The organism is Polyangium sp. 15x6 (assembly GCF_029960785.1).
Lineage (GTDB): Bacteria > Myxococcota_A > Polyangia > Polyangiales > Polyangiaceae > Polyangium.
Window position 1 is genome coordinate 112291 of the sequence record NZ_JASBQE010000003.1, and the last position, 115343, is coordinate 227633.

At 69.4% G+C, this 115343-nt stretch carries 79 protein-coding genes (2 of these 79 only partly in view); 45 read left to right on the forward strand and 34 right to left on the reverse strand.

Annotated features, from left to right (window positions below; genetic code table 11):
• The 5 genes from QHF83_RS03475 to QHF83_RS03495 all read left to right on the forward strand — a co-directional run.
• Positions 1-1339 carry the end of a TonB-dependent receptor gene (locus QHF83_RS03475; protein WP_282416315.1) on the forward strand. 1544 nt of this gene lie to the left of the window's left edge, so the window shows 1339 of its 2883 coding nt (coding positions 1545-2883); its start codon lies beyond the left edge, outside the window; its stop codon occupies positions 1337-1339.
• 84 nt (positions 1340-1423) lie between these two features.
• A complete protein-coding gene (locus QHF83_RS03480) occupies positions 1424-2737 on the forward strand; it encodes a hypothetical protein (protein ID WP_282416316.1) in 1314 nt (437 codons plus the stop codon).
• Positions 2738-2884: 147 nt separating this feature from the next.
• The gene (locus QHF83_RS03485) at positions 2885-5917 is read left to right on the forward strand and encodes a cation-transporting P-type ATPase (RefSeq protein WP_282416317.1); all 3033 of its coding nucleotides are present in this window, start codon (positions 2885-2887) and stop codon (positions 5915-5917) included.
• Entirely contained in the window at positions 5914-6216 is a 303-nt protein-coding gene (locus QHF83_RS03490; RefSeq protein WP_282416318.1) for a hypothetical protein, read from the forward strand. The genes QHF83_RS03485 and QHF83_RS03490 overlap by 4 nt, the downstream gene beginning before the upstream one ends.
• Positions 6217-6250: 34 nt before the next feature.
• Positions 6251-6823, forward strand: a complete 573-nt coding sequence (locus tag QHF83_RS03495; RefSeq protein WP_282416319.1) for an HMA2 domain-containing protein — start codon at positions 6251-6253, stop codon at positions 6821-6823.
• Positions 6824-7557: 734 nt separating this feature from the next.
• On the opposite strand, the gene QHF83_RS03500 is transcribed toward QHF83_RS03495, so the two are convergent.
• Genes QHF83_RS03500 through QHF83_RS03510 form a run of 3 tightly spaced genes read right to left on the reverse strand, consistent with a single transcriptional unit; the run spans position 7558 to position 9675 of the window.
• The gene (locus QHF83_RS03500; RefSeq protein ID WP_282416320.1) at positions 7558-7974 is read right to left on the reverse strand and encodes a hypothetical protein; all 417 of its coding nucleotides are present in this window, start codon (positions 7972-7974) and stop codon (positions 7558-7560) included.
• Complete coding sequence (locus QHF83_RS03505) at positions 7964-9013, reverse strand: AAA family ATPase (RefSeq protein WP_282416321.1); 1050 nt, start codon at positions 9011-9013, stop codon at positions 7964-7966. The genes QHF83_RS03500 and QHF83_RS03505 overlap by 11 nt, the downstream gene beginning before the upstream one ends.
• Positions 9013-9675: a hypothetical protein gene (locus tag QHF83_RS03510; protein WP_282416322.1), complete on the reverse strand. Its 663-nt coding sequence runs from the start codon at positions 9673-9675 to the stop codon at positions 9013-9015. The genes QHF83_RS03505 and QHF83_RS03510 overlap by 1 nt, the downstream gene beginning before the upstream one ends.
• A 274-nt stretch (positions 9676-9949) precedes the next feature.
• Here QHF83_RS03510 and QHF83_RS03515 point away from each other — a divergent pair, with 274 nt between their 5' ends.
• The 7 genes from QHF83_RS03515 (at position 9950) to QHF83_RS03545 (ending at position 18051) form a co-directional block, all read left to right on the forward strand.
• Positions 9950-10708, forward strand: a complete 759-nt coding sequence (locus QHF83_RS03515) for a hypothetical protein (RefSeq protein ID WP_282416323.1) — start codon at positions 9950-9952, stop codon at positions 10706-10708.
• Between the two features lie 64 nt (positions 10709-10772).
• Positions 10773-11423 (forward strand): hypothetical protein, encoded by a 651-nt coding sequence (locus QHF83_RS03520; protein WP_282416324.1) that lies wholly within the window; start codon positions 10773-10775, stop codon positions 11421-11423.
• Between the two features lie 49 nt (positions 11424-11472).
• Positions 11473-12387 (forward strand): DNA-processing protein DprA, encoded by a 915-nt coding sequence (locus tag QHF83_RS03525; protein WP_282416325.1) that lies wholly within the window; start codon positions 11473-11475, stop codon positions 12385-12387.
• 86 nt (positions 12388-12473) lie between these two features.
• Positions 12474-15044, forward strand: coding sequence for a type I DNA topoisomerase (gene topA, locus QHF83_RS03530; protein ID WP_282416326.1), 2571 nt, complete (start codon positions 12474-12476; stop codon positions 15042-15044).
• Positions 15045-15113: 69 nt separating this feature from the next.
• On the forward strand, positions 15114-16502 hold the full coding sequence (gene trmFO, locus QHF83_RS03535; protein ID WP_282416327.1) for a methylenetetrahydrofolate--tRNA-(uracil(54)-C(5))-methyltransferase (FADH(2)-oxidizing) TrmFO: 1389 nt from the start codon (positions 15114-15116) through the stop codon (positions 16500-16502).
• Positions 16503-16909: 407 nt separating this feature from the next.
• Entirely contained in the window at positions 16910-17440 is a 531-nt protein-coding gene (locus QHF83_RS03540) for an Hsp20/alpha crystallin family protein (RefSeq protein WP_282416328.1), read from the forward strand.
• Positions 17441-17583: 143 nt separating this feature from the next.
• Positions 17584-18051 carry a hypothetical protein gene (locus QHF83_RS03545; protein ID WP_282416329.1) on the forward strand — a complete coding sequence of 156 codons (468 nt, stop codon included), beginning with the start codon at positions 17584-17586 and terminating at the stop codon, positions 18049-18051.
• 172 nt (positions 18052-18223) lie between these two features.
• Here the strand turns inward: QHF83_RS03545 and QHF83_RS03550 are convergent, their stop codons facing one another.
• From QHF83_RS03550 to dusB, 3 genes are all read right to left on the reverse strand, one after another.
• On the reverse strand, positions 18224-20338 hold the full coding sequence (locus QHF83_RS03550; RefSeq protein ID WP_282416330.1) for a S16 family serine protease: 2115 nt from the start codon (positions 20336-20338) through the stop codon (positions 18224-18226).
• 39 nt (positions 20339-20377) lie between these two features.
• Positions 20378-20869: a hypothetical protein gene (locus tag QHF83_RS03555; protein WP_282416331.1), complete on the reverse strand. Its 492-nt coding sequence runs from the start codon at positions 20867-20869 to the stop codon at positions 20378-20380.
• 502 nt (positions 20870-21371) lie between these two features.
• Complete coding sequence (dusB, locus tag QHF83_RS03560) at positions 21372-22358, reverse strand: tRNA dihydrouridine synthase DusB (RefSeq protein ID WP_282416332.1); 987 nt, start codon at positions 22356-22358, stop codon at positions 21372-21374.
• Positions 22359-22436: 78 nt separating this feature from the next.
• On the opposite strand from dusB, the gene QHF83_RS03565 reads away from it, so the two are divergent.
• From QHF83_RS03565 to QHF83_RS03575, 3 genes are all read left to right on the forward strand, one after another.
• The gene (locus QHF83_RS03565; RefSeq protein ID WP_282416333.1) at positions 22437-23234 is read left to right on the forward strand and encodes a hypothetical protein; all 798 of its coding nucleotides are present in this window, start codon (positions 22437-22439) and stop codon (positions 23232-23234) included.
• 155 nt (positions 23235-23389) lie between these two features.
• Entirely contained in the window at positions 23390-24895 is a 1506-nt protein-coding gene (locus tag QHF83_RS03570; RefSeq protein ID WP_282416334.1) for a DUF2330 domain-containing protein, read from the forward strand.
• Positions 24896-24931: 36 nt separating this feature from the next.
• Entirely contained in the window at positions 24932-26053 is a 1122-nt protein-coding gene (locus QHF83_RS03575) for a prohibitin family protein (protein ID WP_282416335.1), read from the forward strand.
• 338 nt (positions 26054-26391) lie between these two features.
• On the opposite strand, the gene QHF83_RS03580 is transcribed toward QHF83_RS03575, so the two are convergent.
• Positions 26392-27408: a peptidylprolyl isomerase gene (locus tag QHF83_RS03580; protein ID WP_282416336.1), complete on the reverse strand. Its 1017-nt coding sequence runs from the start codon at positions 27406-27408 to the stop codon at positions 26392-26394.
• A 104-nt stretch (positions 27409-27512) separates the two neighbouring features.
• On the opposite strand from QHF83_RS03580, the gene icd reads away from it, so the two are divergent.
• Positions 27513-28907, forward strand: a complete 1395-nt coding sequence (gene icd, locus QHF83_RS03585) for an NADP-dependent isocitrate dehydrogenase (protein WP_282416337.1) — start codon at positions 27513-27515, stop codon at positions 28905-28907.
• Positions 28908-28976: 69 nt separating this feature from the next.
• Here the strand turns inward: icd and QHF83_RS03590 are convergent, their stop codons facing one another.
• The 3 genes from QHF83_RS03590 to mdh all read right to left on the reverse strand — a co-directional run bounded on the left by QHF83_RS03590 (position 28977) and on the right by mdh (position 32773).
• On the reverse strand, positions 28977-30581 hold the full coding sequence (locus QHF83_RS03590) for a bifunctional 3-(3-hydroxy-phenyl)propionate/3-hydroxycinnamic acid hydroxylase (RefSeq protein WP_282416338.1): 1605 nt from the start codon (positions 30579-30581) through the stop codon (positions 28977-28979).
• A 63-nt stretch (positions 30582-30644) separates the two neighbouring features.
• On the reverse strand, positions 30645-31829 hold the full coding sequence (locus tag QHF83_RS03595; protein WP_282416339.1) for a DegT/DnrJ/EryC1/StrS family aminotransferase: 1185 nt from the start codon (positions 31827-31829) through the stop codon (positions 30645-30647).
• Positions 31826-32773 carry a malate dehydrogenase gene (gene mdh / locus QHF83_RS03600; RefSeq protein ID WP_282416340.1) on the reverse strand — a complete coding sequence of 316 codons (948 nt, stop codon included), beginning with the start codon at positions 32771-32773 and terminating at the stop codon, positions 31826-31828. Before mdh ends, QHF83_RS03595 begins: the two co-directional genes overlap by 4 nt.
• A gap of 81 nt (positions 32774-32854) precedes the next feature.
• Here mdh and QHF83_RS03605 point away from each other — a divergent pair, with 81 nt between their 5' ends.
• The gene (locus QHF83_RS03605) at positions 32855-33823 is read left to right on the forward strand and encodes a phosphoribosylaminoimidazolesuccinocarboxamide synthase (RefSeq protein ID WP_282416341.1); all 969 of its coding nucleotides are present in this window, start codon (positions 32855-32857) and stop codon (positions 33821-33823) included.
• On the opposite strand, the gene QHF83_RS03610 is transcribed toward QHF83_RS03605, so the two are convergent.
• Entirely contained in the window at positions 33820-35100 is a 1281-nt protein-coding gene (locus QHF83_RS03610) for an MFS transporter (protein ID WP_282416342.1), read from the reverse strand. The two genes, QHF83_RS03605 and QHF83_RS03610, sit on opposite strands and share 4 nt — an antisense overlap.
• 53 nt (positions 35101-35153) lie before the next feature.
• On the opposite strand from QHF83_RS03610, the gene QHF83_RS03615 reads away from it, so the two are divergent.
• Positions 35154-36068 (forward strand): ROK family protein, encoded by a 915-nt coding sequence (locus tag QHF83_RS03615; protein WP_282416343.1) that lies wholly within the window; start codon positions 35154-35156, stop codon positions 36066-36068.
• Here the strand turns inward: QHF83_RS03615 and QHF83_RS03620 are convergent.
• Positions 36065-36973 (reverse strand): hypothetical protein, encoded by a 909-nt coding sequence (locus tag QHF83_RS03620; RefSeq protein ID WP_282416344.1) that lies wholly within the window; start codon positions 36971-36973, stop codon positions 36065-36067. The two genes, QHF83_RS03615 and QHF83_RS03620, sit on opposite strands and share 4 nt — an antisense overlap.
• Before the next feature lie 72 nt (positions 36974-37045).
• On the opposite strand from QHF83_RS03620, the gene QHF83_RS03625 reads away from it, so the two are divergent.
• The 10 genes from QHF83_RS03625 (at position 37046) to QHF83_RS03670 (ending at position 50700) form a co-directional block, all read left to right on the forward strand.
• Positions 37046-38089 carry a hypothetical protein gene (locus QHF83_RS03625; protein WP_282416345.1) on the forward strand — a complete coding sequence of 348 codons (1044 nt, stop codon included), beginning with the start codon at positions 37046-37048 and terminating at the stop codon, positions 38087-38089.
• Positions 38090-38134: 45 nt separating this feature from the next.
• A complete protein-coding gene (locus QHF83_RS03630; RefSeq protein WP_282416346.1) occupies positions 38135-40666 on the forward strand; it encodes a HEAT repeat domain-containing protein in 2532 nt (843 codons plus the stop codon).
• Between the two features lie 129 nt (positions 40667-40795).
• Complete coding sequence (locus tag QHF83_RS03635) at positions 40796-42334, forward strand: serine/threonine-protein kinase (RefSeq protein ID WP_282416347.1); 1539 nt, start codon at positions 40796-40798, stop codon at positions 42332-42334.
• A gap of 181 nt (positions 42335-42515) precedes the next feature.
• Positions 42516-43502, forward strand: coding sequence for a hypothetical protein (locus tag QHF83_RS03640; RefSeq protein ID WP_282416348.1), 987 nt, complete (start codon positions 42516-42518; stop codon positions 43500-43502).
• Complete coding sequence (locus tag QHF83_RS03645; protein WP_282416349.1) at positions 43499-44104, forward strand: hypothetical protein; 606 nt, start codon at positions 43499-43501, stop codon at positions 44102-44104. Before QHF83_RS03640 ends, QHF83_RS03645 begins: the two co-directional genes overlap by 4 nt.
• Positions 44105-44164: 60 nt before the next feature.
• Complete coding sequence (locus QHF83_RS03650; protein ID WP_282416350.1) at positions 44165-45424, forward strand: hypothetical protein; 1260 nt, start codon at positions 44165-44167, stop codon at positions 45422-45424.
• A gap of 103 nt (positions 45425-45527) precedes the next feature.
• Positions 45528-47663 (forward strand): sulfatase-like hydrolase/transferase, encoded by a 2136-nt coding sequence (locus QHF83_RS03655; RefSeq protein WP_282416351.1) that lies wholly within the window; start codon positions 45528-45530, stop codon positions 47661-47663.
• A gap of 19 nt (positions 47664-47682) precedes the next feature.
• Positions 47683-48783, forward strand: coding sequence for an SUMF1/EgtB/PvdO family nonheme iron enzyme (locus QHF83_RS03660; RefSeq protein WP_282416352.1), 1101 nt, complete (start codon positions 47683-47685; stop codon positions 48781-48783).
• A gap of 45 nt (positions 48784-48828) precedes the next feature.
• Complete coding sequence (locus QHF83_RS03665) at positions 48829-49410, forward strand: hypothetical protein (RefSeq protein ID WP_282416353.1); 582 nt, start codon at positions 48829-48831, stop codon at positions 49408-49410.
• A gap of 45 nt (positions 49411-49455) precedes the next feature.
• Complete coding sequence (locus tag QHF83_RS03670) at positions 49456-50700, forward strand: guanine deaminase (protein ID WP_282416354.1); 1245 nt, start codon at positions 49456-49458, stop codon at positions 50698-50700.
• 43 nt (positions 50701-50743) lie between these two features.
• Here QHF83_RS03670 and obgE read toward each other — a convergent pair whose 3' ends face one another.
• Complete coding sequence (gene obgE, locus QHF83_RS03675) at positions 50744-51772, reverse strand: GTPase ObgE (RefSeq protein ID WP_282416355.1); 1029 nt, start codon at positions 51770-51772, stop codon at positions 50744-50746.
• Positions 51773-51826: 54 nt separating this feature from the next.
• On the opposite strand from obgE, the gene QHF83_RS03680 reads away from it, so the two are divergent.
• The 3 genes from QHF83_RS03680 (at position 51827) to QHF83_RS03690 (ending at position 57655) form a co-directional block, all read left to right on the forward strand.
• A complete protein-coding gene (locus QHF83_RS03680) occupies positions 51827-53278 on the forward strand; it encodes an ATP-binding protein (RefSeq protein WP_282416356.1) in 1452 nt (483 codons plus the stop codon).
• 264 nt (positions 53279-53542) lie between these two features.
• Positions 53543-54328, forward strand: a complete 786-nt coding sequence (locus tag QHF83_RS03685) for a hypothetical protein (protein WP_282416357.1) — start codon at positions 53543-53545, stop codon at positions 54326-54328.
• Between the two features lie 108 nt (positions 54329-54436).
• Positions 54437-57655 carry a serine/threonine-protein kinase gene (locus tag QHF83_RS03690; RefSeq protein ID WP_282416358.1) on the forward strand — a complete coding sequence of 1073 codons (3219 nt, stop codon included), beginning with the start codon at positions 54437-54439 and terminating at the stop codon, positions 57653-57655.
• Here QHF83_RS03690 and QHF83_RS03695 read toward each other — a convergent pair.
• The 9 genes from QHF83_RS03695 to QHF83_RS03735 form a co-directional block, all read right to left on the reverse strand.
• Positions 57625-58323, reverse strand: coding sequence for a siderophore-interacting protein (locus QHF83_RS03695; RefSeq protein ID WP_282416359.1), 699 nt, complete (start codon positions 58321-58323; stop codon positions 57625-57627). The genes QHF83_RS03690 and QHF83_RS03695 overlap by 31 nt on opposite strands.
• 122 nt (positions 58324-58445) lie before the next feature.
• A complete protein-coding gene (locus tag QHF83_RS03700) occupies positions 58446-59615 on the reverse strand; it encodes a porin (protein WP_282416360.1) in 1170 nt (389 codons plus the stop codon).
• A gap of 177 nt (positions 59616-59792) precedes the next feature.
• A complete protein-coding gene (locus tag QHF83_RS03705) occupies positions 59793-60398 on the reverse strand; it encodes a hypothetical protein (protein WP_282416361.1) in 606 nt (201 codons plus the stop codon).
• On the reverse strand, positions 60395-61120 hold the full coding sequence (locus QHF83_RS03710; RefSeq protein WP_282416362.1) for a sigma-70 family RNA polymerase sigma factor: 726 nt from the start codon (positions 61118-61120) through the stop codon (positions 60395-60397). The genes QHF83_RS03705 and QHF83_RS03710 overlap by 4 nt, the downstream gene beginning before the upstream one ends.
• A gap of 62 nt (positions 61121-61182) precedes the next feature.
• On the reverse strand, positions 61183-62709 hold the full coding sequence (locus tag QHF83_RS03715; RefSeq protein ID WP_282416363.1) for an NADH-quinone oxidoreductase subunit M: 1527 nt from the start codon (positions 62707-62709) through the stop codon (positions 61183-61185).
• 23 nt (positions 62710-62732) lie between these two features.
• Positions 62733-64295, reverse strand: coding sequence for an NADH-quinone oxidoreductase subunit M (locus QHF83_RS03720; RefSeq protein ID WP_282416364.1), 1563 nt, complete (start codon positions 64293-64295; stop codon positions 62733-62735).
• A gap of 2 nt (positions 64296-64297) precedes the next feature.
• Positions 64298-66463, reverse strand: coding sequence for a proton-conducting transporter membrane subunit (locus tag QHF83_RS03725; RefSeq protein ID WP_282416365.1), 2166 nt, complete (start codon positions 66461-66463; stop codon positions 64298-64300).
• Positions 66456-70391, reverse strand: coding sequence for a putative inorganic carbon transporter subunit DabA (locus tag QHF83_RS03730; RefSeq protein WP_282416366.1), 3936 nt, complete (start codon positions 70389-70391; stop codon positions 66456-66458). The genes QHF83_RS03725 and QHF83_RS03730 overlap by 8 nt, the downstream gene beginning before the upstream one ends.
• A gap of 7 nt (positions 70392-70398) precedes the next feature.
• Positions 70399-71859, reverse strand: coding sequence for an NADH-quinone oxidoreductase subunit M (locus QHF83_RS03735; RefSeq protein WP_282416367.1), 1461 nt, complete (start codon positions 71857-71859; stop codon positions 70399-70401).
• 187 nt (positions 71860-72046) lie between these two features.
• Between QHF83_RS03735 and QHF83_RS03740 the strand changes: the two genes are divergently transcribed.
• A complete protein-coding gene (locus QHF83_RS03740; RefSeq protein ID WP_282416368.1) occupies positions 72047-73687 on the forward strand; it encodes a SulP family inorganic anion transporter in 1641 nt (546 codons plus the stop codon).
• A 108-nt stretch (positions 73688-73795) separates the two neighbouring features.
• Here QHF83_RS03740 and QHF83_RS03745 read toward each other — a convergent pair whose 3' ends face one another.
• A complete protein-coding gene (locus QHF83_RS03745; protein ID WP_282416369.1) occupies positions 73796-74458 on the reverse strand; it encodes a hypothetical protein in 663 nt (220 codons plus the stop codon).
• A 272-nt stretch (positions 74459-74730) separates the two neighbouring features.
• Here QHF83_RS03745 and QHF83_RS03750 point away from each other — a divergent pair, with 272 nt between their 5' ends.
• Positions 74731-75855 carry a diacylglycerol kinase family protein gene (locus QHF83_RS03750; RefSeq protein ID WP_282416370.1) on the forward strand — a complete coding sequence of 375 codons (1125 nt, stop codon included), beginning with the start codon at positions 74731-74733 and terminating at the stop codon, positions 75853-75855.
• Positions 75856-75905: 50 nt separating this feature from the next.
• A complete protein-coding gene (locus QHF83_RS03755; protein ID WP_282416371.1) occupies positions 75906-76229 on the forward strand; it encodes a TMEM165/GDT1 family protein in 324 nt (107 codons plus the stop codon).
• On the opposite strand, the gene QHF83_RS03760 is transcribed toward QHF83_RS03755, so the two are convergent.
• Complete coding sequence (locus QHF83_RS03760; RefSeq protein WP_282416372.1) at positions 76220-77533, reverse strand: inositol-3-phosphate synthase; 1314 nt, start codon at positions 77531-77533, stop codon at positions 76220-76222. The genes QHF83_RS03755 and QHF83_RS03760 overlap by 10 nt on opposite strands.
• A gap of 677 nt (positions 77534-78210) precedes the next feature.
• Here QHF83_RS03760 and QHF83_RS03765 point away from each other — a divergent pair.
• Positions 78211-79041 carry an NTP transferase domain-containing protein gene (locus QHF83_RS03765; RefSeq protein ID WP_282416373.1) on the forward strand — a complete coding sequence of 277 codons (831 nt, stop codon included), beginning with the start codon at positions 78211-78213 and terminating at the stop codon, positions 79039-79041.
• 10 nt (positions 79042-79051) lie between these two features.
• Here QHF83_RS03765 and QHF83_RS03770 read toward each other — a convergent pair whose 3' ends face one another.
• Complete coding sequence (locus QHF83_RS03770) at positions 79052-79783, reverse strand: DUF2064 domain-containing protein (protein WP_282416374.1); 732 nt, start codon at positions 79781-79783, stop codon at positions 79052-79054.
• A 210-nt stretch (positions 79784-79993) separates the two neighbouring features.
• Here QHF83_RS03770 and QHF83_RS03775 point away from each other — a divergent pair, with 210 nt between their 5' ends.
• The 3 genes from QHF83_RS03775 to QHF83_RS03785 all read left to right on the forward strand — a co-directional run bounded on the left by QHF83_RS03775 (position 79994) and on the right by QHF83_RS03785 (position 85723).
• Complete coding sequence (locus QHF83_RS03775; protein ID WP_282416375.1) at positions 79994-81274, forward strand: hypothetical protein; 1281 nt, start codon at positions 79994-79996, stop codon at positions 81272-81274.
• 56 nt (positions 81275-81330) lie between these two features.
• Entirely contained in the window at positions 81331-83907 is a 2577-nt protein-coding gene (locus tag QHF83_RS03780; protein WP_282416376.1) for a HEAT repeat domain-containing protein, read from the forward strand.
• A 241-nt stretch (positions 83908-84148) separates the two neighbouring features.
• Entirely contained in the window at positions 84149-85723 is a 1575-nt protein-coding gene (locus QHF83_RS03785) for a VWA domain-containing protein (RefSeq protein ID WP_282416377.1), read from the forward strand.
• Positions 85724-85736: 13 nt separating this feature from the next.
• On the opposite strand, the gene QHF83_RS03790 is transcribed toward QHF83_RS03785, so the two are convergent.
• The 4 genes from QHF83_RS03790 to QHF83_RS03805 all read right to left on the reverse strand — a co-directional run bounded on the left by QHF83_RS03790 (position 85737) and on the right by QHF83_RS03805 (position 89843).
• Positions 85737-86963 (reverse strand): MFS transporter, encoded by a 1227-nt coding sequence (locus QHF83_RS03790; protein ID WP_282416378.1) that lies wholly within the window; start codon positions 86961-86963, stop codon positions 85737-85739.
• Positions 86960-87568 (reverse strand): TetR family transcriptional regulator, encoded by a 609-nt coding sequence (locus tag QHF83_RS03795; RefSeq protein ID WP_282416379.1) that lies wholly within the window; start codon positions 87566-87568, stop codon positions 86960-86962. The genes QHF83_RS03790 and QHF83_RS03795 overlap by 4 nt, the downstream gene beginning before the upstream one ends.
• Positions 87569-87649: 81 nt before the next feature.
• The gene (locus QHF83_RS03800; RefSeq protein WP_282416380.1) at positions 87650-88600 is read right to left on the reverse strand and encodes a hypothetical protein; all 951 of its coding nucleotides are present in this window, start codon (positions 88598-88600) and stop codon (positions 87650-87652) included.
• Between the two features lie 121 nt (positions 88601-88721).
• A complete protein-coding gene (locus tag QHF83_RS03805; RefSeq protein ID WP_282416381.1) occupies positions 88722-89843 on the reverse strand; it encodes a hypothetical protein in 1122 nt (373 codons plus the stop codon).
• Between the two features lie 50 nt (positions 89844-89893).
• Here QHF83_RS03805 and QHF83_RS03810 point away from each other — a divergent pair, with 50 nt between their 5' ends.
• Together QHF83_RS03810 and QHF83_RS03815 are read left to right on the forward strand one after the other, a co-directional pair.
• Positions 89894-90859 (forward strand): serine/threonine-protein kinase, encoded by a 966-nt coding sequence (locus QHF83_RS03810; protein ID WP_282416382.1) that lies wholly within the window; start codon positions 89894-89896, stop codon positions 90857-90859.
• Between the two features lie 39 nt (positions 90860-90898).
• Positions 90899-91285: a hypothetical protein gene (locus QHF83_RS03815; RefSeq protein ID WP_282416383.1), complete on the forward strand. Its 387-nt coding sequence runs from the start codon at positions 90899-90901 to the stop codon at positions 91283-91285.
• A 1-nt stretch (position 91286) separates the two neighbouring features.
• Here the strand turns inward: QHF83_RS03815 and QHF83_RS03820 are convergent, their stop codons facing one another.
• From QHF83_RS03820 to QHF83_RS03835, 4 genes are read right to left on the reverse strand one after another with little or no spacing between them, the layout of a single operon-like run.
• Positions 91287-92237, reverse strand: coding sequence for a hypothetical protein (locus QHF83_RS03820; RefSeq protein WP_282416384.1), 951 nt, complete (start codon positions 92235-92237; stop codon positions 91287-91289).
• Between the two features lie 10 nt (positions 92238-92247).
• Entirely contained in the window at positions 92248-92928 is a 681-nt protein-coding gene (locus QHF83_RS03825) for a hypothetical protein (RefSeq protein WP_282416385.1), read from the reverse strand.
• Positions 92929-92966: 38 nt separating this feature from the next.
• Positions 92967-94415, reverse strand: coding sequence for a GuaB1 family IMP dehydrogenase-related protein (locus QHF83_RS03830; RefSeq protein WP_282416386.1), 1449 nt, complete (start codon positions 94413-94415; stop codon positions 92967-92969).
• A gap of 52 nt (positions 94416-94467) precedes the next feature.
• Positions 94468-95637, reverse strand: coding sequence for a hypothetical protein (locus QHF83_RS03835; protein WP_282416387.1), 1170 nt, complete (start codon positions 95635-95637; stop codon positions 94468-94470).
• A gap of 201 nt (positions 95638-95838) precedes the next feature.
• Here QHF83_RS03835 and QHF83_RS03840 point away from each other — a divergent pair, with 201 nt between their 5' ends.
• The 5 genes from QHF83_RS03840 to QHF83_RS03860 all read left to right on the forward strand — a co-directional run bounded on the left by QHF83_RS03840 (position 95839) and on the right by QHF83_RS03860 (position 106933).
• Positions 95839-97653 (forward strand): hypothetical protein, encoded by a 1815-nt coding sequence (locus tag QHF83_RS03840; protein WP_282416388.1) that lies wholly within the window; start codon positions 95839-95841, stop codon positions 97651-97653.
• Positions 97650-99416, forward strand: a complete 1767-nt coding sequence (locus QHF83_RS03845) for an acetyltransferase (protein WP_282416389.1) — start codon at positions 97650-97652, stop codon at positions 99414-99416. Before QHF83_RS03840 ends, QHF83_RS03845 begins: the two co-directional genes overlap by 4 nt.
• A 23-nt stretch (positions 99417-99439) precedes the next feature.
• Complete coding sequence (locus QHF83_RS03850; protein WP_282416390.1) at positions 99440-100891, forward strand: outer membrane protein transport protein; 1452 nt, start codon at positions 99440-99442, stop codon at positions 100889-100891.
• A gap of 113 nt (positions 100892-101004) precedes the next feature.
• Positions 101005-101826 carry an alpha/beta hydrolase gene (locus QHF83_RS03855; RefSeq protein WP_348980424.1) on the forward strand — a complete coding sequence of 274 codons (822 nt, stop codon included), beginning with the start codon at positions 101005-101007 and terminating at the stop codon, positions 101824-101826.
• A 136-nt stretch (positions 101827-101962) separates the two neighbouring features.
• Positions 101963-106933: an AAA family ATPase gene (locus QHF83_RS03860; RefSeq protein ID WP_282416391.1), complete on the forward strand. Its 4971-nt coding sequence runs from the start codon at positions 101963-101965 to the stop codon at positions 106931-106933.
• A gap of 7 nt (positions 106934-106940) precedes the next feature.
• On the opposite strand, the gene QHF83_RS03865 is transcribed toward QHF83_RS03860, so the two are convergent.
• Positions 106941-115343 carry the 3' portion of a non-ribosomal peptide synthetase/type I polyketide synthase gene (locus QHF83_RS03865; protein WP_282416392.1) on the reverse strand. Its footprint extends 156 nt past the window's final position, so the window shows 8403 of its 8559 coding nt (coding positions 157-8559); its start codon lies off the right edge, out of view; its stop codon occupies positions 106941-106943.

Here is a 115343-nt window from a genome sequence, read left to right on the forward strand (position 1 = left end):
GAACGTGTACCTGGCGGACGATGGACCGAAGGCGTGGCAAAGCACGACGCTCTCCGGATTGCATTTCTACGCGAACCAGGCCGAGACGGCCGTCGGCGGAGCCGTGCATTACACGCAGCCCATCCGGAAGGGGGATTCGCCGACGCGCGTGAAGGTGGGCGGCCTCGTGCAGGTTCGCAGCCGCGCCTTCGACGCGCGCCGCCTGCGGTACATCCCGACGGCGGACACGACGGAAGAGGCCGCGGCGTTTTCGCTGCCGCCGGATCAACTTTTCACGAACGAATACATCGGGAGCTCCCTCTCGCTGACGGAGTACACGCGACCGAGCGACACGTACGACGCCACGCAGCGCATGTTTTCGGGGTACTTCATGACGGACACCTCGATCCGTCCGTGGATGCGCGTCGTGCTCGGCGCGCGTGTCGAGGCGTCGACGCAGCGCCTCGACACGTTCGATGGGTCGATGAATCCGCAGCAGGTCGAGCTCTCCACGACGGACCTGCTCCCTTCGCTCGGGCTCGTCTTCAAGACGACCGATCGGTCGAACCTGCGCGCCTCCGTGACGCGCACGCTCGCGCGTCCGCAGCTCCGCGAGCTCGCGCCGTTCACGTTCACCGATTACTTTGGCGCCCGCGAGAACCAGGGCAACCCCGATCTCGACCGCACGACGATCGTGAATGCGGATCTGCGCTTCGAGTTTTTTCCAACGCTCGCCGAGGTCGCGGCGATCAGCGTGTTCTACAAGGACTTCACGAAGCCGATCGAGCAGATCATCATGCCGTCGAACCGGGGCATCGTGTCGTACCGGAACGCGAAGGGGGCGCAGAACGCCGGCATCGAGCTCGAATTGCGGAAAAACCTCGGGTTCGTGAGCCCCATCCTCGCGGATCTCGGGGTACTCACGAATTTGACGCTCGTGCATTCGCGCGTCTCCCTCGATGGAGACGAGGGGGTGCAGACGAGCGACGTCCGCCCGCTCGCGGGTCAATCGCCCTACGTGGTGAACGCGGGGCTCGATTACGCCAGCGACAAGCTCGGTACGCGGCTGCGCGTGCTCTACAACGTCTATGGTCGGCGCATCGCGCAGGTGGGCGCGTACGAGTTGCCGGACGTCTACGAGCAGCCGCGCCACCTGCTCGACGTGACCGTCGCGCAGCGCATCGGCAAATACGTCGATTTGAAGCTCTCGGCGGAGAACCTCCTGCTCGCGCCCGTCGTGTTCACGCAGGGGCCGAGCGCGAAGAGCGTCCCACACCCCGACATCGCCGGCTTGACGAACGTCGTGCAGCAATACCAGCCCGGCGCGACCTTCACCTTGAGCGCCACCATCCAGAATTGACGGGTTGTCGCGAAATCGTTACGCGCGCCCTGCAATGACGTCACGCGGCATCACCAGAATGCGCGGGCGGAGGAATCAAAGGCCATGCGATCGAAGGTATTGCTTGCGACGAGCGCGCTCTTTGCGGCCAGCCTCATGGGCTGCGGCGGGGACGACGATAACGGACAAACCCCGGCGCCTCCGGCGAAGAGCAACGAGATCCCGACGAGCATCACGTCGGATCTGACGCTCACGGCCGACCAGGACTGGCTCTTGAAGGGAATCGTGCACGTGCGCGCGGGCGCGACGCTCACGATCGAGCCGGGCACCACGATCAAGGGCGACAAGTCCACGCTCGGCACGCTCGTCATCGACCCGGGCGCTCGTATCCACGCCGAGGGCACGAAGGACGAGCCCATCGTCTTCACGAGCCGCGCCGAGCCCGGCGACCGCGCCCCCGGCGATTGGGGCGGCGTCATCCTGCTCGGCAAAGCGCCGATCAACGTGCCCGGCGGAAAAGCGAACGTCGAGGGAATCGAGGCGACCGCGGAGACCGAGTATGGCGGTGACAATCCCGCCGATAGCAGCGGCGTGCTGAAGTACGTCCGGATCGAGTTCGGCGGGATTCTCCTTTCGACGGACAACGAGATCAACGGGCTCACGTTCGCCGGCGTCGGCACCGGAACGATCGTCGATTACGTCCAGGTCCGCTACACGCTCGACGATTGCTTCGAGTTCTTCGGCGGCACGGTGAACGCGAAACACCTGGTTTGCACGTACAACCAGGACGACGGGATCGACTGGGATCTCGGGTATACCGGAAAACTCCAGTTCGTCGTGGTCCAGCAGGATCCGGCCGCGGTGGACGACACGAACGGCTTCGAGGGCGACAACGACGCGATGGGCACGACGAACGCGCCGCTCTCGGAGCCCACGATCTACAACGCCACGCTCGTCGGCAAGAACGTGGACGTCGACAAGCAGCAATACGCGATGCTCTTGCGCCGCGCGACGAAGGCGAGCCTGTACAACATCGTCGCCACGGGCTTCGAAGCCGGCGTCGATGTCCGCGACGCGTCGACGACCGTGTCGCTCGAAGGGTCCATCTTCCACGGAAATCTCGCGCAGAACGTCGCGTACGTGGAGACGCCCGAAGGCGAAGGTTCCGAGAAGGACGACGACATGGGCTTCGACGAGGTCAAGTGGTTCACCGACGGCGGCAACGTCGAGGTCGACCCGATGCTCCTCGCTCCCTACGATCGCGAAGCGCCTGATTTCCGGCCGAAAACGACGCTCACGACGGGCGCCGTGACGCCGCCGAGCGACGGCTTCTTCGACACGAAGGCGAGCTACGTGGGCGCGTTCTCGCAGGACGACACGTGGCTCGACGGCGCCTGGATCTCGTTCACGCCGCACTAGCCGAAGAAGCTCCGTAGAGCCCGCTCGCCAAACGGCCGCGCCCGTACGATCGCGTGTGATCTCGCCGTGGATCGCTCTTTGCGTGCGCGCCCCCGAGTGCGTTCGGCGATCATGAAGTGGCGCGCCCTCACCCGAGGGCGAGCGTCAATGGGACATGCTGGCAAGCCCTCTGGGCGCGTGGTGCACAGCGCGCAGCGCCTCAGGGTCGAGGTGGCCGGGCTCTTCGGAGAGCCCGTGCGCGCGAGGCGGATCGAGCGCGCCCTGGGCGAGTTGCCGGGCGTGACCGAGGCGCGAGCAAACGAGCATACGGGGACCGTGCTCTGCGTGCTCGCGCCGAACGCGGAGACGTCGCGCGAGGAGGTGCTCGCGATCCTCGCGGAGCACGAGGACTCGCAAGGGCCGCCGCCGCCCTCGCTGTCGCGGCTCGCCGAGAGCGCGGCCGTCTCGGTGCATGACGTGATCCGCACATACGGGGCGAACGGCCGCGTCGAGGACGAGGAGGAAGCGACCCCGACGACGCCGTGGCACGCGCGCTCGAGCGACGAGCTCATGCAGACGTTCTCGGTGAATCTGGAACGCGGCCTCTCGGCGATCGAGGCGCACCGGATCCTGCGCGAGGTCGGTCCGAACGTGCTCGCGGGCATCGCGCCGCGCACGTCGCTCGAGATCCTCGCGGGCCAGGTCTTCACGGTGCCGACGGCGCTGCTCGCAGGCGCCGCGGGCCTGTCCGTGCTGCTCGGCGATCTGCTCGAAGCAGGCGCGATCCTGCTCGTCGTGGGCTCGAACGTGGTCGTCGGATACTTCACGGAGTCGCGCGCGGAGGAGCTGCTCGATGCGTGGAGCAAGTTCCGCGTGGAGTGGGCGCGCGTGCTGCGCGACGGCGTGGAGACGACCGTCGCGGCGAGCGAGGTCGTTCCGGGCGACGTGCTCTGCGTGCGCGCCGGCGACGCGATCGCGGCGGACGCGCGGATCGTGCAGGCCTCGGATCTGACGGTCGACGAGAGCACGCTGACGGGCGAGAGCGAGCCCGCGGAGAAGGGGACGGCCGCGGTGGCCGAGGGCGCTCCGCTCGCGGATCGCGACGACATGCTCTACGCGGGCACGGTCGTGGCGACGGGCTGCGCGCGCGCGATCGTCGTGGCGACGGGCAGGGCGACGGAGCTCGGCGCGATCCAGCGCGCGCTGTCGCACACGGCCGATCGCGCGGCTCCACTCGAGCTGCAGCTCGATCAGCTCGGCCGCAGGGTCGCGACGCTCGCGCTCGGGAGCTCGATCGCGGTGACGGCGCTTGGCCTCTTGCGTGGTCAGCCGATCGCGGCGCTCGCGCGCTCGGCCGTGGCGCTCGGCGTGGCGGCGATCCCCGAAGGGTTCCCCGCGGTGGGGACGACGGCGCTCGCGCTCGCGAGCCAGCGGCTGAACCGCAAGGGCATCGTGATCCGCAGGCTCGCGGCGGCCGAGACGCTCGGCGCGGTGAGCGTGGTTTGCGCGGACAAGACGGGGACGCTCACCGAGAATCGCATGCGCGTCGCGGAGGTGTTCCTGCCGGGCGAGGGACTCGTGCGGGTCGAGTACGGCGCGACGTCGGCCGAGAACGGGTCGCCTCCGTCGCTCGGGCTCATCGGCGAAGACGGCCGGCGCGTGCCGGTCTCGTCGCTGCGGGAGATTGGACGCATCGCGGCGCTGAACGCGGACGTGGAGCTCGACGAGCGTGACGAGATCACGAGCGGCAGCGGCACGGAGCGCGCGCTCGTCGAGTTCGCGATGGCGATCGGCTACCCGGTGCGGCGTCGAAGGGGCGCGGCGAAGCGGGTGCGCGAGGAGCGTCGCAGCGCGGATCGGCCGTTCATGGTGACGGTGCACGAGCACCCGGATCTCGGCCGGATCGAGCTCGTGAAGGGCGCGCCGGAGCCGGTGATCGAGCGCGCGAGCGTGGACCCTGCCGAGCGCGAGCGGCTCCTCGCGATGAACGACGCGATGGCGTCGCGGGGCCTGCGCGTGCTCGCGCTCGCGTGGCGGAAGGACGGCGATCCGACGAGGACCCAGGAAGCGCCGCTCGTGCTCGCGGGTCTCGTGGGGATGCGTGATCCGCCGCGGCGCGGGGTGCGCGAGGCGCTCGCGGTGCTCGCCGGCGCCGGCGTGCGGACGATGATGCTGACGGGCGATCAGGCGCGGACCGCGCAGGCGATCGGCGCCGAGCTCGGGATCAGCGCGGACGATGTCTACAGCCGCGTGACACCCGAGGCGAAGCTCGACGTCGTGCGCGAGCTGCAGGACGGCGGAGCGATCGTCGCGATGACCGGCGACGGCGTGAACGACGGGCCTGCGCTGAAGGCCGCGGACGTCGGCGTGGCGATGGGCGAGCGCGGCACGGACATCGCGCGCGCGGTCGCGGACGTGGTGCTCGCGCACGACGATCTCGGCAGCCTCGCGGATGCGGTGAGCGAGGGGCGGAGGCTCTACGACAACGTGCGGCGCGCGATCGAGTACCTCGTCGCGACGAACGCGAGCGAGGTGATGGTGATGCTCGCCGGCTCGGTCGTCGGCGCCGAGCCGCTCGGGCCGCTGCAGCTCCTCTGGATCAACATGCTGACGGACGTCGCGCCCGCGCTCGCGCTGGCGATCGAGCCTGCGGACGTGGACGTGATGCGCAGGCCCCCGCGTGATCCGCAGGCGCCGCTCTTCGGGCCGGCGCGTGGAAAGATGCTCGCGCGCGAGGCCTCGAAGATGGCGGCGATCTCGCTCGCCGCGTATGGCATCGGGGCCGTCGGGCCCGGCGCAAGCTTGCAGCGTGCCCGCACGATGTCGTTCGCGTCGCTCGTCGTGGCGCAGCTCCTTCACGCGCGATCGTGTCGATCGAGCGGATCGCAGCCGAACCCGGAGCTACAGCGCGCGCTCGTGGCGAGCCTGGGCCTGCAGGCGGCGGCGCTCGGCCTGCCCGGCCTGCGTCGCGTGCTCGGCACGACGCCGCTCGGCCCGATCGATCTCTCGATCGCGGTGCTGCTCGGCCTGCTCCCGACGCTCGCGCGGGAGGGGAAATCGCTGTTCAACCCGGAGGCTCCGATCGTGGTGGAGCGACGCGGCATGCCGGCGGGATCGAGCCCGATCCAAGGGGCCGATCGGTACGCGCCGGGCTCGTGGGCGTCGTCGCCCGTGATGTTCGAGGAGGAGGCTCGTCGATGAAGTTTCACACGCCATCGTTCATTCTCGGCTTCGGTAGCGCGGTCGTCGTGATGGGGACCGCGCGTCGGCTCAAGCCTGCGGTCGTGGAGATCGGGGCGCTCGGCCTGCACCTCGCGCGGCTGGGTCGCGCCGTCGTGGAGCGGCAACGCGAGCATGCGGAGGATCTCTGGGCCGAGGTGGAAGAGCGCGCGCGTCATCTGCGAGAGGCGCCGCGCCGCCGTCGCGCGGGCGCGACGACGGGCAACGGCAAACACGTGCCGGGCGCGGCGAACGCGCAGCCCGGAGCCGCGTCGCACTGAGCGAAGTCGAGCGAGAGGGGAGGGGAGGAGAGACGTGATACCCAGCGAGCAGTGGAGTGAGCTCGTCCATAGCCTTCCGCGCCGCGTGCGGCTGCGATCCCGTGCGATCGTGGGCCACCGCGACGCGTGCGTGCGCGTCGCGGAGAAGCTCGCGATGATGGATCCGAGCTGCGAGCGCGTGGAGGTGCGTCCGTGGACGGGCTCGGTGATCGTGGAGCGCGAGGATGGGACGCTCGACGCCGAGGCGGTGCGCGCGATGCTGGCGCGGCTCGTGGCCGACGAGCGCGACGAGCAAGGTCGCAAGCTGACGGATCTCGGCTACGAGGCCCTGCCGGGCCCGACGCGCGTGGCGAAGGCCGTGGCGCACGCGTTCGCCGAGATCAACAGCGATGTGCGGAGCGCGCTCGATCACCGCGCGGACCTCGGGACGCTGATGCCGGTCTTGTTCTTCTCGCTCGGCCTGGTGGAGATCGGCGTGACGCGGAAGCTGCCGGCGCCGGCCTGGTTCAACCTGGTGTGGTGGTCGATCCGGTCGTTCATGACGTTCAACGCCGGAGCGGTGGAGCAGGAGGGGAGGGCGGTCGCGGCGGATGGGGGGCTGGATTAGAAGCCAGCGACGAATCCGCGGGCGTGAGGTCGCGTTCGACCCTTTCCCACCAGTTCGATTTCTGCACCAGCGAACGCATCCGTGAGGGGCTGGCATGGGATGGGCGGGCGGCCAGGAAGGACCGCCCCGGCGCCATTTTCCGAGCAGCAGGTGCAAAAACGGCGAGTGGGGCGTCTCCTCGTCCTCGACGTAGTACCGCTCTTCTGCCGAGCAGGCCGTCAGCACCGCGCGGTTCGGTCGTTCGCCGAGCGGAAGGAAGATCCCCGCAAAGCAGGTCGCGATGACGAGGATTTGAGGGCCCGTGTGAGGGGCGAGGCAACCGGCGAGAGCCTCGGGCGTCAAGTAGATCGGGCCCTCGTTCTCCGGCTCGGCGAACTCGTCGATGGGAGCTGCCACGAAGAGCCCTTCGCGCTCGCCGTGGTTCGATGCGAGGAACAGGAGCAGATCGTCCGGTTGGGAAGAGCCTGCGAGGCTCGTGGTCAACTGCGCCAGCGCATCGCGCGTCGGCGGGTGGATGCCGCCGCCGAACCCAGGCGGCAAGAGGTCGTCCCGACACACGAAGGCGTGGACGTCTCGCGCCGCGACGCCGAAGGTATGGGCGGCGGTGACGGCGAGCTCCAGGTCATGAACCGAAGCCGCGAAGTCGTAATCGGTGTGCTCGCCGCGCGAGCCATGTTTCTCGCGCTGAAACCGGGCAGGCTTGACGTAACCGCACCAGAGGATGGCTCGGGTCCTCACGGCTCCTCCGGCGCGGGCAGGAACAACACCGCGCTCTTGCCGTGCTCGGGCAGGTTCGTCTCCGTGAAGGCGACCTCGCCCTCGCCATCGGCTGGCACGAACGCCCAGTGCGCGGGATGGCCCCAGCGAGCCATCGGCTCCGGGTCGACGAGCGCGACGTAGCAGCGTTCGTAGGCCGCTCCTTCGGGAAACGGGACGCGCACGTTCGCCGCGTTGAAGAGCGTTCCTCGTCGCACCGGCGCGTCGGAGATCTCCAGGCGGGCGCAGGGGATGTTTTTTTGCGCGATCCCTTCGCGGATGCGGAGCGTCGCCTCCTGGATGCCGAGGCTCGGCGTGGGAGGGACGTGGAAGGCGTTGCGGAGGATGTTGTCGATGCCCGCGGCGGTGCCGGGGGTTTTCGTCTCACTGCCCATCGCGCTTCCAGTCTCCGATCTCGATGACGTCGTCGGGGGCGCAGGCCGCGAGGTAGGGAGACTGCGTGGCGAGGATGAGCTGCGCGGTCGGCACGAGCGAGGAGAGCGCTTCCAGGAGCGTGCGCTGCCACCGGGGGTGGAGGTGCTGCTCGGGCTCGTCGATCAGGACGATCCCTCCCTGGGGAGGACGGAGCGCGATCTCGCCGAGGAGGAGCAGCAGGGCGCGTTCGCCGTCGCTCAAGGATTCGAGCCGAACGAGCGAGCCGCGTTGTGTCCTGTAGGGGGACGCGGGGTTCGTCGGATCCTCGGGGCGCGGGAGGTCGGGGAAGTATTTGTCGAGCACCTTCCGCATCCGCGCGATCGTGCCTTGGGAATCGTATCGCTTGGGATCGAGTGCGGCGAAGGCGAGGCGCGCAGCAACCGGGGCGAAGCGTCGACGACGCGGAGAGAGGCACTGCTGGCGCGGATCGAAGGAGAACAGATCGGCAACGCGCGTGCTGTCGGCAGGTTCGAGGATGCCGCGATCGGCGGGCAGGAGGACGCAGGGCGGGCGGGCGTTCAGCGTTGCGGCGCGCGCGACGTTGAAAAAGGGATCGGTGGGAGACTTCGTCGCGACGATTCCCGCGAGGAAATCATCGAAACTCGTGACGTCGCCGCCGACATGGAGGGGGAGCGTGCCTTGGAGTGGTGCGTCCGGGGCCACGCGCTTCGCGGCGGCGCGTTCGTCCTCCGAGAGCGATAGCTCCAGCGCCATGACGCCATATCGTGGGGATGCCGAGGAGCTTTGCAGGGCGGATGGGTCGGCGGGCGTGTCGCGTACGTCCCCTGCGGCGAACCTGTGCGCGCCGAGCTTGACGCCGCTTCCCTCGGACAGGACGTCGAAGGCATGGATGATCGACCCGAGGATGGTCGTCTTGCCGGCGCCGTTCGCTCCGAGGAAGATCACGCGCCGCCGGGGTCCTCCGAGGGGCGTGGAGAAATCCAGCGAGAGCTTCTCGACGGCGCGGATGCGCTCGATGTCGAGGCGGAGGAGGTGCATCAGGAATCCTCAGCGGCGCCGAGATCGAGGCCATGAAAAAGAACCGCGCCGACGGCATCGTTCATGGCCCGGGCTGCCCGTACATAGCGTTCGAATGTCTCGAGATATCGGCTGCCCGCATCGAAGTGAGGAGGCTCGGAGAACGGCGGCTTGCCCATCTTCGAGGCCTCGAAGACGGGGCGCGCGGGAGCCGTGCCAGCTCGGCAGAGCATCGCCACGCTCCGTAGCTCGCCGGGAGGGCAAGGCCGCCGTAACATGTCGAGTGCTACGCTGAGCGAAACCCACGCCATATTGAAAAACGGAACACCGACTTCACGTCTAGGCGAAGGCAACTCCGTGAAATGCGCAGCGAACGTGCTGGGTTTTCGGGAGTCTGTCTCCTCGAGAAGGGCTTCCACCGCCATGACCAAGTCGGGACGCGCGGCCTCCCACGCCGGTGGCCAGTCGAGCGTGATGAGCAGCGGCATCACCGCAGCCGCGAAGAGTGCCCGATCGTCTGGCGTCATCCCCTCGCCGGCTTCAGCCAGCCGTTTGACGTCCTCTCGGTTCGACCGCGCCGCCTGCCGCTTGAACTCCCTCCAGACGACGGCCGGCGTGAGCGCTTTTCCGCCCTCCTGCCGTTCTTGCAGGCTCTTCAACAGCTCTGCCCAGCTCGCCGCCACGCGCGCAACATAGGCTTGGGAGCGCCTACGGGCCAAGCATCATCCCGGAACGCGCACCCCAAACACGCCCAGAGCGCTCCTGCAACCCTCGACGTCGACGCAAGACCGTCTGCGACGTCTCCTTCGCCAGCGCGACCCGTCCTGAACCCTTTCCCCCCACCCCCGCACCTCCGCCCCTCCTCGAAGCCACTTCCCAACGCCTCTTTCAAAACAAAACCCGCCCCTCAAACTCGTAAGCCTGTGTACGCTCCCGTCCCAAACGAAAGGAGCTTTCATGGCTGACGTCTCCAAACTCGTCTCTGATCGGGTTGCGATCACGCGCACCTTGACCTCGGCCGTCTCCGTGCACGGCACCGAGACGGCCGCGGCGATCGAGAGAGCCTTGTTCCCCGATGGTTCGCCGCCCGACTTCAAGGTGACCGTCTTCCTCCAGGCGCTCGGCGCGCTCGCGCAGCGCTCCGTGGACGAGCTCTCCGCCGCGAATCAGGCGCACGCGACCGAGCTCGCCGACGACGGCGAGCCGCGGGCCACGCGCGACGCGGCCAAGGACGAGCTCCGCGCGCGCATGATCGGCATCCGCAGCACGCTCTCGGGCGTGTACGGCGCGGCCATCCTGAGCGCGTACGGGCTCTCCGGCGAGACGCCGAGCGAAGCGGAGCACCTCATCGAGGCCGCCTGCACCACCGAGCGCCTCTTGCGCAACCGTCCTCTCACCGAGGCGCCGAAGCAGGAGGGCGTCTCCGTGGATCCGAAGACGCTGGCGGACAGCTTGAAGACGCGCGTCGACGCGCTTCGTACGGCGCTCGGCGACGTGCGCCGGGAGGAGCGCGAGGCGCAGGTGACGCTGCAGCGGCGGAACACGGCGACCGCAGCTTGGAACGGGGTTTATCAGGGGGTCGCAGACACCCTGACGGGGCTCTTCGAGCTCGCGGGAAAGGGAGAGCTCGCCGACCGGGTGAGGCCCACGGCGCGCAGGCGTGCAGGTTTGACCGAGGCGGAGGACGTCGAGGGCGGAGTGGCAGGGGAGGGGTGACTTCGCGCTTGCGTCACGCCACCTCCCCACGCAGATCGCGTACGATGTCAAGCGGAACTTGCGCATGCGCCTCGTGATCGTCGCCGCCTGCTCCGTCACGCTCCTCCCCGCCTGCGGCTCCCGCGCCGAATCCCAGCCCCTGGTCATCGACCCGCTCCCCCCGCGTCGCGGCCGCTCCTCCGTCCCCGTCGTCGCATCCGCCTCCGCATCCGCGCCTGCCTCCACGGCCGCCACGGCGCCCGAGCGCGTCCCCGATCCCGAGGCCATGCGCCTCTTCCTCGAGCGTTACGCCGCGCCCGCGCTCCCGCTCCTCCCTGACGTCAAGCCTTCGCGCGTCCTCGCGCTCGCCTTCGATGGATCGGTGCGTGGCGAAACGGCGGGCATGTCCGCGGAGGGAGCCCGGTTCGGCGCGACGCTCGCCGAGGGAGAGCGCGCGTGGGTGCCCGTCTCGTATCCGGTCGGCGCTTGCGTCACCGTCGTCGCGCAGGGCGGCATCGGCGTCGTCGAGCTCGACGTCTTCCTCACCACGGGCGAGCCTGTGCCTGTGAAGATCGTCGCGCAGGACGCGCGCGAGGGACCGACGGCCGTCATCGGCGGCAGGGACGACTGCTTCCCCCTCCTCGAGCCCTTCATCGGCAACCTCTCGGTCACCGTACGCAAGGGCTCCGGCATGGTCCTCGTCCAGCAGTTCCGACCCGTCACGCGCGATCGCTGAGACGAACGATTCCACGCAACTCGCGGGCGCGTGATGTCGATGGATGCGCGTGCCTCCCTCCATCGTCCTCGCGCCCGACACGCCTGCTTACCCCGCCGTCCTCCGTGCCCTCGCCACCCCCGAGCGCGCCCCGCCGACCTTGTACCTCCGCGGCGCTCTTCCCACCTTGCCCGGCGTCGCCGTCGTCGGCCGCCGCGCGGCCTGCGCCGAGGCTCGTGCCTTCACCCGCGCGCTCGTACGCGACCTCGTCTCCGCTGGCTTCGCGATCTGGTCCGGCGGCGCGTTCGGCATCGACGCCGCTGCGCACGAGGCCGCGCTCGAGGCTTCTGGGCGCACCGTCGTCGTCACCGGCGCCGGGCTCGACTGCCCGTATCCCCTCGAGCACGTGCCCCTCTTCGATCGGGTCCTCGCCTCGGGCGGCGCGCTCCTCTCGCGCTTGCCCGATCCGAGCCCCCCGCGTCCGCAGCATTTTCTCGCGCGAAATCACGTCCTTGCCGCGCTCACGCTCGCGACCGTCGTCGTCGAGGCGGGCCTGAAGAGCGGCGCTCGTTCGGCGGCTGCGGCGGCGCGCAAGCTCGGCCGGCCGCTCGGCGTCGTCCCGCATCCTCCGTGGTCCGAGGCTGGCGCGGGCTGCGCGGAGGAGCTAGCCATGGGGGCCCGCGCGGTCACCTGTGCGGCGGACGTCCTCGGCGCCGTGGGTCACGGCCCCTCTCCTCGCCGAAAGCGTACGGAGACGGAGTCCAGGCTCCCTGCTCGGGACCTCCCCCTCCCCTTCGAGGGGACCTTCGGCCCTCTCGAAAAAGCCGTTCTTGGTGTTTTGGGGGACACCCCGATGCACTTAGACGTGATCTGCGATACGATCAGGGCGCCTCTTCCTGCGGTCGCTGGGGCGCTCTTGACGTTGACACTACAGGCCGTAGTAGTAGAGGGCCCCGCCGGCTCATACCGGCGGGGCAAGCGCTAGATGGGCCCACCTGCTCGTTCATCGAGCCGAGCGGGCCCACGGGTTTTCCCCTCGTCCTCACGCAATTTGCTCATCAGAAGGTGGTGATGGCCAAGACGCTCGTCATCGTGGAGTCGCCGGCCAAGGCGAAGACGATCAAGAAGTACCTCGGCTCGGGGTACGACGTCGTCGCCTCCAAGGGGCATTTGAAGGATTTGCCCAAGAACCAGAACGCCGTCGACGTCGCGAACGACTTCACCGAGAAGTACGAGGTCATCGTCGGGAAGGAGAAAGTCCTCCAGGAGCTGAAGGACGCGGCCAAGAAGGTGGACGCGGTGCTCCTGGCGACCGACCCTGATCGCGAGGGCGAGGCGATCGCTTGGCACATCCTCGAGGAGATCCAGGACGACAAGCTCCGGGTCGAGCGGGTGGAGTTCCACGAGATCACGAAGAAGGGCGTCGACCACGGCGTCCAGCACCCCCGACCGCTCGACATCAACCTCTACGACGCCCAGCGCGCTCGCCGCGTGCTCGATCGCATCGTCGGCTACGACGTATCCGCGCTCGTCTGGTCGAAGCTCGCCTTCGGCCTGTCCGCCGGCCGCGTGCAGTCCGTGGCGCTCCGGCTGATCGTCGACCGCGAGCGCGAGATCGAGGCGTTCGTCCCCGAGGAGTACTGGAACGTCTCCGCCGGCCTCTCGGCGCCGAGCGGCGCGGCCTTCGTGGCCAAGCTCGCCGCGGCCGAGGGCGAGAAGATCGAGGTGAAAAACGGCGAGACCGCGGCCCTCGTGCGCGCCGATCTCGAGAGCGCGAGCTGCAAGGTCGCGAAGGTCACGCGTCGCGAGCAGAGGCGCAACCCGCCCGCGCCGTACACCACGTCGAAGCTCCAGCAGGACGCGACGAACATCCTGCATTTCGGCACGAAGCGCACGATGCAGGTCGCGCAGGGGCTCTACGAGGGCGTCGACCTCAAGCAGGACGGCGGCCCGGTCGGCCTCATCACCTACATCCGTACTGACTCGACGCGCGTCAGCGACGACGCCATCGCCGAGGTGCGCCAGGCGATCGAGAAGCGTTACGGCAAGTCCTTCGTCCCGGACAAACCGAACGTCTACAAGTCCAAGAAGAACGCGCAGGACGCACACGAGGCGATCCGGCCGACGGACGTCAACATCCACCCGGACTCCGTCAAGAAGCACCTCAAGGACGAGCAGTACAAGCTGTACAAGCTCATCTGGAACCGGTTCGTCGCTTCGCAGATGACGCCCGCCGTCTACGATCGGACGACGGTCGAGATCCAGGCGGAGCCGACGCGCGGCGATGCGTCGCGCAAGTCGTACATGCTCCGCTCGACGGGGCGCGTGCTCAAGGACAAGGGCTGGCTCGAGGTCACCGAGGGGCAGCGTGATTTCGCGGGCGAGGAAGAAGCAGGGGCGGACGGCGAGGCCCCGGAGCCCACGGCCGCGGCGAAGGCCGCGCCGGTCGAGGAGGACAGCGACGCGCTCCTGCCCGAGATGAACGAGGGCGACGTGATTCGCCTCTCGACGTCGCCCGGCGTGGTGACGGAGCAGAAGTTCACGCAGCCGCCGGCGCGCTACAACGAAGGCTCGCTCGTGCGTGAGCTCGAGAAGCGCGGCATCGGCCGGCCTTCGACGTACGCCGAGATCATCAGCAAGGTGCAGCAGCGCGCGTACGTGGAGAAGCTGCCCGGCGGCGCGTTCCAGCCGACGCAGCTCGGCAAGTTCGTGGTCGAGGGCCTCGTGCGCTCGAACCTCGACTTCATGGATCCGAACTTCACCGCGCAGATGGAGGAGGAGCTCGACGAGGTCGGCGCCGGCAAGATCAAGCGCGAGCAGCTCCTCAAGCGGTTCTACAAGCGCTTCCGCCAGCAGCTCGAGCCGGCGAAGAAGCTCGCCTCGTGGAAGCCGCCGTCGGAGAAGACGGGCATCCCCTGCGAGGAGTGCGGCGAAGGGGAGATGATCAAGAAGTGGGGCAAGAACGGCTACTTCTTGAGCTGCAGCCGTTACCCCAAGTGCAAGGCCACGCGCGACCTCTCGAACAGCGCGCAGGCCGTGCGCGAGACGGACATCACCTGCGACAAGTGCAGCAAGCCCATGGTGATCCGCACCGGGCGCTACGGTGACTTCCTCTCCTGCACCGGCTACCCGGCCTGCAAGAACGCGCGCCCCGTGCCCCTCGGCGTCGCCTGTCCGCAGTGCGGCGGCGACATCATCGAGGTCCGGCCGCGCAAGAAGGGCGGGCGCACGTTCTACGGCTGCTCGAACTTCAACGCCGAGCAGAAGTGCGACTTCAAGCTCTGGGCGAAGCCCATCGCCACCCCGTGCCCGACCTGCGGCGCCAAGTTCCTGACCCGCACGGCCGGCAAGAAGCCGATGCTCGTCTGCGCGACGAAGGACTGCGGCTTCAAGCAAGAGGTGCCCGAGGAGGACGAAGCTGGCCTCGCCGGCGCCGCGCCCGAGGGCGCCGCGGCTGACGACGGGGAAGGCGGGTCGGCCGAAGCCGACGCGCCGTCCGAGCCCAAGCCCGCGGCCAAGGCCAAGGCCGAGCCCGCGCCCAAGGCCGAGGCGAAGCCCAAGGCCGCGGCGAAGACCGCCGACAAGAAGGGCGCCACGAAGACGGCCTCGAAGCCGAAGAGCAACGGCCGCGCCTCGGCCTAATCACCCCCCTCGATCCTCCCTCCCCAAAGGCGCGCCCGCTCGTCCGGGCGTGCCTTCGCCCCCGACACCATGACTGAAGCTCGCTCTCACGACGTCACCATCGTCGGCGCCGGCCTTGCCGGCTGCGAGGCCGCCTTCCAGCTCGCCGAGCGCGGCCACCACGTACGCCTGCTCGAGATGAAGCCCGCGCGCCGCACGCCCGCGCAGACGAGCGACTTCTTCGCCGAGCTCGTCTGTTCGAACTCGCTGCGCGGCGCGGCGCTCGCCAACGCCGTCGGCTTGCTCAAGGAAGAGCTCCGGCGCGTCGGCTCGCTCGTCATGCGCGTCGCCGATCGAACGGCCGTACCCGCGGGCGGCGCGCTCGCCGTGGATCGCGAGCGCTTCGGCGCCGAGATGACACAGACCATGCGCGAGCACCCGCGCATCACGGTCGAGGCGCGCGAGGTCACGGAGATCCCGAACGAGCGTCCCGTCATCCTCGCGACCGGCCCGCTCACCTCGGACGCGCTCGCCTCTGCGATCGCCGAGGCCGTCGGCACGAAGCACCTCGCTTACTACGACGCGATCGCGCCCATCCTGAGCGCTGAATCGATCAACTGGTCGAAGGTCTGGAAGCAGTCGCGCTGGGGCAAGGGCACGGCCGAGCGCGCCCAGGAGCCCGGCCGCAAGATGATGGCCGAGGACGCCGAGGAGAGCGGCGACGAGGCGTACGTCAACTGCCCGTTCGACGAGGAGACGTACCGCGCGTTCGTCGCGGCGCTCGTCGCGGCGGAGAAGGTCGCGCCGCGCGAGTTCGAGGACGTGCGTTACTTCGAGGGCTGCTTGCCTTGCGAGGTCATGGCCGAGCGCGGCGAGCGCACGCTCGCGTACGGGCCGATGAAGCCCGTCGGGCTCGTCGATCCGCGCACGGGAAGGCGGCCGTACGCCGTGATCCAGCTCCGGCCCGAGGACGCGGCCGCGACGGCGTACAACATGGTCGGGTTCCAGACGCGCATGAAGTACCCCGAGCAGCTGCGCGTCTTCCGCATGGTCCCGGGCCTCGAAGAGGTGGAGTTCTTGCGGTTCGGCTCGGTGCATCGCAACACGTTCGTCGACGCGCCGAAGGTGCTTGGTCCGGGGATGGAGATGCGGGCGATGCCGGGCGTCTTCCTCGCGGGCCAGGTCGCGGGCGTCGAGGGCTACGTGGAGAGCGCGGCGGCGGGGTTTGTCTGCGCGGTCCTGCTCGCGCAGCGGCTCGCGGGCAAACCGCTCGTGCCGCCGCCGAAGACGACGGCGCTCGGCGGCATCGTCACGCACCTCGGCCGCGAACAACCCTCGTATCAGCCCTCGAACATCACGTGGGCGCACGTGCCGCCGCTCGAAGGCACGAAGTCGAAGCTCACGAAGCGCGCGCGCTACGAGGCGATGGCCGAGCGCGCGCTCGCCGACCTCGATCCCTGGAAAAACGCGGCGCTCTGATCGCCCCGGATCACGCCTGGGCATACGCGCGTTTGGCGTGGGCGTACGCGTGTATCGTCCGGGCGTATCGCCGTATTGGCTGGGCATATTCGTGCCATTCAGCCAGGGCGAACCACCGTTCGAACCCCTAGACGAAAAACCTAGAAAAATTCGTGGAATAGCGGGTTCATCCGGGAAATGCTGTCGGGGCTATCGCATTCTACTGGTGGCGATCCGGAACCTCCTGAATCGATAACACTGGCGCGACCGACAGACAGGCGGCGACGACCCGCGTAGTGTCGTTTCTCGTCGCGGTTGCGGCGAATCGGAAATGCGCAGGTGGCGCGTTTCTGCGCACTTCGGAGCGTCTCGGCGGGCGTTTGGGCGCCCCGGACGGCCATCGCGGCTTCATCTTGGAGGGGACTTCGATGTTGAACGTGGAGCAGGCGATCGCCGAGGTCGCGGGCGTATATCAATCGCTCACCGGGCGTGCCATCAAGCCGGGACGTTACGAGCTTCCGCCGGAGGTGGATCCCGCGACCCAGGCCGAGAGCAATTATCGGCAGTTCAAGGCGCTCCTCGAGCAGAAGGCGCGCGCCTCGGCGGAGCCGCGCGGCAAGGGCGAGCCTGCGTTCGCGCCTCCGGTCGACGTCGTCGAGCTCGAGCGCGAGGTGCGCGTGATGGTGGACGTGCCCGGCGTGACGCGCGAGCAGATCGTCGTATCGGTCGCCGGCGACGCGCTCACGATTCGCGGCGAGCGTGGCGCATTGCGATCGGCGGCGGGCATGATGCGCCTGGAAGAGCGGCGCAAGGGGCCGATTCTCCGGACGATCGCGCTGCCGCCGCGGGCGCGGCGCGACGGGATCGAGGCGACGCTGCGGGAAGGCGTCCTCACGGTCGTGATTCCCACGGACGGCCATGGGAACGACGTGACCGAGGTCCCGATCGACGTGAAATGAAGATTTTCGGGCGCGGCGCCTCCGAGCCTCCCGCGCCCGGTGAGAATTTCTGGCGCAGAGCGCTGGAAAGGTAGTGCCGCGTCGGGGCATAGGGCCCCGGGGCGGAGACTGTGCACGAGCCCTGATTCAAGGGGGGTATGACCATGGATCCCAAGACCTACGAGATCAACAACCTGCGCATCCTCAACGATTACCTCGCCCAGACGTGTGAGGTGCTGGCGCGCACGCAGCGGATCAGCCTCAATCGCGACTTCAACCGCGAGATGGCCGGCCTCTCCCATACCCCGTTCGGCGCGACCCCGTTCGGGTTCGGCGTGCCGGTGCAGGGCATGGATCCGCGGACCGTGGATTACACGGGCGGCCTCGGGCACTCGCCGTACGGCGTGTATCCGTACAACTACGCGATGCAGTCGGTCCCGACGTGGACCGGCCCGCAGCACGTGGGCGGCCTGCCGACGAGCATCGACCCGTTCTACGCGCAGCGCAGCGGCCTGAGCCACACAACGGCCACACCGTGGACGGGGTGGAATCCCTTCACGGCCGAGATCGTGCGGCAGAGGGAGATCGCTCGTCAGCAGTACGAAGCCTGGTGCCGCTCCTGCGGCTTCTGATCGGATGCCATTGAAGCGGGAGATCGGCCCTCCTCGGCCGGTCTCCCGGCGCGTCTTCACGCGCCCTTGGGCCCAGGTCGCCGTCGCCCTTCGCGTGACGGCGGCCGAGGCCTTTTTTGTTTTCGCCGTTGCGACCGCCCCTTGCGCGTGAAACGCCGCGGCTCGAAATGCCTCAAACCAGCTCGGGAAAGATCGCCTCGAGGACCTCGTCGAGCGTCCGCGCGAAGACGACCATGTGCTCGGCGATCTTGCGCGGCACCCGCTCGGCGTGCGTCACGTCGTCCCGGTTTTGCGCGGGCAGCACGATTCGCGAGAGGCGACGCTCGTAGGCTCCCTCGATTTTCGCGTCGACGTCGCCGATGCGGCCGATCGTCAGGACGTCGTGCGCGTCGCAGATCACGGCGCCGGAGAATGCGACGTCGGCCGGCGCGGAGAATCCGAGCATCACGCTCGCGAAGGCGACGGCGATGGGCAGACCGGCGCTGTCGCCGGACGAGGGCTCGTCGTCTTTCGTGAAACGGAGGAGAAACCGGCGATCGTCGAGCTCGGGATCGACGCGGTGAGGATAACGGGCCCGGACGAAGGCGCGCACGGCCTGGAAAATGGAGACCGCGCGGGCGCGGAGGTCCGGCGCGACCGAGCCGAGGACATCTTTCTCGTCGAGGCCGCCGCGGCCCCGCTTCGTGCGGCGGCTGTCGGCCCAGAGCTCGTGAATCACGCCGCGCACTTCGCCGCCGCGTCGCAATGCGGCGGCCGCGAGCACGTACGGGCGCGGCGTGCGCGCGGCGTCCGCGAGGGCGTGGGCGTGGGCTTCGTATCGCGCCTTCGCGTCGAGCTCACCTTTCGCCTCGGCCACGCGCGCGAGCGCGAGCACGGCCGCGTGATCCTCCGGATGTGCTTTTCGCCGCGCCCGGAGCACCGAACCCGCCTCCGCGAGCCGCTCCGGTGATCCGAGCGCCTCGCGTGCATCCTCGAGACGCGCGTCGTCGTGCGCGAGCAGCCGCGTCAGCGCCGCGGCATCCGGACGTTCGAGCCCCGCGACTCCGCGCCGCCGCGCCGAACGCGCGCGCTCGTGCTCCCCGATCGCCTCCAGCGCATCCGCGTAATACAGCAGATCGACGGCCGTGGTTCGTCCTTCTCGATCGAGCTCCGCGTACATCGCCTCGGCGCGCGCCGGCTCGCCGGCCCAGAGGGAGAGCGCGGCGGCGCGCCTGCGGTGCTCCGGGCGCTTTCGATCCCGGATTCGATCGAAGAGCTGCTGGACGGCCCGCTGCCCAAAGGGCAAGACGGACAAACCCTCGGGGGGCACGTATGCGGTCGGCAATGCACGCGCGGCATCCCGGAGGGAGAGCACGTGCATGCGGCGGCGAAAGACTTCCAGATAACGCGCCTCGAACAGCTCCGCGAGGCGCATGTGCCCGAGTTTGCCCACGAGCCGCGCGATGCGCCGGAGCAGCGAGGGGCGCCGCGTGACGAGGTAGGCATAGCGCACGGCCCGCAGCGCGCGGCGAATTCGCTCGGGCGTCCCTTCTCGCTCGTACAGGAGCGACAGGCAAAGCAATCGCTCCGCGTCGTTCGCGAGCCCGGGCTCGTCGGCGAGGCGCTCCAGCGTGGTGATCGCGCCCCGCACGTCCTGCGCCTGCTCCAGCAAAAAGGCGCGCTCCAGCATCGCGAGCTTGTACACGCTGCGCGCCTCGGTGCGCGCCCGCGCCGCGACCCGATCCACGATGCGCAGCGCCCCCTGCAAATTGCCCCCGAACGCCACGCGAAAGGCGTGCTCGAGCTCGGACAAACCCGTCGTCGATCCCGCCTCGGGGGCGACGTGCGGCCCGCGCGCGGATTGCGACTCTTCCCGCAAGCTCGCCTCGAAGAGCCGCCCGAGCGTCGCCAGCGCCGAAGGCTCGCCGCCCGCGCGGGCCGCCATTTCCGTGTGCAGCGTGATCGCCGCGCCGAGCTCGCCGCGCGCGTGATGAATCGCCGCGAGCAGCCCCAGGGCCGCCTCGTCGTCGGGCGCGAGCGCGAGCGCCGCGTGCGCCTCCATTTCGGCGCGATCCGAGAGCCGCGCCTCGAACGAAAGTCGCGCGACCGCGATGTGCGCCTCGGCGCGCCGCCTGAGCGGCTCTTTGCGCGCGCGCAGCGACGGATCCACGAGCTCCATTTCGAGCAGATGGCCGAGCTGGCGCAAGAGCTCGTCGTCGAGGCCTTCGGAGGCCAGGGCGGCGTCGAGCTCTCCTGCATCGCCGGGCTCCGAAGGGGGCCCGGCTGCCTGGTGTTTGTCCCGCGACATCCCGCTTTCAGCGCTCGTGGCTCGTCACGGACGCGCCGATCACGCCGTATGCATCCTGGGCCCCGAGGGCACCTTCCGGGGCTCGTTTCCGCGCTCCGCGACGCGCGGCTTCTCGAGGGCGCGGTCGATCGCGGCCAGCAAGGCCTGCTCCGACGAACCCTTGGGCACCCATCCCACACAGAGCTGCGCGAGCCGCTCCTCCAGCGCGCGCGAGATCGGCCCGCTCGTGACGACCGCGGGCACGCCGAGCGACGTCGCGTCGAGGATCAGGCGAAAGCCGCCCTGGGAATGCCCAGACAATCCCAGATCGGCGATGACGAGATCGGGGTGCCGGACGAGCAGGGCTTCGAGCGCGGTGGGCACGCAGGACGCTTCGAGGGCGACCGCGGGCGCGTATTTCTCGACGAGGAGAGCGCCGATGAGGCGCCTGCGGGTCGCGTCGTCGTCGGCCACGAGGATGCGCCGCACGTCTTTCGTCGCGCCGTCGCGGTTCGTGGGAAGTCCCGGTCGGATACCAGAAGCAGAACGCATGGCCCCCCCTGCGAGCTTGCCGGATGCCGAGTACGCCACGCACGGGGCTCCCTTGCCATCGGGGGTCACGGTCAAGGATCGTCGGGGGGAGCCCGAGGGAGAGAATGAAGGGGATTGGGCGGATCACGCCCAAGCTGCATTCAAGGTCGCGTCGCAGCGTCTTGGAGGCGCCTTCAGCCGACCCGGAGGACGCGCGCCCACGCCTTGGAGACGCGCGCCCACGCCTTGGAGAGGCGTGGACGCGACTTTGAGACGCGTGGGCGCGACTTCGAGACGCGCGCAGGCGACTTCGAGACGCCTTCAACCGACCCCACGCCGCGCGCAGGCGGCTGCGAGACGCGCGCAGGCGACTTTGGAGACGCGTGGGCGCAACTTCGAGACGCGCGCAGGCGACTTCGAGACGCGCGCAGGCGACTTTGAGACGCGCGCAGGCGACTTTGAGACGCGCTCGTTCGTGATGGGGCCCACCCAAAGGCGGGCGCTCACATCCCCGAAAGGTCGATCAGGCCGCCCGCCGCGAGAGCGCCTCGTCCAGGATCGCGAGGCACCCTTCCAGCGAGTCACACGCGTTCAGCGCGCGCCGCAGCGCCGCCGCGCCCGGCAGCCCGTGCAGATACCCCGCGAGGTGCCTTCGGGTCACGCGCACCCCGTGGGGCTCGCCGCGCGCCTCCGTGTTCATCACGAGGTGCTTCTTGCAGAGCGCGATCCGCTCCTCGGGCGTCGGCAATTCGATCTGCCGACCCTCTTCGAGCAGCGCCTTCGCCTCGCGGAAGATCCACGGGTGCTCGATCGCCCGGCGGCCGACCATCACGCCCTCGCAGCCCGTCTCGGCGAGCGCGCGCTCGGCGTCCTCCGCGCTCTTGATGTCGCCGTTCACGATCACCGGAATCCCGACCACGCTCCTCGCGCGCGCCGCCCAGGTCCAGTCCGCCGCCCCCGAGTGGCCCATCTGCGCCGTGCGGCAATGAATGGTCAACGCCGACACGCCCGCGCCTTCCAGCCGCTTCGCGAGCTCCACGATCGGCATCTCCGACTCCGGGCCCCAGCCGATCCGCGTCTTCACCGTCACCGGCATGGAGACGCGGCGCACGACCATCGCGGCCATCTCGACCATCGCCGTCGGGTTCCGGAGCCAGCCCGCGCCCGCGCCGCGGCCCGCGATCTTCGGCACCCAGCAGCCGCAGTTGATGTCGACGAACGAAGGGCCCGCCGCGGCGGCGATCTCCGCGGCCTCGGCGAGGCGGTCCGGATCCGAGCCGTAGATCTGGATGGCGGTCGGCTGATCGTCCGGAGCGAGCGTGATCTTGCGGCGCGCGTTGCGGCAGCCGCGCAGGAGGCCCTCGACGTTCACGAACTCCGTCACGCAGAGCTCGGCGCCGAGCTCGCGGCAGAGCTTGCGGAAGACGGCGTCGGAGACGTCCTCCATCGGCGCGAGGATCACGGGCCGGGACGAGAAGAGCTTCTGGAAAAGCGTTCGGTCGGGGGACACGGGGGGGAGAGGTTAGAGCACGCGGCAGACGGACGCGCCAGCGATCCCGCGCGTGATTGCGGGTAGACTCGCCGCCCCATGGAGAAACTCCAGCCCCTCCCGCTTCTGCTCGGTCTCCTCGCCACCGCCTGCGGCTCCGCCGCCGTCCCCGAGCCGAGCGCGCCCTCGCTCCTCTCGAGCGCGTCGTACGGGAGCGCTTCCTCGTTCTCCGCGCCGAGCGGCCCCTCGATCCCGAGCCACGGCGACGCGCGCGGCGCCCTCGTCGCGCGCCCGGATCTCGCGTGTGTTCCTTTCGTCCTGCGCGTCGAGCTCGCCGACCCGAAGGCCGGGCTCGATCTCCTGGAGAAGGCCACGCTCGCGCTGAAGGAGCGCTTCGGCGCGGCCACGGGCGGCGCGGCCACGATCGCCATGCTCGGCGCGAACACCACGGCCGAGGCCGAGTATTCGAAGGTGAAGGAAGACGAGCCCCCGAAGACGCGCTTCGTCGTGACCGTGGACGGCGCCGTCGAGGTCCCGCTCGCCGCGGAGGCGGGCTACTGGGCGCGCGCGAAGATCGTCGCGGGGCTCGTCGAGGCCTCGAAGAAGCGCGACGCGCTCGTGCCTTCGTCCGGGGAAGGCGCGCCCGAGATCGAGACCGCGTTCGGCGCGCCCGAGATCAAGCTCCGCGACCCCGAGTCGTTCCGGCCCGAGCTCGTCAAGCGCTGGGTCGAGCGCGCGCGCGCCTTCGCCCGCGTCGCCGAGTCGCAGACCGTGCCGCTCCACCTCGTCTCCTGCGAGCCGCCGAATGCCATCACGCAGACGCCCATCTCCCTCGAGCAGGTCGGCCTCGCGCTCCCCGTCTCGTGCCGCATCGACGTGGGCCCGCACGCACGCTGACGCCAACCCCACGGCGCCCTCGCCCTGCATGGCGCACTCTGGCGCAGCGCAATTCCCTGCAAATCGCCGCAATCGGGTCGGCATCGCTTTTGCTGTACCCGCCCGCACCTTGGCTTGCTTTTCTTAAGGCTCCTGCCCGAGAGGAGATCTTCCCCATGCGCCTCGGCTTCGTCGTCCCGGTCCTTGCCGCCACCTTTCTTGCTTCTCTTACAGCGACGAACGAAGCCGCGGCGTGTGGTGGATGTTTCGCGCCGCCGAGCCAGAGCACCGTCGTCTCGGCGCACCGCATGGCGCTCTCGATCTCGCCGAAGCAGACGGTGCTCTGGGATCAGATCCAGTACGACGGCGATCCCGAGAGCTTCGCGTGGGTCTTGCCGGTCAAGCCGGGCGCGGTGATCGAGGTCTCCACCGACGCCTGGTTCGACACGCTCGACGCCGCGACGACCACGCAGGTCTTCCAGGCGCCCGTCGACTGCGGCAACGGGAGCAGCGGCAGCTTCGGCTGCGGCGACGCGCTCCTGGAGCGCTCGTTCTCGGGCGCGGACGAGGACAGCAACGGCGGCGGCGGCCCGAGCGTCACGGTTGTCCACCGCGGCACCGTGGGCCCGTATCAGACCGTCACGCTCAGCACCGACGAGCCCGGCGCGCTGAACACCTGGCTCGACAAAGCGGGCTACGGGATCGATCCCGCGACGCAGCCGGTGATCGACGCCTACGTCGCGGAGAAGTTCGACTTCATCGCGATCAAGCTCCTTCCGGGCAAGGACGTGAAGGCGATGACGCCCGTGCGTGTCGTGCAGCCGGGCGCGAGCGCCACGCTGCCCCTGCGCATGGTGGCGATCGGCGGCGGCGCGAACGTGGCGATCACGCTCTTCATGATCACCGAGGGCCGCTGGGAGGCGAAGAACTTCGACAACGCCGTCGTGCCCGTCGACCTGCTCTCGTGGGACTTCAAGACGCAGTCGTCGAACTACGGCGAGCTCCGCACGAAGGTGCTCGAGCAGAACGGCGGCGCGTCATGGCTCACGGCGTTCGCGTTCGAGGGCGGCCTGCTCTCGCAGCTCCCTGGTCTCTTCAGCTTCCAGGGCTTCCGCACGTACTCGAGCACGGGCAACCTCGGCGGCGTCTCCGACACGATCGCGGGCGCCTACGTGGCGCAGGGCATCGCGAACGGCGAGACGACGACGGGCGACTGCTCGGCGGAGTTCTCGAACCTGGCCAAGAGCGGCTCGATGGTTTCGAACCCGTGCCCCGCGGGCGTGGCGTTCGACGATCCCTCGTGCGGCTCAATCGGGCTCGGCGAGATCGACGCGCGCACGCTCGCGTGTGGCCCGCTCGACGACCTCGCCGTCGCGCTGAACGGCCTGCATCCGAAGGACGTTTGGCTCACGCGGCTCGAAGCGAACCTGCCGCGCGCGGCGCTCGGGAACGATCTCGTCGTGCAGCCCGCGGCCTTGCAAGAGACCGTGGACAACATGCATCAGGCTCGCATCGGCACGAACGTCGAGGCGTTCTGCGGCGACGGCTCGGTCGCTCCGGTGTCGGGCGGCGGCAAGAAGACCGGCGGCGACGGTCGCGGCCCGCTCGTCGTCGCGTTCGGCATGGGGCTCGCCGCGATCGCCGCGGCGGCTCGCCGGCGCCTCGGCGTGACGAGGGCCTGAGCTTTCTGTTTTCGATATGCTAGGCGCGAGAGCGCCATGGCAACCGTCCGCCCCTTTTCGTCTCCACCACCGGCAAACTTCATCAAGCGCATCGCCGTCGCGGCCGTCGGGCTCGTGATCCTGGCGATCGCCTTCTCGTCGTGCGTCACGCGCGTCGACGCGGGGCACGTCGGCATCAAGGTCAAGCTCGCCGGCGACGAGCGCGGCGTCGACAAGAGCCCCACGGTGCAGGGCTGGGTGTTCTTCAACCCGCTGACCGAGCAGATCATCCTCTTCCCGACCAGCGTGCAGAACATCGTCTGGACGAAGGATCCTCACGAGGGCAACGCGCGCGACAGCTCGATCACGTTCTCCTCGCAGGAGGGCGTGAACATCAACGCCGACGTGGGGCTCTCGTTCCACATCGAGCCCACGCTCGCGCCCAAGCTCTACGGGCGGTTTCGCAAGTCGGACCTGATGGACCTCGCGAACGGCTACGTGCGCAACGCGATGCGCGAGAGCTTCAACATGCAGGCCTCGCAGATGCCGGTGCAGGACATCTACGGCGCGGGCAAGGGCAAGCTCGTGGAGAACGTGGCCAAGCGCATGCAGGAGCAGCTCGGTCCGGACGGGTTCGTGATCGATCAGCTCACGATCAACGGCGCGCTGCGATTGCCGGAGAACGTGGCGAACGCGATCAACCGCGCGATGGAGGCGACGCAGCAGGCGATCCAGGCGGAGAACCGGGTGCGTCAGGTGAAGGCGGAGGCGGAGCAGGCGATCACGCAAGCCGAGGGGCAGGCGAAGGCGGCGCGGGCGCGCGCGCAGGGCGAGGCAGACGCGAAGCTCATCACGGCGAAGGCGGAGGCGAGGTCGAACCTGATCCTCAAATACTCGATGACGCCGTCGGTGCTGCAGTACCGCGCGCTCGAGCGCTGGAACGGAAGGCTGCCCGTGATGAACGGCGGCGGCGCGATGCCGATGCTCACCTTCGACGCGTCGAAGCTCGGCAAGGGCGGCGACGACGACGAGAAGAAGCTGCTCGAACTGCTCGGTCAGGAAGAGGAGCTGGAGCGCAAGGACGCCGAGCGCGAGAAGGCCGAGAAGGCCGAGAAGGCCGACGCCGCGAAGGCGCCCCCGGCGTCAACGCCGCCGCCGGCTGAGCCATCGAAGCCGTAGTCTCATGTCGATGCCGCTGCGCTGGGGCGTTGCCCCAGGCCCCAGCAGGGGCTGTCCGCCCCTGCACCCGGACCAGCGCAAGCGCTGGACCCGGGGTCGATGAACTGCGCTCCGCGCAGTTCATCGAACAGGCCGAGTCAAGACCGGCGGCGATCTCGCCAACCAAGGCAGCAGCGCTGACGTCTCGACGGGCGGCGCGGTCCCACCGGCCTGCTGGGAGAACTGCGCGGAGCGCAGTTCTCCCACAAAAGGTCCAGGGCTTGCCCTGGTTCGGGTCGAGGGGCGAAGAGCCCCCGCGGGGCCCGGGGCAGCGCCCCGGCGCGGCGGCCTGCGGGGCTCTACAGACGCACGTCGAGGTGCGTGCGCTTCTTCAGCTCGTCGAGCCACTTGCGCTTCGCCTTCTCGAGGATCTCGGTCTGCAGGCGCTGCACCATCTCGCCCTTCGCCGCCTCGTACGTCGTGTACCGGGAGGGCTGACGCGAGACGAGCTTCATGATCACGAGGCCCTTCTCCACCTGGACCACGTCGCTCACCTGACCGGGTTCGAGCGGCATGACCGCGTTCTCGAAATCGGGCGCGAGCGCCGGGCGCTGGCCCTGCTGGGCCTGCGGCGAGCCGACCGGGGCGCGGATCCCGAGGTCGCCGCCCGCCTCGCGCGTGTTCGTCTCGTCCGAGTAGGCGCGCGCGAGCGCCGCGAAGTCCTCGCCGGCGCGGGCCCGCGCCACGAGCTCGGCCGCGAGCTTCTTCCGCTCGGCGATCGCCTCCGGGCTCGATCCCGGCACGATCTGCAGCACGATCCATGCGGGTCGGTAGTCGCGGCGCTTGCGCTCCTCGCGAAGCGTTCGCTCGTACATCGCCTTCACGTCGTCCTCGGTGATGCGCACGCGCCCCTTCACGCGGAGCTGCAGCATCTTGCCTTCGAGGATCTGCCGCCGGATCTCGTCGCGATACTCCTGCTCGGAGAGGCCCAGGCGCGCCTTCGCTTCGCGGAACATCTCGGTCGTCGTGAGACCTTGGGCGTTCGCGATGTTGCGGAAGGCGTTCTCGACCTCGTCGGGCGTGACCGTGATCCCCGCGCGCTCGGCGGCTTGCGCTTCGAGCCTCTGATCGATCATCACCTCGAGCGTGTCCTTGAAGACCTGCGACTCGGCGGCCGCTTGCTCGGCGCCGGGACGCACGCGCAGCTGAACCTGCAGGAGGGAGGGCTTGGCGCGGGCGCGGAGCTCGGAGAGCATGATGGGGTCGTCGCCTACGACCGCGACGATTCGCTCCACCACGATGGCTTCGGCCGGCTGCTGGGCGAGGGCGGCGGCGAGCACGAGACCAAGAGCGACGAGCCTTTGACGAGAGCGCATGCCGGGCACGACGTAGCACAGGAGCGGCCGTGGGTCCGCGGGCGAATCACCCGAGAGCGTCCGTCCCCGTTGCGGCAGCCGTCGCCCTGGTTTATTGCGCGGCCATGCGCGAGTTCCCGAAGCCCACTGCGGGCGAAGCGATCACGATGTCCGCGTCCGGCCAGCTCCAGGTGCCGGACCAACCCATCATCCCGTTCATCGAAGGCGATGGCACCGGCCCCGACATCTGGCGGGCGAGCCAGCGCGTGCTCGATGCGGCCGTGGAGAAGGCCTACGGCGGCAAGAGGAAGATCGCCTGGTACGAGGTGTACGCGGGCGAGAAGGCGTTCAACACGTTCGGCGAGTGGCTCCCCCAGGGCACGGTGGAGGCGTATCGCCAGTACCTCGTGGGCATCAAGGGTCCGCTGACGACCCCGATCGGCAAGGGCATCCGTTCCCTGAACGTGGCCCTCCGGCAGATGCTCGACCTCTACGTCTGCCTGCGCCCGGTGCGCTGGTACAAGGGCGTTCCTTCGCCGGTGAAGGATCCCGGCGCGGTCGACATGGTGATCTTCCGTGAGAACACGGAGGACATCTACGCCGGCATCGAGTGGGAGGCCGAGAGCCCCGAGGCGAAGAAGGTGATCGACTTCCTCCAGAAGGAGATGGGGGTGAAGAAGATCCGCTTCCCGGCGACGAGCGGCATCGGCGTCAAGCCGGTGAGCCGCGAGGGCACCGAGCGCCTCGTGCGTGGGGCGATCGAGTACGCGCTCCGGTACAACCGGAAGAGCGTCACGTTCGTGCACAAGGGCAACATCATGAAGTTCACGGAAGGCGCGTTCAAGGCGTGGGGGTATTCGCTCGCGCAGCACGACTTCCGGAGCAAGGTGGTGACCGAGCGCGAGACGTGGATCCTCGGGAACAAGGAGAAGAACCCGGAGATCACGGTCGAGCAGAACGCCAAGGAGATCGAGCCCGGCTACGACATGGCGCCGCCGGACATGCAGGCGGAGTTCCGCGCCGAGGTCGAGGAGGCGCTCAAGCTCTGGGACACGCACGGCGGCGGCAAGTGGAAGAAGATGCTCCGCATCAAGGACTCGATCGCGGACATCACGCTGCAGCAGGTGCTGACGCGGCCGCGTGATTTCGACGTGATCGCGACGCTCAACCTGAACGGCGATTACCTCTCGGACGCGCTCGCCGCGCAGATCGGCGGCATCGGCATCGCGCCGGGCGGCAACATCAACTACGTGACGGGCCACGCGGTCTTCGAGGCCACGCACGGCACGGCGCCGAAGTACGCGAACCTCGACAAGGTCAACCCCGGCTCGGTCATCCTCTCGGGCGAGATGATGCTGCGGCACATGGGCTGGGTCGAGGCCGCGGAGCTCATCAACAAGGGCATGGACGGCGCGATCGGCGCGAAGACCGTGACCTACGACTTCGCGCGCCTCATGGAGGGCGCGAAGGAAGTGAAGTGCTCCGAGTTCGGTGACGCGATCATCGCGCACATGGGCTGAGCGTTTCCCCGCGTGACGTGCTGAAGCCCCCTCTTCCGGATCGGAGGAGGGGGCTTCATACTGTCTCGATCAGTCGAGCGTTTTCCGAAGCTCCTGCTCCGCCTGGTCGACTTCCGCGTGTAGAAACCCTCCAAACACATGACGATCCGGCCGCACGATCGCGAGCGCGGCTTCATATCGGACAAACCACCGTTCGAGCGCGCCGTCCTCGTCGACGAGCGCGCCTTCGCGCGCCTCGCTCCCCGCGGGGAGGACCCGGAAAAACCGCGCGCCGAGTCCTTCCCAGAAAGGTTCGTCCCGGACCACCTCGCGTGGATCGAGCCCGAAGCCGAGCACGGCGAATCCCATTCCGAGCGCGTCGTCGAGCCGCACGCGTGCGGCCGCGGCGTCACGCACGAATGGCTGCGGGAAATACGTCCCTTCCGGGTAACGCGGGGTCACGCCCGGCGCGCCGTCGAAGCGCCCGCGCCGACGCCGCCCGCCGCGCATCATTCCCGCGTCGCACGTCGGCTTCGGCTTGAACTCCATGTCCCGGATGAATCTGCGGACGCGGCCCACCCGATCGAGCCCACGAAACACGGCGTCCCGCACCGCCGCCGCGCGCGCGTCGCGCACCAGAAAGACGTGCCCGAGCCGGATGCTGATCTCCGTCATCGCGAGCAGATGCGGCCGTCGCTCTTCTTCGTACGTATCGAGCAGCCGCTCGCTCGCGTGCCCGGAAGCGCAAAGCGCGAGCTTCCACGCGAGGTTCGCCGCGTCCCGGAGACCCGACACGAGCCCTTGCCCCATGAACGGCGGCATCGTGTGCGCCGCGTCTCCGAGGAGGAAGATCCGGCCTTTGCGCCATTGCGCCGCCGTCTTCGCCTCGAACGTGTACACGCTCGCTCGCTGAATACGGATCTTCGCGGGATCCACGTACGGCGCGATCAGCCGCGCGACCGACTCGGGCCTCTCGATGGTCTCCCGTGTCTCGCCCGCCTGCAGCATGAATTCCAGGCGGCACTGGTTCTCCGTCCCGCGCGCCACGAAGCCGGGCCGCGCCGGGTCGCATACGAAACGCGTGAGCGGCATCGTGTCCGGGATCTCGTCCATCACGCCGGAGATGGCGATCCACGGCTCCTCGTACCGGCGGCCCTCGTACGTGATGCCCGAGAGCTTGCGAATCGTGCTCTTGCGACCGTCGCAGCCGAGCACGTAACGCGCCCGCAATTCGTGGGTTCGTCCGTCTGGATCCCGCACCCGGAGGCGCGCCCGCTCCGCATCCTGGTCGATCGAGACGACCTCGTGCCCGAGCCGCAAAGACACGCTCTCGAATCGCTCGAGCCCTCGCCGCAGGATGGCCTCCAGCGTGGGCTGGTGAAAGAAGTTCAGCGCGGGAAAACCATTGCCGAAATCGAGCCCGCGAAAGACGAGCTTCGCGAAGGCGCGCCCGTTCGCGTCGGTGAACTCGGCCTCCGGGCAGGCGTACATCGTCCGCGCGAGCTCACGATCGAGCCCGGCCTGCTGATAGACACGCATCGCCTCGTCGTCGCAGGAGAAGGCGCGCGGGGTGCCGTGGGGCGTCGTCTCGCGTTCGAGCACGGCGACGCGGAGCCCGCGCCCGCCGAGCAGGTTGGCCATCAGCGTGCCCACGGGACCCGCCCCCACGATCGCGACGTCGACGTCTTCGAGCATGCCCGAGTATCGCGGTGGCAAGACGGCGCGGCAACGGGAGAGCGCTTCGCGGCGGAGACGTGATCAGAAATAGAATGTGCGAATGCGATCCACGACGAATTGCTGCTGCTCCGGCGTCAAGGTCGGCGAAATGGGGAGCGAGAGCACCTCGCGGCAGGCGCGCTCGGCCTCCGGAAAATCCCCCGTGTGGTGGCCGAGGTGCGCGAAGCAAGGCTGGAGATGCAGCGGGACCGGGTAATAGACGGCGGTGCCGATCCCGGCGGATTCGAGGAACACGCGGAGCTCGTCGCGACGAACCGCGCGAATCGTGAACTGGTGGTAGACGTGGCGGCCCTCGGGATCGTCCTCGGCGGAGCGGACGAATGCGGAGAGGCCCGCCTCGGCGAAGAGGGCGCGATATCGATCGGCGATGGCGCGTCGCGCCTCGGTCCAGCCGTCGAGGTAGGGGAGCTTGGCGCGTAAAACCGCGGCCTGGATCGCGTCGAGGCGGCTGTTCATGCCGACCTCGTCGTGCCGGTACATCTTCTCGCCGCCGTGTGTGCGGAGGCGGCGGACCCGGAGGGCTTTTTCGGGGTCGTTCGTCAGGACGAGCCCACCGTCGCCGAACGCCCCGAGGTTCTTGCTCGGAAAAAACGAGAGGCAGCCGAGCGTGCCGATCGTGCCGGCCGCGCGCCCGCCCCGCCTCGCGTCGATCGCCTGCGCCGCGTCCTCGACGATCGCGATGCCACGCGCCCGCGCCTCGTCGAGCCAGGCTTCCATGCGCGCCACGCGACCGTAGAGGTGCACGGGCACGATCGCGCGCGTGCGCGGGCCGAGCGCTGCGAGCACGCGCGCGGGATCGAGGTTCCAGGAGTCGGGCTCGATGTCGACGAACACGGGCCGCGCGCCGAGGCGCGCGATCGCGCCCGCGGTCGCGAAGAACGTGAACGGCGTGGTCACGACCTCGTCGCCCGGGCCCACGCCCGAAGCGACGAGCGAGAGCAGGAGCGCGTCGCTGCCCGAGGCCACGCCGATCGCATGCGCGGCGCCGAGGCGCGCGGCGATCGCCTCTTCGAAGAGGCGAACCTCTTCTCCGAGGACGAACGCCTGCGCCTCGACGACGCGGGCGATGGCTCGATCGATCTCTTCGCGGATCGCGCGATGGAGCGCGCGCAAATCGAGGAGCGGGACCGTGATGTCCCGCGTGGGGGGTTTGGGGGCGTAGCTCGGCTCGTCCGAGCGTAGCCCCCAAGCGTCAGACGAGTTCACGCGGCCGGCGTGTTCTTCACGACGTCGGTGATGCCCTGCACGCTCTTCGCGCTCTTCGCGAGCATCGCCTTCTCGTCGTCCGTCAGCTTGATCTCGAGGATCTTCTCGACGCCGCGGCCGCCGATGATGACGGGCACGCCCATGAAGAGGTCCTTGTAGCCGTACTCGCCGTCGAGGTAGACGGCGCTCGGCAGGAGGCGCTTCTGGTCGAGGAGGAACGCCTCGGCCATCGCGACCGCGGCCGAAGCCGGGGCGTAGTAGGCGCTCGTGCCCATGAGCTTGACGATCTCGCCGCCGCCCGTGCGCGTGCGGGCGATGAGCGCGTCGAGCTTCTCGCGCGCGATGAGCTCGGTCGCGGCGACGCCGTTGATCGTGGTCGCGCTGAGCACGGGGACCATGTCGTCGCCGTGGCCGCCGAGCACCATGGCGCGGACGTCCTTGATGCTGACGTTGGCCTCGCGGGCGAGGAAGAGCTGGAAGCGCGCGCTGTCGAGCACGCCGGCCATGCCGACGACGCGCTCGCGGGGCAGGCCCGTGGCGCGCTTGAGCTCGTAGACCATCGCGTCGAGCGGGTTCGAGATGACGATCACGAACGCGTCCGGACAGTGCTCCTTCACGCCCGCCGCGACGCTGCGGATGATGGGCAGGTTCGTCGCGACGAGGTCGTCGCGGCTCTGGCCGGGCTTGCGCGGGATGCCCGCGGTGACGATCACGACGTCGGCGCCGGCGCAGTCCTTCCAGTCGCTCGTGCCGGTGATCTTCGCGTCGTAGCCGATGACGCTCGAGTTCTGCTCGAGATCGAGGGCCTTGCCCTTGGCGAAGTCGGTCTTCGAGGGGATGTCGAAGAGGACGATGTCGCCGAGCTCCTTGCGGGCGCAGAGCGCCGCGAGCTCGCCGCCGATGTTGCCGGCCCCGATGAGTGCGATCTTCTTCCGAGTGCTCATGCGCGGCCCTTTAGCATCCCGACGAGCTGAAAAGAACCGGGTTGCTGCGCCGCGCAAATCTTGCGCTAAGGTCCCGGCGCCATGGTTCCCGAAGAGACCCTCCAAAGAGCGCTCCGGACGACCCTCGACCGCACGGATTTCGGGGCGCTCGGCGCGAAATACGAAGGGAAAGTCCGGGACAATTACACCACGGGCGATGGCCGACGTTTCCTCGTGGCCACGGACCGCATCAGCGCGTTCGACCGCGTCCTCGGCACGCTGCCGCTGAAGGGGCAGGTCCTGAACCTGCTGGCGGCGCACTGGTTCGAGGCGACGAAGCACATCGCGCCGAACCACGTGATCTCCGTGCCGGATCCGAACGTGGTCGAGGCCGTCGAGTGCACGCCGCTGCCCGTGGAGATGGTCGTGCGCGCGTACGTCACGGGCGTGACCTCCACGAGTATCTGGACCCACTACGCCCGCGGCGAGCGCGTCTTCTGCGGCCACCGCCTGCCGGACGGGCTGCACAAGAACGACCGCCTGCCCGCGCCGATCCTGACGCCGAGCACGAAGGCGCCGAAGGGCGGGCACGACGTGTCGGCGTCGCGCGAGGAGATCCTCGCCGAGGGCGTGATCAGCGCGCGCGACTTCGACGAGGCGGCCGAGATGGTGATGGCGCTCTTCGCGTTCGGGCAGAAGCGCTGCGAGGAGCGCGGGCTCATCCTGGTCGACACGAAGTACGAGCTCGGCAAGACGAAGGACGGGCGGATCGTGGTGATCGACGAGATCCACACGCCGGACTCGTCCCGCTTCTGGTTTGCCCGGACCTACGACGAGCGGCGAGCGCGGGGCGAGGAGCCCGAGTCGTTCGACAAGGAGTACGTGCGCCGCTGGCTCGCGGGCACGGGGTTCACGGGCGACGGGCCGATTCCTACGATCCCGGACGAAGTGCGCGTCGAGGCGGCGCGGCGGTACATCGAGGCGTTCGAGACGATCACCGGGCAGTCGTTCGTGCCGAACCTCGAGGATCCGCACGCGCGGATCCGGCGGAACCTGAAGATCGCGGGCTAGGCGCGCTCCTCGTGCGGCGGGGGCGGGGACCAGAGGAGCCACGCCACGCAGCCCGGGAGGACCCAGGCGCCGACCGCCAGGAACGGGATCTTGTAGCCGCCGGTGATGTCGATGAGCCGGCCGAGGACCGGGCTCGCGACGATGAGCGCGATCGACTGCGCGGCTGCGCAGACGCCGCTCGCCGCGGAGGCGACCGAGGGCGGTACACGCGTGAGCATGTCCGCGGTGAGCATGGCGAAGACGCCGCCGCCGCCGGCCAAGCCGAGCCCGCCGAGCACCATCGACTCGACCGGCGTGCGCCCGAACGCCGTCAGCGCGAGGATGACGTGGAGCGCGATCCCGATCGCGAAGAGCAGACGATCCGGCGCGCCGCCCACGCGCGCTCGGCCTCGCACGCTGGCGAAGTGACCAAAGAGGATCGCCCCGGCGTCGAAGAGTACGAGCGGGATGATGAGGTAGGGGCCCACCTTCGCCTGTGGGACGCCGTGTTCGGCGGCGAGATACTTGGAGGACCAATTGAGCAGGAAGCCGGTCGCCGGCGCCGACGCCATGATCGCGAGCGTCGCGCGCAGCACCGCGGGGTGCGTCAGGACCGACCGTGCACGCGGGCGATTCGCAGAAGGCGCGTGTGCGGCGTCGAGCACCTCGCGCGCCGGGCTCCGCCACGCGAGAAGGAGCCAGAGCGGCACCCACGCGAGGCCCACGAGCGCCGTGCCGAGGAACGCGATCCGGAGGCCCCAGTTCTTCTCCAGGAACGGCGCGAGCTGCGGCGCGACGATGGCGCCGAGGGAGCTGCCCGTGAAGAGGAACCCGAAGCCGCGCGCGCGATCGGCCGGCGGGAGCACGCGCTGGATGGTCTGCGCGGCGCCCGGAAACGAAGGCGATTCGGTGAGGCCGAGCGCGACGCGCAAAATGAGCAGGCCCGTGAAGCTCGGCGCGAGCGCATGCGCGGCGGCGACGAGCGACCACGCGACCACGGCGCCGAGCAGGCCTCGGCGCGCGCCGAGGTGATCGATGAGCCAGCCCGCGAACGGAGCGCCCGCGAGGTAAGCGACCGAGAAGGCCGAGACGAGCCAGCCGTACTGCGTGTCCGAGAGATCGAAGACCTTCGAGACGGTCGGCGCGAGCGCGGCGAGGGCCTGGCGATCGACGTAGCTGACGGCCATCGTCAACGTGGCGGTCAAGGCGAGGGCCCAGGCATGCGCCCGCGAGAGGGCAGGGGAGGCGGAGTAGATCGGCGCGTTCGTCACGGGCGGCTGGATCCTCGCACGGATCACGCATCCTCGGGCGGTTCATGGACGCGGCGCGTCCTCGCGGGTACACCCCCGGCATGCGCCAGCCGATCGCGATCGGGGTGGATCTGGGCGGCACGAAGATCGAGGCCGTCGTGCTCCGGGAGGCGGAGAAAGCCACGCCGGCGGTCGACCTCCGCCGCCGTATCCCCACGCCGCGCGAGCGTGGTTACGAGGGCATCCTCGAGGCGGTCGCGACGCTCGTGCGGGACGTCGCCGCGGAGGCGGGCCTCGACGCGAAGACGATCCCGCTCGGCGTGGGCATGCCGGGCGGCGTGACGCGCGCGGGCCTCGTGAAGAACTCGAACACGACCTGCCTCAACGGCCGACCTTTCCGCACGGATCTCGAGCGCCTGCTCGATCGCTCCATCGTCTTCGACAACGACGCGAACTGCTTCGCGCTCGCCGAGGCGCGGCTCGGCGCGGCCTCGGCGCATGTGGGCGGCGTCGTCTTCGGCGTGATCCTCGGGACCGGCGTCGGCGGCGGCCTCGTCATCCGCGGGCAGGTTTGGCCAGGCGAACACGGCATCGCCGGCGAGTGGGGCCACCACGCCGTGTTCCCCGACCGCGGGCCCGTCTGTTACTGCGGGCATCGCGGCTGCCTCGAGCTCTTCGCGAGCGGCCCCGCCGTCGAGGCGGACTACGCGCGCCGCGCGGGCCGCTCGCTCTCGGCCTCCGAGATCGCCGCGCGCCGCGCCGAGGATCCCCACGCCGCAGCCGCGATCGAGGGCCTCCTCGAAGCGTTTGCCCGGGGCCTCGCGAATGTGATCGACATCGTGGATCCGACCGCGATCGTGCTAGGCGGCGGTCTTTCGAACTTGAACCTTCTCTACGACGAGGGCCGCGATCGCGTGGCCGCGCTCCTCTTCAACGACGAGCTGCGCACGCCGATCTCGAAGAACGAACTCGGCGACAGCGCGGGCGTGATTGGCGCGGCGCTCCTTGCGATCTAGGCGAAGCGCGATGCATCCGCGGGCTTGACGCCGAGCGATTCGAGCGCCGAGGCGAGCTTCGATCGGTGGATCGAGATGACCGTCGGCATGCCGCCGGAGATCCCGAACTTCTCCAGGAAATTGATCCCGCTGTCGAACGCCGCCGCGAACGTCACGTTGTCCCCGTCGATCACGGCCGAGACGCTCGCGCGCTCCTGACCGACGAGCAGGAGGAGCGTCTTGTCGTACGGGCCTTTCCGCGTCGTCGCGTCGACGATCACGATGCCCGGCTCGATCCGCGCGAACGACTTCGCGAGCCTTCGCGACTCGGCTTCGAGCGGCGCGAGCTCCGCGCCTGCGGCGTCGATCGGCTGCCACAACGATGCATCCGAAAGCCCCGTCGAAAGGTGCCGCACGATGAGCCCGAAGAGCGCGTGATCCCTCGGCCGCGCCCGGAGCGCCCGATCGATGCGCTGCGCGATCGGGCCCGGCGTGCCGATCCGCGTGTCGATCGCCCGCGCGTCCGCGTCGCAGCCGGGATACGGCTCCTCGCCGCCGCGCAGCCACTTGGCGCCGCTCGCCAGGCCGTCGAAATCCACGTGGCAGACGAGCGTGTCGATGCGGCCGGCGCGCGCGACGATCTCGGGCGTGATCATCTCCGGGCAGGCGCCGTGCTCGGCCTTCGTGGAGAGCACGAATCGCGCGTCCTCGACATACCGCGCGTGATGCAAGCTGTCGTGGTGATCGACCCAGGCACGGAGCCGCGATCCGAGCGCCTCGATGAAGGGCAACGTCACCGTTTCGAAGCTCTTGCCTCCCGCCTCCGAGGCGAAGGCGATGTCCAGGACCACCACATTTCCGCGGAGATCCTTGGGTTTGGGCAGCTTCCGTGGGGAAGCGAACGAAAGCTCGACGGATTGCATCATCCTTCGCTCGGTTGCGTCCTTCGTGTCATTCCCTGCATCCGACTTGGATAAACTCGCACTGGGGAGACGGACATGAAGCGCGGATTCTTAGCATGCGGTGGGGCCCTCGTCGGTCTCTGGCTCCTCGCCGGGCCCGGCGGCGCGCCCGCGGCCCACGCGGACGAGGCGCAGGCGACGGCGGAGCCCACGGTCACGGCGCCCACCTGCTCGATCAAAGGTACCTACCCTCCCTCCAAGAACACCAAGCTCTTCGACGCGGCGAGCGGCGGCAACCTCGTCGCCACGCTGACCGGCGCGTACATCCCCATGACGCTCAGCGAGATCCCGTTCGACCCCACGGCCGGTCGAGCGCGGCTCGCGACGTCGGCGGGCAGCGGCGCGATGCGGCTCGAAGGCTACGTCGCGCCCGCGGACATCCCGCTCTTCACGACGCGCGACATCTCGGTCTACGGCGGGCACGTCTGGATCGCGAGCGCGCAGAAGGTGAAGCTCGTCAAGGCCAGCCTGAACTCGATCACCGTGGAGATCCCGGTCGGCGGCACGCTGAACCAGACCGTGCGGGCGACGGCGCCTTGCGATGCGTTCGCGCTCGCGAAGGGCACCGTGACGCCGTTCGAGGTCCCCGGCAACGGCCGCGGCTACATGACGAAGAAGCAGAAGCTCGAGCTCTTCGACAAGCCGAACGGCGACGTGGTCCTCTCGCTCGACATGATGGAGGGCGCGGGGCAGCTCTTCTGGAGCACGGAGATGAAGCTCGGCTTCGTGCACGTGATGTCGCGCAGCGATCTCACCATCGACGCGTGGGCGCGCCTCCGTGACCTCGATCCGCTGAAGAAGGGCGAAATGATGGACCAGTACGTCCCGCCCACCACGCAGATCGCCGGCGCGCAGCTCACCTTCGACAAGCCTCCGCCCCTCGTGCGCGTCACGAAGGAGATCCCGATCCGCTCGAAGCGCGACGACAAGGCGAAGCCGATCGGCGTGATCGAGGCGGATAGCGAGGTCTACGTGCTCGAGACCGTCGCGGGCTGGACGAACATCCTGCCGAAGCACCTCGGGATCGTCCCGCCGGACGACGGCGGCTTCTGGATCCCGTCGAGCGAAGTGCCGAAGTAACCTCGGCCGTTGCAGCGCTGGCCCCATCGCGGCAAGGATGCGGCCATGCGGCTCCGCACAGCGCTCCCCGCCCTCGCCACCCTCGCCACAGGCACGCTCGTCCTTGCGACGTCCGAGGCCGCGCCCGATTCGAAGAGCTCGAAGGATGTGATCGTCGCCCCGGCCGTCGCCGGTCAGCAGGCGCTCGCCGTGCGCGTGTCGAAGGCGGGCATCGTCGCGCGTGTCTGCGCGAAAGAGGCCGACTGCAACGCGGAGTCGGGCACGACGATCGAGCTGCCCGCGGGGGCGCTCGATCTCGTCGCGAAAGGCGCCAAGCTCGAAACGAAGACGCTCGTGGGCGGGCGGCAGGTCGTGCGTGTCGTGGCCGGCGGGGGCCCCGGCGGAGCGAGCTTCGTGGCGCTCCTCGGCGCGCCGCTCGCGGGCAAAGGCGACGCGCCGATCACGCTCTGGACCGGCTTCACGGGCCTCGCGAAGGGTGAGCACGGCGAGGAGCGCGCGGCCGTGCTGGTCGAGGAGCCGCTGGAGAAAGGCGTCCGGCTCGTGGTGGGCGAGCAGCGCGACGACGTCACGGTGTGCGGCAGGCCCGCGCTCGTCTCGGCGCGCGAGGTCGATCCGCAGACGATGACGCTGAAGCGCGGCGCGAGCGTGCAGAACCTCTCCGGCGAGGAGCGCGCCGCGGCGGTGAAGCTCGCGGCGGCCCAGGTCTCCGGGGACAAACCGCGGCCGCTCGTGCCGTTGCTCGTGGCGCGGACGGCGTCGAGCGCAGTGGGCAAAGCGTTCGCGACGCTCACGGACGGGGATCCGGAGACGGCGTGGTCCGAGGCGAAGACGGGGCCGGGTCGCGGGGAGTTCGTGACATTCTCGTCGGCGAGCGAGGTGCCGATCGCGTCGCTCGACATCGTCGTGCGCCCGCCCAAGGCCGAGGTGTCCGGGGGCGCCGCGCCGAAGAGGATCTACCTCGCCACGCCGGAAAAACTCTATGAGGTGAGCTTCGCGGAGGACGCGTTCAAGAAGGCCGGCGCGCGGTACGAGGTGAAGCTGCCCGAGCCGATCACGGCCACGTGTCTGTCGGTCGTGCTCGACACGGCGTACGCGCCGGAGAGCGCGGCGGACGCGCGCGTGACGATCGCCGAGATCACGGCGCGGACCGCGTTCGACGAGAGCTCGCCCGAGGCGCTCGTGGGCGCGCTCGCGGGCGGGAGCGATCGATCGAAGGGCGCGGCGGCGCTGCTCGCGCGGGGCGGGAGCGCCGCGGTGAAGGCGACGATCCAGGGCTACGACAAACTCGACGACGCCGGCAAGAAGCTCGCCGAGGGCGTGATCGACGCCGCGCCGTGCGCGGACCAGGCGCCGTTCTGGACACGCGTGATGCAAGCCGAGCTCGAAAAGAAGGGTACGAAGCGTGCCCCCGAGGAGCCGGTGCTCGTGCACGCGCGTGATCGTTTACGTCGCTGCGGTCGCGCGTCCGCGGCCTCGCTCGCCGAGCTCGTGGTGAAGGGCGAAGGCAAGGTCCGGATCGAGGCAGCGGCCGAGCTCTCGCTCATCGCGCCGGCCGAGGCGATCCCCGTCCTCGTCGATGCGCTCGCGACCCCGGACGACGCACTCCGGCGCGAGCTCCGCGGCTCGCTCGCGCACGCGGCCAAGAGTGAACGGGCGCTCGCGGCGCTCGGCGCGGAGTTCGAAAAGGAGCGGTTCGCGGGGCGCAGCGAGGTCGTGCGGATCGATCTGCTCCGGGCGCTCGGGGCGCGCATCGATCTCGTGCCGGGCGCGCGCGACGCGTTCGCTTCGCTCGCGACGGAAGGCGCTCCGTTCCGGACGCGCTACCTCCTGCTCGGACCCGCGGCGGATCTCGCGCGCGCCGGCGACAAGCACGCCGAGACGTTCCTCGTCACGGCGCTGCGCAAGGATCCCGATCGGCACGTGCGGCTGCGCGCCGCCGAGGTCGCTCACCGCGCGCCGCAGGTGTTGCCTTCGCTCCTCGAAGCCTCCGAGGATCCGGAGGTGCGCGTGCGCGACGCCGCGGTCTTTTCGCTCGGCGCGCGCGGGCGAACGGACGAGGCTCCGTCCGCGGCGCTCGTGACCGCGCTCGGAAAACGCCTCGCGCAGGATCCATTCACGTTCGTACGGACGAACGCGGCGCGGAGCCTCGGCGAGATGCCGAGCACGAAGGCGGGGGACGCGGCGCTCGCGGCGGCGCTCGGCGATGCCTCGCCGGAGGTGCGCGGCCGCGCGCTCGATGGTCTCGGCATGCACCAGGCGACGGCCTACCTCGGTCCGATCCGCGAGCTCGCCGGGAACGACGAGGAGCAGGCCGAGGTGCGCGCGCGGGCCCTCCTGGCGCTCGCGGCGATGTGTGATCGTTCCCAGGTGGACACGTGGACGAAGCTCGCGCGCCGCACGCCGTTCGCCATGAGCGAAGGGGAGCGCACCCTCGGCGCGGCGGCGATCGCGGCGCTCGGGGACATAAAACCGCAGGATCTCCGCGCGAGGCTCGCCCCGCTGCTCGATCCGAAGGTCCCGCGCAACGTGCGGGAGCTCGCGCGGGCGGCCCTCGAAGCGACGTCCAAGTGCAAGTGAACGCTGCTTTTTCGGGGGTCCTCGGCCCGGGACGGAGGCCCCGCCCGTCGTCACGCACCGCGCGGTAGCGGTTGCCCTTCGATCCGTGTAATTTCAGGGGAGGCAGGGAGCGGAGGAACCAAGGCGCAAGTGAGTAACCCCGCCGAGAACATCAAGCCCGGCACCGTGATCGCCGATCGGTACCGCGTCGTGCGTCAGCTCGGGCGCGGCGGCATGGGCTCGGTGTTCCTCGTCGAGCATGTCCACACGGACGAACAGCTCGCGCTCAAGATCCTGCACTCGGCCGTGATCTCGGACTCCGTGGCGCTCGAGCGCTTCCGCCGCGAGGCGCGCACGCCGGCGCGGATCAACAGCGATCACGTGGTCCGCGTGACCGACGCGGACATTGCGGCGAACCTGAACGGCGCGCCCTTCCTCGTGATGGAGTACCTGCGCGGCGAGGACCTCGATCAGCGCGTCGAGCGCCTCGGGCCGCTCCCGCCGACCGACGTGGTCCTCTACCTCCGCCAGGCGGCCCGCGCGCTCGACAAGGCCCACGCCCTCGGCATCGTCCACCGCGATCTCAAGCCCGAGAACCTGTTTCTCACGACGCGCGAGGACGGCACGCCCTGCATCAAGATCCTCGACTTCGGCATCGCCAAGCTCACCGGCGAGGCCTCGCGCGAGCTCGTCCGCGCGGCTGCGACCACGACGGGGCAGATCTTCGGAACGCCGCTCTTCATGTCGCCCGAGCAGGCGAAGGGCGAGTCGTCGAAGATTTCTGGTCAAACGGATGTCTGGGCCCTCGGGCTCATCGCGCACCGCCTCCTCACGGGCCGCGATATCTGGACGGCCGAGACGATCACCCACCTGATCGCGCAGATCGCGTACGAGCCGATGCCCATCCCGAGCGAGCACGGCGCGCCCTTCGGCCACGACTACGACGACTGGTTCGCCGTGTGCTGCGCGCGCGACGTGAAGGTCCGCTACGCCTCGGCCGGAGAGGCGGTCACCGCGCTCGCGAAGTCGCTCGGCGTGATCGAGACGTTCCCCGGCCCGGGGAGCGGGCCGGATCGGATCACCGGTCGCTTCATCATCGACGCGAAGCACCTCACCCCGCCCGCGTCGACGGCGGCGGCCGCGACGCTCAGCGCCTCGCAGCTCACCCTGCTCGGTGAGCCTCCGCCCACCGATCCCGCGCCGCCGCCGACGCTCACGCCGCAAGAGACGCAACGCAAGAGCTCCGCAGGGCCGCTCACGCTCACGGGCATGAAGCTCGGCACCGCGCCGTCCCGGAAGAGCCGCGTGCTCCGCGCCGGGATCGTCGCCCTGCTCGTGGGCGCGTCGCTTGCGGGCGCGGTGCTCTGGTTCCTGCGTCCTCCGCCCGTGACCGTGGACGATCCGAGCATGCGGCCTGCGTCGCCCGATGGGAAGACGACCGCCTCCGCGTACCCGCCCACGGTCGTGCCGATGAACGATGTGCAGCACACCGTCACGAACCCGACGCCTGCGCCTTCGTCGACGTCGGCGAACACGCAGATCGCGGACGCGGGGGTGAGCGACGCGGCGCCCACGACGACCACGAGGCCGCCGTTTCCCCATCCCACCACGACGACGACCTATCCGTTCAAGGGGACCGTGGGTCCGCGCAACAACAAGTCGTTCGATCCGCTGTCGGGCCGGCACTAACGCCCCTGCCGTTTCTTCGGCTTCCCCGGGGAGCTGGGGTATAGGGTACGCTGAAGTGCGAACGACGCTGCTCCCCCGGGGGCGGTCTTCTCGGATGGAACACTCTCGCATGCAGGGCCCTCTGCCTGGTCGGACAACGCCACGCGCGTCACGCGCGCGCGGTGCAGCTCTGCGCGGGGGCATGGGCCTCGCCCTCGGCCTCGGCCTCGTGCTCGCTGCGCCCGTCGCGCGGGCGAACGATCCGGCCGCCGCCGACGCCTTGTTCCAGGCGGCGAAGAAGCTCATGAGCGAGAAGAACTTCGCCGAGGCGTGCCCGAAGTTCGACGCGAGTTACAAGCTCGATCCGACGCTCGGCACGCTGCTCAACCTCGCCGACTGTTACGAGAAGCTCGGTCGCACCGCGACGGCGTGGTCGACGTGGGGCGAGGCCATGGAGAAGGCGCTGCGCGACGGGGACAAACGCGCCGACTTCGCCCGGAGCCGCCGCGACGCGCTCTTCCCGAAGCTGCCGAAGGTCGTCATCAACGTCCAGAACGAGATCCCGGGCGTCGACATTCTTTGGGACCAAGTGAAGCTCGCGCCCGCGGTCTTCGGCGTGGAGCTGCCCGCGGATCCAGCCGAGCACGACCTCCTCGTCCTGCGCGACGACGGCATGAAGCTCAAGGAAGAGCGCGTCCGCATCACGAAGGAAGGCGACCGCACCGAGATCACGCTCGACATCGAGGCGCTCGACAAGGCGAAGCCGCGAAAGGTCAAGCTCGTCGAGCCGACGCCGCCTCCTCCTCCGCCAGGGTCGAGCAAGCAGCGGCTCGCGGGGTTCGTCGTCGGCGGCTTCGGCGCCGCGGGGCTCATCGCCGCGGGCGCGCTCGAGGGTGTGGCGCTCGCCAAGCGCGGCGCCGCGAGCGACAGGTCGGCCTGCGTGGAGAAGTTCTGCACGCCCGACGGTCTCGCCGCGATCTCCTCGGCGCAGGCGTTCGCCGAAGCCGGGCAGTGGATCGGCCTCGGCGGCATCGTCGCGGCGGCCGTCGGCGTGACGCTCCTCCTCACGGCGCCCCCGGCGGCACCGTCGCCGCGCCCCGCGACGGGCGTCGTCGTTCCGCGCCCTGTGTGGGTGGCCCCGTGGGCCGGGCCGAACGGCGGCGGGATCGTCGTGGGGGGCGCGCTGTGAAGCGACCCCTCGGCGTGAGGATCGCCGCGATCATCGTCGCGTTTGGCCTCGCCGGCGGGTGCGCGACGGTGCTCGGTCTCGATGGTTACCAGGACGCCGCCGCCGCGCTCTGCACGTGCCCGGGCTTCGAACAAATCACGTCGTGCGCGACGCGCGCGCAGGCGCGCATCACGGCCGCGTCGGAGGCGGAGCGCACGGCGTTCCTCGACACGTTCGAGAAGAAGCAGTGCGGCACGATCTGCGAGCACGCGGCCGAGTGTTACGCCGCGATCCCCGGCTGCGACGGCGAGAAGCCCGGGTGCGAGTGCTGCCCGTGGAACGACTCGGTGCTCATGTGCTCGACCTCGGACACCTGTCAGACGTGTCGCACGTGTTTTCAGGTCGCCACCGAGCAGGGCAACGGGATGACGTACGAGTGCGCGTTCGGCCGGGGGCGGCTCGAGGATCTCCGGGACTGCGCGTGCTCCGTGTGCACCGACGACTGCACGGGGTTCTGCCAGAACATCGAGCTGCTCACGGCCGATCCGCAGGACACGTGCCACACGTGCCTCGAGCAGAACTGCAAGGCCCCGCTCGACGCGTGCTTCGGCGACAAACCTTAGGGGGACTCGAACGTGCACGCCGGAGCGCCGCGCCCCGAACCTTCGCCTTCTCGAAGCGCCATGAGCCGGCCCCGCCGCGTGCTCGGCGCCCTGCTCGCCACGCTCGTCTCGATCGGAGCTGCGAGTTGCCTCGGCGTCCTCGACCTCGACGGCTACGCTTCCGCGTCCGAGGCGCTCTGCGATCTGCTCGAGCGTTGTTATGGCGACGCGGGCTTCGCCAAGTGTGAGGGGCACGTGAGCTCGCAGCTCGCGGTGGCGACCGCCGAGGGCAAGGCGAGCTTCCTCGATGGGCTCGCCGGCTGCCTCACGGATTGCAAGAGCGCGCGCCGTTGCCTCGACATGCCCCCGATCTGCCGCGACCCCCGGCAGAGCTGCACGACGAACGAGCAATGCTGCGGCTTCTCGGGCGGCGCCGCCGTCTGCAGCCGGCAGAGCTGCTGCGTGACGACTGGCTCGTCCTGCAAGGACGACGTCGACTGCTGCACCGGCAAGTGTGAAGGCGATCCGCCGACCTGCGGCGGCACCCCGTGCGTCGCGGCCGGAGAGCCCTGCGCCGAGAGCTTCGAGTGCTGCAGCGGCGTCTGCCTCGCCTCGGGCGTGTGCAGCGCGGACACCTGCTTTCCCGACGGCTTCAACTGCATGGGCGACGTCGATTGTTGCTCGGGCCTCTGCGACGGAGGCATCTGCACGCAGCCCAAGTGCACGCCGGACGACGCGCCTTGCCTCGCGGACGGCGACTGCTGCAACGCCGCCGGCTGCGACGAGACGCTCGGGATCTGCGGCACCGCGGGCTGCCTGCCGCTCTCCGCCCCCTGCTCTCCGACGGGGCCCGATCCGTGCTGCGGCGACCTCTTCTGCAAGCCCGGCATCGAGCGCTGCGTCGAGCCCTCGGCGTGCACCGAGACCGGCCAGCAATGCGACTTCGACGACGAGTGCTGCACCCTGCGCTGCCAGGGCACGTGCCAGTGCGCGAACGACGGCGAGGGTTGCTACGAGAGTTACACCTGCTGCAGCGGCTCGTGCATCAACGGCCAGTGTGGGCAGTGCAGGCAGGAGGGCAGCTTTTGCTCGAAAGCCACGGACTGCTGCGCGGGCATCTGCAGGGGGGGATCCTGCTGCAAGAACGCCGGCTGCAACCACGGCATCTGCCAGCCCGGCGAAGCCCTGACCCCGACGAGCTGCGCCGAGAGCGCGGTCGAGATCCAGTGCATCCAGGCGATCTGCGACAACGACCCCTATTGCTGCTGCGATACCTGGGACGACAACTGCGTCGGGCAAGTCGCCGCCGTGTGTGGTCTTTCGTGCCCCGCGGCGCCCTGAGTTTTTCCGGCCTCGGGCCGCGCCGGTTTCGTCTTTTCGGCTCCGTGGCCTGGTGCTACGCCCTCGCCGTCATGGGCCCCTTCCGCACCCACATTCGCCTCTCATGACGAAGACCGGCTGGACGATGCGCCTCGGGGAGGCGTGCGTGCTCGCGCTCGCGGTCGCGGCTTTTTCGGCCGTTCCCACCGCGCTCCGGACGAGCGGCGCGGGCGGGACGTTCCTCGACGGCTTGCTCGTGGGTACGGCGGCGCTCCTGCCCCTCGTCACGCTCTCCATCGTGCTCCTGCGCGCCGCGGGGCGCGGCCTCCGGGGCGTGCTCGGCGCGGGCGCCGGGCCCACGGCGGCGCTCGGGATCGCGCTCTGGATCGGGCTTGCGCTCCCGGCGCTCGCCGTCCTCGCGGGCCTGCTCAAGGCCCTCACGCATCACCGCGGCCTCGGCGGCGCCACCTTCGGCGTGCTCGGCGCGTTCGTCGTGGTCGCCTGCGCGCTCGTCGCGCGCCGCATGGTCGAGATCGGCCAGGGGCTCGTCGCGCGTGGCGTTCGCCCGCTCCACGTCGCGGCGGGCGGCGCCGTCGTCTCGGTTCTGCCGCTTCTCGTCGTCGCGGCTTGGCTTTATCGCGCGTCGGGCGGCACGGGCGCCGCGTCCGTCAGCGCGGCGCTCGTCGACCTCGCGATCGCCGTCCTCGCGACCGCGCTCGTCGCCTCCATCGAGCTCAGCGACAGGCTCCTCAAGCTCGCCTCCGCGTTCGGCGTCCCCTTCGCCGCGGTGCTCATGATCGCAGCCTCGGCGCGGCTCGAATCGTCGCCGCCGCTCGGGCGCGCGGTGCAGGCGGGCGGTGGCCTCGCGGCGACGATGCTCTCGGCCCTCGAGCGCTGGACCGATCGCGACGGCGACGGCATGGGCGCGCATTTCGGTGGCGGCGATTGTGATGAAGGCGATCCTCGGCGCCACCCCGGCGCCGAGGACGTGCCCGGCGACGGCATCGATCAGGACTGCAGCGGCGCCGACACGCCTCGCCCCGAGGCGCCGGCGAAAGCCCCCGCGGCCTCGCCCGGCTCCGCGCCGCCTCCGTCGTCGGCCACGCCTGCGCCCGCGCCTGCGCCGTCCGCGCCCGCGCCTGCGGGCAAGGCCCTCGATCCTTCGCGCCCGGACATCCTGCTCATCACGCTCGACACCGTGCGCGCCGATCATACGAGCGCGTACGGTTACGACCAGAAGACCACGCCGCACCTCGAAGAGCTCGCCGCGCGCGGCGTCCTCTTCGAGCATGCGTACGCCACGGGCAGCGACACCCAGCGCGCGCTCGCCCCGCTCGTCTCGGGCAAACCCCTCTCGCAGACCCCGCACAACCGCCGCGAGTGGCCCACGCTGGCGGACGAGATCGACACGGTCGCCGAGCGCATGAAGCGGGCCGGGTATGCGACGGCCGCCGTCGTCTCGTTCACGTGGCTCAGCGAGGATCGTGGCTTCGCGCAGGGCTTCGATCGGTTCGAGCCCGTCTATCGCGAGGAGCACCCCGAGCGCAGCGTCACGGGCGCGCTCGCCACGCGTGCGGCCCTCTCCGTCCTCGAAGACCTCGGCAAGAAGGACGCGCCGATCTTCCTCTGGATCCACCTCTTCGACGCGCACGAGCGTTACCTCGAGCACGCGGGCCTGCGCTTCGGCCGCGGCCAGGAAGGCCTCTACGACGGCGAGATCGCCTTCGTCGACAAGCAGATCGGGCAGATCGCGGCGTTCGTGTCGAAGTGGAGCCGCGCCTCCCGCGTCGCGTGGATCGTCCACGGCTCCCACGGCGAGGGCTTCGACGAGCACGGCGACAAGGGGCACGGCTCTTCGCTCTACGAGGAGATGATCCGCGTGCCCCTCGTCGTCGCGCTGCCCGGGGGACGCCCGGGTCGATACGGCGACGGCGCGGTCAGCACGCTCGACGTCGCTCCCACGGTGCTCGCCTTGGGCAACGCGCCGCTCGACGGCGTCTCGGGCGTCTCGCTCCTGCCTCACGCGCGCCTCGAACCGAATGCGCCGCGCCGTCCTCCCGTGCTCGCGTATGCTTCGAAGCGGGTCGCCTTGATCGATTGGCCCCTCAAGCTCATGGTGATCGAGCGCAAGAAGCAGAACCGCAACTTCCTCTTCGATCTCGGGGCCGACCCGCGCGAGACGAAAGACCTCTCGGAAGGCCGTCCGGACGACGTGGCCCGGCTCGTGAAGCTCGCCACCGAGATTGCACCATCACCCTAGCGAGGCGCGTCGAACCGTCATGCCCGCAGAAACCTCGTCCCTGCCGCCTGCCCCTGACCCGGAGCCGACCCCGCGAGGATCACGCACCGTTCATGCCGTCGTCGGCGCGAGCGTGCTCGCCTGCGTCGTTGCTTCCGCCGTGGGCATCGTCAAGTTCGCCGCCAAGCAGGATCTGCCGCTCTCGCTCGCGCTCGGCGCGATCCGCGGCGTCGTCCCGCGCAAGCCCACCCATGAGTGGCGGCTCGTCGGGGGCAAGCACTGGCAGATCGTTGCGCCTTCCGTCGAGCCGACCGAGACCACGGACATGCTCGAGGCGAACCGCCGCGCGTGTCCGGGCGGCATGGTCGAGGTGAAGGGCACGATGAAGGTCGACCCCTCGGCGACGGCCGCCTACGACGGCAAATCGGTCGAGGAGCTGCAGAAGAAGACCTGCACGAAGTGGATCAACCGCGACTACCCCGAGCGCTGCGCCGAGTTCGACCGGGACCAGTGGCTCGCGCTCTCCAAGGAGCTGCCCACGAAGCCCATGCACTTCTGCATGGATCGCTTCGAGTATCCGAACCGGAAGGGCGATTATCCGGTCATCATGGTGAACTTCCACGAGGCGAACGAGCTCTGCGCCGAGCAGGGCAAGCGCCTCTGTGACGAGCTCGAATGGACGTTCGCCTGCGAGGGCGAGGAGGCGCAGCCCTATCCGTACGGCTACGTGCGCGACACCGAGGCGTGCGTCATCGACAACAAGTGGCGCCCCTACAACGAGCGCGCCATGCAGCCCCGCGACGGCCTCGCCGCCATGAACGAGCTCGACCGCCTCTGGCAGGGCGTCCCTTCGGGCTCGCGTCCGCGCTGCAAGAGCCCGTTCGGCATCTACGACATGACGGGCAACGTCGACGAGTGGACCAAGAACGTCCGGAGCTGGGAGGCCCACGCCTCCATCCTGAAGGGCGGCTACTGGGGCCCCGTGCGCACGCGCTGCCGGCCCTCCACGCGCTCGCACGACGAGAACCACACCTTCTACCAGCAAGGCTTTCGCTGCTGCGCCGCGGTCGGGACCACCCTCGAAGCCAAGAGCGAGAGTGCGGATCCTGCCGTCGCGCCCCTGCCGCGGGAGCTCAAGTAGCCGCGGGACCTGCCGCGCCGCCCGCTCTGGCTTATCCTCGACCTCGTGACGACCTCCTCCGCGCCCCCGCCTCCTTCCCCCGAAGGCCGTGCTCCCGCGCCGCGCCAGGGGCGCTGGATCGACACGCTCACCACGCTCCTCCTCGTCGCGACCGCTTGCTTCGTCGCCGTCTCCGCGACGCCTGCGCTCCTTCGCGCCACGGGCCTCGCGCCGTTCGGCCCTTCGGGCGTGCTCCGCGCGCCCCTGGGAGGACAGGCGACCGAGCCGCACCCGATCGGGGCCGGGCTCGCCGAGGATGACGAGGACGACGACGATCATGGCAGCGAGCCTCTCCTCGGCCCGCGCTTCGATCCTTTCCGCGACGGACCACGCGACTCGGCCCGCCCTTCGGATTCCGCGCAGCCCGACGAGGGCGCGCCGCGTGGCCGCATGCGGCCTGCCGTCGTGCGTCACAAGGCGACCTTGCGCCTCTCGGCCTCGGAGGACGCCGATCCGACGGGGGAGGTGAACGTCGGGGATTCGGTCTTCGTCGTCCGCGAGCAGGGCGAGTGGGTCCTTGTCTTGCAAACCGGCGCCGAGGGTGTGCTCATGGGCTGGACGCAGAGGAGTCAGCTTGCGATTCGTTGACCATTCTCGGCTTTTCATGACGTGCGGCGCGCGAGGGGGACGAGCATGAAGCGGGCATTTCGCGGCAGGGTCATGACCGCGTGTTCGGGCGGCGAGGGGCTCCGGTTCCTCGACGACGGCGTCCTCGTGATCGGCGAAGACGGCCGCATCGAGGCCGTCGAGCCCTGGACGGGCGCGCCGAACGGCGCCCTCGTGCGCGACGCTCGTCCTTTCCTCCTCGTGCCCGGGTTCGTCGACGCGCACCTGCATTACCCGCAGACCCGCGTCATCGGCAGCGCCACGGGCCCGCTCCTGCCTTGGCTCGAGCGCACCGTCTTCCCCGAAGAAGCGCGCTTCCTCGACGAGCGCCACGCCTCCGCCGTCGCTGCCGAGCTCACGCTGCGCCTCGCGGCGGCCGGCACCACCACGGCCGTCCTTTATTCGAGCTCGAACCCCGCGGCCACGCGTGTCCTCTTCGAGGCCCTCGCGCGGAGCGGCCATCGCGCCTTCGCGGGCCTGACCCTCATGGATCAGCATTGCCCCGAGCCCCTCCGCGTCGACGCGGAGCGCGCGCTCGCCGCCTGCGCCGAGCTCGTCCAGGCCTACCACGGCCACGATCGGGGCCGCCTCTCCTTCGTCATCACCCCGCGCTTCGCGCCCACCTGCTCGCGCGCCTTGCTCGAGGGCGCGGGCCGGCTCGCCCGGGAGCACGGCCTGTTCGTCCAGACGCACCTCTCGGAAAACCTCGACGAATGCCGGGCGGCGCTCGCCGTGCACCCGTTCGCCACCGATTACCTCGACATCTACGACCGCACCGGCCTCCTCGGCGAGCGCACGCTCCTCGCGCACGCCATTCACCTCTCGCCGGACGAATGGGATCGTATCCGCGCGCGCGGCGCGCGCGTCGCGCATTGCCCCGATTCGAACTTCTTCCTCGGCAGCGGCCGCATGCGCCTCGGCGAGGCGCGCGCCCGCTCGATTCCCGTCGCCCTCGGCACGGACGTCGCCGCAGGCCGCACCTTCGACGTGCGGCGCATCATGTCCTCCACGTACGACAATGCGATGTGCATCGGCGACCCGATCACCCCGGAGGAGCTCTTCCGATTGGGCACGCTCGGCGGCGCCGAGGCGCTCGGGATCGCGCCCGAGACGGGTAGCCTCGAGGCGGGCAAGGACGCGGACTTCTGCGTGATCGAGCTCCCCGCCTACGTGGAGGAGCGAGGCGACGTGCTCTCGCGCATCGTCTTCGGCAGCGACACGACGCCCGTGCGGGAGACGTACGTGCGGGGGCGTCGTGTCGTGGGTGGGTGAGGGGCGCGATTCAACGTAATGACCGGAAAAACGCGCCGCTCGTTCAGGCGGAGCGCCGGCCCTCGGTCACCATCTGCCACAAGGCCGCGATCAGCTCCGGCATCCCTTCCCCCGTCGCCGCGCTCACGAGGTGCAGGTCGATCTTCGCCCGCTTGAAGCGCTTCCGGATCGCCGGGTACGCCTCTTTCACCTCGGGCAGGTCCGCCTTCGAGAGCGCCACGATCTCCGGCCGCGCCGCGAGCGCCTCGCTGTATTTCGCGATCTCCTTCCGGATCGCTCGATAATCCTTGAGCGGATCCCGCCCCTCGCCCGGATCGATCGTCACGAGGTGCAAGAGCGCCCCCGTCCGCTCGAGGTGCTTCAGGAACCGCGTCCCGAGCCCCACGCCTTCGCTCGCGCCCGGCACGAGGCCCGGGATGTCCGCGATCACGAAATGCGTACCGCCCGCCCGCCTCCCGCCGCCGATCTCCACCACCCCGAGCGTCGGCGTCAGCGTCGTGAACGGGTAGTCCGCGATCTTTGGCCGCGCCTTCGACACCGACGCGACGAACGTGCTCTTGCCCGCGTTCGGGAAGCCCACGAGCCCCACGTCCGCCAGCACTTTGAGCTCCAAGCGAAGCTCTCGCTCCTCGCCCGGATCTCCCTTCTCCGCGCGCCGTGGAGCTCGCTCCTCCGCGCTCTTGAAGTGGATGTTGCCTCGACCCCCCTTGCCCCCGCGCGCCACGACCACACGCTGCTCGTGCGCCGTCACGTCCGCGGTGAGCTCGCCCGTCTCGGCATCGTAGATCTGCGTACCGAGCGGCACGCGCTCCACGCGGTCCGCGCCCCCGCGCCCATGACAGTCCGAACCTTGACCGTGCTCGCCCCGCTCCGCCTCGATCGTCCGCGCGTAGACGAAGTCGAGCAGCGTGCTCATCCCTTCGTCGCCGACGAGCACGACGTCGCCCCCGCGGCCGCCGTCGCCTCCCGACGGGCCTCCGAAGGGAATGTACTTCTCCCGGCGGAAGGCAACGGCCCCGTTGCCGCCGCTGCCTGCTACCACCTTGACCCTACACTCGTCGACGAACCGCATGGCGGCGCGGCTTCTACCACAATGATAGGCATACGGGCAGCGGAGGAGAGGAAATTGGCGGCACGGATCCTCATCGTCGACGACAACCAGAGCCTCGCGAAGAACCTTCGGGACGTCCTTTCGGGGGATCCGGACCTCGACGTCGAGGTCTCCCTCGCCGAGACGGGCGCCGAGGCGCTCGGGCGGGCTCAGAAGGACGGGTTCGAGGTCGCCGTCGTCGACGTCAAGCTCCCCGACGGCAGCGGCGTCGACCTCATCGGCCCCCTGCGCGAGGCCTGCCCGCATGGCGAGATCGTCCTCGTCACCGGCAACGCCACCGTCAACACGGCCATCGCCGCCCTCCGCGCCGGCGCCTTCGCGTTCATCCTGAAGAACTTCCGCCCCGCGGAGCTCATCTCCACCGTCGCGCAGGCCCTCGAAAAGATCGCGTTGAAGCGCGAGCGCGAGGAGTTCGAGCGCCGCTACCGCGCCATCGTCGACGCGGCGGACGTCCTCATCGTCGGCCTCGACGCCGCGGGCGACATCACCCTCTGGAACCCGCGCCTCGCGGCCATGACCGGCGTCTCCACCGAGGCCGCGCTCGGCGGCGGCTTGCCGGACAACATCATCGACGAGGACGCGCGAAAAAAATTCTGCCAGGCGTTCGCCGCCGTTCGTGATGGCGGCGGCGCGAGCGAGATCGAGGTCGGCGTGCGCGACGCCATGGGCGCGATCCGACGCGTCCGCTGGCACCTGAGCCCCGTGCGTGGAGCGGGCAAGCGCATCGAGCTCGTCTACGGCATCGGGATCGACGTGACCGAGCGCCGCGCCCTCGAACGACGCGCGGCCGACGCGGAGGCCTTGAACGCGATGGCGCCGCTCGCGCTCGGGCTCGCGCACGAGATCCGAAACCCGCTGAACGCCGCCGTGCTCGAGCTTCACCTGCTCGCGCGGGGCATCGAGCGGCTCGAAGCGCCGGCCGCGCGGGATCCGATGCGGGCGCGCGTGCGCATCGTGGAGAGCGAGATCAAGCGCCTCGAACGGCTGCTCACGGACTTCCTGGAGCTCGCGCGGCCGCGTGCGCCGCAGCGCGAGCCTCTGGATCTCGGCCGTGTCGTCGACGAGGTCCTCGACCTCGAGGCCGAGGCCATCGCCGCGCATGGGCTCGAGCTCGTGCGTGAGCTCGCGGCGGGCGTCGTCGCGCTCGGCGACGTGGAGAAGCTCAAGCAGGTCGTCTTGAACCTCGTGGTGAATGCGCTCGACGTGATGCCCCAGGGCGGCGTCCTGCGGGCGCGGGCGGGCGTGGACGAGCGCGAGGCGTGGCTCTCCATCGGCGACACCGGGCCGGGCGTCGACCCCAATATCCTCGCCGAGATCTTCGACCCGTTTTTCACGACGAAGGCTGCGGGGACCGGGCTCGGGCTCGCCATTGTGCGAAAAATCGTCGATCAGCATGGCGGCCGCGTGGTCGTCGACACGAAAAAGGGCGAAGGCACCACGGTCAAAGTGATTCTGCCGAGGGGCTGACCGCGCGCGAGGCGAGGCCAGCGCGCCTCGGGGAAAACCTTCAGGCCTCAACGTCGGCCCTACAGTGGCGCACCGAGGGTGCGTTGTTTTTGCGGTATGCCGGCTCCTCTTCCGTTCCCACGGCGTGGAAGAACCGCTGATACTGGATTCGTTTCATCCTCCTGTTTCGGCGGAAGGCGTTAATGCGGCATTGACAAGGGTTGCCGGTTTTCGCTATCCTGAAACATGGTGGCGATCTTTGCTCCCTAACGCCGGAGATGCTTTATGAAGCTGGGTCATATTGCATGGTATGCAGCGATCCTCGTGGCGATGACCGGGTGCGGCGGCTACGAGGGAGAAGGCTGGGACGAAGGCGACGTCGTCGCGGCGGAGCAGGAGGTCGGGAGCACGAACGGCTTCGAGGCCATCAATGGCCTGCACAGCGGCAATGGCCTGGGCAGCGACAATGGCCTGCATACCGGCAATGGCCTGCACAGCGGCAACGGCTTGCACAGCGGCAACGGCCTGATGGCGTCGGCGCAAGGTCGCAAGACCGTCGAGTACATCGTCAAGTGCGCCCTCCCCGCGGGGCGTACGATCACGAAGTACGACGAGACGCTCACGGATCACACCTACAGCGGCCTGCTCGGCGTCGCCCCGGAGTGGGAGAACGACGCTTGTGACGAGGATTGCCAGGAGAGGATGACCGCCTGCCTCGGCGCGCACCTCAATACGACCGGCCAGCACGTCTCCATCTTCCTGGTGGGGAACGAGGCCGAGTTCCCCAGCATCGGCCCGGACACGAGCGGGGCGTATCCGACGCGGGAGGGCGCCTTCTTCGGCAACATCTTCAAGAGCCCGCCGGAGTTCCATTACTGCAACAGCGACGGCGCCGTGACGTCGCCCGTCCCGGGGCGCATCGGTTCGTCCGGGCAGAAACAATACGACAATCCGTTCTCCGGGGCCGGCTTGTGTGCGGACAACTGCGTCGCGTTCGACGCCCCGCACGCGTCGGCGGGCTGGAAGTCCTGTGGTGGCTTCGACAACGTGATCACCGTCTATCGGCAGTGATTCCGTTCTCTCGGCGAACGCCCGGCGATGGCCGGGCGTTCGATCGCGCAATGCTTCCCCATGGTTCGTGGCGGCCTTGCGAGCTGCCATCGTAAACTCACGCGACGAATGACCTACGCGCGCGGCGACGAAATGGCGGATACGCTCGACGCGGGTGCGGCGAAGAGCCACACGCGCCTCGGCACCGGGGAGACCGGCGAGGGCCGTGTACCGCCCGCCGCGCTGCGGGAGCGATACGAGGAAATCCACCTCATCGGCGAAGGCGCGATGGGGACGGTGTTCCGCGGCTGGGATCCGCGCCTCGGCCGCGCGGTCGCGCTGAAGCTCCTGAAGAGCGACGACCCCGACGACACGCGGCGCTTTCTGGCGGAGGCGCGGGCGCAGGCGCGCGTGCAGCACGACAACGTTTGTCGCGTATACGAGGTCGGCGAGGCCGACGGCGAGCCGTACATCGCGATGGAGCTCATCGACGGCGTGCCCCTCGATCGCGCGCACCCCAGGATGACGCTCGAGCAGAAGGTGAAGGTCATTCGCGAGGTCGCCGCGGCGCTGCACGAGGCGCATCGGCTCGGCCTCGTCCACCGCGACATCAAGCCCGGCAACATCATGGTGATGACGGCCGAGGACGGCTCGCTCAAGCCTTACGTCGTCGATTTTGGTCTCGCCCGCGAGGTCGCGAGCAGCAGCGGGGAGACGCTCAACAATGCCATCGTGGGCACGCCGTCCTACATGTCCCCCGAGCAGGCCGAGGGGAAAACGACGCTGCTCGATCGGCGCACGGACGTCTACAGCCTGGGCGCCACGCTTTACGAGCTCATCGCGGGCCGGACGCCGTTCGTCGGGGCAAACGCGATGTCGATCCTGACGAAGGTCATCCTCGAGGACGCGCCGGGGCTCGGGAGCATCCGGCGGGGCGTGCCCACCGAGCTCGAGACCATCGTGATGACGTGCCTGCAGCGAGATCCTTCGCGGCGGTACGAATCGGCGCGGGCGCTCGGCGACGATTTGCAGCGCTTCCTCGATGGAGAGCCGATCCTGGCGAAGCGCGCATCGCTCGCCTATGTCGTTTGGGCGAAGGCGCGGAAAAACCGGGCCGTCGTGCTCGTCGCGAGCATCGGGCTCTCGGTCGCCCTGATCCTCGGGGGCATGTGGGTGAACGCCGCGCGACACGCCTCCGAGCAAGCGAGGCTCGCGCGTGAGCTCGGCGAGGACGTGAAATACGCCGAGCTCTTTCTTCGGAGTGCATACGGTTTTCCCGCGCACGACATCGAGCGCGAGCACCGCGTCGTGCGGGCCAGGCTCGCGGAGATCGAGCGCCGGATGGCGGCGGCCGGGCGCGCCGGCGAGGGCCCCGGTCATTACGCGCTCGGCCGCGGGCACCTGGCCCTGCACGAATACGAGACGGCGCGGAAGCAACTCGAACGAGCGTTCGGGGCGGGGTACACGAAGCCCGAGGTGCATTACGCGCTCGGCCTCGCGCTGGGCGGGCGTTATCAGGAGGAGCTCGACGGCGCGCGTCGCATCGAGGACGGGGCGGCACGCGAGGCCGCGATCCGGAAGGCCGAAATCCGCTTCCGCGACCCGGCGCTGCAACACCTCCGCGAGAGCGGCGGGACCGAGGTCGAGTCGAGGGCGTACATCGAAGGGCTCGTCGCGCTTTACGAGAAGCGCTACGACGACGCTGCGGCGAAGGCGCTCTCGGCGGCGGAAGAGTCTCCCTGGCTTTACGAGGCGAAGAAGCTCGAAGGGGACGCGCGGTTCGAGGCGGGTATCACGGCGAGCGAGAGCGGGCGCCAGGAGGAGGGGCGCCGCCTCTTCATGATGGCCATCGAGGCGTATCGGGTGGCGTCGGCCATGGCGCGCAGCGACGCGGCCGTCCACGAGGCGCTGGCCGGATCCTGGATCCAGGTCCTTTGGCTCGACATATGGGAAGGGCGCGACGGACGCGTCGCGTTCGAGTCCGCGCTCGCCGCGTGCAGGGACGCGCTCGCGGTGAACCCGCGGAGCGCCAATGCGTACAGCAAGCAGGGCCGTGCCTATTACCACATGGGCGACCACCAGCTCCGCAGCGGGGGAGATCCTCGCCCGACGCTCGAAAAGGCGGCCGAGAGCGGGCTCGCGGCCATCGAAAAAGCGCCGGGCGACGCGATTTCGATGGACGGCGTCGGGATCGCCCACGTCTACATCGCGAAGTACGAGCGCAGGATCGGGCTCGATCCCGTGCCCTCGCTCGAGCGAGCCATGAAGAGCTTCGACGAAGCGAACCGCGTTCAGCCGAGCTTCGCCTGGGCCTGGAGCGACGCGGGCATCGCCCTCCAGATCCGGGCGGAATACGAAGCCGACCACGGGCTCGATCCTCGCAGGACGCTCGACGAATCCGTCGAGCGGTACGCGCGGGCGGGGAAAGAAGACCCCACCTACACCGCAGCGTATTCGAACATGGCGTTCGTCCTGGCGAGCCGCGCGAGCTACGAGCTCTCGATCGGCCAGGATCCGCGCCCGTCCGTGCAGCGCGCCGTCGAGGCTTGCGCGAGCGGCGCGGAGATCAACCCGAAATGGCTGCCCATGCTGAACAACCGCGGCTGGGCCGAGCTCGTCGCCGCGCAATACGAGGAGGCCACCGGCGCGGATCCCACAGCGACGCTCGATCGCGTCGAGGCGAGCTTCCAGGTCTCGCTCGATCTCAACGAGGACGAGGCCGATACCCATTTCGGCATGGGCGCCGCGAAGCACGTGCGCGCGCTCTACCTCCTCCGCACGAATGCCGATCCGCAAAAGGCGCTCGACGACGCCCGCGCCGAGCTCCGTCGCGCCGCGCAGCTCGACGCGCGGGAACCTGCCATTCGGCTCGAGCTCGGCCTGCTCACGATGACCATGGCCCGGCGCGCGGCGCTCCGCGGCGAGGACACCTCGGTTTTGCTCGACGAGGCCGAGCGTGTCCTCCGCGAGGGGTTGCGCATCAATACCCGCCACGCCCCGCTCCACGCCGCGCTCGCCGAGCTCCTCGCGCTCCGCGCCGAAAGCCGGACCGCGGACGACGCCTCGCGCGAAAAACTCGTCGCGGAGGGCCTCGCCGCCGCCGACGAGGCGCTCCGGCACAACCCGAAATGGGCTCTCGCCATGGCCGCCAAGGGTGTCCTCCTCGCGCAGCGCGCCCGCGCCGGGAAGGACGCCGCCCGCGCCGACGACACGCGGCTCGCCGTGGAATGGCTCGACAAGGCGATCGCGACGAACCCCCTCTTGCCGCGCCGCTTCAAGGACACGAAATTCTTCGAATCGTCCCGCGGGCCCCGCGTCTACAGCCCTCGCTTCCCCTCCGCCCAGTAAGCCTTCGTTCGAATGCTCCGACGCGGAAAGCCTCGTCGCAGGAGCCGCTCGCGTATGCGGATGAGCGAGCCCGTATGCCCCGCGAGGTAAAAGCAAACGTCCGCGCTCTGCGCCGGCTCGTTCGCTTCGAGCCATTGCAAGAGCGCGTCGCCGCGCTCCCCCGTCCTTTCTGCGGCGGAGAGATCGAGACCCACGAGCGCGGGCCAGCCACCTCCTCCACGCGCCACCTCGACCGCGCCGATGCATTGCCCCGGCGCCGCGCGCGCGAAGCACGCGAAGAGCCCGAGCGCGGTCTCGTCGCCGAGCAGCACGTGCTTGGAAGCGTCTCGCAAGACGAAATTCCCGCCCGGCCCGAGCACGTTCGTGGTTTGCCCCCGGCGTAGATTCGCGGCCCAGTGCGAGCCAGGGCCTTGCCCGTGCAGGAAAAACACCACCTCCATGGTGCCCGCGCGCGCGTCGTACGCGGAGGGCGTGTAATGCCGGAAGGCCCGATCACTCACGCGGAACTCCACCTCGTGACCGGCTTTGAAGGTGACGCCTCGCAGCGCCTCACCCTCGAAGCGCACCTTGCGGAGCTTCGACGCGAGGTCTACCACCCCCGTCACCTCGGCGCGGCGACCGAAACGAGGCTCCAGGACATTGGCGAGAAAAGCAGGCATCTCGGGCATGGTCGGCACCCTCTGAGACCGGACTTTACCCGTTGTTGATGAACATGACAATGAAAATCGTTTTCAACTGCGGTCGAGATCTTGCTGGGGTGGACAGCCACAGATCCCGTGCTCCATCTCCCCTAGATCCAGAGCTGCACCTGGAAGGTCAGCTTGTGGTTCGTACCGGCCGCGTACCCGTCGGCCGTCTTCGCATCGGTGCGTAGCCACATGTAACGCAAGCCCATCTTGAGGTGGTTGCCCACGATGTACCCGTTGAGCAGCCCCTCGACGCTCCGCTCGGTGTCCGGCTTCGACGTGTCCGGATCCATCACGCCCGCGCGCGCCGCGATCTCGAAGCGCTTCGGCACCACGAAATACCCCGCTTGCGCATACCCCCCGAATCCCTGGATTCGCTTGCCCTCGTCGGGCTGCACCTGCCTCGCGTACGCCTCGCCGAGGAACGTGAACCGATCCCAGGCGATGAACACGTCCGCGCCCGCGGTGAGGCGCGTCTCGGCAGGTAAGGCCACGGTCGTCTGCTGGCCCGTCGCGGGGTCCGTCTGCTGCTTCGTGGGGTGCGCGCGATCGGCGATGCCATTGACGCCGATGGAGATCCCGAAAGGAACGGCGCCGCGCAACGAAGGCGTCTCGTCGTACGGCATGGCCCGCACCGGGCTCACCGCGAGGCGGCCGATGCCCATCACGGACGTGTCGTCGTTGCCGCCCTTGTCGATGCCGTTTCCATTGAATGCGCCCGCGTAATATTCGAGGCGCCCCTTGCCGGTCGAGCCGAAGAGCATCATGCCGGTGTCGCGTCCCGCTCTGAATCTCTCGTTCACGCGAGAGAAATCGGGGAACTGGAGGATCGGCACCGGCGTGAAGAACGCCCGGCTGAACGGCGTCAAGAACTGGCCCACCTTGATGCCGAGCTCCGGCATCGGCTGCCAGGCGATTTCGAGGTCGAGCAGCTTCGGCGTGGCCGTGGCGAGCTCGGGTTGCACGAAGAAGCGGACCTGATCGTGGAATGCGCGGGCCCGGATGTACGGGCGTACGACGGCCACGTTGAAGCCATCACTCGAGAGCCCGTCGCTGTTCGAGATCAGATCGAAGCGCGTCTGGCTGAGCACGCCCGCGTCGAGGACGAACTTATCCTGCGCGGTGCGAAAACCGAGCCCGTCCGCGAGCGAGGCGTGAAACTCGAATTCGTCGCTCTTCGCGGGCGCGTCGGCGCGGGCGGCGGGTAGCGCGAAGAAGGAGGCCAGGGCGAGCGACGCGAGGCCGCTCGCGAGCGCGCGAATGCGATGAGACACGATACCTCCATCGGTCCGCAGCGCGGACGTACCAGGACGAACGATCGCGCCGCCAAACCCGGGTCGGCGCGACATGACGAGCCGAAGACGCCGCGCAAAAGGGCGCGGCACCCCGGGGCTCGGATGATTATCTTTCCATCGATGTGGCGCCGGGGTGTTCCCCGCCGCCGAAGTATTTCAATCGCGGCTGGCCGTCAGGACGAACTGCTCGCGGAGCGCGGCCTTCTTCGATTCGTGCCGGACGTGAATCTCGTAGCGGCCCGGGTGCGCGACGGCGATCCGCAAAGGCACGCCTCTACCATTGTGATGCGTGAACTTGTGCACGCAGCGCGCCTCGACACAATGCCGTTCGAGCTTCGTCTCGCTCTCCGACGGGAGCTCTACGCGCACGTGCGTGGGCACTTCCAGGCTCACGAGCGCCGGCTGATCGTCGTGGTGTTGCGTCTGCAGGTGGAGCTCGGTCCAGGCATGCCCCGCCTCCGGCAAGGCGACGGCGCGCTCCTCGACGCGCACGACCTCGGCGGCCTTCGAGCGCACATGCCCCCAGACGCCATAGACGAGCGCCGCCGCGAGGGCCATCGCGGGCACGAGGCGTACGAAGGCCGAGCCGCCGCTCTGGCGGGGTTTGGCCGGGACATTCGTCGTGCGGCGTTCGGAGGCCGAGCGCTCGGGCAGACCCGAAAACGTGCGCTCGACGAGCGATTGCGGAGGCTTGATCTGGCGGAGGGCGCGAATCTCCTCCTCGAGCTTCTCGGGGAGCGGGGGCAGGTCTTTCGAATTCATGTCGATTCCTCCTCCTCCCTCGCCGGCGTTTCGGGCTTCGCCGCCACGAGCTTTTCATAGGCCACGCGCAGACGCGCGCGCCCGCGGGCATGTCGGCTCTTCACGGTCCCCTTGGGGACACCGAGGATCTCGGCCACGCGATCGTATCCGAGCTCCTCGATGTCGCAGAGGACCACCACCGTGCGGAACTCCTCGGGCAAGGTCTGCAGGCACGCGAGGAGCTGGCCCGCGTGCTCGTTCTGGATCACCTGCGCCTCGGGGCTCTTTCGCTCGTCCTCCGTTCCGAATCCGAACGCCGACGCGCATGCATCGACGAATTGCTCGAAGAGCCCGCGCCGCCGCGCCTCGGTCCGCCGCGCCTCCAGGTGCTCGTGCCGGGCAATCCCGCAAATCCAGACCACGAGGTCGCTCCGGCCCTCGAACGAGGCTGCGTTCGCGTAGGCCTTGATGAGCGTGTTCTGAAAGAGATCGTCGGCGCGGTCGCTGTCGCCCGAGAGGGCGAGGCAGAATCGATAGAGCCGTGGCAGGACCGGGCGAACCGCCGCCTCAAACTGCGCGCGGCCTTCCGCGAGGGACGTGGATTGCGGAGCGGCCATGGAGAACCCGTCGAGCATCGGCGACGACGGGGCCACTCTAGCGTAGTCGAGACGCGGGGCCACCCCCGGAAAGCGGAAGATCTGTCCTTCCGCGGAGAACGCCCGTGATTCGGAGGTGGCGCGCATGTCCGGAGTGGGACGGAACGAGCTCGGCCCGGGTTCCCGGGCGGGCGCGGCGGAGCGCGTGATCACGGGTGCGCGAGGGCGGCGGAGGTCCCGGGGCGCGCGAGGGCCTCGGCGCTCGGGCCGACGATCGCGAGCAAGGGCCGCGGGTACAGGCCGACCACGAGCACGAGAATGGCGAGGCACCCGACGACGCCCCATTCGAGGGGACGGAGGTCTTTCATCGAGGCGACGCGCGGGCGCGTCACCGGGCCGAGGAAGACCTGCTCGAAGACCCGGAGGACGTAGGCCGCGCCGAGGATCGTGCCGAGGAGCGCGAACCCGAGCAGCGGGAGGCTCGTTTCATAGGCCGAGAGCAGGACGAGGTGCTCGCCGGGGAAGCCGCTCGTGCCGGGGACGCCGATGCCGGCGAGGCTCAAGAGCAAGAACATCACGGCCGCGCGCGGCGCTTTCTGGGCGACGCCGCCGAGCGCCGAGACCTCGGACGAACCCACGCGGCTCTGCAAAAAGCCGGTCAGGAAGAACAGGCCGGTCGCGGACAAACCCAGGTTCAGCATCGCGAGCACCGCGCCGGAGAGGCCCTCCGCCTTGCCCGACGAGATGCCGACGAGGACGATGCCCACGTGGCTCAGGCACGCGAACGAGAGCATGCGCCGCAGGTTTGGCTGGACGAGCGCGACGAGCGCGCCGTACACGACGCCCGTGACGCCGACGGCGCCGAGGAGCCACGCATAACGCGCCGTGGCCTCGGGGAGCAGCGGCACGAGGAAGCGGAGCACGCCATAACTTCCGAGCTTGAGTCCGGTCAAAAGCACGCCGATTCCCACGGGGCACTCGCGCAGCATCGTGGGCATCCAGGTGTGGAGCGGGACGAAGGGGCCCTTGACGGCGAAGCCGGTGAGCATCGTGAAGAACACGATCGGGCCGATCGCCGCCGGGACCGGCCTCGCGCGGAGGACGAGCCAGTCGAAGGTGTACGGATCGGCCGGGCTCTGCCGGCCCCCGACCGCGAGCAGGATGATGCCGAGGAGGAGCGGCCCCGAGGCGGCCAGCATCGTGAGCACGAACTTCATCGCCGCATACCGGCGCTCGGGGCCCACGCCCCAGAGGCTCACGAGGAAATAAATGGGGACGAGCGACGCCTCCCAGAACACGAAAAAGAGGACGAGGTCGAGCGACGAATAGATGCCCACGACGATCGCGGAGAGCGCGAGGAGAGACGCGCAGAAGCCGCGGGCGCGGGTCTTCACGTCGTGAAAGGAGGCGACGAGCACGAGCACCGTGAGCATCGAGGCGACGGGCAAAAAGAGGACGCTCATGCCGTCGACGCCGAGGTGATAACTCGCGCCGAGCGTGGGCATCCACGGGCGCCGCTCGGCGAATTGCACGTCGGGCGTGCCGGGCGAAAACCGCGCGAGCACGAAGACCGAGAGGAGGAGCTCGATCACGGCGCCGGTGAGCGCCGTCCACCGCGCGCGTTTTTCATCGCCGATCGCGAGGACGAGGATCGCCCACGCGAGGGGGAGGAAGATCAGCGTGGAGAGGACGGGAAAACCGACCTGATCTGCGGCGAAGATCTCGCGAATTTGCACGACGAAGCGCCTCCCGAGCGCCCTTACGGGGCGCCCTCCCCGTGCATCACGAGGGACGAGTGCGGTTTGGCGTGCTCGAGCCGCGTGGACATGGCGCGGATCGAGCCGTCCACGACCTCGAGCAAGGGGTGAGAGAAGAGCCCGAGGCCCACGATGATCGCGCCGACCGCGCCGGCGATGACGAGCTCGCGCGGGCCGAGGTCACGCACGCTCTTGCCGCGCGTCGATTTCGCTTCGGCCACGGGAGAGCGAGGCGGGGACGCGGCGGGGGCGAGGAAGGCGCGCTGGAAATAACGCAAGAGGTAGGCGGCCCCGAGCAAGCTGCCGAGGCCGACCGCGATGGCCATGATGCCGTGCCGCGCGCCGAGCGCGCCCACGACGACGAGGTGCTCGGCCTCGAAGCCGCTCGTCCCAGGCATTCCGATCGTCGAGAGGCCGACGAGCAGGAACGTGAACGAGAGCAGCGGCGCGCGATGCGAGAGCCGCGCGGCGCGATCGATCTCGGTCGAGCCGAGGCGGCGGTGCAAGAAGCCCGCGACGAAATAAAGCCCGGCCGCGCTGAGGCCGACGTTCAGCGTGACGAGCAGCGCGCCCGACAAACCTTCCACGTTGAGCGCAGAGAGCCCGACGAGCACGGCGCCCGTGTGCGCGAGGCAAGCGAACGCGACGAGGCGACGCAGGTTTGTCTGGACGAGCGCGAGGAGGGCGCCGTAGAGCATCCCGACGACGCCGAGGATCGCCAGAATGGAACCGTGGCGATGCGCGGCGACCGGGAGGAGCGGGACCACGAAGCGCAGGAGGCCGTACACGCCGAGCTTGGCGCCGACGAGGAAGACGCTCACGCCCACGACTGGGCCTTCGGCCATGACGGGCGGGAGCCAGCCGTGGAAGGGAAAGAGCGGGATCCGGACGGCGAAGCCGAGGACGAAGAGCCAGAACGCGAGGGATTGCGCCCGCGCCGGCGCGGGCATGTCGAAGAGCGCGTCGAGGGAGAATCGACCGCCGGTGACGCGGCCGAGGACGATCGCGCCGGCGAGGACGAGCAGGACGCCCATCGCATTGAGCGCCGCATAACGACGCGCCGCCGCGTGCCTCCCCGGCCCCGTGCCCCAGCTCCGCACGAGCAGCGTGCCAGGTACGAGCTCGAGCGCGGCGAACACCCAGAAGAGCAGGAGATCGAGCGCGACGAACGCGCCCATGAGCGTCGACTGGAGGCAGAAGATCGCGGCGAGGTAATGGCCGGGCCGCTCTTTGGATGCGACCTGCGCGTGAAGGATGACGAGCAGCGCGAGCAGCGCCGTCAGCGGCAGAAAGAGGACGCTGATGCCGTCGACGCCGACGTGATAGGCGAAATGGCCGAAGAGCGGGACGCGCTCGACGAGCTGGAGCGCGGAGGTGTGCCGCTCGAACCGGGCGACGACCATGATGGCGAGGACGAGCTCGAGCGCGGCGCCGCCGAGGCCGATGGCATACACGTGGCGCGCGTTTTTCAGGGAACGGACGAATGCCGCGGTGAGGAGCGGCACGAGGACGAGCGCGCTCAGGACCGGGAAGGGCAAGGCCGAGGAATAGGGAATCTCGTTCATGGTCAAACGGCCCAGCGGACGACGACGAACAGGGACAGGACGACGAGCGCCCCGACGACGACGGGCCTCTCGAGCAGCGCCTCGACGTGATCGAGGGTGCGTCCGATGAGGTCGCCGGTGATCGGAATGCCGCGGCCGATCGCGCGGCGCACGATGTGCTTCTCGACGAGGTGCGCGAGCGCCGCCGCGTATTGAAGGATCCGGCCCGCGATGCCGCGGCCCCGCGCGAAATCGTCCTCGGCGCTGGGCGCCGGGGGTGGCTCTTCGCCGTGCGTGAGCGCAGCGCCGCCCGTGGTCTGGCGTTCGAGGGCCGCGCGTACGGCCGCGAAAGGATCGGCGTCGTCGATCTCGCCGGCGAGGACCTTTTCCTGGAACGTCGCGAGCGGCGCGGGCGCGTCCTCGGGCGAGAGCGGGCGGCCGAAGGCGCGATCGAGGAGCGAGGCGTCGAGGCGGTCGAGCGCGCGGCCGAGGCGGAGAATGGGCGCGACGAGGAAGCGCTCGTAAAGAGGTTCGAGCCAGAATCGCGCGAGCGCCGTGACGTAGAGGCCACGCAGGCGCGTCGGCAAAATGCCCGGCCGCTCGGGCGCGGCGCGGTGGAAATAAAGGGCCGTCGCCCAGCCCGCGACGAGCAGGCATCCGAGCAGGAGCATGAGGCCGAAGGCCCAGAACGGATGCGCGGCGCGGCCGAGGCCGCCACGCTTCAGCAAGGGGTCGAGGACGAGGTGAAAGAGGCCGTGCGGCCGTCCTCCGGGCGCGAGGCCGAGCGAGAGGCTGACGGCGCCGACGACCGCGGGGGCGATCCACGCCGGGCCGAATTCGACGAACGAGGAGACGGTCTTCCACTCGGCGCCCTTGCCGGCATTCGCGAGGCCACGCTGCGCGAACCGGAGGAGATAATGGCCGCCGCAAAAGAGGGCCATTCCAGTGCCCGCCGCGGAGAGGAAGGCGCCGGGAGAGAGCGGCGCGTCCGGGCCGGCCCAGATCTCCGTGAGGAAGGGCAATGCGAGGACGCCGAGCAGGCCCGCGAGCAAGAGCCAGAAGGCCGGCTCGATCTCGCCCGCGACGGGGCGCTCTTCGCGAGACGGCTCGTCGCGCGTGACGAGGAGCAGGGTGCTCGGCGCCGTGAGGAACTGCGCGCCGCGGAGGAGCGCGTGCGCGAAGAGGTGAAACAGCGCAATGCCGCGGGCCCCGAGCCCGACCGCGAGGAACATGAGCCCGAGCTGGCTCACCGTGGAGAAGATGAGCCCGCTTTTCGCGTCCGTCTGCACGAGGCTCACGAGGCCGCCGTACAGCGCGGTCGCGGCGCCCATCGCAGCCATCGCGCGCAGCACGTCGGGCGCGTGCACGAGCACGGGGTTCATGCGCAGCACGAGGAAGAGGCCCGCCGTGACCATGACGGCGCCGTAGAAGAGCGCGCTCGAAGGCGTCGGTCCCTCCATGGCGCGCGAAATCCACGGCGAAAACGGGAGCTGCGCGGATTTCGCAGCCGCCGCGACGAGCAGGCAGAACCCGAGGGCCGAGAGCGCCCCGTGGTTCGTGGTCTCCGCGGCGCGGAAGAGCGACGAATAGCTGACCGTGCCGAGCTCGTGCCAGGCGATGAAGATCGCGCAGAGGAAGGCCGCGTCGCCGATGCGGTTCGTCACGAACGCATACGTCGCGGCCCGGGCCGGCGTCTTGCGTTGGTAATGGTATCCGATGAGCAGGTACGAGGCGAGGCCCGCGCCCTCCCAGCCCACGAACGTCATCACGAGGTTGCCGCCGAGCACGAGCAGGAGCATGGCGGCGAGGAAGAAGCACATCACCGCGAAGAACCGGGGGAAGCCGGCCTCGCGGTGCATGTAATTCGTCGAGAACCCGAGGACGAGCGCGCCGAACCCGGTGACGAGCAACGCGAGCGACGCCGAGAGCGGATCGAGCAGGAGCTCGAGCGGGGCGCGATACGAGCCGCTCTCGATCCAGGGCGCGACGAAGATCGTCGCGGGCGCGGCGCCGAGCGTGGAGCGCACAAGGAGCGCTCCGGCGCCGAGGAAGGAGAGCAGGGCCGCGCCGACGGCGAGCCGGCTCGTCGTGCGCTCCCGAAGCGGGCGCCCGCCGAGGGCGAAGAGGCCGATGAGGACCGCCGCGACGAGCGGGAACAGCGGAATCAGAATGGCAAGACGCTCAAGCATGGGCCACCCGGGAACGCGCGGGGCGTTCGTCCGGACGAATGAACGCCGGGGGGAGGAAATCGAGCGTGCCCGAATACCAGGCCGCGGAGCTCTTCACCGTCTTCACCGGGAGGCCCTGCGGCTCCCACGGGATGAAGCCCTTTCCAGGCTGGAACGACATGCATTCGCCCGTGTCCGGATCCATCGCGACGAGGTGGACCCACGCGTTGCCCACGAGCTCGCGGATGCTCGGCTGCTTTTCGTAGATCTTGCCGAGGATCTCGGTCTTCGCCACGACGAGCATCAGGAGCCGCATGGGCTCGTGGATCTCGATCATCTGCTTGGGCAAACCGGTCCTGAGATCCCCCGAGGCGCCCTCCATCACGCCGATGAGCCCCGCGACGTTGTGGGGGACCTTCGTCCCGCAGCCATACGTCGTGTTGTCGACCGTGGAGAAGTAGTATTCGAGGCTGATGCCCGCGCCGACGGGGCCGGCGGCGAGCAAGATGCCTTCGAGGATGGTGCCCTCGGGGTCGATGGACGGATCGTACGAGATCAAAAAACATCGGCGGTCGAGGAAGACGCCCTGCGAGATCGTTCGAGGTCCAACGATGGCGAACGCGTTCGTCGCGTGGCCGAGCTCGGGGCGCGCCTGCGAGAGGTCCGCGGCGCGGCCGACCACGTGCCGGAGCGCGCGCGCCGGCGTGGGGTTTTTCGGGGCCGACTCGAACTTGCGGCACCGCTCGTGCGCAGAGCGTTCCCGGGCCTTCTGGAGCACGCTGCGGAGTTCGTCCACGGCGGGGCGGAAGGCGTGCGGGACGTCGACGAGGTCGAAATAGAGGATCTCGTCGGTCGCGGTGTTGTGCTCGGTTCCGAGGAACCAGGTGTCGTCCGGGATGTCGATGCCTCGCTCCCGCAGGATCGCGCGGACCTCGGGGTTGTTCGCCATGCGCGCGAAGACGCGGGCATTCGGGCCGCCGTGCTTGCCGCTGCAGGCACCGCAGTCGTACGCGGAGAGGTGGGGGTTGTTGCGGCTCTCGGAGCCGTGGCCGGAGAGCATGACGAGCGGCGCGAAATCGCGGACGAGGCCGATGATCCGGAGGAGCGACGTCACGCGATCCGCCTGCTCGGTGAGAGTGAAGTGGGTTTTTCCGAGAGCGCCTTGTTTTGGTTCCGAACCTTTTTCGCGTTCCCGATCGAGCGGCACCTCGGTCTCGACGGCGGGGAGCGCGGCGTCCTTCGCGCGGCGCGACATGCGATCGAACGCGCGCGGGAAGAGCAGCCGGCCGAGGACGGGGAAGAGCGAGAAGAACCCGAGGATGTCGATGACGAAATAGGAGGAGACCGGGTTCCGGGTGACCTCGCGGATGACGTCGCGGAGCGCCGCGAGCGCGCGCATGCGGAGCGAGCGCGAGGCCCACGCGGGCATCGCCTCGGGGCGCGGGACCTCGCAGAGCTCGGCCGCGGGCGTCGCGACGATCGGGCAAAGCGGCACGGCCTCGCGCGCGCCGAGCCCCTCGTACGCGATCGCCACGCCGAAGAAGCCCGCCGCGCCGAAGGTCTCGTACGAGGGTCGGAGCTCCTCGACGTGCCGGCGGATGGATTCCTCGCGATCGTCGAAGCAGAAGACGATCTGCGCCTCGCGCCGGCCTACGTACGGCTTCTGCGCGCGGACGTTCGTGGTGAGCGCCTCGAGGACGGCGTCGCGGTAATGGATCTCGTAGGCGTTGTGCCAGATCGGCGTGATGGTGTCGGGGTCGCACGCGTCGAGCGCGGTGAGCAGGCGCGTGACCCCGTCGAACGAGGTCGCGCGGAGCTCGCCCGGCGAGACGCCGAGGTGCTGCGCGAGCAAGAAGAGGCGGAAGCCGTGATGGCGCGCGGAATGCCCGGCATTCACGTGCTCGGCGCTCTGCTTCAGGTCGAAGACCATGTCGGCCAGGCGAAGGAGCGCCCCCGCGTCGCCGGCCGCGGCGGAGGCGGATCGCGCCTCGAACAGGGCGCGCGCGCGCTCGGCGAGGAAATCGGGCAACTCGCCGAGGAAGAGCGCATGCCGGACGAGCAGCTCCGGCAGGTGGTTCGTGAAGGAATGGCGGAAAGCGTCGATGTCGCCGTCGTGCCCGAAGGCGCGGAGCGACGCGCGCCGCACGAAGAGCACCTCGTAGAAGAGGCGTACGGCGAGGAACTGGATGAGGTCGATCGGATGCGCGCGCTGCGCCGGGTAATCGGGGTGCGTCTCGCGCCAGTGCACCATGCCCGCGAGCCCGGGCAAACCCACGCAAATGCGGCGGAGATAAGGCCCCCAGTGCGGCTCGGGCACGCCGAGGCGCTCGAGGCTCTGGAGGATCGCGTCGACGGCGAGCGGCGGTAGCTCCCGCAGCGCGTCGCGCGCGCCCGGCAAATCTTCGAGTTCGAAGAATCGGTCGTGCTCGGCCATCTTGCGAAACGCGTCGTAAAAGCCGAGCGAGCGGCCCGCGACGTGCCAGGCTGCGAGGCCCTCGTCGAGGAACGCCATGGTCACGCGCATGATCTGCGGGTGAATTTTCTCGTGGATGTCCTCGCCCGTGAGCGCGAGGAGCAAATCGCGGTGGCACGTCTCGGGGCCGACCTTGCCGATGTGCTCTTCGAGCCGGCGCGCCGCGTGCGCCATCATCTGCTGACGAGGATCCCGCGCGGTGAGCTCGGCGATCAGGCTCTCGCTCGACGGCGGCCCGCCGAACGCGGATTCGAGCGCGCGGAGCGCTTCGAACCCGCGCCTTCGCAAATGATCCGGGCCGAGGTCGTGCACGACGGTGAGGCAGAGGCGCGCGATTTCGCTGGTCGCCGCGCCGGCATGGGGACCGAGCGCGCCGTCCCGCTCTTCGAGGTGCGCGCGCACGGTGTCGCGGATTCGTGATGCGAGCTCGGCGTCGAGCGGAATGGCCGGGCCGCCCCAGGCTTCGAGGTGCTCGATGCGCTCGAACAGCGCCTCGATCCGCGCGCCCACGGGCTCCTCGGGCGTGAGGTGCTCGGCGTGGATCGGGGAGAACGGGTCGGACAAACCAAAGCTCGCGAGGCTCGCGCGGAGCAAGGAGAGGACGGCGAGGCCCTCGGGATCACGCCGCACGCGCTCGGCGATCGCGGCGAGCGTGCCCTCGACGCCGAAATGCGCGAGGAGCACCCGGCGCACCTTGCGCACCTCGGCTTCGAGCCAGCGCTCGGGGCGGTTTTTCGCGGGGCTCGCGGCGAGTTTGTCGCGGACGAGGTCGAGGTATCCGGCCCGCGCTTCCTCCGGGATGCAGAGCGCGTCGAGGGCGCGCGTGACGGCATCGGGATCGGCGCCTTCGTCCGTGGAGCCTTCGAGGCAAGCCTCTTCGAGCACGGCCGCGGGGACGGGCGTTGCGAGGAGATCGGCGAGGAGGTCGGCCACCGTGAAATCGCGGCCGACGCGGGCGAGCGCGGCCTCGAATTCGCGCTTCGCTGCGGCGAGCAGGCGCTCGCGGGCCTCCTTGGAGAGCTCGGGGCGGAGCGTGGAGAAGAAATCAGGCCCGAAGCGCGACTCGGCGCTCTCGCCGGGTTCGAGCGGGTCGAGGCCGTGGAGCCATGCGAGGCGCTCGACGTCGCGCGTGGTGATCGTCCGGTCACCGATGCGGATCACGGGCTCGGGCTCGACGTTACCCTTGCGCTCGCGGCGCGCGCGTTCGAGGTCCTCGTCGGTGATCCGGCCGATCGCGTAAAGCCGCCGGTACTCGTCGAGCGGCAGATACCCGCGCCCGCCGAGCACGCGGCGCGCCTCCAGGACGGCCTCTTCGAAGTGCAGGTGCTGGAAGCCGTGCAGCGTGTTGTGGTGGATGAACGTCTCGATCGGTCCCTGTCCGGGTAGGACGTGGGCGATGTGGTGGATCTCGTGTTCGAGGTGTTTTCTCGATTCGACCGAGATGCCGCGCATGACGGCGGAGGGGAGGGCGCGCATACCAGACTCATCCGTGGAAGAGCGTCGCCATGTGCGAGACCGTGGCGGCGAAGAGATCGAGCGCGGCGCGCGGGGCGACGCCGAGCGCGACGATGAGCACCCCGAGCGGCGCGGCGGCGAAGAGCTCCCGCGGCTCGAGGTCCCGGAGGTGTTTCCAGCGGGGATTCAGGGGGCCGAAGAAGATGCGGCCAATGGCGCGCATCGAATATCCGGCCGTGATGAGGACGCCGACGGTCGCGATTCCAGCGAGATATTCGTACCGCTGGAACGTGCCGACGAGCGTGGACAGCTCGCTGACGAACCCGGCGAGCCCGGGCAAACCCATCGATCCGAGGAGCGCGAGGGACAGCGCCACGAAGAACCGCGGCGTGACGCTCGCGAGGCCGCCGTAGTGGCGCAAATCGCGGGTCTTCGTGCGGCGCTCGAGCGCGCCGACGAGGAGGAAGAGCGCGGCGCTGGAGACGCCGTGCGTGCACATCTGCATCGTGGCGCCCGTGAGCCCGGCGCCGTTCAGCGAGGAGACGCCGATCAAGACGAAGCCCATGTGGCTCATCGAGCCATAGGCCACCATGGTCTTGAGATCGGGCTGGCGAAACGCGAGGAGCGCGCCGTAGACGATATTGACGAGGCCGAGCAGGAAGAGGAGCGGCACGAGGGACTCCGCGCCGGCGGGCAAGAGCGCCGTGAGGCGGAGCAGGCCATACGCGCCCATCTTGGCGAGCACGGCCGAAAAGACCATGCTGACGGGCGGCTCGGATTCGACGTACGCGAGCGGGAGCCATCCATGCAGCGGGAAGACGGGGATCTTCACCGCGAGGCCCGCGAAGAGGCCGAGGAAGAGGAGGACCTGCGTCGCCCGGCCGAGCCCGGCGCTCGCATTTTGCATCTCGACCATCCCGAAGCCGTGCTTCGGCACCGAGAGGTGCAGCGCGAGGATGGCGACGAGCATGAGGACCGAGCCGGCGAGCGTGTACAGGAAGAAGCTCATGCTCGCGGCCGACCGGTTTTTCCCGCCCCACACGCTGACCAGGAAAAACAGGGGGACGAGGGTGAGCTCCCAGAAGACGTAAAAGAGCGACCACGAGAGCGAGGTGAAGACGCCCAGGACCGCGAATTCGAGGAGCAAGAACCAGGCGAAATATCCCTTCACCCGGTGCGCGCCGTGGAGAGAGGCGACGAGCGCGATGAGCATCACGAGCGTCGTCAGGAGCACCATCGGAAAGGAAATTCCGTCGACGCCGAGCGCGGCGGAGCCGTCCGCGTCCGGTGACCACGGGAATGGCGCGACGAATTGCAGCGCGGAGGTGGTCCGGTCGAACGTGGGGACGAGGCTCCACGAGGCGACGAATGCGATCGCCGCGTGGAAGAGCGCGACGCCCTTGATCAGCCGGACGTTACGTGACGGGAGCAGAATGACGAAGATCGCGCCGAGCAAGGGCGGAAAGATCGTCAGGAGGAGGCTCGGCATAAAACAATGCCTATCGCGGGGACGGAGCGTCCCTCGCGTGTGCTGCTTGCGTCGTGGGACGGGACGAGCACGAAGTTGGTTCCCGGGAACCTGCTCGTAGCCTCGATCCGTCTTGTGGATCGGATCGCACGACCGACGTCGTGGGGAACGGAATTTCGAATTTCGTGACCGATCCGCAAAGGGTTTTATGGACAAGCCGGACCAGAGCGCCGGTGTGCCCACGGGCGCGCCTTCCATCCGGAACGACCTCGTCGCCGGATTTCTCGTCTTTCTGATCGCCCTACCGCTTTGCCTGGGTATCGCCATGGCGAGCGGTTTTCCGCCCGTGGCAGGTATCATCACCGCCGTCATCGGCGGCGTGGTGGCCACGTGGATAGGCAGCGCGACGCTCACCATCAAGGGGCCCGCCGCGGGGCTCATCGTCATCGCGCTCGGCGCGGTGACGGAGCTCGGCAATGGAAACGGCTCGGTCGGTTATCGACGCGCCCTCGCCACGATCGTGGTCGCCGCCGTGCTCCAGATCGGGTTTGCCCTCGCGCGCGCCGGAGCCCTCGGCGACTTCTTCCCCTCGTCCGTGGTGCACGGGATGCTCGCGGCGATCGGCATCATCATCTGCTCGAAGCAGGTCCACGTGGCGCTCGGCGTGACGCCCGAGGCCAAGGAGCCGCTCCACCTGCTCCTCGAGATCCCGCGGAGCCTCGGGCGCCTGAACCCGGAGATCGCGATCATCGGCGGCGCGAGCCTCGCGATCCTGTTCTTGTTCCCCGTCGTCTCGAAGCGCGTCCCGGTCCTCAAGAAGATTCCCGCCCCGCTCTTCGTCCTCGCCCTCGCGGTGCCGCTCGCGCACGTGTTCGACCTCGAGCACGAGCACACGTACACGTTCTCGATCAACCACCACGACTACAAGATCGGCCCGAACTTCCTGGTGAACCTCCCGGGAAACTTGCTCGCCGCGGTGACGACGCCGGATTTCACCGCGGTGCTCTCGGGGACGTCGCTCAAGTACATCGTGATGTTCGCGCTCGTCGGCAGCATCGAGAGCTTGCTCAGCGCCAAGGCCGTCGACGCGCTGGATCCGGAAAAGCGCCGCTCGAACCTCGACAAGGACCTGCTCGCGACGGGCGTGGGCAACCTCGTGGCGGGCCTCATCGGCGGCCTGCCCATGATCTCGGAGATCGTGCGCAGCTCGGCGAACATCGGCTACGGCGCGCGGTCGAAGCTGTCGAACTTCTTCCACGGGCTGTTCTTGCTGCTCTTCGTGGCGTTCTTGCCCGGCCTCATCCACCGCATTCCGCTCGCGGCCCTCGCGGCGATGCTGATCTACACGGGCACGCGCCTCGCCTCCCCCCACGAGTTCGTCAAGACGTTCCGCGTCGGCCGCGAGCAGCTCCTCGTGTTCGTGTCGACGACGGTCGTGACGATCGCGACCGACCTGCTCGTCGGCGTGGCGGCTGGCATCGTGATCAAGATGGTCATGCACGTCGTGAACGGGGCGCCCATCAAGAGCCTGTTCCGGCCCGACATCGAGGAGCGTTCACTCGGGGATCGCGTCGTGCTCCGGATCCGGCACGCCGCGGTGTTCAGCAACTACCTGTCGATCAAGGGGAGGCTGGTAAAGCACGAGGCGAAGCACGTGGTCGTCGACTTCGACCATGCCCGCCTCGTGGATCACACCGTGATGGAGAAGCTCCACGAGCTCCGGGGCGAGTACGAGCGGAGCGGCCGCGTGCTCGAGGTGATCGGGCTCGACCGGCACAGGAGCCTGTCGGAGCACCCGCTCGCGGCGCGGAGGAAGATCGCGCTGGAGCGCGCCGGCTCGACACCCTGAGCCCGCCTGACCGAACGTAAACGAAACGTCCCCCTTCCCGGGCGCGTGCCGGGGAGGGGGACGTCGTGTTTTCGAAGCGAGGGCCGGGGAGCCCCGGCCCGCTTCGGATCAGCCGCCGGCGGCGCGCATCGGGGGCTTGAGGGGCAGCGGGAGCGCGGCCATGGGGCCCGGCGTCGAGGGCGCGGCCTTCGGCGCGGCTTCGCCGTCGAGCGCGGCGAGGGCCGTCATGCAGCGGTCCATGCCGTGGTCGAGGGCAGCCTCGCGCTGGAAGACCTTCGACAGCTTCACGAGCTTCAGCGAGGTCTGCTTGCCGAAGTCGATCTCACGCTCGAGGAAGGCCTCGAACGAGCCGTAGCCCTTCGCCTGGTAGAGCTGTTGCTCCTGGATCTCGGCGAGGACCAGGCCGATGTCGAAGAACCCCTTCTCCATGCGCTTGCGCAGGGTACGGATCTTCGTGGTCTGGTTGTGGAGCTCGGCGATCTTCGCCTTGATCGCGTCGGCGCCTTCCGGCACGCGGATCGTGGCGCGCGCGCTGCCCGGCGGGGCAGGCTCGGCGGCCCGGGCCCGCGCCTCGGCTGCGTGTTTGGCCGCGTGGCGAGCGGCCCACGGCGCGGCTCCCCGCAGACCGAGCTTGCGCTTCGAGCCCTTGGCGTCGTCGTCCTTCTCCCGGGCCTTCGTCCCGGACTTCGGGGCGTCGCCGCTCGCGCGCGAGCTCGAATGTTTCTTCGCGGAGCGTTTCTCCGAGCTCTTCGTCTTTGTCGATTTCGCCATGTCGCTGCGTCCCGCTTCTGCGATAATCCCCGTCCCACGCGTATCGTCACGCGAACTGGGGCGCGCCGTACGGTTCGAGCCGGACGGCTGTCAAGTGCACGTGAAGGCTATACGCCCGTCGCCTTACCAAAATTTGAGCCAGTCCGTCCAGAAACTTCGGACGTATGGTCAATTTGTGTCCGCGCGGGCGGACGGCCAGGGCTAGGCGAAGCGCCCCCGAGGACGGGGGGTCAGGCGGGGAAGAGCCCGTATTCGTGCTAGATCCGCCGCCCATGGCCTCTCGCACCGACGCGCCCCTCCCCCCCGGAACGGACATCGAGGCCGCCTCGTCGAGGCCCCCTGGGCCGGCCCGGTCCGCCGGCCCGGCGCTGCCCCGCATCGCCGTGGTCGTCAACGGCAACGCCAAGAGCGTCACGGCGGAGGTCATCGAGACGCTCGATCAGATCCTCGACAGCGGCGATCTCTTCGTGTCGCGCAGCGTCGAGGAGAGCGAGGGCATCGCGCGGACCCTCGTCGATCGCGGCTACGAGACGATCCTCACCGGCGGCGGGGACGGGACGTTCACGTCGGTCGTCACGGCCGTCGTGAATGAAGCGAAGCGGAGGAGCGCGCCGATCCCGCGCTTCGGTCTCTTGCGGCTCGGGACGGGCAACTCGCTCGCGTGGGTGCTCGGCGCGAGCGGCGCGGGTGAGAAAGGCTCGGGCGGGTTCCGCGGGCTCGCCGTGGACCTCTCGCGCCTGCGCGCCGACGCGGGGAGCCGCTGGCTTCGGCTCGTCGAGGCCGAGGGCGTGCTCTCGCCGTTCTGCGGCTTCGGCATCGATGCGCAGATGCTCAAGGACTACACGCGGGTGAAGGGCCTCCTCGCGCGCGGGCCCCTGAAGCGAGTCGCGCCGGGCATCGTGTCGTACGCGATCGCGGCGACGACGAAGACCTTGCCGAGCTACTTCGTGCGCCGCACGCCGCACTGCCGCGTGATCAACACGGGGAGCGACGCCGTGCGCGTGGGGGAGAAGGGGTCGATCCTCGGCGCGCCGATCCGCAAGGGCGGCGTGATCTACGAGGGACCGGCGAAGCTGGCGTGTGTCGCGACGATCCCGTACTACGGCTTCGGCTTCCGCATGTTCCCGTACGCGGAGGACAGGCCGGACCGCATGCAGCTCCGCGTGACGAACCTCTCGCCCGTGACCTTCGTGTCGAACTTCCAGACGATCTGGCGCGGCGAGTACGACAACCTCGAGGACACGTTCGACTTCTTCGTCGACGACATCACGATCGAGATGGACCCGCCGACGGCGTTCCAGATCGGCGGCGACGTGCGGGGCGATCGTCAAAGCGTGCGGGTTCGTCTGACCGAACCGATCCGCATCGTCGACTTCTACGCGCCGCCGCGGGGCTAGCGGGCGCGGTCGCGCTTGTTCGCGGCGCTTTGCCGCGTCACGCTCGGCGGATGGACTGGAAGCTCTTCGCCTCGACGTTCGCCGCCATCTTCCTCGCGGAGATGGGCGACAAGACGCAGATTGCGACGCTCACGCTGGCCGGCAGCGGCTCATCGCGCTGGGTGGTCTTCGCGGCCTCGGCGCTCGCGCTCTGCGCGACGAGCGCGGTCGCGGTGCTCCTCGGTGAGGTCGTGAGCCGTCACGTGCCGGCGATCTGGGTGAAGCGCGCGGCGGGGCTCGTGTTCGTGCTGCTCGGCGTGATCTATCTGGTGGGCGCGAAGGAGGAGCCGGGGGCTCGTTCGGGCGAGCCCCCGGCGCCGAGCGATCAGTCGTAGTACTCGTTGCCGAGGTGGGTGATGAGGTCCTCGCCCATCATCCAGCGCATCGTGTTCTTGAGCTTCATCGACTGGATGAAGAGGTCGTGCTCCGGGTAGAGGTTCGGAGCGGTCATGGGGCTCTTGAAGTAGAAGCTCAGCCACTCCTGCGTGCCCGAGAAGCCCGCGCGCGACGCGAGGTCCATGAGCAGCGCGAGGTCGAGTACGATGGGCGCGGCGAGGATCGAATCGCGGCAGAGGAAGTTGACCTTGATCTGCATCGGATAGCCGAGCCATCCGAAGAGATCGATGTTGTCCCAGCCCTCCTTCGCGTCGCCGCGCGGCGGGTAAAACTCGATGCGGACCTTGTGGTAGAGCTTGCCGTACAGGTCCTTGTACATGTGCGGCTGCAGGATGTACTCGAGGACGCCGAGCTTCGAGACTTCCTTGGACTTGAAACTATCGGGGTCGTCGAGCACCTCGCCGTCGCGGTTGCCGAGGATGTTCGTCGAGAACCAGCCCGAGAGGCCGAGCATGCGCGCCTTGAGGCCCGGCGCGATGATGGTCTTCATGAGCGTCTGGCCGGTCTTGAAGTCCTTGCCGGCGATGGGCACCTCCAGCTTCTTCGCGAGGTCCCACGCGGCGGGGAAGTCGACCGTCAGGTTCGGCGCGCCGTTCGCGTAGGGCACGCGCTCCTTGAGGCAGGCCCACGCGTAAATCTGCGAGTTCGAGATGCCCGGATCGTTTCGCGCGAGGCCGGCCTCGAAGGCGTCGATCGACGCGTGCACGTCGCCCGGCGGGAAGTAGACCTCCGTCGAGCCGCACCACACGGCGACGGCGCGCGAGCAGCCCTTGGTCTTCAGGAACGTGCGGATGTCGTCGCGCACCTGCTCGACCATGTCGGCCTTCGTGGCGCCCGTCTTGACGTGCGGGCCGTGCAGGCGCTTGACGTACTCCGGGTAGAAGACCGCCTTCATCGGCGTGACCTGCGAGAGCTCGTCGCGCACCTGATCGAGGTGGCGCTGCTCGAGGACCTCGGCGTGCTTCGCGGACTCGTACGCCGTGTCCGGGAAGAGATCCCAGCCGCCGAACTCGAGCTGATCGAGCGACGCGAGCGGCAAGAACTCGCGGATGAGCGGCGAGCGATTGTCCGTGCGCTTGCCGAGCCGGATGGTCCCGAGCTGCGTCAGCGATCCGATCGGCAACGCCAGGTTCTTGCGGGCCAGCATCACGCCGGCGATCGTCGTCGTCGCCACCGCACCGAGCCCCGGCAGGAGCACGCCGAGCTTGCCCTCTGCCTTCGTGATTTCTTTCGGCTGCTTCACTCCCGCTCCTCCGTATGTCCCGTCGATCGCCCCGGGGGGCATGTCTAGGCCAACGCTATAGGACACTCAAGCGGTGCCTGCGAGCGTCGACCCCCGGAGCATGACGTGCCGCGCGGCGTGTGCACGGCATCTGCGCGACCCACACGAGGACCCGGACGACCACGGCGCGCGGGGTCTGACCCGAACGGGGCTACCGCGGCGAGCGTCACGTTGCGGACGCGGTCTCACGCGGCTCGGATCGGCTGGCCGCGCGCTTCACGACGCTCGCTCGCGCGACGACGCGAACGTTCGCCGCGGGGTCTGGCAACGACGTCGCACTGTCGCGCCACGCGCACGCTCGACCTCGCTCGCGTGCGCGCTCGTGAACGCCGCTCCTGCGAAGTTTCAACGCGATTTTCTGGAGGCGCGCGCGTGAGGTGCGAAGACGCGGTAGCGGCTCCGCTGGCCTCCGGCTTGCTTTGAATGGCGATGCGTCTCCCGCGCCTCGCACGCCGATCCCAGTCGGATGTGCGTGGCGATGCAGCTCGGCTCCGCGCGTCGAAGTCGGGCGGGTGTTGCGCTTTTGCAACACTGTGAGGCGCCGGAACACCGCCTTTTGAAAGCGGACCGAAGAGAATTGTTTCGCAGGCAGAAGGCGTGCTACGAGGGGCGCCTTCGGATTGGGCACCGCACCTTCCATGCTTGAAAAACGAACGATGGAGCGGGCGATCGTGCTCGCGGCAGGAACCGGCTCTCGCCTCGTGAGTGGCGAGATCGCACCCAAGCCCCTCAAGCCGGTCGCCGGGGTTCCGCTTCTGGTTCGCATCCTCCGGACGCTGCGCGCCGAGGGGATCCGCGAGGCGGTGGTGGTCACGGGCTACAAGGAAGAGCTCATTCGCCGCGCGCTCGCGGAGAGCTCCCTCGGCCTGTCGATCTCCTTCGTGAGCAACACGCAGTACGAGCGAAAAAACGGCGTGTCGCTGCTCGCCGCGCGTGAGCACGTCGTCCCGGGGACGCTGCTCACGATGGCCGATCACCTGTACGCGCCGGCCATCGTGCGTCGGCTCGCCGCGCTCGATCTGCCGAGCCGCGCGGCCGCGCTCGCCGTCGATTACGACATCCCGCGCTGCTTCGACCTCGACGACGCCACGAAGGTGCGCGTCGAGCGCGGGCGCATCGTGGACATCGGCAAGGAGATCGCGGCGTACGACGCGCTCGACACGGGCGTGTTCCGCATCGGCCCCTCGCTCGTCGAGGCGCTCGATCGCGTGTACGCGGCGAAGGGGGATTGCTCGCTCTCGGAGGGCGTGCGCGCGCTCGCCGACGAGGGGATGTTCTTCGCGTGCGACGCGGGCGACGCGCGCTGGATCGACGTCGACACGCCGGCCGCGCTGGAGCAGGCCGAGCTGCTCTTGCGCATGTTCGGCGACGGTCTCGATCGCGACGTGTATCCGAAGCCCTCCGAGCGCGTGGCGCCGGTGAGCCGCTCGTGGGCCGCGGGGTATCAACCCGCCGCGGACGCCGAGTAAGACCCGCCGTTCAGCGATTCACGGGCCGAAGGCCCGCGCGTGCCAGGAACGCGGCGCACGCGGGCACGGCCATCCCCGGGCCTCCCGTGCCGCTCGCGAGATCACGCGCGAAACGATCGAGATCCGCGGGCGTGTCGATCTCGTAGGTCGGCTTCAGGAGCAGCGTCTCCAGGCCGAGCTCCGCGGCGCGCTTCGTCGCGCGTTCGAGCACGCCGGGGGACGTCCAGTCCACGCCGTCGAAGAGCGCAGGCTCGTAGTGGGTCGTGCCGATGAGGTAAAGACCTCCCGCGACCGTCGGCCCGAGCAGCGCACGCTTTCGCTTGGCGGCGAGCCAGAGCAGACCCTCGAAGACCTCGTCGAGCGGCATGAACGGCGCGTCGGTGGTGACGATCGCCGCAGCCTCGGCGCCGGTCGTGAAGAGGTGCTCGAGCCCGTGGCCGAGCCGCTTCTCGAGGTGCGTCGTGCCGGCCGAGACGACGTGTTGCCATCGCCCTGGCACGAGCTTTTGCAGCACCGCGCTCTCCTCGTCGGACACGCTGAGCACCGCGCGATACGCCATCGGCAGGATGGCGAGCATGTTCAGCGCGTCGCCGAGGAGCGCCGACGAGAGCTCCGCTGCGGCCTCGGGGGAGAGCGGTGGAGAGAGGCGAGGCTTCGCCGTGCCCGCGATCGGAGCGCGAGCGAGGACGCCGAGCGCGAGCCTCTGGGGGCGGACGGTGGGGCGGGCGCGATGGTCGGCCACGCCTCGTCGTACCACGAGTTTCGTGTCCTTGGCCAAGCGAGAGGCGGTCGATTCGAAGGCGGCCTCTCAAGCCGGCCTTTCTTTGTCCGGCCTCGATTGCGTGGGGGTGGATCCTCTGGGACCATGAGCGTGTCGGCTCGGCGCCCGAGGCGTGGGGGCAGGGGCGCCGGGAGGCCCGCGGCAGGGCGTCCCGCCGGCGAGGAGGTAGCCGTGTCCATATCGACCATCCTCGACGTCGCGATCGGGATCTCCTTCGTCTTCATGCTGCTCAGCGTGATCGCCTCGGCCGTCACCGAGGCGATCTCCGGCATCCTGTCGCTGCGCTCCGTCACGCTGCGGCAGGGCGTCGAGCGGCTCCTCAAGGATCGCACGCTGACGGACAAGGTCTACGCGCATCCGCTCATCGACGGTTTGACGAAGGACGACGACAGCGACCCTTCGTACATCCCGTCGGACCTTTTTGCGCGCGCGCTCGTCGATGCGGTCGCGGGCTGGAAGGACGGCGCGGATCGCTCACGGCGCCCCGAGCGGATGGGGCTGCTTCGCGGCATCCTGTCGGTCCCGCTCCGCGCGCTGAAAGGCTTCTTCCGCAGGCTCTGGCCGAAGACCGAGGGCGAAGGCGAGGGCGCGACGAAGAAGGTCGCGGCGAGCCTCGACGACTTCAAGAAGCGCCTCGCCGAGGCCCAGGACTTCGAGGAGGACACGCGCGTCGCGCTCACGGCGCTCGTGTCCGACGCGAGCGTCAAGACGCTCGAGGACGCGACCCAGCAGATCGCCGCGTGGTTCGATCGCGCGATGGACAGCGTCTCCGGCTGGTACAAGCGGACGGCGCACACGCTGATCGCCGTCGTGGGGCTCTTCTCGGCCGTCGTGCTGAACGTGGACACGTTCGTCGTGCTCGACAGCCTCAACCGCGACGCCGTGCTGCGCGAAACCGTGGCATCGGCGGTGGCCGAGAGCGTGAAGTCCGGGGCGGCCATGGTGCAGACGGCCGAGGAGGTCGCGGCGGAGCAGAAGGCGAACGCGAACGCGAAGCCGTCCGAGGTCTTCGTCGACGAGAAGAAGACCGAGGAGCTCGTGCGCAAGCGCGTCGTCGCGGTCAAGCGTGGTCTCGACGAGCTCACGTTGCCGATGGGCTGGCCCGAGGGGCGCGGGTTCTTTTGCACGCCAACCGCCGAGGTCGCGTGTGATCGACGCGCGGTGCCGGCGACGCTCGGCGGATTCGGGCGTCGCTTCGGCGGGTGGCTCTTCACGGCGATCGCGATCGCGCTCGGCGCGCCGTTCTGGTTCGATATCCTGAACAAGCTCATCAACCTGCGCGCGGCCGCGCCGCCGCCGGAAAAGGCCCGTCCCAAGGAGCGCACGACGGCCGCCGCGCCGCAGCCCGCGGTCAGCTCGGGCGGCTCGAGCACGAGTACGCCCGTGCGTGAACAGGAGAGCGTGCGTCCCGTCGCCGCGCGTAACAGTGCTCCGCCTCCTCCGCTTTCCTGAGCCGCGCGTTTCGCGAGGAGCCGGCTCGACCCACAAAACATGGTACGGTGCGCGTCGTGCGTTCGGTCACGCGCTCGATCCGCATGCGTAGCCTCGTCCGAGCCGGCCTCCTCTCGCTTTCCGTCTCGCTCTCGCTCTTTTCGGGCGGAGCGGCCGACGCGTTCGTCTGGCCCAACGTGCCCGAGCGCATCGCTCGCTCGCTCGCCTCGCCCGACGTCTCCGAGCGGCGCGCCGCGGCGCAGCGGATCGGCGAGCTCCCCTCGGAGCTCGGTGTCCCGCTCGCGCAACGCGCGCTCGGCGATCCCGACATCGAGGTGCGGCTCGCGGCGGCCGAGGCGGCCATCGCGCTGCGTTTGTCGCGCGCCGGTGACCTCGTCATCGGCTGGCTCGGCGAGGGCGACGCGCGGCTCCGGCTCGCGGCCTGTGACGTCATCCGCTCCTCGCCCACGGATCGCAGCGTCGTGGCGCTCGGCCGCGTGCTCGGCGATCCGGATTCGAAGGTCCGCGTCGCGGCGGCGTCGGCCATGGGCAGCTCGGGTTTGCCCGACGCGGTCTCGCCGCTGCTCGGGCACCTCGACGACAGCGCGCTCGAGGTGCGCGTCGAGGTGGCGCGCGCGCTCGGCAGGCTCGCCGATCCACGCGCGGTCGTCCCGCTCATCGGCAAGGTACAGGACGCGGTGCCGGAGGTGCGTCGCGCCGTCGCGCGCGCGCTCGGCGAGCTCGGGGATGCGCGGGCCACGAGCGCGCTCATGATCGCGCTCCAGGACGGCTCGCAGGACGTGCGCGTCGAGGCCGTCACCGCGCTCGGCAAGCTGCGCTCGGACGAGGCCACGGCCGCGATCGCGCCGCTCCTCGAAGCGGGATCGGGGAGCGACGCCGTCCTCGCGCCCAGCATGCCCGGCGTGCGGCCGGGGCAGGGAAGCGCGGGCGCGGGCGAGGTGCGCGCGGCGGCGCTGCGAGCGCTCGGCCGTATCGGTTCGGAGAGCGCGGTGCGCGCGCTCATCGGCGCGCTCGCGAAGGACGATCCCTCCGCGCCACGTTCTCCGGTCCGCGAGGCGCTCGTCATGGCGGGCAAGAGCGCGGCGCCGCAGCTCGTCGCGGTGCTGTCGGGCTCGCCCTCGCCATCCACGGCGGCGGGCGCGGCGCTCGTGCTCGGCGCGCTCGGCGCGAAGGAGGGGCTCGATCCGACCGTGCGCGCGATGCAGCGCGGCGTCCTTCCGCTCAAGCATGGCCTCCGCGCGCTCGCGCTCCTTGGTTCGTCCGAGGCTCTCCCCGCGGTGCTCGAGCTCCTCTCCGACGCCGATCCCACCGTGCGACGCGAGGCCATCCGCGCCGCCTCGGAGCTGCTCGATCCGGCGCGACCCGATGGGCGCGCGGTCGATCCGGCGCGTGCGATGCTGCTCGACGCGGCGACTCCGCCCGACGAGAAGATCGAGCTCGTTCGCCTCCTCGGCCGCACGGGCTCACCGCGCGCGCACGACGTGCTCTTGCCGCTCGCGACCACGAAATCGCGCTCGTTCCGGCTCGCGGTGCTCGAAGCGCTCGGCGCGTACGCGCCCGCGCCGCCGAAGGTCGAGGCCGTGCTGCTCGACGCGATCGCCGACGACGCGGCGGACGTGCGGCTCGCGGCGGCGGCGTCGATCGCGCGCGCGGGCGGCCCTTCGGCCGCGGCGAAGCTCCTCGAGCGGCTCCAGGTCGCGGCCGAGCAAGATCGCGGAGCGATCGGCCTCGCGCTCGCGGGGGCTCTCTCGCGCGCCACCGATCCGGCTCTCGCCGAGCGTGTCGGCGCGGCCCTCCCGTCGTCGCCCGACGTCGCGCGTGATGCTTTGCTCGAAGGCCTTGGTCGCATGCGCGGCGAGGCGAGCGGCAAGGTCCTGCGCAAGTTCGTCGCGTCTGGCATCGACGATCGGCGCAAGGTCGCCGAGGCGCTCGCGGGGCATCCGGAGGCCGCGTCGGTGCTCGTCCCGCTGCTCGGCGACGCCGATCCCGGCGTGCGCGCGAACGCTGCCTGGTCGCTCGGCGCCGTTGGCAAGAAGGACGCCTTGGCAGCGCTCACGCGTGCCGTGACGGATCCCGACGTCGCGGTCGCGGGCAATGCGGCGGGCGCGCTCGGCCGCGTCGCGGCGCGCGAGGGCGCTGCGGCCGACGTGCAGGCCTCGCTCTGCCGCGCGGCCACCGAGCCGCGGCCCTACGTGCGCGCCAACGCCGTCGTCGCGATCGGGCTCGCGGGCGCCTCGTGCGAGCCGGGGCTCGTCATGGGCCTCTTGCAACGTGATCGCTCCGAGGCCGTACGCCTCGCGGCCGCCGAAGCGCTCTGGCGTGACGTCTCGCGCGCGCAGACGGGCAAGGAGCTCGAGCGTCGTGCGCTCGCGCGCTGTGCCGGCGAGGATCGCAACGCCACCGTCGCGAACCGCTGCGCGCGTCTTCCCGTGCGTGCGCCGGGCACCGACGACGTCCTCGTCTTCGTCGCGCCCGACGGCAAGGACGAGCCGCTCGCGCGCGCGCCTTACGCGCTCGTGCGGGAGGACGGGCTCCTTCGCATGGGGATCGCCGATCGGCGCGGCGCCTTCTTCGAGTTCGCGGTCCCGAAGGGCACGATCCGGCTCGCGGTCCCGGCGCAGCTCGCCCGGTAGACGAGCGCCCTCTCAAAAACCGGTTTACAGGACGAACCATTCCGTCCTCACAGCTCCGCGCACCCGCGAACGCGAATCGCGGCCGGCTGGGCCCTGGCCTCGCGCGTGGGCCTGTCTTTTCTCCCGGGACTTGTGTCATCTTGGGCCGGGGCGCGGCTCGTTTTTGGTGCCTCGCGGCAGAGATGCCGGGGTGCTGGAGGGCACGGACCTTGCCACGCTTCCCTTCGCCTGGAGGTCTTGCATGAAGCGATCGTCTTCTCTTCCCTTCGTCTTCCCTGCGCTCTGCGCCGCCTGGATCGGCGGCATTGGCCTTGGGCTCGCCGCGTGCGCGGCCGATTCGGCGCCGGGCGACTCGACCAACGGTGATGGGGGCAGCGGCGGCGGTGTGCAGCAGGGCGGCTCTGGTGGCGGGCCGGGAGGCACCACGAGCGGCTCCGGCCCCGACGAGAAGCCTCCGCCTCACCCGGACGACACCCTCGTCAAGATCATCGAGGCCCCCGCGCCCCTCGGCTGCATGGGCATGGATCAGTCCAAGCCGACCACCTTCTTCGTCTCGGCCGACGACTCGAACTCCATGGCGTCGCCGGTCCACGTCCGCGACCTGCTCCGGCTCGGGATGGAGCCTTACCCGAGTGAGATCCGCACCCACGAATTCTTGAATTACTACCAGATCCAGTATCCCGCGGCCCCGACGGGCCAGCTCACCCTCTTCCCCGAGCTCGAAGTCGAAAAGGAGGCCCCGGAACAGCTCTATTTCCAGGTCGCTCTCCGCTCCTTCAACGCGATCGAGCCGCGAAGGCCGATGAACATCACGTTCCTCGTCGACACCTCGGGCTCCATGCAGGGCCCGGGCCTCACGCGGGCGAGGGCCGCCGTCTCGGCCATCGCGTCGCAGCTCGCGGCCGGCGACCTCGTGGGAATCGTCACGTGGGGCGCGGCGAACAACGTCCTGCTCGCCGATCACGTGGCCACAGGCCCGAACGATCCGGCGATCCTCGCCGTCGTCGACGCCCTCACGGCGAGCGGCGGGACGGATCTCAAGAGTGGCCTCCATGCGGGCTACGACCTCGCCCAGAAGCATTATGCCCCGGGGCGCTTGAACCGCGTCGTCCTCATCAGCGACGGCGGCGCGAACGTCGGCGTCACCGATGCCGATCGTATTGCGATGGCGGCCGCGGACGCCGACAAGGAGGGCATTTACCTCCTCGGCGTCGCGACGGGCCCGGCGCTCACGCACAATGACGCGATCATGGATACGCTGACCGACAAGGGCCGCGGCGCGTACGTGTATCTCGATTCCACCGACGAGGCCACGAACATGTTCGTCAAGCGATTCGACGAGACCATGGACATCGCGGCCCGCAGCGTCAGCGTCGAGCTCACGCTCCCCTGGTACTTCAACATGCAGAAGTTTTACGGCGAGGAATACGCGACGGACAAGACGGAGGTGGAGCCGCAGCACCTCGCGCCGAATGACGCGATGATCTTCAGCCAGGTCCTTGAAGCCTGCGACCCGATGGTCGTCAATCCGAGCGATCCGGTCACGATTCGCGCCGTCTGGACCACGCCGATCACCTACACCAAGCAGACGACGGAGGTCACGACGACGATCGGCGAGCTCCTCGACGCGCAAAAGATGGGGCTGCCGAAGGGCAGGGTGATCGTCATGTACGCCGAGGCCTTGAAGCGCCCGGGCAAGGAGAGCCTCACCAAGGCGCGCGACGCGGCCCTCGCATACGACCCGGAGCTCGCCGATCCGGTGATCGCCGAGATCGTCTCGCTCATCGAGAAGCACCCGCAGTTCCCCGCGCCCTGAGCCCTCGCGGAAATCAGCCTCGCATCACTGCGGGCTCGAGCCCCCGTCCGCTTCGGAAGACCAACCCCACGAATCCCACGGCGAGCGCGGCCAGCGCGGCGGCCAGCGTGAAATGCCCCGCATACCCCAGCGCCTTCGCGGAAAACCCGCTCGCCGCCGCAGCTAGTCCGCTCGCCGCCACCACCACCGAGGCTTGCACCGTGTAATCGGCCCCCGCGTGCTCGGGGCGGCATGAATTCATCATCGCCGTGAACAGCGATGCCGTCGCCATGCCGCCCGCGACGTGCTCGACGCCGCACACCAAAGCGAGCGTCGACATCGAAGGCGCGTGCCTCGCCACGAGCGCATACAGCAGCACCGCGAGCGCTTGCAGCGTCCCGAATCCGAGGAGCGCGCGCCGATATCCGAGCCTTCGCACGAGCCCGCCCCCGAGCATGGCGCCGACGAGCCCCGCGCTGATCCCCACGATGTTCAGCGTGCTCACCTGCGTGAGATCGAGCCCCGCGCCCTTTTCGTCCACGAAGAAGGGCTTCAGCATGGCCGTGGCGAAATGCTCACCGGCCTTGTAGACGAAGAGCAGCCCGAGCCACGCGAATGCCCCGGGGCGCGTGAGCCAGTAGGACAAACTCGGCGCCTCGCGGGCCGGGGGCGTCGCGCTCTCCGGCTCGCGGAAGAGCGCGATCGGCAACGTGGCGACGAGCAGCAGCGCGCCGAGAACCGTCAGCGTGATCCGGAAGCCCGTCGCGTGAAACACTCGGAGCAGGAGGCCGCCGCCGAGGACCATTCCCATGCGATACGCCGCCACCTGGAGCCCATTGCCCCAGCCGAGCTCGTGCGCCGCGAGCAGGTTCACGGCGAGGCCGTCGGTCGCGATGTCCTGCGTCGACGCGAGCAGGTTGACGAAAAAGACGGAGGCGAGGAGCCATTCGATCGTCGGCCCGCCGTTCCAGGCGGCGACGCCGAAGACGAGCAACACCGAGAGGAGCTGGATCGGCAGGATCACGCCGCGCCGCCGCCCGAGCCGACCCGCGCCGCGTCGATCCAGGTAGGGCGACCAGAGGAACTTCAGCGCCCAGGGCAGCGCGAGCAGGTAGGTCAGGCCAATGGCCGGCAAGGACAAACCCATCGTCTTGAGGATCGCCGGCAGCGCGTCCTGGAAGAAACCATAAGGCAGACCCTGCGAAAAATAGAGGCTCGACAGCAATCCGAGCTTCGTCAGCGTGCTCTTCGGGATCGTCACACGGCCTCCTTCGTGTCTTCGGCCGCCTCGTCGAGCAGGCCCTTCGCCATGCGTTTCGCCGTGGCCGCGGCCGAGCCCTTGGGCGTGAGGCCGGGCGCCGCCGCGGCGAGCACGAAATACCCCTGAATCGCCGCGAAAAGCCCCGCCGCCACGCCGCGCGCCCGCCGCGCGCCGATCACCTCGGCGCAGAGACCTTCCAGCCGCTCGAGATCCTCCCGCGCGACCTTCTCGTAGGCCGCGCGCACTTCCGGCTGCTTCACGGCCTCCGCCGAGATCGTCACCCACGCCGCCACCGCGGCCGGATCCGCGTCTTTCCCCGTCGCGAGATATGCATCGAGGAACGCATCGACCTTCGCCCGCGCGCTACTCGCCCGCGTGACCCGCGCGGAGACCCGCGCCCGCGCCCGCGCCGCGAGTTCGTTCACGCAGACGAGCAGGATCTCCTGTTTGTCGCGGAAATGGTAGTGCACGAGCCCGGGCGAGAGCCCCGCCGCGCGCGCGACCTCCTGGATCGTGGCCCGCTCGTAGCCGCGCTCCGCCATCACGGCGAGCAGCCCCTCCACGATCTGACTCCGGCGCTCCTCGGTGTTCGACGGTCGGGCCACCCTTCGCTCCGTTGTTTGGTTGACCAACCTATAAATGAGGAGGCGAGCGAGGTCAAGGCCGGGGTCCTCTCGCCTCGCGGATCAGAGCAAATTCAGGTGGAAATGCGGCTCCGGCCCGTCCCGCTCGTCCATGAGCGTCACGCCCGGCTCCTGCTTCACGGCCTCGCGCAGCGCCTTCTCCAGCGCGCCGTCCATGTTCCACGACCGCACGTCGACCGCGCCCGATTTCAGGTGCTTCGACACGTACGTCCCGCGCCCGATCTGCGCCTCGATCACCTCGCGCATCGCGCGGATCGCGCCTTTTCGTTTCTCCCCGCGGGAGGCGGCGTCGCGATAAGCGTTGCGAACCTCGGTCGCCGCGGCCTTGTTCTCGTAGAGCGCCACCACGTCGTCGCCGCGCTTCAGCTTGTCGTACATGAGCTGCGCTTGCCTTTGCGGCGTGCGCGTTCCGCCCGTCACCACGAGCCGCTTCTTCGTCGCCTTGTGATACCGCGCCGCGATGCGCTCGAGCCGCTTCGCATTCGTGTCCGTGAGGCGCAGATCGCGGGCCAGCACCTCCATGTGGTTCGTGCCGGCCACCTTCTGCAGAGGCTCGGGCGTCGCGTCCTTGCCTTCGCCGGCGCCGTCCTGCGTCGTCACGCGGAAGCTCTTCACGTCGTCGTGGCCGCGGCACGCCTTGCACGCCCCGGCCGCGTTCTCGCCGTTCTTGAGCTTCACGTCGAGCTGCTCGACCGTGCCGCCCTTGGTCACGAGCTCGATGCGGACCTTGAGCGCGTCCTCGTAGCCGCTCTTGATCTCCACGGTGGACGCCGCGTCCTCGTCGTCCCCTTCGCCCTCGCCCTCGCCCTCGTCGCCCTCGGGCCGCGCGCACGTCCGGAGCTCGAGCTTCTCGTAGCCCTTGCCGGCCGCGCGCCACGCCGAGCAGCGCGGCGCGTCCCCGGCCCGCGCCTCGCCCGGCGACACGACCATGAAGGCGAAGAGCGCCGCGGACATGCCCCACGCACGCAACCACGATTCCCCGAGACCGAGCACGACGACATACCTTCCTGCCGGGCCCCTCCGGCGCCGGCACAGACGCTTTCGCGCGCTCGCCCGCTGCCACGAGTCACGCCGCGTGTCAAGCGTTATGGCGCGAACCGCGGGAAAACGCGGCTCATCGGCCGACCTTCATCACGCTCCCGCCGTTCGTCGCGTCCACCCAGAAGATACACGCCTTTCCCAGCGCGAAACGCGTCAAGCCCGCCCGCCCGCTCACGTGCACGCGCGGCGTCTCGGCCCCGCATCCGGCCGCGGGGCAGCTCCGGATCGCGCCGTCCGCCGTGTCGCTCCAGTAGACGCGCCCCCCGGAGACGGCCACGTCGAAGGGTTTTTCCGCGGCCACACCGGGAGCGATCTCCATGGGACCGTTGCAATACCCGCCCTTCGGACACCGCCGGATCGTGCCGCCCGGCTGCCACGACGGATAATAAAACGAATCGTTGTCCACCGCGACGGACGTGGGGAAGTTGAGCGCGCCGGCGACGGTCGTCGCGCTTCCCCCGGACGAACCCTGATAGATCGCGCCATTGGCGTTGCCATTGCCGAACTCGACCCAGAAGAGCTGGCCGCCGCTCGCGAGGATCGTGTCCGGTCGGAAGAGCCCCGTGGCATACGGCTTCGGCGCGGCGCAGTCGCCCGGCGCGCAGCCGTACACGCGGCCGTCGGCGTCGGCCGTGCCCCGATCCGTCCAGTAGACCGAGGCCCCGTCGAACGCGACGCGCCCGAGCGTGCCTTGCGCGATGGAGGACGTGATCTTCTGCCGCGTCTCCATGCACGCGTCCGCCGTGCAGGACCAGAGCCCCTCGTCGTCCCCGTAAAACACGTTTCCGCTCCGCACCACGAGGCAACGCGGCGCGACCGCGGTCGTGAGCGTCTCCGGCGCATCCGCGCTCGAGACGAACCGCATGACCTCGCCGCCCTCCTGGTTCACCCAGTACACGCCGTCGTTATCGGCCACGAGATCCACGGCGCCGAGCGCGAACGCCGGCCCTTCCGCGACGGGCTCGGGCGCGCACCCTCCCTCGGGACACGGATCACATTCGAGCACGAGCGATCCGGGACCGCTGCCGCTGCCACCGCTGCCGCTCGTGGTGCTGCTCCCGACATTGCTCCCGCCGCCGGCCGCGGCGCTCGGCAGGCCCGCGCCGAGGCGGTCGAGGTCGAGCCAGCATGCGGCCGCCGGGAGCGCGACCGCCGCGAGCAAGAGGCCGGGAACGAAGCTTGGGCGCGGAAGCATGGCTGCAGTGTAACCCGCTCGCGGCGCGGTCGTGGTAACCTCGGCCCCGCATGATGTCGGAATCGGACGAGGAGATCGCCGCGCGGCGCATCGGCACGTCGGTCGGAAGCTGGATGATCGAGCGCGTGATCGGCATCGGCGGCATGGCGAGCGTTTTCCTCGGCCGCCGCGCCGATGGATGCGTCGCGGCCATCAAGGTCCTCCACCCCTATCTGCTCGACGTGCGCGAGCTTCGAAAGCGCTTCCTCCGCGAAGGGCCCATCGGCAGCGCGCTCGCGGCCGTCGGCCCGCTCTGCGAAGGGCTGCCGCAGGTCTACGAGTCGGGCGTGGCCGAGGACGGCGCGGCGTTCCTCGCGATGGAGCTGCTCGACGGCGAGACCGTCTTCGATCGCATGGCGCGCAAGGGCGTGCTCTCCGTCGACGAGGTTTTACGGATCGCGCACAAGGTCCTCGACGTGCTCGTCGTCGCGCACGCGTTCGGCATCGTGCATCGCGACCTCAAGCCCGAGAACTTGCACGTCGGGAGGGACGCGCGGATCAAGGTGCTCGATTTCGGCATCGCGCGCGTCGACACGCTGCCCGAGGGCACCGCGGAGCTGCCCGAGAAGACGGCCACGCGGACGGGCGTCGCCATCGGCAGCTACGAGTACATGGCGCCCGAGCAGGCCATGGGGAGAAACCAGGAGCTCGACGGCCGCACCGACATCTTCGCGCTCGGCGCGACGATGTTTCGCCTGCTCGGCGGCCGCTACGTGCACGGCGAGCTCGAAGGCGCGGTCCTCCTCGTCGCCGCGGCCACGCGGCCGGCGCCTCCGCTCGCGTCCCTCGCGCCGCACATCCCCGCGCCGGTGTGCCGCGTCGTCGACATCGCGCTCGCGTTTCAAAAGGAGGCGCGTTATCCCGACGCGGCGACGATGCGCTTCGACGTTTACTCGCTCCGCGCCGGCAAGGCGCCGCCGTACGCGACGGCCGTCGCCGAAGGGCGTATTCGCGCGGGGGATCGCCCGCCCCGCTGACCTTGACATTCCACGCCTCGCGCGGTCCCATCGGCGCCCGTGGAAACGTTCAAGGTGTGCGGCTGGCCCGCGTGGGTCATTCTGCTCTTCGCGCTCCTGGGGTTTGGCCTCGCGGCTCTCGGCTTCTTGCTCTCGCTCATGAAGAAGCCGCTCGGCGGCGCGATCGTGGGCGGGGTCGGGATCCTCGTGTCGCTCGGCTCGGTCGGGATGGGGCCCGTCGGCGCGATGCTGGGCCGATCCATGACGGACACTGCGCTCGCCGGGGATCACATCGACGCGTCCCAGAGGGCGCGTATCCGCGAGGTGGGGTATGCCGAAGCCGACGGTTGCAAGGACGTCGGCCTGGCCCTCGGGACCACGCCGCTCCTCGCGTCCATCGGCGCCCTCGCCCTCGGAATCGTCCTCCACGGCCGCAAGAAGGGCTGATTCAGGCCGCCGCGTCGATCCCGATTGCCGCGACGAACCTCTTCGCGAGCGCCTCCGCCTCCGCCGCGTCGGGCAAACCGAGGACCTCGAGCGCCTCGTCGCGCCCGGCATCCCGCACCCGCGGCGCCAGGAGCGCCCGCGCGGCTTTCTGGCGCGCCGCCTCCACGCGCGCGCGCGCCGCGGGGCCGAGCCGCCGCCGCGCCCAGGCGTCGATCGCATACGCGAGCGCCGCGTGGCGCGCCTCGTCGTCGGCGATCTGCGCCATTGCGACACGCACCTCCGCGTCCCTCGCGAACGCCGCTTGCCACCGCGCCACGAGCGCCCCGAACGCCTCCCGCACGCAACCCTCGGCCGCGTTGTGCGTCGCAAGCTCTTCCAGCGAAGCGTGTCGCATCACGCTCATCGTTTGTCCAGGCACACGCGCCCCGTACCTCCGCGCGAGCGCCCGCGTGCGCCGCGTGTGCCTCCGCTCCTCCTCGGCCGCTCGTGACGCTGCCCGGCGGAGCTTCCGCGGCGCTCCGAGCGCGGCGAGATCCCGCCCGAGCTCCCGGAAGGCGATCACCGATCCGGCTTCGAGCGCGGCCGCGTGCACGAGCCATTCGCCCGCCGCGCCGAGGTCCTTGGTGTCCCAACGTTTTTTCGGGCTGCCCTGCCCGAGCGGACGCCGCCCCGCGCTGCAATCCGCCATCCGCGTGCACTCGATCGCGGGCATCGTCCCGCCGTCTTCGAGCGGGATCGACGTCGGCACGCACGAGATACCGTTCGGGCATTTGCGCTGGCACTCGTCGGCGAGCCAGTCCCCGGCGTCCTCGACGCCGCCGTCGCTGCTCGGCGGCAGGAGCGGGATCTGCGCCACGTCGTCCGGACAGGGCCCGCACGAGAGCCCCCGCGCCCCGAGCGCCGTCGTGGCGATGATGATGCCGAGGAGCTTTTCGAGTTGCGTCTTGTTCATGGCGTCGTCCTCAGGGCGAGGTAGGGATCAGAATCGAGCGCGTTTGCATCCCGCCGGGCGCGGGCGACGCGCCGAGCCCGGGCGCGATGGTCCCGCTCGACGAGGACCGCGTGATCCACACGCGAAAATCGCAATCCGTCGTCCCGGGCTCGATCGCGAGATCCGCCGGCTGGATCGCATACACGCCGGGATCCTCCACGAAGTACCGCGAAATCGGCCATGACAAACACGGGGCCGTCACGTCGAGCCACGTCTCGAACGCGCCGTCCGCCGCGTCCCAGTGGATCGGGATGGGCGACGCGCGCGAGGCCGTCGCGCTCGGGACCACGATCGAAAAAGGCGGCGGCGCGACGAGCTTGCTCACGAATCGCTCGCTGCCGCGCGAAAGGACGAGGTCGAACGCCGTGGCGGTCGTCTCGAGCTGCGCCACGTATCCGAACCCGTTGGGGACGAGGGTTTGCGCCGGCCCGCCCGGCTCTTCGAGGCTCAAGCGATCGGGGTTTTCCAACGTGACGCCCGTCCCGTCGCCGAGCATCGTGACCAGCACCTGGGCCGTGCCGCCGTTCGTGCGCAGCTCGGCGAACAGCGAGAGCTCGTCCGGCGCGAACGAGGTCGAGCCGCGCGTCTCGGCAGGTTCGCTGCACGCCGTGGCGGAGGCGAGGAGCAACACGGCGGGGAGCGGCGAGCGCATCCCTGGAGCTTACCCGAGAATCGCCTCCGCCGGGAGCGTCAACGCCGCACGGCGCCGTGGGGTTTGCCCTCGCCGTACCCCGCGAGCGTCTGCACCCCGATCACCGCCTTTTCGTGGAGCTCGGGCAGGCTCCGCGCGCCGGCGTACGTGCAGGCCGATTGCACGCCCGTGATCATGTCGACGAGCAGCGCGCCCACGCTCTCCTTGCCCTCCTGGATGTAAATGCGCGACGTCGAAATGCCCTCCCGGAAGAAGCCCTTCTTCGCGCGCTCGAACGGATCGATGTCCGCCGTCCGGTCGTGCACGGCGCGGGCGCTCGCCATACCGTAATTCTCCTTGTAAAGCGCGCCCTCGCGGTCTTCTTTCACGTCGCCGGGGCTCTCGTACGTGCCCGCGAGCGCGGTGCCCACCATCACGCGCGACGCGCCGGCCGCGAGGTAGAGCGCCACGTCGCGCGGGTATTTCACGCCGCCGTCGGCCCATGCGTGTTTTCCGCGCGCGTGCGCCTCTCGCGCGCACGCGAGCACCGAGCTGAACGTCGGCCGGCCCGCGCCCGTTTGCATGCGCGTCGTGCACATCGCGCCCGGGCCCACGTTGACCTTCACGATGTCGGCGCCCGCCTCCAGCAAATCACGCGTGCCTTCGGCCGTGCACACGTTGCCGGCGACGAGCGGCACGGCGCTCCCGATGGCCTTCCGCACCGCGCGGATGGCCTCGATCATGCGCCGCTGATGGCCGTGCGCCGTGTCGAGCACGATCGCCGAGACCCCGATGTCCACGAGCCGCCGGGCGAAGTCCGGCGCATTCGCCGAAATGCCCACGGCGGCCGCGACCATGAGCTCGCCGTTCGCGGACAAACTCGGCCGGAGCAGCTCCAGCCGCACGGCGTCGTCCCGCGTCAAGACGCCCATGAGTTTGCCCTCGGCGTCGAGCACGGGCACGGCCTTCACGCGCGCCTCTTCCATGAGGAGGAATGCGTCGCGGTTCGGCGTGCCCGCGGGGATCGTCACGAGGCGCGAGGACATCAGCGCCGAGGCGGGCGTGTACTGGTCTCGATCGCGCAAATCCGCGTGCGTGACGATGCCGAGCGGGCGGCGCTCGTCGTCCACGACGACGACCATGTCGTGGGATCGTTTGCGGATGATGCCTTGCACGTCGCGCAGGCTCTCGCGCGGCGAGACCGCGAGGGGCGTGTCGTAGCGCGGATCGGCGCTCTTGATGTGCCGGACGATCCGCTCGGTCGTATCGAGGGCCATGTCCTGGGGGAGCACGCCGAGCCCGCCGAAGCGGGCCATCGTCTCGGCCATGCGTTTGCCCGTGACGGCATTCATGTTCGCCGAGACGATCGGGTGCGACCCGCCCGGAAAATCGACCGGCCGGAGATCGACGTCGAGGCGTGACACGCCCTCGAAATACCCTGGCGTCAGGAAGACGTCTTCGAGCGCGAGCTCGAGGTTTTCGTCTCGCTCGGGATGGAGGAATCGCATGCGGCAACTGTAGCCGAATGCGGGGAAAGCGACGAGCGGATGCTCGGTGGTTCTATTGCGGACCGGCAGCGTCGGGCGCGGCAGGCGCGGGCTCGGCGGGCGCCGCGGGCGCGGGCTCCTTGGCCGGCTCGGGCGTGGGTGCGGGGGCGGCCGGGGGCTCGCTCGGCGGGGGCTTCGTGGCCTCGGGCTCGTCCTTCGGCTTCTCCGGAGCGGGCGCGGGAAGGAGGTCGCCCGTGATGTTCAGGGCGAGGATGATGTAGGGGACGGCCTGCGAGACATCCTGGCCCGTGCGATAAGGCGATTTCAGCCACCAGTTCGCGACGAGCAGGATCGTCGGCTCGAGCGCCGCGCCGTCCGGCTTCTTGAACGTCCAAGCCGCGATGGGACCGATGCGATGGATCGCGCCGGGCGCGCGGGTCTTGTCGTCGCCGGGACCGAAATGTTCGTCGTTGTAAAACGCCTGGCCCGTCGTCCAGCGCAGGCCCACGGTCAGGCGATTGTCGAGACCCTGGTAGAGGAGGTCGGCGTCGTTCGAGTACCAGAGGCCGCCGTCGCCCACGAGCAGATCGTAGAAGATATCGTAAAAAACGCGGTCGCCCTGGCGCAGCTTCATGTCGGGGCGCCCGAAGCGGAAGAGATTGCGCGCTGCGATGGGGCCGAACTTGAACTGGAGGTTCGCGCCGGCGATGAGCTGCGTCCCGGTCGTCGAATAGTTTTTCTCGGGATTGCCCTTCTCGAGATCGCCGCGCCGCGCGAGCTCGGTGTCGCTGTAGTTCACCTTCGTCGCGTCCGCCGTGGGATACGATTGCAAAAAGTTGAACGCGCCGAAATATCCGATGCCCTCGTAGAGCGCCCAGAGCTGGAGAAAGCTCGCCGGCTGGATCTGGATCGTGGGTCCGCCGCGGGCGAACGCGCCGCTCAGGGAGGGCGCGAGTCCAATGCCGATGAAATTGTCCCGTAACGCCGCGCTTTCGCTCTTGTAAAGGCGGTATCTGTAGACGAAGCGGGCGTCCGTGATGAGGCCGAGCGGATTCCACCGGAACAGCGTCAAATCGTTATAGACGATCCGGTGCTGTGGGGGCGGCCCGTCGCGGTACGCCTGGGCCTCGGCGTCCTGGGCGGTCGATAGGGTGAAAAGCGCCGCGAGGGCGGCGAGCGAAGGGGCGAGGAAGCGGCGCATGGGGAGCTCCGTGGAGAGGCGGTTGCCTCTTGAAATGGGCATCCTATGGCTCTCCATCATTGGAGGTCAAGCGTTCTGGACGTCCCGACCCGGTCCGCCGCTCCTGCCGTTGACGGAGCATGGCGCCGCACAACGATCTCGTTTGGAACGGGAGAAGGCGGACTGGCCCGGGGCTATGCCGCATCGCGTAAAGCGTCTCGGGCGGTCACGACCCTCGTTTTCGTTCCGACGGAGATGCGCTCCATGCGGACCTCGACACGCTCCCGTTTCTGGCTCCTCTGCCTACCGCTCGTCGCTTGCGGGGGCGCCGCGAATAGCGAGGTTTCCGGCGTCGACCAGCCGGCCGGGGGCGACGACGACCCGCCGCCGCAAATTCTCGCCAATCGGTTTCTCCTCGCCGTTCCCGGTCCGGAGGCGCGCGAGGAGATCACGCTGGAGCTCGACAAGGCAAAGGCGCTCGAAATGTTTGGCGAGGAGGCCGCGCGGCGCATTCGTCTCCTCGACGTCGATTCCACCGCGTTGCTCGGTCACGTCCTCGACAGCATCCGCGACGCCTGCGGCAAGGGCTGGAGGATCGATCGGAAAAACCCCGGATACGATTGCGCGCAAACGGCGCTCGGCCGGACGTTCGGGCCCGCGTGGCGGACCTCGGCCGAGTTCGGCCTCGTGCGGCTCCTCGGTATGACGCCGGCGAACGCGGAGCTCTCGGGGACGAGCCTCGAGACCTTCGCCGCGCTCGTCGAGCAAAACCCGGGCACCTTCCGTTTCGATTTCCCCAAGGTGCTCGCCGAGAGCCTCGGCATCGGCCGCACGGATCCAGTCGTGCCCACGGACGCGCTCGTCCGCGCGCTGCAGGAGAACCTGCTCGGCACGCATCCGGGCATCGACAATTCCGCCGGAAAACTCCCGGTGACCCTCTATGACGCCCTGAAAGACCTCGCGACGCTGCCCGAGAAATTCGGCCCCGTGCCGAGGGAGCATCCCGGCGTGCTCGTGCCGGACGACGCGTCTTTTGCCACGCGGAGCGACGTGCTCGGCCCCGATTTCCGGATGCACGTGATCGCCGAATCGCACCTGCGCCGTGTGCGCGGCGTCGACCTCTCGTCCGGCGGCGGCGACATGTTCGTGATGGAAGGGAGCACGCCGCTCTCGTTCGATTTCGAGGATCCCGAGCGGCTCGTGATCCAGGGCGTCGCGGACGTGCCCACGGTCGACATGCGGTTCGCGACCGTCGAGGCGGACCATTTCATCCCGGCTTGCGAGGCCGACTCCGGCTGCCGCTCATATTTTCTCGAGTCGATCGTGACGAGCGGCGCGCGGCGCGCGTACGGGCGGCGGTCGTACGATCGCTGTTTCGTCGTGCTGAACGGCGAATGTCTCGTCGGCGTGGCGATCGGGCAAGGCGGGGCGCCCCCGGGTTGGATCGCGTTCGCGAATGCGATCCGGGGCGTGACCGTGCCGGAGCCAGGATTCTTGTGGGATCTGCTCGCCGAGGTCGCGCAGATCTCGCTCCACGATCCGACGGGTGACGGCACGCCCGACATCCCGGAGGGCGCCGCGCGGCCGGTGTTCGCGCTCCAGAACGTGCCGATCGGCCCGAGCGGCGCCGAGCTCGTGCAGGCCATGCGGCCGACCTTGCAATCGCAGGCGGACTTGATGGCAAACGTCATCGTCGGCAGGTTCTGGGAGAACAACCACGACCTCGATTTCTATGTACGGCGCGGCGCGGAGGGCGGGCCGCCGCTCCTCTATTTCGTGGCGCCGTCCGATCGAAAGCCGGATCCCGCGGGCTCCGATCGTCCGAAGCCGTATGCCTACGAGCGCCCCGGGTTCTTCACGGGCCCGGAGCTCGCCGAGGGGAGCCGCGTCTCCAGGCGGCAGATTCCGGGCGTCCTCGATACGGAGCACGAGAAGGTGCCGCTATCGCCGGGCGAGCTCGTGCTTTATGCGGAGGACGACGCGCGCGACGTCTACGAGATCCGGATCCTGGTGCCCGAGGAGGAGGGACGCGACATGGTGGTCGATTTCGAGAAAGTCGCCTCGCGGAGGTCGCGATGACCACGAAACGACGCGCTCTCCTGCTCGCCCTCCTCGGCGCCTCGGCCGCGGGCTGCGTCGAGCCCGTCACGCTCGCGCCGCCCCCGCCCGAGGGCGAGCTCGCCGTGGGCGAGAGCCGCGAAATCACCTTGCGGTTCTTGCGGCTCGACGTGGAGGATTTCGCGCAGACGCTCGGCCCGGAGGAGCTCCGCAGGTTGCCGCGAAAAACCCTCGAAGAGACATGGCTCTTCGACATGGAGCTCCGGCCGCTCGTGGAGAATGCGCTCGCTCGCTTCACGCGGCTTCCCCTGGAGGAGGCGAAAGCGCTGCCGCAGCCCGCGTGGAACATGTTCGCGCTGCTCAACATGACGCCGGCGAGCGCGCGGCTCGATGGCACGTCGCTCGCCGGGCTCACGGCCGTGGGTGAGGCGGTCGGGATCTCGCCGTCGCGGATCCTCGCGGATCTCGCGGGCGTGGGGCCGAACGAGCCGCTCGCCGCGCGATCGACCGTCACCGACGTCGTGCTCGATCAGATTGTCGCGACGCACCCGCGCGCGCGGGTACGTAGGGGCCCGGTGACCGCCGATCACCCCGAGGGGTTTTACGATGTGGAGAAGGGCAAGATCGCCCTGACCCTTTACGACGTGGCCACGGATTTCGAGTCCCTTTCGGAAAGGTTTGGCCGGGCGCCGCTCGATCCGGCGTATCCGGAAGGCCCTGCGCATCCCGGGTTTCTCCGGTCCGCCTCCGGCCTCTCGACCGCCGAGGGCGGCTTCCGGATGACGGTGCGGCTCGACGTGAATGCGCTGCCGTACCGGGGCGTCGACGCCTCGCACGCGCGCGTCGCCAGCGTGAACTCGATCGGCGGGCAGATCGGCCGCGCCTTCGATTTCTCGGATCCCCGGTGGCTCGAGGTCCAGGGGCTCGCGGAGGACCTCTCGATTCGCGAAATGACGATGACGATCGAGGAGGACCCGACCTACCTCGCGCCCGGGACGAGCCGGGATCCGCGGCCGCTCGGCAATTCGCCGGTCTGGAATGCGGCGCCGTGGGCCGAGGAGCGGGTCCTCGCCGAGACGGGGCGGCGCCTCGCGGCGCGGATCTCGCCCCATTGCACCACGTATTCGCCCGCGGGCGAGGTCTCCGATCCCTTCGAGGCCGTGCGGGTTTGCATCGACGCGGACGGCTGGGTGCAGATCGACGTGGATCCGAGCGTGATCCTCGCGGAGCCGCCGCCGCGGCCGTCCTATTACTGGGACATGCTGCTCGAAGTCGCGCAGGCGCGCATGCACGACGGCGGGCTCGCGGAGGGCGAGGCGAACGTGGTGATGCCCGTGCACGACGTGCCCGTCGGTGTGCGGACGGAGGACGTCGTCGCGCGGATCCGGGAGAACATCGAGACGAACCCCGCGGCGCTCCGGGACATGGCCGAGGCGCTGACGCAGAACACCCGCGGCGACGCCGATTTCTTTTACGTGCAGCCCGAGGGGACCGCCGAGGATTGGCTCTATTTCGTCGCGCCCGAGGACATCCGCGAGGATGCGGAGGGCAAACCCGTCCGGCCCTATGCCTACACGAGCCCGGGTTTTTTTGCCGATCCCGCGCTCACGCAAAAGGTGTCCGAGCGTATCGAGATCGACGGGGACACCACGCACGAAAAGGTGCGCATCGAGCCGGGGGATCGGCTCTACGTGAAGGACGCCGAGGGGCGCGTCTTCGAGATCGTCGCGGAGGAGAAGCCGAGCCTGCACAGGCTCGCGCTCGTCGTGACGCGCGCGTCGTGAATCGATCGAAGGGGGAGAGCACCATGTCACGTCGTCCGCTGCGTATCGCGTCCCTGCCCCTCGTCCTCGGCTCGCTCGTCGCATCCCGAAGCGCGGGCGCCTCCGGGCTCGATGCGCCGCTCGTGGGGAGCGGGCAATCCGGGCCGACGATCGGAGACGCCGCCGCCATTCACTGGAACCCCGCGGCGCTCGCCGATATCGATCGCCCCGAGCTCTTCGGCGGCGCGGGCCTCATCGCAGGGAGGGTCGGGTATCGCCGCGAGCGGCGTGGGGTCTACCAGACGCCCGACAGCTTGCGATTGCGCGGGCCCATGGCGACCGGCGAGACGGACCCCGGAAAGCGAGGTTTTTCCGAGGAGGTGGCGGCGACGCCGATCGCCCCGACGGGGGATCTGTTCTTCGCGTTGCCCGTGGCCCAGCATCGCCTCGTCTTCGGGCTCGGCGCGTACGTGCCTTATGCGGCGGCCCTCGAGTTCCCGGCAAACGGCCCGCAGGCGTGGCAGCTCCAGCAGGCCTTCATCGTGGCGTCCTACGTGACCGCGAGCGCGGCCTTGCGCGTCCTGCCAAACCTCTCGTTCGGCGCGGGCGTCTCGTACGTGGGCGGGCTCGCGACCCTCCGCAAGAAGCAAGATTTTGCCGAGCTGCCCGAGTTCCAGCGCGCATTCTCGGATCCGCCGATTGGTCAGCCAAACGAGTTCGGGCCGAACGCGCCGAGCCATGTGCGCGAGCTCGACGTGCTCTCACGGCCCATCTCGATCACGAGCGCCCTGAGCCACGGGATCTCGTTCAACGCTGGCCTCTTGTATCAGCCCTCCGAGGACGTGCGCCTCGCGCTCGCTTACCAGCACGGCGCGCAGATGCGTTATCGGGGGAGCTTCGCGCTCGACATGAACGATCCGTTCTTCACGCAGGACCTCGCCGCGCAGGGGCTCCGGTATCCGCCCCTCGTCGAGGGAGATGCCGAGCTTGCGTTCCGGCTCCCGAAGCGGATCACGGCGGGCGCGTCGTATCAGGCGACGGGCGCCTTCCGCGTCGACGGGTTCGTCCAGTACGTCACCTATTCGGACGTGGACGCGTTCGTCGTGACGACCCGATCGCCGTCGCTCGCGCAGCCGAAGCTCGGGATCGGCCCTTCGGTGCAGGCGATCCTGCCGCGGAAATGGAACGACACGGTATGGGTGGAGGCCAATGGGCGGTTCGCGATCTCTCGGCTCTTCACGATGTCGGCGACGCTCGGATATCAATCGCCGGCCTCGCCCGACGAGACGATCGACGTGGGCTCGCCGGACGGGCACCGGCTCATCGGCGGCCTCGGGGCGGTGGTCCGGGCGACGAAATGGCTCGATCTGCACGCCGACGCGCGCGCGCAGGGGATCCTGCCGCGGACGGTGACGACCTCGCGGAGCGACGTCGCCAACGGCAGGTACACGATGGCGATCGGATACCTCGGGGGGCACGCGAAGGCGCGGTTCTAGCGCGGCGATCGCGTTCCCGGCGCAATTGCCGCCCGAAGTGCGGCCGCCTGGGGCTCATTCCTCAGGAGTAGACGGCGCTTGTCGGTCGCCCACATTTCTGCTGGAATGCTCCCGTGACGAACCTCCGACCCCGTGATCGTGCTGCCCGCCTCCCCAGTGTCCGCATCCCCTATGGCCCCGGCCCGAGCCAGTTTGGCGAGCTCCGTGTCCCCCCGGGGCCCGGCCCGCATCCCGTGGCGGTGGTCCTTCACGGGGGATGCTGGACCACCATGGTCGCGCTCGATATCATGAGCCCCTTGAGCGAGGCTCTCACGAACGAGGGCCTCGCCACGTGGAACGTCGAATTTCGGCGGATCACGATGGGCAAATCGGATTCGGGATATCCAGACACGTTCCTCGACGTGGGCGCGGCCATCGACGAGCTCCGTGCAATCGCGCCCGCCTACGATCTTGATCTCGACCGGGTGAAGGCTGTCGGTCACTCCGCAGGCGGACAGCTCGCCCTCTGGGCGGCAGCGCGCCCCCGCCTCCCGGAGACGAGCGGCATCCGCGGCTCCGCCCCGCTTCCTTTGCGCGGCGTCGTCTCCCTCGCTGGCGTCCTCGATCTCGCCGATGCGACGGCGCGGGGCCTCTGCGGAAACCTCGCCGATCAGCTCCTCGGCGGGACGAAGGCCCAGGTGCCGGAACGTTATGCAGAGACGAACCCCGCGGAGCTCTTGCCCATCGGCGTGCGGCAGGTGCTCGTTCACGGGGCCGCCGATGTCGTCGTCCCGCTCTCGGGGAGCGAGACATATCGCGCCCGCGCGTACGCTGCTGGGGATCGGATCTCCTTGACGGCGATCCCCGACGCCGATCACTTCGACGTGATTACCCCCTCGTCGACCAAGTGGCCGCAAGTGCGCGCGCGCATTCTCGGCATCTACAGAGGCGAATGATAACGAGTGCGTCAAACTTTCCACGGCATCTTCGATCTGTGTTCTGGGTCTCGAAGACAGGCCGCGTGGAGGGACGTCCCGTTGGATAAGGACGGCCTATCGGGTCGATGGAATTTCATGATATGATGGGGGCCGCATGCAGCCCCAGCACACCGAGCAGCCCGTCCTTGCCCTCGAGCCCTGGCTTCGGGCCGCGATCGCGGCAACCGACGCGCTCGCGAAGCTCCACCAGAGCGGGATTATCCACCAGAACATCCGCCCGCAAACGATGCGGATCGAGCCCGGGAGCGGGGGCGTAGAGCTCGTTGGCGCAGAGGGCTACGAGCTGACCGCGTCGATGGTGCTGACGCTGCCGCTCGACGCGCTTCCATACATTGCGCCCGAGCAAACGGGGCGGCTCGAGGCCACGGTCGATCATCGCGTCGACCTTTATTCGCTCGGGGTGGTGCTGTACGAGCTCTGCGCAGGGACGCTGCCATTTCACGCCGAGGACGCGGTTGGCTGGGTGCATTGCCACGTTGCGCGGGCCCCGAGGCCGCTCGCGGACGCGGCGCCGGGGACGCCGGCGATCGTCTCGGAGGTCGTGATGCGGCTGCTCGCGAAGTCGCCGGACGAGCGTTACCAGAGCGCCCGGGGCCTCACGCACGATCTCGAGCGCTGTCTCTCCGAGCTTCTGGCCCACGGTCACATCGAGCCCTTCCCGCTCGGCGCGCGGGACGTATGGGACAACCTCCGCGCCGCGAGCCGAATGTATGGCCGCCGCGCCGATCTCGCGGCGCTGCACGAAGCCCTCGAGCGCGTGCGGGAGACGGGCTCCCGCGAGGTGGTGGTCGTCAAGGGCCCCTCGGGAATCGGCAAGTCCGCGATCCTGCGTGAGCTCCAGCGCGAGGCGGGGAACGACCGCGCGGTGTTCCTCTGGGGGACGTTCGAGGAGCAGCGGCGCGACATCCCGTATGCGACGCTGGGCCAGGCCTTCGAAGGGCTCATTCGGCAGATCATCGCTTCGACGGACGCAGAGCTCGCGGCCGTGCGCGAGGAGCTCGCGGTGGCCCTCGGCGACAATGGTCAGCTCATCATCGGCCTCGTCCCCCAGAGTCAGCTCGTCATCGGCAGGCAGCCGCCGGTCACGCCGCTGCCCCCAGCCGAGGCCCGTGCCCGCCTGCACCAGACATTCCGGGCGTTCGTATCGGCATTCACGTGCCGGGAGCGTCCCCTCGTCCTCGTTCTCGACAACCTGCAATGGGCGGATTTCGCGAGCGTGGAGCTCTTGCAGCACATCCTGACGCACCCCGAGGGGCGGAGCCTGCTCCTCATCGGGACCACCCGCGACGACGAGGAAGACGCGGCGCAGGCCGCCCCGGCAATGCTCCGCGAGGTTGAAATCGCCGGCGTTCCTGTCCACGAGCGGGTGATTCGTCCGCTCGAACGCGCCGATCTGACGGATCTCGTCGTCGATCTCTTCGGGTGCGATGGCAAGGAAGCGGAGCCGCTCGCGGCCCTGCTCTGGACGAAGACGGGGGGCAATCCGTTCTTCGCGGGGCAGCTCCTCGGCGCGCTCCATGAGGATCAGCTCATTCGATTCGACACGCGCCGCTGGGCGTGGTCGTGGAACATCGCCGAGCTCGAGGCCAAGGAGATCACCGACGACATGGTCGAGCTCGTCCTCGGCAAGCTCAGGCGCCTGCCGCAGGATACGCTCGATAAGTTGAGGCTCGCAGCCTGCATCGGCAGCGAATTCTCGGTCGCGCTCCTCGGCACGCTCAGCGAACGGACGCCCGAGGAGGCACGCCGCGCGCTCGAACCCGCGCTCACGGAGGGGCTTCTCCTGCAGCGCCCGGACGGATACAAGTTCATGCATACGCGGGTGCACCAATCCGCGTATTCGATGATCGAGGAGCAGGAGCGGCCGGCGCTCCACCTGCGCCTCGGCTGGCTCCTGTTCGAGCGGACGCCCGAATCCGAGCGCGAAGGGCTGCTCTTCGACATCGTCAATCAGCTCAACCTGGGGACGGTGAATGCGCTCTCCGCCGAGGAGCGGCGCCGCATTGCAGAGCTCGACCTCCGCGCCGGGCGGAGGGCGAAGGCGTCGAGCGCCGCACGCTCCGCGGCGGCGTACCTGTCCACGGGCATTTCGCTTCTGCCGCCTGACGGATGGGACGTCGAATACGATCTGGCCTATGGCCTGCACGTCGAGCTTGCCGAGTGCGAGTTCGTGAACGCGCGTTTCGAGGAGACCGAGCGGCTCTGCGCGCTCGTGACAGCGCGCGCCCGCACGCCGGTCGAGCGCTCGGTCGCCCATTGCCTGCAGATCCGGGTCGCGATCGCGCAAGTGAACAACGAGCGCGCGGTCGTCGTGGCGCTGTCGTGCCTGCGTATGCTCGGCGTGGAGATCCCCGAGACCCCGACCGCGGAGGACCTGCTCTCCGAGCTCGCGTCGCTGCGCGAGGCGCTCGATGGCCGCACCATCGAATCGCTCGTGGACCTGCCTCCGATGGCGGATCCGAGCACGGTCGCCGCCATGCATGTCCTCTCTGCCGCGCATCCCGCGGCCGTGTACCTCGCGCCGGTCGTCGCGGACATCGTGGTCACCCGGATGGTGCGCCTCAGCGTCGAGCACGGCAAGACCGCGGGCACGGTGTTCGGATTGACGTTCCTCGGGACGCTCCTTTGCGCCAAGTTCAGCGATTTCAAAGAGGGATATCGCTTCGGCAAGCTCGCCTGCGAGCTCTCGGAGAGGCCGAGCTTTGGCGATGATGCGGCGCAGGCCCTGGGCGGGTTTGGCGCGACGATCGTACCCTGGTCGCGGCACCTGCGTGAGTCGCTCGAGCCGCTCCGGATCGGGTTCAAGCTCTCCCGCGAATCGGGACAGCTTCTTTATGCGGCGGTCGCCCTCGTCCAAAATGTGATGATCCTGCTCGCGCTCGGCGAGCCGCTTGAGGCGGCCTACGAGGCGACGCTCACGACCTACGAATTCGCGAACAATGCAGGGTACGGCTTCGTCGTCGAGAACGTATTGCTGCTGCTGCGATTCATTCGTTGTCTGACCGGTGATACCGAGCGCTTCGGGACGCTGAGCGGGGACGGCTTCGACGAGGCGGCTTTCGTCGCGCACCTGCGTGAGAAGAACATCCCCCTCGTGCGCCTGTTTCTCCACACCTACCAGATCGTGGCGAGGTACCTGGCGCACGATTACGAGGGAGCCCTCTCGGCGACGCGGGCCGCGGAGGAGCTCGCCGGGGCCCGTGTGAACGGGATCGCAGACGCCGAGGCGTGCCTCTTCACGGCCCTCACGCTCGCCGCGCTCATCGAGCACGCGGAGGGGGACGAACGGGACAAATACCGGGAGCAACTCGGCACGTGCGAGGCTGCGCTGCGGCGCTGGGCCGAGAGCTGCTCGGACAACTTCGCCGGCCGGCACGCGCTGGTCGCAGCCGAGATCGCACGGGTGGAGGGGCGCGAGGACGAGGCGTCGCGCCTCTACGATCGAGCGATTCGCGAGAGCCGCGCCGCAGGGTTCGTCCAAATCGAGGGCCTCGCCTGCGAGCTCGCCGGCCGATTCTCGCTCCGCCGGGGTCTCGCCATCGTGCCGGCCGCTCTCCTCCGCGAGGCACGGAATTGCTATGCACGATGGGGCGCGCGGGGGAAAGTAAAACAACTAGAGGCGCTCCACCCGGATCTCCTCGCCGAGCCGCGCAGAGAGAGCGGCCTCATACCCGTCACCACCTCGGAGCCGATCGATACGCTGACGGCCGCGAAAGCCTCGGCCGCCATTTCGAGCGACACGTCGCCGGACCAGCTCCTCGCGACGTTGATGCGGATCCTGATCGAGCACGCGGGGGCGCAGCGGGCCTGCTTACTCCTGCCTTCCGCTGGGACGCTCGGCGTGGCCGCGGACGTCACGTCGGACCAGGACGGCGTGCGCGTCGACATTCCCAAGGGCACCCGCGTGCCCTCTGCGCAATCGTTCCCGCTCGCGGTCGCGCATTACGTTCGCCGCACGCGGGAGAAGCTGGTCCTCGACGACGTGGCCGCGCAGGGGATGTTCTCGGCCGATCCGTATCTCTCCAAGGCGCCGCCGAAATCGCTGCTGTGCGCGCCGATCGTTCGCCGCGGGGACGTGGCGGGGATCCTTTACCTCGAGAACAACCTGGCGCGCGGCGTATTCACCGCGCGGAGGCTCGCGCTGCTCGAGTTCCTCTCGGCGATCTCGCTGGAGAACGCTCTGCTCGCCGCAGATCTCGCGCGGGAGACGGCGGAGCGCACCCTGGCCGAGCGGACGCTGCGCGAGAGCGAGGAGCGGCTCGCGCGACTCGTGGAGACGGCGAGCGTGGTGCCGTGGGAGGCGCACGCGGAGACGGCGCGGTTCACGTACGTCGGCCCGAAGGTGGCAAAGATGCTCGGGTATCCGCAGGACGCCTGGCTCGCGCCGGATTTCCTCTCGAAACACGTGCACCCCGAGGACCGCGAGAGCACGCTGATGCATTTCTTCGCGGTGGAAGGGGAGGACGATTTCGATTTCCGGATGATGGCGTCCGACGGGCGCACGGTGTGGTTGCACAACGTCTTCAGCTCGCGGGCGATCGACGGGGGGGAGGTGCTCGGCGGCTTTCTCTTCGACGTGACCGAGCGCAAGGAGGCCGAGGCGACGCTGCGGGAGAAGCTCCGCATCATCGAGGAGCAACAGGCCGCAATCCGGAGTTTGTCGACGCCGATCATCGAGGTTTGGGAGGGCGTGCTCACGGTGCCCGTGCTCGGGAGCGTCGACGAGAAGCGGGCCGCAGAGATGATGAACGTGATGCTGGAAGCAGTGACGCGCACCGCGTGCCAGTACATGATCATCGATTTGACGGGCGTCGATACGGTGGATACGGCGACGGCCGATTACATCATGCGGATCGTCCGCGCGGTGCAGCTCCTCGGCGCGCAGGCGATCGTGGTCGGCATCCGGCCCGAGGTTGCGCAGACGATCGTTTCGATGGGGGTCGACCTTTCGTCGATCGCGACGCTGTCGACCCTGCGGGCGGCGCTGCTCCAGTGCATGCAGGCTCAGGGGAGCGTGCTGGGGCGCGCGGGGAGCGGACCCGCCGCGCGCCACCCCAAACGATGAGCGCCACTCAGGTCGGACCCACGGGTAACGAATAGTGCCCGTGGACTAGCCGCCACCGTCCGTCCTGTTTTTCGAGGATCCAGCTCGCCCGCACGCCGTGATACGCCGCGCGTCGGCCGCTCGCTTCGAGCAAGAAGTCGGTGTCGAACCGCGCCGTGATCGAGGCTGCGCGCCCTCCGGCAAAGACGTGGATACGTTCGTCGTGGACGCGCATCCCGAGGCCGCGGCGCTGGCCGTTCGACCCTTCGTAATATCCCCATATCGCATCGGCGCCGAGGAGGAGGCCGTCGCCGATCGGGACGAGCACGTTTTTTTCGCCGTCGGCCCACGCCCTCGCAATCGCGTCGCCGTCGCATGCACCGATTCTGTCCACGAAATCATGCAGGAACGCGCGGATGGCCGCCTCCTCGGCGTCCAGCCCGCTCGGCTCGGCCGCACGGAGCGCGTTCTCGAGCCGCGCGGCCAGGCCCGCGACATGTTCCTCCGCCAGAATCGTGAAATGGTCCCCCGGCACGAGGACGGTCCGCAGCCCTCGAAGGGGCAGGTGGGCAGCGTCGTGGGGGGGAGCCGGCGATCGTTCTGCCACGAAGTGGGTCGCTGGCACCGAGACCTCCGGCGAGGCGTGGCGATACCAGATGTCCTGGTGGTGCTCGGCGACGGCGATGGGTCCCACACGCATCGCCTCGGCGCCAGGGGGCTCGACGGGTCCTCCATGGGGATGGCGTGGGAGGTTCACGCTCGGCGAGGTGAAAACGTCGAAGAGGACGAGGCGAGCGACCTCGTCGCCGCTCCGTACGAGCTGCCTCGTCATTTCAATGGCGATCACCCCGCCGAACGACCAACCTCCGAGGAAATACGGGCCTCGGGGCGACACCTTCCGGAGCTGCTCCAGGTAAAGTGACGCCATGTCCGAGATGCTGTCCGGGCGGGCAGCGGGATCGAGGAGCATCGGAGATCGAATGGCGTAGACGGGTCTGTCCGGGATCGCCTGCGCGAGTGCTTCGTAGCAGGCCACGTCACCGTCGATGGGATGGACCAGGAAGAGGGGCGGTCTCGTACCCCCATGGTTCAGCACGACCAGGCAATCGCCCGTGGGCCGCGGGGTGTTTGTCGTCGCGATTGGCGCTTCCTCCGCGGCCGCGTGGGGCTCGGAGGCTGCGTCTCCGCGGCGAGAGAGGAGGCTCGTGATCCCGTGAATCGTGGGAGCCGCGGCGAACTGCGCCATCTTCACGTCCTGGCCCGTCCGTACGCGTATCTCCGAGAGCATCTGAACGGCGAGGAGCGAGTCGCCGCCGAGCCCGAAGAAGCTCGCGTGCGCAGGGACGTGCGGCTGGCCGAGCAAGCGCCCGAAGATGCTTTGCACGAGACTCTCCAGCCCATCGCCGGCGGCCTCGGACGGCGTCAGGGCGGGGGGGGCGTCGGCCATTGGCGGCAAAGGCCGAGCCACGTACTTCGAGGCGGGCGTGGGCTGCGTCTGCGGGCGGGGCGCAGGTTCCTCCACGTCGAGCGCTCGTTTGGCGATCAGGATGCCGTGATCGCCGCCATCGTGTCGATGGGCGTCTCCCGGGGCGTATGTAATGCGCGTGAACCCTGCGCGCTCGAGGTGATGGTTCCATCGATCGAGGGCCATCCCCAGGGAGCCACGCGCGGATATGATGTCCCAGTACCCGGGCGCGAGGCCCCAGGCGAGGTCGTTCCACGGATCCAGGTGCGTGGCCTCGACGAGGAGGAGCGTCCCGCCCAGCGAGATGAGGTGGTGCAGATTCTCGAGGACGGGCCGGAGATCCGGTACGACGTGCACCGAGTCGAGGCCGATGACGAGATCGTAACCGGGTCGCAATCCCTGCTCCTCAGGCGACCGGGTCAGGTCGAACGAAAACGTTTCGAGCCAGGAGATGCCGCGCCGCCGGGCCTCGTTCTGGGCGCGGTTCAGGAAGGAGCGTCCGATGTCGGTGAAATGGTACTCGACGTCGACATTGGCGTTCTGCAAGCGCGAGACGAGCGGCCAGGTGAGGGTCCCATGTCCAGCGCCGACCTCGAGAATCCGAGTCTTTCGTTTGCCGCGGCGCAGGACGAGCTCGTGAGCGAGCTGGCAGGCCAGTTCCACGTAGACGTCGTGGCTCCTCGGCGGGCATTCGCGCATGCAAGCGCTGAAGAAGGCGTCCGTCCCGTCGGGATAGAGGACACCCACGGGCTCGATGCCTCCTGTCAAGGCGCCGTCGTAGTGTCGAATGCAATGCTCGACGAATCGGAGGAGCCCGCCGAACCGGGGATATTCGGCCAGTAACCGGGTGAAGAGCTCGGCCGAGCGGCCAGCGCGCGCTGCGTGGAGGTGAATCTCTCCTGCTTTCGTGCGCATAGCGAGCCCTTCACGCTCCATCGTACGCACGAGGAGCTCGACCATGGGCGCGAAGCTCGGGAGGATCCCCGCGTGCTCGCGCAGGGCTTCGAGAGTGAAGTCGCGCGCGATCGTGTCACCCAGGCGGCGCGCGAAGAAATCGAGGACGAGGTTCGCGCAGAGCGCCTCGAGGGCGGGGCGCAAGCCGGGCTCGTCGTCGACGCTACGCGCGCCGAGCGCCTGCGCAATCCCAAGGGCACGCTCGTCGAGCGCTGCGAGGCTCTCCGTCGACGCAGCCCCGAGCGTATATCGCTTCCCTTCGAATGGATAGGTCGGCAGGGGGATGCGGCGCCTCTTCTCGCCTGCATGGAACGCCTGCCAATCGACGGTCGCGCCGAGCTCCCACGCTCGGCCGAGCGCGCGGAGCATCTCGCCGCAGGCGGGCACGTCGCGCCGTCGATGGCCAGGCAGCGTGGTCACGGTATGCATTTCACCGCTCGAGGCCCGCGGATGTGCCTTCAGGAAGGAGCTCATCGTGCTGCCGGGGCCCATTTCCACATAAATCGGGTCCGAGAGCTCGAGAAGGGTCCCGATTCCATCGCTCAGGCGAACCGGATGGGTGAGGTGATCTGCCCAGGCTTCGGGGCTCGTGGCCTGCTCCGTCGTGAAGTAGGTCCCCGTCATATTCGATACGATGGGAATGGAGGGCGGCCGCCGCTCCACATCGGTCACGCGCTTCCGGAAGGCCTCCCGGACGGAGGCCATGAGCGGGGAATGGGACGCGCGCGAGACGCGGACACCGGTGGCCTCGAATCCCGCCGCATCGATACGTGCACGCGCGGCTTCGATGGCGTCGGCGGGGCCCGAGAGCACGACGGCGCCCGGCGCGTGGGTCGCGATGACGAGGTTTGTTCCGAGATATGGTTCGATCGCGTCGGCGTCGGCGAAGACCGTCAACATGCCTCCCGGCGGCGTCTCGTCCATGAGGCGCCCACGCTCGGCGACCAGCAGGAGTGCGTCCCGGAGCGAGAAGATGCCCGCGAGGCAAGCCGCGACGTACTCGCCCACGCTATGCCCCAGCATCGCCGCGGGGCGGAGACCCCAGGCAAGAAATAGTTTGGCAAGGGCATACTCTACCGTGAAGACGAGCGGCTGAGCCCATCGCATCTCGTCGAGCCGAAGGTCACCTTCGGGGAGCTGTTCGAGGAGGAGCGGCCGGAGGTCGAGACCAGCAGCCCCGCGGAGGATGTCGATGCAGGCGTCGAGGGCCTCCCGGAAGACGGGCTCCACTTCGTAGAGCTCCGCGGCCATGCCAGCGTATTGCACGCCATGTCCCGGGAACAGGAAAACCACGGGGCGCGAGCCTGTGGTCGCCGTCGGCGGGGCTCCTGTCGTCCGCTCGGCGAGCGCCAGCGCGGCCTGCGAGGTGTCGTGACAAACGAGCGTCGTTCGGAACCGCTTTTGCGTGCGCCCCACCGAGAGGGAGAACGCGACGTCGGCGAGCTCCAGGTTCGCATGACGCGCGAGGTGCTCGCCGAGCCTCCGTCGGGCCTCCGCGAGCGCCGTCTCCGTATTGGCCGAGAGGCATACGAGGGAGGTAGGGCGCCGAGGGGGCGAGGTCTCCGCGCGCGGCGCTTCCTCGAGGATCACGTGTACGTTCGTGCCGCCGATCCCGAGGGCATTGACGGCCGCGCGACGGGGGCCGTTCGTTCGCGGGAAGGGCCGGGGGGCGTCTGGCAAGAAAAACGGTGTGCTGGACAGATCGAGCAGAGGGTTCGGCGCCCGCAAATGGGTGAGCGGCGGGATGAGGCCGTGCTCGAGCGCGAGCGTCGCCTTGACGAGGCTCGCGCCTCCCGCGGCGGCGTCGAGGTGTCCGAGGTTCGCCTTGAGGGAGCCCAGGGCGCAAACCCCACGTTTCTCCGTGAAACGACGGAAAGCCCGGGTGAGCGCCCGGACCTCGGTCGGATCCCCGAGGCGCGTGCCGGTGCCGTGGGCTTCGAGAAGCCCGATCGAGCTGGGATCGACGCCGGCGAGCTCGAGTGTTTGCGCGACGATCCGAGCGACGCCGTCCTCGCCCGGCGCGGTGAAGCCGAGCTTCTCGCCGCCGTCGTTGTTCATGGACGATGCGAGCAGGACCGCGTGGATCGTGTCGCCGTCCGCGAGCGCATCGGAGAGGCGCTTGAGCGCGACGACCACGACGCCGCTCGAGGGAACCATGCCGGTCGCGCTTTCGTCGAAGGGCCGGCAATGGCCGTCGGTGGAGTACACGCCGCCGTCGGCGCACAGGTATCCCCGGTCGCCGTCCCGGAGCGAGGTCAAGGAGACGCCGCCGGCGAGGGCCATGTCGCAATCGCCGACGAGCAGGCTTTGGCGCGCGAGGTGGACGGCCGAGAGGGACGTCGAGCACGCCGTCTGGACCGTGATCGCAGGCCCGCGGAGTCCCAACTTGAACGCCACCCGCGTTGCCAGGAAATCGTGCAGGTTGAGCGTCTGAGCGCGGAAGGCGTCCGGCGAGCGCCCCTCCTCGCGGAGCGTGTCGGCGACCGCGCCCTGCCAATGGAGCGGCGCGCCCATGCCTCCGAAGACCCCTATCCGGCCCGGAAATCGCGACGGATCGCAGGACGCGTGCTCGAGCGCCTCGTGCGCGCATTCGAGGAAGATGCGCTGTTGCGGATCCATGAGGGCCGCGTCGGCGTCGCTGTACCCGAAAAACGCGGCGTCGAAGCGATCCGCGTCGTCGAGAACGCCCTCGGCCGGGACGAACTCCGGTCTCCGGACCCGTTGGGGATCCGCGCCGGCTGCGATCAGGGCCTCCGGGTCGAATCTGCGGACGGTCACGCGCCCCGATTGGGCCAGATCCCACAGATCGTCCGCATGACGGATCCCCGGGGCGCGGATCGCCATTCCGACGATCGCAATGGGATGCGCGCGGTCCGGCGCTTCGGCGGCGGCCTCACGAGGCGTGGCGCAATCGCGACGCTCGGCCGCGCGCGAGAGTCCCGGCAGGGTGGCGAGGTGCGCGGCCAGAAGACGGATCGTCGGCAGACGCATCAGCGTGATGACGTCGATGTCCGCGCCGAGCTCGATCGCGATCGCGGCCTGCACACGCGAGAGGGAAAGGGAGTGGCCGCCGACCTCGAAGAATTGCGAATCGAGGTCGACGTCGGTGATTCCCAATACGTTGCGCCAGATGGCCGCAATGCAGTCCTCCAGGGCCGAGGTGGATGCTCTCGGCGCGTCCGCAGGGGACGCGGGGGAGGTGGGGGACGTGGGAGACGGCAGCCGTTCGCGGTTCAGCTTGCCATTGCGGTTCGTGGGCATCTCGTCGAGGACCACGAAGCTCGTCGGCACCATGTACGCCGGCAGCCGCTCGCGCAGGTATCGCCCGAGCTCGCGCCCGAGGTCCTCGGGCGCGCCTGCGCGAGGTTGTACGTATGCGACGAGGCGGCGCTCGCCATGGACCTCGCGGAGCTCGACCGCGCTCCACTTCACGGACGCGTGGTCGCCGAGCGCAGCCTCGATCTCGCCGAGGTCGATACGGAAGCCGCGCAGCTTGATCTGCCGATCGACCCGTCCGATGTATTCGAGGCCTCCGTCGGGCCGCCATTTCACCCGGTCACCCGTACGATGAAGCCGCGCCCCCGCCATCTCGGGGAAAGCTGCCGCCGTGAGATCGGGCCGATTCAAGTAGCCCCGCGCCACGCCGGTGCCCCCGATGTAGAGCTCCCCGGGGATGCCGACGGGGACGGGGCGTTTGCGTTCGTCGAGGACGTGGACCGTCACGTGCGCAAAGGGGCGCCCGATGGGCGGTTTGCCTTCGCCTGCGCGGCATTCCGCGGCGAGGGCGGCCACCGTGGCCTCCGTCGGGCCGTACACATTGAAGAAACGCCGCCCGGGCGCCCATTTCGACACGAGCTCCTCGGACAAGGCCTCGCCCGCCGTGATGAGCGTCCGCAGCGAGGGCAGCTCCTCGTGGGGCAGGGCCGCGAGCGCGGACGGGGTCACCACGAGCGCGTGGATGTCTTTGTCCCGCAGGAACTTCGCGAGATCGGGGCCGGGCATGACGCTCTCCCTGGCCGCGAGCACGAGCGTCGCCCCGATCGACCAGGCGAGCGCGAAGTCGCCGATCGAGCCATCGAAGGTGAGGGGGAAGAGCTGCACCATGCGGGTGCCGACGCCGAGGCCGAAGCGCGCCGCCAAAGCCAGGGCGAGGTCACGGAGGCCGCGACGCTCGACGAGCACGCCCTTGGGCTGCCCCGAGGAGCCGGATGTGTAAATGACGTATGCGAGGTGGTTCGGTTTGGCGAGCGGCGGGGGGACGTTCCTCGGGAGAGCGGCGATTTCGGGGTCGTCCGCGTCGAGCCGGAGGGACGCGACGCTCGGCGGTAGCCACTCGCCCGCATTCGTCGTGTTCGTGAGCACGAGGCGGATCGCGGCGTCTTGCAGGATGAAGCGGAGGCGCTCGCTTGGGGAGTCCGGATCCAGGGGGACGTACGCGCCGCCCGCTTTGAGCACGCCAAGGATGGCGATGATCGCGTCGAACGAGCGCGTGGCGTAGAGCCCGACGAGCGTCTCCTGACCGACGCCGCGGGCGCGCAATGCGTGCGCGAGCTGGTTCGCACGCGCGTCGACCTCGGCATACGTGAGCCTTTGGTCCCCGTGCTCCAGGGCGATCGCCGAAGGATTGCGCGCGGCCTGGACCGCGAAGCGTTGCTCCAGGCTCTCGCTCTCCGCGCCCGAGGCGGCGGGCGTGGAGGGCCCTTGCCACGCGGCGAGTTGCCGACGCTCGTGCTCCGTGAGGATCGGGAGCTCCGAGAGCCGCTGCATTGGGTCCAGGGCAATCGCTTCGAGCAGCGTCCGGTAATGGCCCACCATCCGCTCGATGGTCGCGGGCGCGAAAAGATCGGTCTGGTATTCGATGTGGCCGACGAGGCCCTGGGGCCGCTGATGAAGTTCGAGATAGAGGTCGAGCTTCGCGGTGCCGATGTCGATCCGGCCGGCGCTCCAGTACGGAGGCTCGGAGACGGGCGGGACGGGCGGCATGAGGAGGAAGGCGGTGTCGTAAAGAGGATTCCTCTGCGGCTGGCGCAGGCCGTCGGCCGCGGCGAGGAGCCGGTCGAAGGGGACGTCCTGGTGCTCGCGCGCGGCGCGCAGAACCTCGCCCACGCGCGGCAAGAGCTCCTCGAACGTGAGGGCGCCGTCGAGCTGGGTGCGCAGGACGAGGTTGTTGTTGAAATAGCCGAGGAGGGGCTCGAATTCGGGGCGCGGGCGCCCGGCCGCGGCCGAGCCGACCACGATGTCGCCCTCTCGCGTGTACCGGAAAAGGAGCGTCTTCCACGCGGCGAGGAGCGTCGTGAACAGGGTGACGCCCGCCCGATGGGCGATCGCGCGGAGCTTCGCCGCGAGATCCGGCGAGAGCTCGACCTTCATGCGGGCGCCGTTGCCCGTGGGCCGGGCCGGGCGCGGGAAATCGAGGGGGAGGTCGAGCTCCGTCACGCCGGCGAGCTGCTTCTGCCAATACGCGAGCTTCGGGGCGAGCTCGTTCTCCGTGAGCCACTGACGCTGCCAGGCGGCGAAATCCGCGAGATGGAACGCGGGCTCCGGCAAGGGCGAGGGTTCGCCGCGGGAGAAGGCGGCGTAAAGCGCGCGGAGCTCGGGCAGGAAGACGCCAAAGAAGGAGATGCCGTCGACGATGATGTGATGCCCGGTGACGCAGAGCCGCGTGTCGTCGTCGGCGAGGCGCAAAAGGAGGGCGCGGACGAGGGGGCCTTCGCGTAAGTCAAAAGGTCGTCGGGCGTCGATGCGAGCGAGGCGCAAAGCTTCGGCCTCGCGCTCCTCCGGAGGCAACGTCGTCAAATCGACCACGGGCACGACGAACGGCCGCGGCGGCAGGATGTGCTGCATCGCCTGGCCCTCGGCCTCCGTGAAGACGGTGCGCCATGCCTCGTGCCGGCGGGTGATCTCGGTCAGGGCGCGTGCGAGCACCGCGGCGTCCACGGGCTCACGCATCTGCACGAGGATGGGCTCGTGATAGATGGGCGTATCGGGGAACATCTGCCCGACGAGCCACAA

Bases quoted from the DNA above. Each gene is read 5' to 3' on its own strand.
- QHF83_RS03480 (WP_282416316.1), top strand. From the start codon at position 1,424: ATGCGATCGAAGGTATTGCTTGCGACGAGCGCGCTCTTTGCGGCCAGC.
- QHF83_RS03485 (WP_282416317.1), top strand. From the start codon at position 2,885: ATGGGACATGCTGGCAAGCCCTCTGGGCGCGTGGTGCACAGCGCGCAG.
- QHF83_RS03490 (WP_282416318.1), top strand. From the start codon at position 5,914: ATGAAGTTTCACACGCCATCGTTCATTCTCGGCTTCGGTAGCGCGGTC.
- QHF83_RS03500 (WP_282416320.1), bottom strand. From the start codon at position 7,974: ATGGGCAGTGAGACGAAAACCCCCGGCACCGCCGCGGGCATCGACAAC.
- QHF83_RS03505 (WP_282416321.1), bottom strand. From the start codon at position 9,013: ATGCACCTCCTCCGCCTCGACATCGAGCGCATCCGCGCCGTCGAGAAG.
- QHF83_RS03515 (WP_282416323.1), top strand. From the start codon at position 9,950: ATGGCTGACGTCTCCAAACTCGTCTCTGATCGGGTTGCGATCACGCGC.
- QHF83_RS03520 (WP_282416324.1), top strand. From the start codon at position 10,773: ATGCGCCTCGTGATCGTCGCCGCCTGCTCCGTCACGCTCCTCCCCGCC.
- topA (WP_282416326.1), top strand. From the start codon at position 12,474: ATGGCCAAGACGCTCGTCATCGTGGAGTCGCCGGCCAAGGCGAAGACG.
- trmFO (WP_282416327.1), top strand. From the start codon at position 15,114: ATGACTGAAGCTCGCTCTCACGACGTCACCATCGTCGGCGCCGGCCTT.
- QHF83_RS03540 (WP_282416328.1), top strand. From the start codon at position 16,910: ATGTTGAACGTGGAGCAGGCGATCGCCGAGGTCGCGGGCGTATATCAA.
- QHF83_RS03545 (WP_282416329.1), top strand. From the start codon at position 17,584: ATGGATCCCAAGACCTACGAGATCAACAACCTGCGCATCCTCAACGAT.
- QHF83_RS03550 (WP_282416330.1), bottom strand. From the start codon at position 20,338: ATGTCGCGGGACAAACACCAGGCAGCCGGGCCCCCTTCGGAGCCCGGC.
- QHF83_RS03555 (WP_282416331.1), bottom strand. From the start codon at position 20,869: ATGCGTTCTGCTTCTGGTATCCGACCGGGACTTCCCACGAACCGCGAC.
- QHF83_RS03565 (WP_282416333.1), top strand. From the start codon at position 22,437: ATGGAGAAACTCCAGCCCCTCCCGCTTCTGCTCGGTCTCCTCGCCACC.
- QHF83_RS03570 (WP_282416334.1), top strand. From the start codon at position 23,390: ATGCGCCTCGGCTTCGTCGTCCCGGTCCTTGCCGCCACCTTTCTTGCT.
- QHF83_RS03575 (WP_282416335.1), top strand. From the start codon at position 24,932: ATGGCAACCGTCCGCCCCTTTTCGTCTCCACCACCGGCAAACTTCATC.
- QHF83_RS03580 (WP_282416336.1), bottom strand. From the start codon at position 27,408: ATGCGCTCTCGTCAAAGGCTCGTCGCTCTTGGTCTCGTGCTCGCCGCC.
- icd (WP_282416337.1), top strand. From the start codon at position 27,513: ATGCGCGAGTTCCCGAAGCCCACTGCGGGCGAAGCGATCACGATGTCC.
- QHF83_RS03590 (WP_282416338.1), bottom strand. From the start codon at position 30,581: ATGCTCGAAGACGTCGACGTCGCGATCGTGGGGGCGGGTCCCGTGGGC.
- mdh (WP_282416340.1), bottom strand. From the start codon at position 32,773: ATGAGCACTCGGAAGAAGATCGCACTCATCGGGGCCGGCAACATCGGC.
- QHF83_RS03605 (WP_282416341.1), top strand. From the start codon at position 32,855: ATGGTTCCCGAAGAGACCCTCCAAAGAGCGCTCCGGACGACCCTCGAC.
- QHF83_RS03615 (WP_282416343.1), top strand. From the start codon at position 35,154: ATGCGCCAGCCGATCGCGATCGGGGTGGATCTGGGCGGCACGAAGATC.
- QHF83_RS03620 (WP_282416344.1), bottom strand. From the start codon at position 36,973: ATGATGCAATCCGTCGAGCTTTCGTTCGCTTCCCCACGGAAGCTGCCC.
- QHF83_RS03625 (WP_282416345.1), top strand. From the start codon at position 37,046: ATGAAGCGCGGATTCTTAGCATGCGGTGGGGCCCTCGTCGGTCTCTGG.
- QHF83_RS03630 (WP_282416346.1), top strand. From the start codon at position 38,135: ATGCGGCTCCGCACAGCGCTCCCCGCCCTCGCCACCCTCGCCACAGGC.
- QHF83_RS03640 (WP_282416348.1), top strand. From the start codon at position 42,516: ATGGGCCTCGCCCTCGGCCTCGGCCTCGTGCTCGCTGCGCCCGTCGCG.
- QHF83_RS03650 (WP_282416350.1), top strand. From the start codon at position 44,165: ATGAGCCGGCCCCGCCGCGTGCTCGGCGCCCTGCTCGCCACGCTCGTC.
- QHF83_RS03655 (WP_282416351.1), top strand. From the start codon at position 45,528: ATGACGAAGACCGGCTGGACGATGCGCCTCGGGGAGGCGTGCGTGCTC.
- QHF83_RS03660 (WP_282416352.1), top strand. From the start codon at position 47,683: ATGCCCGCAGAAACCTCGTCCCTGCCGCCTGCCCCTGACCCGGAGCCG.
- QHF83_RS03670 (WP_282416354.1), top strand. From the start codon at position 49,456: ATGAAGCGGGCATTTCGCGGCAGGGTCATGACCGCGTGTTCGGGCGGC.
- obgE (WP_282416355.1), bottom strand. From the start codon at position 51,772: ATGCGGTTCGTCGACGAGTGTAGGGTCAAGGTGGTAGCAGGCAGCGGC.
- QHF83_RS03685 (WP_282416357.1), top strand. From the start codon at position 53,543: ATGAAGCTGGGTCATATTGCATGGTATGCAGCGATCCTCGTGGCGATG.
- QHF83_RS03690 (WP_282416358.1), top strand. From the start codon at position 54,437: ATGACCTACGCGCGCGGCGACGAAATGGCGGATACGCTCGACGCGGGT.
- QHF83_RS03695 (WP_282416359.1), bottom strand. From the start codon at position 58,323: ATGCCCGAGATGCCTGCTTTTCTCGCCAATGTCCTGGAGCCTCGTTTC.
- QHF83_RS03705 (WP_282416361.1), bottom strand. From the start codon at position 60,398: ATGAATTCGAAAGACCTGCCCCCGCTCCCCGAGAAGCTCGAGGAGGAG.
- QHF83_RS03710 (WP_282416362.1), bottom strand. From the start codon at position 61,120: ATGCGCGCCACCTCCGAATCACGGGCGTTCTCCGCGGAAGGACAGATC.
- QHF83_RS03720 (WP_282416364.1), bottom strand. From the start codon at position 64,295: ATGAACGAGATTCCCTATTCCTCGGCCTTGCCCTTCCCGGTCCTGAGC.
- QHF83_RS03725 (WP_282416365.1), bottom strand. From the start codon at position 66,463: ATGCTTGAGCGTCTTGCCATTCTGATTCCGCTGTTCCCGCTCGTCGCG.
- QHF83_RS03730 (WP_282416366.1), bottom strand. From the start codon at position 70,391: ATGCGCGCCCTCCCCTCCGCCGTCATGCGCGGCATCTCGGTCGAATCG.
- QHF83_RS03735 (WP_282416367.1), bottom strand. From the start codon at position 71,859: ATGCCGAGCCTCCTCCTGACGATCTTTCCGCCCTTGCTCGGCGCGATC.
- QHF83_RS03740 (WP_282416368.1), top strand. From the start codon at position 72,047: ATGGACAAGCCGGACCAGAGCGCCGGTGTGCCCACGGGCGCGCCTTCC.
- QHF83_RS03745 (WP_282416369.1), bottom strand. From the start codon at position 74,458: ATGGCGAAATCGACAAAGACGAAGAGCTCGGAGAAACGCTCCGCGAAG.
- QHF83_RS03750 (WP_282416370.1), top strand. From the start codon at position 74,731: ATGGCCTCTCGCACCGACGCGCCCCTCCCCCCCGGAACGGACATCGAG.
- QHF83_RS03755 (WP_282416371.1), top strand. From the start codon at position 75,906: ATGGACTGGAAGCTCTTCGCCTCGACGTTCGCCGCCATCTTCCTCGCG.
- QHF83_RS03765 (WP_282416373.1), top strand. From the start codon at position 78,211: ATGCTTGAAAAACGAACGATGGAGCGGGCGATCGTGCTCGCGGCAGGA.
- QHF83_RS03785 (WP_282416377.1), top strand. From the start codon at position 84,149: ATGAAGCGATCGTCTTCTCTTCCCTTCGTCTTCCCTGCGCTCTGCGCC.
- QHF83_RS03805 (WP_282416381.1), bottom strand. From the start codon at position 89,843: ATGCTTCCGCGCCCAAGCTTCGTTCCCGGCCTCTTGCTCGCGGCGGTC.
- QHF83_RS03810 (WP_282416382.1), top strand. From the start codon at position 89,894: ATGATGTCGGAATCGGACGAGGAGATCGCCGCGCGGCGCATCGGCACG.
- QHF83_RS03820 (WP_282416384.1), bottom strand. From the start codon at position 92,237: ATGAACAAGACGCAACTCGAAAAGCTCCTCGGCATCATCATCGCCACG.
- QHF83_RS03825 (WP_282416385.1), bottom strand. From the start codon at position 92,928: ATGCGCTCGCCGCTCCCCGCCGTGTTGCTCCTCGCCTCCGCCACGGCG.
- QHF83_RS03830 (WP_282416386.1), bottom strand. From the start codon at position 94,415: ATGCGATTCCTCCATCCCGAGCGAGACGAAAACCTCGAGCTCGCGCTC.
- QHF83_RS03835 (WP_282416387.1), bottom strand. From the start codon at position 95,637: ATGCCCATTTCAAGAGGCAACCGCCTCTCCACGGAGCTCCCCATGCGC.
- QHF83_RS03840 (WP_282416388.1), top strand. From the start codon at position 95,839: ATGCGGACCTCGACACGCTCCCGTTTCTGGCTCCTCTGCCTACCGCTC.
- QHF83_RS03845 (WP_282416389.1), top strand. From the start codon at position 97,650: ATGACCACGAAACGACGCGCTCTCCTGCTCGCCCTCCTCGGCGCCTCG.
- QHF83_RS03850 (WP_282416390.1), top strand. From the start codon at position 99,440: ATGTCACGTCGTCCGCTGCGTATCGCGTCCCTGCCCCTCGTCCTCGGC.
- QHF83_RS03860 (WP_282416391.1), top strand. From the start codon at position 101,963: ATGCAGCCCCAGCACACCGAGCAGCCCGTCCTTGCCCTCGAGCCCTGG.